We start from the raw sequence: 114885 nt of genomic DNA, 5'->3' as shown, positions 1-114885 counted from the left end.
GCTGTGTCGCGCGGAAAGCCACTGGACGGCTCACACCGCGCTGGCCGAGATCGGCCGGGCGGAGGCGGGCGTCTTCGTGCTGCTCGACGAGACGCGCCCCCACGGGGATTTCAAGCAGCAGCTCGATGTCCTGCTGGGGCATCGCCCGGCGCCGCGTTCCAGCGCCGCCGACGGATCGGGGAACTTCCTGTCGATCGGCACCGGGGCGCAGATCCTGCGCCAGCTCGGCGTCGGCAAGATGCGTCTGCTGAGTTCGCCGTGGCGTTTCTCGGCGCTCTCCGGTTTCGATCTGGAGGTGGTCGAGCTGGTCAGCGGCGACGCCTGAGCGGGATTCGAGCCCCGACTGTCGCGAGCCGGAACCGTCGCGAGCATGGTAAGGCCGCGCGGCCATGGTAAGATGGCCGGCTTCGCGCGCTAGGCCCTAGGTTCTGGCGCCGGCCAATCAGACTGTTTTTTCGCGTCCAGATTCGTATTCGTGACGACTCTGGCGCAGTGTATCCGGAACCCGATAATGCAACCGATCGCTCAACTGGAAGGCCAGTTCACCGATGTCGATGGCCGCTATGCCATCGTCGTGGGCCGTTTCAATCATCACGTCGTCGATAGCCTGGTGGAAGGCGCCATCGATAGCCTGATGCGCCACGGCGTCAGCGAGGAGAACATCGAGCTGATTCATGTCCCCGGCGCCTGGGAACTGCCGTTGGCGGTCAAGCGCGTGCTGCAGGTGTCCCGACCCGACGCGGTCGTCGCGCTGGGTGCGGTCATTCGTGGCGGTACGCCGCACTTCGAATACGTGGCGGGCAACTGCAATTCCTCGCTGAGCAGCCTGCAGCTGGAGTTCTCGACCCCCATCGCCAACGGGGTGCTGACGGTCAATTCGATCGATCAGGCCATCGAGCGCGCCGGCACCAAGGCGGGCAACAAGGGCACCGAGGCGGCCATGGCGGCCATGGAAATGGTATCTCTATTCAAGCGACTGGGAGGCGAGGCATGAGTTCACCGTCACGACAGCCGACGCCGGCTCAGGAGTCGCGTCGCGCCGCCCGCGAACTGGCGGTCCAGGGGCTCTACCAGTGGCAGATGACCGGCAAGTCGGTCACTGCCGTCGAGGCCGAGTTCCGCTCTCAGATCGCCGATGACGATCTCGAGGATCACGAAAACTGGCACAAGGTGATGGAGATCGCCGACAAGGCGCTATTCCATGATCTGCTGCACAACACGGCCAACCATCGTGCCGAGCTGGACGCCACCATTGCGCCGCTGCTCGACCGGCGCCTGGAAGACCTGGATCGCATCGAGCTGGCGATCCTGCGTCTCGGGACCTACGAATTGTCGCGCCGGCCCGAAGTACCCTATCGTGCCGTCATCAACGAGGGGGTCGAGCTGGCCAAGATATTCGGCGCGACCGATGGTCATAAATACGTCAACGGCATCCTCGACAAGCTCGCCTCGCGGCTGCGGGGCGCCGAGGTCGCTGCTCGCCGTCGTTGACATGACTCGCGCTTCGTTGAGCGAATTCGAGCTGATCGCTCGCTATCTGTCGCGCCCGGCGGCGGCCGAGCGGAGCGATGTCGTCGTCGGCAACGGCGACGACTGTGCGGTGCTTGCGCCCACCCCGGGGCATCAGCTCGCGATCAGCGTCGATACGTCCGTCGTCGATGTCCATTTCCCCCATGACGCGCCGCCGGCGGCCATTGGCCACCGTGCGCTGGCCGTCGCCTTGAGCGATCTCGCGGCGATGGGGGCCAGGGCGCGCTGGTGCTGCATGGCGCTGACGCTGCCGACGGCCGACCCCGAGTGGCTCGAGGCGTTCGCCGAGGGCTTCCGTGAACTGGCCGCCCGCAGCGGCTGCGAGCTGGTCGGCGGCGACGTGACCCGCGGCGCGCTGACGATCGGGGTGACGGTGCATGGCGAGCTGCCGGCCGGCCAGGCGTTACGACGCAGCGGGGCGCGGGCGGGGGATCTGGTCGCGGTAACCGGCTATCCGGGGCGGGCGATCACGGGGCTGGCGCGCTGGCAGCAGGGCGAACGCGAGGCGGGGCATCCGCTGCTCGAGGCCTATCTTCGCCCCGAACCGCGCCTGGCGGCGGGAGAAGCGCTGAGAGGGCTGGCCAGTAGCGCGATCGATGTTTCCGATGGCCTGCTGGCGGACCTGCAGCACGTGCTGGTGGCCTCCGGCGTGGGGGCGCGTCTTGATCTCGAGTCGTTGCCGCTGGCGACACCGCTGCGCGCGACGCTCGAACTGGACGAGATCCGGGGGCGGGTGCTCAACGGCGGTGACGACTATGAACTGCTGGTGACGCTGGCGGAGTCGGATCTTGCCGAAGCCCAGCGCCGCCTGGCTCCGCTACATCTGCCGCTGACGCCGATCGGGCGGATCATCGAGGGCGAAGGCATTCAGGGCATTCCTCCGCGCTACCTCGAGCGCAGCGGGTGGGACCACTTTCCGGAGACCGCCTCATGAACCGGGCGCCCACGAGTGTATGGCGTCGGCCGACGCATTTCCTGGCGTTCGGGCTGGGCAGCGGCGCCGTGCCGTTTGCGCCGGGGACCTTCGGTACCCTGGCCGCGATCCCGTTCTACTGGCTGCTGTCGGGGCTGCCGCTGACGATCTACATGGGGCTGCTGGGCGTGGCGACGCTGGTCGGCATCTGGCTCTGCGAGACGACCTCCCGCGATCTCGGCGTCCACGACCATTCCGGGATCGTCTGGGACGAATTCGTCGGCTACTGGCTGACCATGGCGGCAGTGCCGTTCTCCTGGGAGGCCGCGCTGTGGGGCTTCGTGGTATTCCGCGTCTTCGACATCCTCAAGCCCTGGCCGATTCGCTGGGTCGACCGCCGGGTCGCCGGGGGCATCGGCATCATGTTCGACGATATCCTCGCCGGGGTGTACGCCTGGAGCACGATGCATCTGTGGTTCTGGCTGCATTGAGCCACGAGCCACGAGCCACGAGCCACGGCCCATTAGTATCCCGTAAACTTCTCTCTATTCGTTGGCTTTTGCCTTGCGATCCACAGGCATGCGGGAAGTGCGTTGGCCCGTAGGGAGCGGGCCTGGGACTGGCCTTTGCTCGTCGACTTCCGGACAGCGTCTAATTTCAGCGTCAGGAGCAACACATGCGTAAAGGATTGATCGCCGGGGCGGTGGTGATCGTGTTGGCGGGGGGCGGCTATCTGGGCGCTCAGGCTTATTCGAGCCAGCGCTTCGATAGCGAGATCGAAAAGCTGGTCACGCGGCTCGATGCCAGTCCCGATTGGCAGGTCATGCGCGATGACGTCGACAGCGGCTGGTTCCATTCCAGCGGCCGCATCGAAGCGCGTTACGTGGCGGTGGCCCGGAATGCCGACCCGGTCGTCGTCGAGGTGCCGTATCAGGCGGGGCACGGCCTGCTCGAGACGACGCTGAACGGTGAAGCGCAGGTGCGGGGGAGTGGCGGCGAGACGCTGTTCGGCGATGTGCTCGCGAGCAAAGGCCCGATGACCTGGACCGGACGTTTCCTGACCCGCGAGCAGAAGCTGGAAGCGCACTTCACGTTGCCGGGCTTCTCGCAGACCGTCAGCGTGCCGACGCAGGACCCGGCTGGAGAGATCACCACGGCCCGCGACATGCAGCTGGATTTCGACGGCATGACGCTCGATCTCGAGCAGGCCGACGGCAAGGTCACCGTTCAGGGAGACGCGCCGCGACTGCGAATGGCCGATAACCAGACCGATATCCTGATCGAAGGGACCACGCTGTCCGGCACGTTCGAAGGCGACGACCTGGCTTTCAGGCAGGCGATGTCGCTGAACATCCCGACCACCACGGTCACGCCCGAGGGCAATCCGAGCGTGGTCACCCGGGATCTCCGCTACGCCGTGGAAGCCAACCTCGACGCCGAGCGGCTGGTGATGCAGCTGCAGGCGAACGTGGGCGAGACCCAGGTACAGGACCAGTCGATCTTCGACGGCGGCTTCGCGCTGACGCTGGACCATGTCGATGGCGACGCCTACCGAGCGCTGGTAGCGGCGCTGGACGAGCATCTGGCCGATATCCAGACTGCCATCGATAGCGAGGACGACGCCAGGATCCGGGCAGCGCTGCAGCCCTTGCAGCCGTCGATCCAGGCGCTGCTGGCGGGCTCGCCGCATCTTTCGCTGGATAGCCTGACCGCCAATAGCCCTGTGCTGGGCATGAACATGCGCGGCAGTGGCGAGCTCGGCGTCGACGGCGCGGGCATCGAAGGCTGGAATCTCGATACGATGGCGGCCGATACGCTCCAGCGCGAAGTCGTTCGGCGGCTGGAAGGGCGGCTGACCCTGGAGGGTGCGCCGGCGCTATTGATGATGTTCCTGGGCCTGCCGTTGACCAGCGACCCTCTGCAGCTCGAACTGACGGATGGCGTGCTCGACATCAATGGCCAGCAGATACCGCTGGTGCCGCTGCTGGCCGATCCGGGCTGATATCCGAAGGTCCGGCCGTGCCAGGCTCTCGCGCCTGGCACGGTTTTCTGAACCAATCTCCCTTCATCGACTTGAACTCCCGCCCCGGCGCCCGCATCCCTAGGTCATTCGGCCAGCACTGGCCACGAACTCAGGGTGAATAATGAGCGATCATAACCGGGATTCCGCGGACTATTTCGAAGCCAGCCAGGAGACACCTGGCAATGATCAGAAGTCACATTCATCGGCCAGTGGCGCCGTCGTTCCCTCCGGCGATTATCTGCCGGAGCGAATCTATCTCCTCCCCATCCATAATCGTCCGTTCTTCCCGGCCCAGGTGCAGCCGCTGATCATTCAGCGCCAGCGCTGGGAAGAGACCATGAAACGGGTCGCCAACACGCCGCACCACATGGTGGGGGTGGCATTCGTCGGCGATGTCGGGGTCGAGGAACTCAACCCGGGCAGCTTCCCCGAGATCGGTACCGCGGTGAAGGTTCACCGCGCCCAGAACGAAGAGCAGCAGATCCAGTTCATCGCCCAGGGCATGCGCCGCTTCCGCATTCAGCGCTGGCTGTCGAAGACGCCGCCGTATCTGGTCGAGGTCTCCTATCCGCGCGAGCCGGTCGATGCCGAGGCCGAAGAAGCCCGCGCCTATGCGATGTCGCTGATCAACGGCATCAAGGAACTGCTGCCGATCAACCCGCTCTACGGCGAGGAACTGAAGAGCTACCTCAACCGCTTCAGCCCCCACGAGCCGGGCCCGCTGACCGACTTCGCCGCGGCCATTACCTCGGCCAAGGGTCGCGAGCTGCAGGGCGTGCTCGAGACGCTGCCGATCATGGATCGCATGCAGAAGGTGCTGCCGTTGCTGCGCAAGGAGATCGAGGTCGCGCAGCTGCAGAACCAGATCAGCGAGCAGGTCAACTCGCAGATGCAGGAGCGCCAGCGCGAGTTCTTCCTGCGCGAGCAGCTCAAGGTGATCCAGAAAGAGCTGGGCATCTCCAAGGACGATCGCGAGAGCGACGTCGATACCTTCCGCGGCCGGCTCGAGAATCTGGAGGTGCCGGAGCGGGTTCAGGAGCGTATCGACGACGAGCTGGGCAAGCTGTCGGTGCTGGAAACCGGCTCGCCGGAGTACGGCACCACGCGCAACTATCTCGACTGGCTGACCTCGCTGCCCTGGGGCATTACCTCGGAGGATCAGCTCGATCTCAAGCGCGCCCGCGGCGTGCTGGACCGTGACCACGACGGTCTCACCGACGTCAAGGAAAGGATCATCGAGTTCCTGGCCGAAGGGTCGTTCAAGGGGGATGTCGGCGGCTCCATCGTGCTGCTGGTCGGCCCGCCCGGGGTGGGCAAGACCTCGGTCGGACGCTCGATCGCCGATGCCCTGGGGCGCAAGTTCTACCGCTTCTCGGTGGGCGGCATGCGCGACGAGGCCGAGATCAAGGGGCACCGCCGCACCTACATCGGCGCCATGCCCGGCAAGCTGGTGCAGGCGCTCAAGGAGGTCGAGGTCGAGAACCCGGTGATCATGCTCGACGAGATCGACAAGATGGGCCAGTCGTTCCAGGGCGATCCCGCCTCGGCGCTGCTCGAGGTGCTGGACCCGGAGCAGAACGTCGACTTTCTCGATCATTACCTCGACGTGCGCCTGGATCTCTCCAAGGTGCTGTTCGTCTGTACGGCCAACCAGCTCGATACCATCCCCGGGCCGCTGCTCGACCGCATGGAGCAGATCCGCCTCTCCGGCTATATCGCCGAAGAGAAGATGGCGATCGCCAAGCATCATCTGTGGCCGAAGCTGCTGGAACGCGACCGTATTCCCAGGAAGCGCATCAACCTGACCGATGCCGCGCTCAAGCAGGTGATTGAGGGCTATGCCCGCGAAGCCGGCGTGCGCCAGCTGGAAAAGCAGCTCCACCGGATCGTGCGCAAGGCGGCGGTCAAGATGCTCGAGGAGAAGCAGGAGACGGTCAAGGTCTCGGTCAACAACCTGGAAGAGTTCCTTGGCGCGCCGCTGTTCCGCAAGGAGAAGGTGCTCAAGGGCGTCGGCGTGGTCACCGGCCTGGCCTGGACGGCGATGGGCGGCGCCACCTTGCCCATCGAGGCGACCAAGGTTCACGCATTGACCCGCGGCTTCAAGCTCACCGGCAAGCTGGGCGAGGTGATGCAGGAGTCCGCCAACATCGCCTATAGCTACACGCTGGGGCATCTGGGCGAGTACGGGGCCGATGCGGACTTCTTCAACGAGGCGTTCATTCACCTCCATGTTCCCGAGGGCGCGACGCCGAAGGACGGGCCGTCTGCCGGCGTCACCATGACCACGGCGCTGATGTCGCTGGCCCGTAACCAGAGCATCGATCGCCCGCTGGCGATGACCGGCGAGCTGACGCTGACCGGCCAGGTACTGCCGGTGGGTGGTATCCGCGAGAAGGTGATCGCCGCGCGCCGCAGCGATATCTTCGAGCTGATCCTGCCGGAGGCCAACAAGCGCGACTACGACGAGCTGCCGGCCTACCTCAAGAAAGGGATGACCGTGCACTTCGCCAGGATCTATCCGGATGTGGCCAAGGTCGTGTTCGGCCGCTGAGACGTCGGCATCGTGTTACGCTGATCGACGAGGCCGGCGTGACGATCGGCGTGACATCGACCGGCATGAAAACAAGGAGCAAGGTGTGTCCAAGAGCGAGAAGAAACAGCGGCCGCGCTACATGATCGCGGCGATCTGGGGGCTGCTGGCGATGGTGCTGTTGAGCGCCTGCAGTTATCACCCGGCGCGGATCGATCCGGAACCGCCGGTCATCATCGGCGATGGCGATCACGGCCATGGTCACGGCGACGGTGACTTCTGCCCGCCGGGTCAGGCCAAGAAGGGCAACTGCTGAGCCTACCGGTTCGCGGCAACGACCCCGAGCGGCAGCGCACTTGCGCTGCCGCTTTTTCGAGGTAGACAATCGACGCTCGTCGACCTCGGACCCGTGAGCCCTGATGACATTCGAAAGTGCCGTTACCTATCTTCTGGCGATCTTCCTGTTCGCCATCACGCCCGGCCCGGGCGTGTTCGCCCTGATCGCCACCGGCATGAATGCCGGCTTCCGCCGCTGCATTTCGCTGACGGTGGGCATGACGCTGAGTGACGTGCTCTACCTGCTGCTCGCCACCTTCGGCCTGGCGACCCTCGCCGAGCATTGGGGAGAAGTCTTCGGCGTGATCCGGGTTCTGGGCGCGCTCTATCTGTTCTATCTCGGCTGGAAGCTGTGGACGAGCCCGACGCAGGACGACGAGATGTCCGCGGCCGGCGCCAGCGGCGGGGCGCTTGCCGGCATGATGCAGGGCTTTCTGATCTCCGCCTCCAACCCCAAGGTGATCCTGTTCTACATCGCGTTCCTGCCGACCTTCGTCGATCTGGATCGGCTCGGTGGTTCTTCGCTGACGCTGCTGGTGGCGCTGACCGTCGTTGGCCTGATGGGCGGGCTTTGCCTGGTCGCGGCCGGCGCGGCACGGGCGCGGCGGATCTTTCGCTCCTCCCACGCCCAGCGGCGCCTCAATCGGGGTGCCGGATCGCTGATGATTGGCGCCGGGGCGCTGCTGATCGCCAAGAGTTGATTACCAGGCGCTGATCGCCAGGCGCCGAATGCCGCCACTGCCCTTACGCTTGCCGGTTGCGGGGCTTGCGGCTGACCAGGGCGACACCGGCGGCGGCGATGCCCATGCCCAGCCACGAGATCGGTGGCATGGGCTCGTCGATCAGCCACCAGGAGAACAGCGCGGCGCAGGGCGGCACCAGATAGAAAAGTGCCGATACCCGCGAGGCTTCGCCACGTCGGATCATCGCCAACAGCAGCGAGATGGCGATCAGGGAATTGCCGACGACCAGGTAGGCCAGCGATCCGACGAGCGCGCCGTCCCAGTCGAGCGTGAAATGCCCGAACAGCAGGATCAGTGGCAGTGTCGTGATCAGGCCGGTGGCGTATTGGATCAGGTTGGCGCTGACCGGGTGCAGCGGCTGGCCGTAGCGCTTTTCGTAGAGCGTCGCGCCGCTCATCCCGAGCAGGGCGGCAATGGTCAGCAGCAGGCCACTGAGCGTGACGCCTTCCACCGTCGAACGGCCGAGGATCACCACCACGGCGCCGACGAAACCCAGCCCGAAGCCGAGCCAGCGTCGCTTGCCGATGGTTTCTCCCACCATCGCGGGGGCGGCGAGGGCGACCAGGATCGGCTGCAGCGACACGATCAGCGCCACGACGCCGGCGGAACTGCCGAGAGCGAAGGCGCTGTAGCAGCAACCGAAGTAGACGGTCTGTATCAGGAACCCGACCACCGCCTGATGGCCCCACGCGCTCGGCCGGGTCGGCATCGGCGGGCGCAGCCACAGCCAGATCGGCAGCATGATCGCCAGCACGAGCACGAACCGTAGACCCAGAAACAGCAACGGGTCCACGTGAAGGGTGCCGATCTTCGCGACCGGGAATCCCAGCGACCACAACAGCAGGAACAGGCCGGGGGCGGCGGTCAGCCAAAGGGGTGGCCGCTCGCGCTCGGTCGTCGCGGCGGCGGAAGGAACGTCAGACATGTCGATCTCATTGTTGTGATTATGAAGATAGCTGTGATTGTGGAGATGGCTGTGATTGTGGAGATGGCTGTAATCGTGGAGAGGCCGTGATTGTGGATATGGCACCCGGTGGCGGGCGTGACCCGTCTTCGAGAGTGCCCCGACCGGCGGGATATTGCCAGCGACGTCGGGGCTTGCCGGCTTGTCGTCGGCCGTCAGTCAGTCCCGATCTACCGAGAGCCCGCCCCACGACTGGCAAACGGGCATGAGCTCGAGCCGGTTGATGTTGAGGTGCGGCGGCAGCGTCGCGGCGAGAAAGACCTGTTCGGCGACGTCTTCCGGCTGGATCGGCTCCACGCCGCCGTAGAGCTTGTCGTGGGCGCTCTGGTCGCCTTTCATCCGCACCAGCGTGAACTCGGTTTCCGCCATGCCGGGCGCGATGTCGGTGACGCGAACGCCGGTGCCCTTGAGGTCGCAGCGCAGGTTGTAGGAGAACTGGTTGACGAACGCCTTGGACGCGCCGTAGACGTGGCTGCCCGGATAGGGCCATAGCGCGGCGGTGGAACTGATGTTGATGATGGCGGCGCCGCGGCCGACCTCGATCAGCGTCGGCAGCAGCGTACGCGTCACGTTGACCAGGCCGGTGATGTTGGTGTCGATGACGGTCTGCCAGTCGTCCAGATTCGCTTCCTGGGCCGGGCCGGCACCCAGCGCCAGCCCGGCATTGTTCACCAGCACCTTGACGGCCTTGAACGCTGGCGGCAGTGCCTCGACCACTTGGGCGACGGCGTCGCGCTCGCGCACGTCCAGCGTGGCGACATGAACCGGGACCTGATCTTCCAGCTGCTGCTTGACCGCTTCCAGACGCTCCTGCCGGCGGCCGGTCAGCACCAGGGCCCAGCCCGCCTCGGCAAAGCGATGGGCGCAGGCACGCCCGAACCCTGAGGTGGCACCGGTAATGAAAGCGACGGGGGGATTGTGACTCATGCTGGCTCCTGATCCGGGATAGGTGAGAAGCGCCGACGCCGAGCGAAGAGAAAGAGATGATGTCCTGGCCGACGATCGGGTCGGTTCGCGTTTTCAGACAGAGCTTAGCGCATCTTTGCCGCAAGTTGTCAGGTCGAGTCGCGAGAAGCCTGTCGTCTTCTGGCGACAAGGACCAAGGCTTTGTGTAAAACCCCGTGATTGACGACACAGTCTGATGATTTCCGTTGCCGTTTGGTTACGCTTTGGCGACGATAGCGGGGCGCTCCCCGATGACTGCGGTTCGACCGATCCCGGTACCGCTTTTTCCGCTGATTCCTCGCTATCGACTCGACTGGCTGGCTGCTTCATCGCCGCTCGCCGCGATATCACTCATGTACAGGTTGCCTCTTGGGTCTTATTGGGTCGCTCGGGGCGTCAGACACGATCCGGCGATCGATGTGAAAGGAGATGGCGTCATGTCCACGATCAAGCGGCAACGATATTACGGGCTGGAGTGGCTTCGCTTCCTGATGGCGCTGTGGATGGTCGCCTATCACTTCGGCGGCATCTACAGCGACATGCCCGACATGGTGAGAAGTTTCGTCGGCATGGGCTTCTTCGCCACCAGCACGTTCTTCATGCTGTCCGGCTTCCTGCTCGCCCACGTGGCGCTGGACCATGCGGGGGAGATGAAGGTGCACGGCCCGGCCTTCGTTGCCAAGCGGCTGTGCAATCTCTACCCGATTCATGTGCTGACGATGCTGCTGTCGATCGGGCTGTTGTTGCTGCAGTACCCCATTCGTCCGGAAGGGGTTTACGTCTACTTCAACTCGCACCCCTATTACCCGCTGAGCGATGAAGCGCGAGCCGCGTTTTCGGAGCGTCTATCCTGGCCGAGTGCGTTGGGCCATATCGCACTGCAGCTCACGCTGCTGCAGGCCTGGGAGCCGCGTTTCCTGTGGCTGAACGGCGCGTCCTGGTCAATCTCCGCGCTGCTGTTCTTCTATGCCTGCTTCCCGTGGCTGGCGCCGAGGCTGATGCGGGTTCAGCGCTGGGGGCTGGTGCTGCTGGGCGTCTGGGGGCTCTACGCCTTGGGGCCACTCGTGGCGACGCTGGCAGGCTCGTTCGACTATGTGACGGTGGGCATTCTCCACCGCAACCCGCTGTTTCGGCTTCCGGAGTTCCTGGCCGGCATCCTGCTCTACCGGGCCTGGCAATCGGAACCGGTGAGCGCACTGTTCCAGCGCTTCCGCTACCCGCTGCTGGCGCTCGGTTTGTGCGGTGTGCCGATCGGAGTCTGGTTGCTCAAGATGGATGGCCTGCATCTGTATTACTTGACCCACAACGGTTTGCTGCTGCCATTCCAGGCACTGGTGCTACTCAGCGTTTGTGCATTCGCTGCGCCGAGCAGCGCGACGATACGGGCCTGGGCGCAGCGGTTGGGAGAGTCGGCACTGTGTATCTTCGCGTTGCACACGCCGCTGATCGGCCCGATGGCGAGAGGGACGCGCTGGCTGCTGCAGCGATGGCACGAAAGCTGGATCGCCGATAGCAGCAACTTGGCGCTCAAGTTCGCGATTCCGCTGTGGACGATGGCGTTTCATCTGGCGCTGATCGTCGTCCTGGCGCTTCTGATGCAGCGCTTCGTGGTGGCGCCGATACGCCATTGGCTGGAGGCGAGATTGCCCACGGCGTGGCAGCAGCGCCGGTCACCGCTGGTGCCGGTCAGGGTTTGAGGTTCGGCCTTGCGCCGCTGCCACTACCGTGCCGGGTGGTATGAGTAGCGTTGAATTCTGCGTCCGGAAGGTCCTTTTTCGGGGTGAATCATTGCGATCCCGCATGAGATATCCTAGACGAAGGGGCGTTTCGCCGGTGCGGCCGGCGAAGCGATCAGGAATCCATCTCTAAGGGACGCAGCATGAAGGGACTCATCCGTGTGGGGTTGGTCGGCTATGGCATGGCCAGCAAACGGTTCCACGCGCCTTTGGTCACCGCGCAGGACGGGCTTTCACTGGTTGCCGTGGCGAGCCGGGACGCCGACAAGGTTCATGCCGACTGGCCGAGCGTGCCGGTAGAATCAACGCCGCAGGCGCTGTTCGCTCGCGACGATATCGATCTGGTCGTCATACCCACGCCGAATGCGACGCACTACTCGCTGGTCAGCGAGGCGCTGGCCGCGGGCAAGCATGTCGTCGTCGACAAGCCGTTCACCGTGACACTGGATGAAGCCCGCAAGCTGTGCGATCAGGCCACCGAGGCCAAGCGCTTGCTGTCGGTCTTTCACAACCGGCGCTGGGACTCGGATTTCCTGACCGTGCGCAATCTCATCGACAGCCAGTCGTTGGGCCGAATCGTGCATTTCGAGTCGCATTTCGATCGCTTCCGCCCGGATGTCGCGCAGCGCTGGCGCGAGGACCCCGCACTTGGGGCCGGCGCCTGGTTCGATCTCGGCTCCCATCTGCTCGACCAGGCCCTGGTGCTGTTCGGTACGCCGGAGGCGATTTTGCTCGACCTGGCCTGCCAGCGCGAGGGGGCAAAGGTCGACGACTACTTCCATGCGATCCTGCGTTACCGGGAATGCCGGGTGATCCTGCATGGCGGTACGCTGGTGTCGGCACCGGGAGCGCGCTTCACGATACACGGCACGCGGGCCAGCTACGTCAAGCACGGCCTCGACCCGCAGGAGGACATGCTCAAGCGCGGCGACCGCTTGCCCTCGCCGCACTGGGGAGAGGATTGGCGTCACGGCATGATGACGATCGGCCAGGTACGCGAGGGCATCCAGCCGGAACTGCACGAGGTGCCGACCCTGCCCGGGGACTACCTGGCCTACTACGCCGGCGTTCGCGATGCCATTCGCAACGGCTCGCCGCTTCCTGTGACGGCGGAAGCCGCGCTGGAGGTGATACGGGTGCTGGAGGCCGGCATCCAGAGCGCCGAGTCGGGGCAGTTCGTCAGCCTGACGTAACGTGCCCTTCGAAATGGTTGTGGTGTATCCGAAACGACCCGAGCCANNTGGCTCGGGTCGTTTGCTTTATGGCGTGAATACTATTTCATGATCGGCTCAGGACGTGAGCAAGAAGTGGTGTGCCTTTGTTGCATGTTTGCCTCTTGTGCTTCTTCGGGTGAGCGTAACTCACCGTTGCGTTTGAGTAGCCAAGAGGCGATGGCTGGTGCCATCAAGGCAGAGACCAGCACGCAGGCAGCGACCTGAGTTGTGGCGACGCCCACGTAGGCTTGTAGAGAGGGATCGGCAGCGGCGGCAATTGCTGGTGTCGCGATGGAATTGCCTGCGGTCGTCCCTGCAGCGAAGCCGATGCCGCTGCGCCGGCCGCGTTTCAGCAAGTAACGGTAGCCTAGATAGACAAGTCCCCCGGTCAAGGGAGCGACGACTAGACCTAGGGCCAATCCGGTGATACCGCCATGCACGACATCGGTGAGATTGATGCCGGTACCGAGACCAAATGAAAAAAACGGGATTACCATCTCCGGCACCGGGCGTAGCACTTCGGTCCATTTGGGGTCTAGATTGCCTACCAAAATGCCCAACAACAGCGGAATGATCGCTGCCATGAAGACTTCGAATGGAATGTCTGCCAACCCTGACGCACCGATCAGAATCAGGGTGAAGAATGGTCCATCGTTGATTGCGCTGGCGATATAAGCACCGCGGTCACGTTGATCCCCGTAGCGACCGGTGAAGGCCAGCCAGATACCGCCATTGCTGTTGTCCATCGCAGCCAGCATCGCCAGAATCGAGATCCCGAACAGGCCATTCATACCTGTAGTTAGACCTAGTAGCGCGATAAGCACACCGGGAATGAGGCTTTTGGTCAGTAGGATGACGCTGGCGGTACCAACGATAGGTCCGGCGTTTCGCGGCGTGATCTGCATACCGGTGGCGAAGATTACCAGACCCATGAAAGCCATAGCGCCTTCTTTGAACAAAGCCGTCGTGAAACTGCCGATTTCCAACGCCGAAGGCGCCAGCGTGCCAAAGATCGAACCGAGGATTAGCGGAACGATCATGAGACCGCCTGGAATGCGGTTGAGCGTATCGTAGATGGGTACGCGTGATATGGTTGCCGACATGCCATCTCCTCCATGCCTGTCAGGAATGGACGCCGCCAATGGCGGCGTTCTCATGCTTCAAGACCGGCTCATGACAGAAAGCCGGGCTCGGGATAGAAACCGAGAAAAGGGGAGTGGAACTTAGGTAATGACGCCGATCTGCCAGGGCACGAACTCCTGTTGGCCGTAGCCGTGACGTTCGCTGCGGCTGCGCTCGCCGGAGGCTAGCGTCAGAAAGCGCTGGAATATCTGCTCGCCCAGCTGTTCCATCTCGATCTCACCGTCGATCAGTGCCCCGCAGTTGATATCCATGTCGTCCGATTGATGGCGCCACAGCGCGCTGTTGGTGGAAAGCTTCATGGAGGGGACCGGCGCGCAGCCGAAGGCGCTGCCGCGGCCGGTGGTGAAGGCGATGAGATTGCAGCCGCTGGCGACCTGGCCGGTGACCGAGACCGGGTCGAAGCCGGGGGAGTCCATGAAAGCCAGGCCGCGTTCGCGCATGGGTTCGGCGTACTCGAGAACCTCGACCAGCGGCGTGGTGCCGGCCTTGGCCACCGCGCCCAGCGACTTCTCGAGAATCGTGGTCAGGCCGCCGGCCTTGTTGCCCGCGGACGGGTTGTTGTCGAGCGAAGCGCCGCGAACCCGGCAGAACTCCTCCCACCAGTGGATACGCTCGATCAGCTTGTGGGCCACGGCGGGGGTGACCGCCCGGCGCGTCAGCAGGTGTTCGGCGCCGTAGACTTCCGGTGTTTCGGCCAGCACCGCACTTCCGCCGTGGGCGATCAGCCGGTCCACGGCGGCGCCCAGGGCAGGGTTGGCGGTGATGCCGGAGTAGCCGTCGGAGCCACCGCACTGCAGCGCGACCCGTAGATGTTCGACCGAGCAGGGTATCCGTTCGACCTGGTTGGCTTCGTTCAGCAGTTGCTCGATATGGCGGATGCCCTCGGCGATCGCCTTGGTGGTGCCGCCGATCTGTTGGATAGTGAAGGGGTGCAGCCTGGGGCCGGGCTTCAGCCCCTGGGACTCGATCAGCGCGTCGATCTGATTGGTCTCGCAGCCGAGGCCGATGACCAGCACGGCAGCGAAGTTGACGTGGCGCGCGTAGCCGGCGAGCGTACGCCGCAGCATCTCCAGCGCTTCGCCATCCGCGGCCACCGCGCAGCCTACGCCGTGAGTCAGTGCGACCACGCCATCCACGTTGGGGTAGGGCGCCATCGCCGCGGGATGAACGTCGCGCCGGAAATGGTCGGCGATGGCGTGAGCGACCGTGGCGGAGCAGTTGACCGAGGTGAGAATGCCGATGTAATTGCGCGTGGCGACACGGCCATCCGCTCGTTGAATCCCCATGAAGGTGGCCGCAGGGGAGATCCGCTCGACGGGCGTGACCTCGCTGCCGATGGCATAGTCTTTCGAATAGCCCTTCGAATAGCCCTCCACATCGCCCTGTTCCTGACCGGCGCCTTCCAGGTCGCCGATGCTGAGGTTATGGACGTGGACATGATCGCCGGGCGCGATGGGGCGAGTGGCGCGGCCGATGATCTGACCGTAGCGGCGAATCATGTCCCCGCTGTCCAGGGCGCGAATGGCGATCTTGTGGGCGGCAGGCACGGCATCTGTCAGGATGACGTCCGGCAGGACTTCGGTACCCTTGGGCAATGGCGTGCGTGCGATGACGACATCGTCGCGTTCGTGCAGGCGGATGATCGAGGCGGGGGCCTCGGTGGTGTGTTCGATCAGTGCCATGAGTTGGCTCCTCGGGCGGCTTGTGCCACTTTGGTCTATGCGGCTTCGGCTCAAAGCCTTTCTAATCAGTTATTTATTATGATTCCTGTAGCCACACCCTATCCGGTCACGGTGCGCCCCACCACTGAGAGTTGCTGATCGAGTGATAACGATCGTGCATTCGCCCAAAGTCTCAATTCTTGATCGCGTCGCAAGCGAGAGGAGTCGTCGATGCCCCCGACGCTGGAAACCCTGATGTCGCGTCTGCGCTTGCGCCAGCTGCGCCTGCTGATGGCGCTCGACGAGTGCGGCTCCATTCACAAGGCCGCCGAGCAGGTGGCGATTTCCCAGCCCGGCGCGACACGGGCGCTGAACGAGATCGAGTCGACGCTGGGCGCGCCATTGTTCCTGCGCAGCGCACGGGGATTGGAAGCCAACGATTTGGGACGCTGCGTGGTGCGCTACGCGAGGCTGATCCAGACCGATGTGGCGCATCTGCGCGAGGAGATGATCGGTATCCAGCAGGGCTTCGGCGGGCATCTGGCGGTGGGGGGAACGATGGGCGCCATCGCGGCGATCGTCGAGGCCGTCGTCAAGGTGCGCGCCGAGCAGCCTTCGCTGTCGTTGCAGGTGATCGAGGATACCAGCGAGGGGTTGCTGCGGCTGCTCGATCAGGGGCGGATCGATGTCGCCCTGTGCCGTTCCAACTTCGGGCGGCGTCCGGGCGATTACCATTGCCACGGGCATTTTCCCGAACCGCTCTGGGTGGTCGCCAATCTTGCGCACCCGCTGGTGAAGGTCGAAGCGCCCGATTTCATCGCCCTGGCCAGGCAGGCATGGATCGTCTATCCCGTCAGCATGCCGAGGATGCTAGAGCAGGAGTTCGTCGCGGCGGGCCTCTCGCAGCCGGTACAGTCGATCGAGATCTCGTCGACCTACGCCATCCTGGCCATGCTGGAACGGGACGATGGGGTGCTCGCGCTGTTGCCGGAACGTATCGCGCGGGAGCAGGTGGCGCGGGGTCACGTGGCGCGGGTGAACTATCTTTTCAAAACGCGCAATCCCGCTTTCGAGCTGCTCTGGCGGCGTGATAGGGAACTGTCGCCGGCGGCCCGACGCTTTATCGAATGTTATGACAATGAAGGAGAAGGGGGCGTCGAAATTTGCCAAGTGCCGGATTAGTGTCTAGGTTTTGTATAGATTGCTCAGGCAAGCTCTCGTGACACGGGCAGCATTGGCAACGGTTGCCGGGATCGTGTTGCGAGCCAGGATGAATTATGGAGGATTCACATGAAAAAGCTTAACGCAGCCATTTTTGCCGCCTTGATTGCTCTGCCGACCGCTGGCGCCTTCGCTCAGGAGCAGGCGCCAAGCGTCAGCCCGGAAACGGGTTCGGCCAATACCCAGTCTGGTGGTTCTTCGCCCACCAAGGTTCAGGGAGGTTCCGCTGCCGGCCAGACGAATGGTTCGCTGCCGTCGGAGAACAACCTGCCTGACGACAGCAATGCCCAGACGGGTTCTGCCAATACTCAGCCGGGCAGCCTGAAGGCCCAAGGTGGCTCTGCACAGGATGAATCCGCAGCCCGTGGCCCGATGAAGGACGATATGGAAGGTAACCACGGCATTGACTCCGCGCAGGACGTGAATCCCGACTGATAAGAATATCGCTTGCGATAGCAGCTGATAGCTGGTCTTACTGCTCGACCCCCGTCCCGCTCAGCGGGGCGGGGGTCGTTCTCTTGTCATGTGTCGAGACACGGGAGAGATGGACCGCCTGCGTCTGCGACGATGTCCTCACCACCAGCTGTCGGACTCGCGTTCGCTGCGCAGCTTCTCTCGCGCGATGAAGAGTGCTGCGATGGCGCGTCCTTCGTGGAAATCGTCGCGAGCCAGCAAGCCGGTTATGTCGTCGATGGCGTGCGTTTCGACGATCAATGGTTCGGGCTCGTCCCCCTCCAGCCGCCTTTCGTAGAGATCGCTGGCCAGCATCACCTGCATGCGGTGATTCATGTAGTTGGGCGCCAGCGACAGTTCCACCAGCGGCTCGATGCGGTTGGCGCCGAAGCCGCACTCTTCCATGAGTTCCCGATTGGCGGCCGTGATGATGTCCTCGCCCGGGTCGACCAATCCCTTGGGCAGGGTGAGCATATATTCATCGAAGCCCGCTGCGTATTCGCGGATCAGCAGTACATGATCGGGGTCCGGCATCGCCACCACCATCACCGCACCGCGTCCCTTGCCTTTCAAACGTTCGAATGTTCGCTGCTCGCCATTGGCGAAGCGCAAATCGAGTGATTCGATCGCAAACAGTTCGCTCTGGGCCATATGGCGCCGCTCGAGAATCGTCGGCTTGGTCAAGGGTAACGAGGGAGAGTCTGTCGGCGCCATGGGGCCTCCGTGCATCGGGCGGGTTGCACTGGGTACAATAATCGACGCCTGCCCGTGTGGGAAATGTCCATTCTTCGCCTAGGCGGCAATGACGACACCCAACGGGATTCCCTTTCCGTCCGATTGCCGAGGTATCGCCCAATGATCGACTGGAATGCCATCGATACCGTTTTTCTGGATATGGACGGTACGTTGCTCGATCTTCACTTCGATAGCCATTTCTGGCTGGAGCACCTGCCGCGTCGCTACGTCGAGCTGCATCGTCTCGACGACTCGCATCGCACCGCGCTGGAGACTCGGATTCTCGAGTCCCGCGGAACGCTGGACTGGTACAGCCTGGCGCACTGGAGTCGCGAGCTGTCGCTGGATATCGTCGCGCTCAAACGCGAGGTTGCGCACCTGATCGGCTGGCGCGCCGACGCGCTGGCATTCATGGAGTGGCTCAAGGCCGCGCCGGTGGACGTCGTGCTGGCGACCAACGCCGACCGCGAGAGTCTCGGGCTCAAGCTGCCGTTGACGGGCCTGGACCGCTATGTCGACCGTATCGTCTCTTCCGCGGACGTGGGGGCGCCCAAGGAGCAGCCAGCGTTCTGGGACGCGATGCAGACCTTACATCCGTTCGACCCCGCACGCAGCCTGTTCGTCGATGACAATACCGACGTACTGGCGTGCGCCCGGGATTACGGCATTCGCCACCTGCTGGGCATCCATCAGCCCGACAGCCGCAAGCCCGGTAGTTCGCATCCGGCATTCACCGTCGTCGATCGCTTCGCGTCACTGCTGCCCGAAACGCCGGCTTGAAGCCATGGACAGCGACCCCCATCTACGCAGGTCGAGGTGACAGATCCATGAGTGAAACGGTTCGTATCGATAAATGGTTGTGGGCGGCGCGATTCTTCAAGACGCGCCAGCTGGCCAAGAAAGCGATCGAAGGCGGCAAGGTCCGCTACAACGGCAATCGCGTCAAGACCAGCAGGAATGTCGAGGTCGGGGCGCTGATCGAGGTGCCGCAAGGCTGGGACAACGCGACCGTCGAGGTCCTGGCGCTGTCCGACCAGCGCCGCGGCGCGCCCGAGGCGCAGCAACTCTATGCCGAAACCCCCGACAGCATCGACCGTCGCGCGCGGGAAGCGCATCAGCGAAAGCTGGCCAATCAGGTGATGCAGCCACCGATCAAGCGACCGGACAAGCGCCAGCGTCGCGATATCCACCGCTTCCAGCGTCAACAGACCGACGACTGAACGTCTGGCGCACTGGCGCCGTGAGCTGCCTGCCAACCCCCTATCTGCCATTGCCGGGCGATCGTCAGCGATTCGCCCGGCATCCGACGAGACATGATTCATGAACGATGAAATCCAGCGTTTTCTATTCGACGATACCAATGTACGCGGCGAGATCGTGCAACTGGAGTCCGCCTACCGGGAAGTGCTCGAGCGCCAGGATTACCCCGAGCCGATCCGCTATCAGCTGGGAGAGCTGTTGAGCGCCGTGGCCCTGCTGACCGAGACGGTCAAGCTCGATGGCACCGTCAGCCTGGAAATCCGGGGCAAGCAGGGCGTCGATGTGCTGATGGCCGAATCCAATCCGGGCGGTCAGCTGCGGGCCATCGCCCGCTATGACGAGAATCAGGTATTCGCCGACAACGCCACGCTGCGACAGCTGGTCGGCGACGGCCAGATCGTGATCACCCTCGATCCTGCCGAGGGCAATCGCTATCAGGGCATCGTGGCGCTGGAACACGATCACCTGGCGAGCTGCCTGGAAGCCTACTTCGCGCAGTCGGAGCAGCTGGCGACGCGCCTGTGGCTGAGCGCCGACGGCCAGCGCAGCGCCGGTCTGCTGCTGCAGCAGCTGCCGGACGATACCTCCAACAAGGATCCCGATGCCTGGGAGCGTGTCGTTCATCTGGCCTCCACGATCACCGACGACGAAATGCTGACGTTGCCGGCCCAGGACGTGCTGTATCGGCTGTTCCATGAAGAAACCACGCGGGTCTTCGCGCCCAAGGCGCTGGCGTTCGGCTGCACCTGCTCGCGGGAGCGGATCGCCAATGCCCTGCATACCTTTGGCGCCGATGAGCTGCGCAGCATTCTGGACGAGCAGAAGGCGATCGATACGCAGTGCCATTTTTGTCATACCCGGTACCATTTTAGTGCGGCAGAAATCGAGGCGATCATCGACTCGCCACAGGCGCCATCGCCGACACTTCACTGATTCTGCCGTTCGCCGAGGCCCGGGCTTCGATCAAGGCGGCATTGGCATCGAGCGTCCTGCGTTTGCGCGTCGGGCGCTTTTTGCCATAATGACGATCCTTTTTCGCCCGCCAGGCGTCGCAGCGGCGGGCCTTCGACGCTGTGAAACGACACGAAAACAGAGGCCTCAGGGCCCAGGACCGGATAATGACCACCTCTCAAGCCTCGTTCCAGGCTGCCAATGATTCCCGCCACGCGAAAGCGCATACCAATTTGACCACGGCCGAGCTGGTCGAATATGCCCTCGCAAGAGGAGAAGGCGTGCTGGCCGCCAATGGTGCATTGGTGGTGGAGACAGGCGAGCGCACCGGCCGGTCCACCCTGGATCGCTTCATCGTCGACGAGCCCTCCACGTCGGATCTGATCGACTGGGGGCAGGTCAATCGCCCGGTCGGACCGAGCGTATTCGATGCGCTGTGGGAGCGGGTCGAGGACTATCTGGCGGGTGGCGATACCTTCGTCTCCGAGCTACATGTCGGCGCCGATCCGGAGTACTACCTGCCGATTCGTGTCATCACGCAGAAGGCCTGGCACAACCTCTACGGTCGCAACCTTTTCGTGCGCCCCGACAACTGGAATCCGAAGGACAAGAGCGAGTGGACGGTGCTGAGCGCGCCCGATTTCGTCTGCGACCCGCAGCGCGACGGTACGCGTTCCGAAAGCACGGTGATGATCAATTTCGCGCGTCGTCGGGTGCTGCTGGCCGGCATGCGTTATGCGGGCGAGATGAAGAAGGCGATGTTCTCGGTGCAGAACTTCCTGTTGCCGGAGAAGGACGTGCTGCCGATGCACTGCAGCGCCAATGTCGGCGAGGATGGGGAAACCACGCTGTTCTTCGGGCTGTCCGGCACCGGCAAGACGACGTTGTCGGCGGATCCGGAACGCTATCTCATCGGCGACGACGAGCATGGCTGGGGCGAAGGCACCGTCTTCAACTTCGAAGGCGGCTGCTATGCCAAGACCATCGATCTGTCGCGCAAGAACGAGCCGATCATCTGGGACGCCATCCGTTTCGGCACCGTGCTGGAAAACGTGGTGCTGGCAGAGGATCGGGTGCCTGACTATGCCGACGACAGCCTGACCCAGAACGGACGCGCCGGCTATCCGCTGGAGTTCGTCGAGAAGCGGGTCGAGGAAAACCGCGCCGGCGAGCCGAGCGCGATCATCTTCCTGACCTGCGACATGAGCGGCGTGCTGCCGCCGGTTTCGCTGCTCTCCAAGGAAGCGGCGGCCTATCACTTCCTGTCCGGCTACACCGCCAAGGTCGGCTCGACCGAGATGGGCTCCGCCAGCGGCCTCGAGGCGACGTTCTCGACCTGCTTCGGGGCACCGTTCTTCCCGCGCCCGGCACATGAGTACGCCGACCTGCTGATCAAGCGCATCGAGGCCTTCGAGTCTCGTGTCTACCTGGTCAATACCGGCTGGAGTGGCGGGGCTTACGGCCAGGGCGGCAGCCGCTTCAGCATTCCGACGACTCGCGCCATCATTCGCGCCATCCAGGAAGGCGACCTGAAGGATATCGAGACCCGGCATATCGAAGGGCTCAATCTCGACGTGCCGCTGGCGGTGGACGGGGTCGACGCCAAGCTGCTCGATCCGCGTGATGCCTGGAGCGACCAGGAGGCGTACCGTGAACAGATGAATGCGCTGGTGGCCAAGTTCATCGCCAACTTCACCAAGTTCGACGATGTCGATGCCGCGATCCTGGCGGCCGGCCCGCAGACGCTCTGACGTCTGTCGTCTATCTGGAGCTGTAGACGTTCTGGCGCCTGTAGATACTCTGGCGCCTGTAGACACGCCGGCGCCTGTTCGAGACGGATTCGTCGAGCTGCTGCCGCGAGCCGTGCGGTATCTGACGGGGATGGCCATCGGCCATCCCCGTCTGGTTTGTGCGACTTCGATACCTCTGGAGTGTGAGCCTCTCGCGCCGGTGTGCTAACGTGGCGCGATCCTACCTATCGTGATGGTTTTCATGTCCAAGACTCAAACCGCAATCATTGCGTTGATCGCCGATGAGCTCGGCGTTCGCTCCAATCAGGTCAATGCCGCCGTCGAGCTGCTGGATGGCGGCGCCACCGTTCCGTTCATCTCCCGTTACCGCAAGGAGGCCACCGGCGGTCTCGACGATGGTCAGCTGCGTGCGCTCGAAGAGCGCTTGCGCTATCTGCGCGAGATGGAGGAGCGTCGCGAGGCGATCCTGCAGGCGATCGACGAGCAGGGGCAGATGACCGATGCGCTGCGCGCCGAGCTAAAGGCAGCCACTACCAAGCAGCGGCTGGAAGATCTCTATCTGCCCTATCGCAAGAAGCGCCGGACCAAGGCGCAGATCGCCCGGGAGGCGGGGCTGGAGCCGTTGGCGGACCGGCTGTTGGCCGATCCCGGCCTCGACCCGGATGGCGAAGCGGCGGCGTTCATCGATAGCGCCACCGGCGAGAGCCATGGCATCGAGGATGCCAGGAGCGCGCTGGACGGGGCCAAGCAGATCCTGATGGAGCGCTTCAGCGAAGAGGCCGAGCTGGTCGGCCGGCTGCGCGAACGATTGTGGGAAGACGGCCAGCTTCGCGCCCGGGTGGTCAAGGGCAAGGAGACCGAAGGCGCCAAGTTCTCCGACTACTTCGAGCATGACGAAAATCTCGCCAGGACGCCGTCGCACCGGGCGCTGGCGATGTTCCGCGGACGCAAGGAGGGCGTGCTGTCGCTCTCGCTGGCGATGGCGGGAGAAGACGAGGCACCGATCCACCCCGCCGAGGTGGCGATCGCGCGCCATGTCGGCATTGATCTCGGCGCCGAGCAGCCCGCTTCGCGCTGGTTGAAGGAGGTGGTTCGCTGGAGCTGGCGCGTCAAGCTCTACACCCATCTCGAAACCGAATTGATGGGGCGGCTGCGGGAGCGGGCCGAGCAGGAGGCGATCGATGTGTTCGCTGCCAACCTCAAGGATCTGCTGCTGGCGGCGCCGGCCGGACCGCGCACCACGCTGGGGATCGATCCCGGTCAGCGCACCGGATGCAAGGTCGCGGTGGTCGATGCCACCGGTCGCTTTCTCGAGCAGGCGGTCATCTACCCGCATGCGCCGCAGAAACGCTGGGACGAAGCGCTGGCGACGCTGGCCGATCTGGTCGAGCGCCACGAGGTATCGCTGGTCGCGATCGGCAACGGCACGGCCAGCCGCGAGACCGATAAGCTCGCCGCCGAGCTGGTCAAGCGCGTGGCGCCGCGCCAGGTTGCCAAGGTCATGGTCAGCGAGGCCGGCGCCTCGGTCTATTCCGCGTCGGAGCTGGCGGCACGGGAGTTTCCCGATCTCGATGTCTCGATTCGTGGCGCGGTCTCGATTGCCCGGCGCCTGCAGGATCCGCAGGCCGAGCTGGTCAAGATCGATCCCAAGTCGATCGGCGTCGGCCAGTATCAGCACGATGTTTCCCAGGTCAATCTGTCCCGCAGTCTCGAGGCGGTGGTCGAAGATTGCGTCAATGCCGTGGGCGTGGATCTCAACACCGCCTCCAGCGCGCTGCTGTCTCGGGTGTCCGGGCTGAGCAAGATGCTCGCCGACAACATCGTCGCCCGGCGCGACCGCGAAGGGCCATTTCGCACCCGCCAGGAGCTGCTGAGCGTCGACCGGCTGGGGCCCAAGACCTTCGAGCAGTGCGCCGGGTTCCTGCGCATCATGGGCGGTGACAATCCGCTCGACGCCAGTGCCGTGCACCCGGAAGCCTACCCGCTGGTGGCGCGCATCGCCGAGCGCAACGGCCGCGAGCTGGGCGGCCTGATCGGCGACAGCCGCTATCTGAAGTCGCTCAAGCCCTCGGACTATCTACAAGATGCGCTAGCAGTCGATGACGCGTTCGGGGTGCCGACGGTGATCGACATCCTGGCGGAACTCGACAAGCCAGGCCGCGATCCGCGTCCCGAATTCAAGGCGGCGACGTTCCGCGAAGGCGTCGAGAAGATCGGCGATCTCGAACCCGACATGCTGCTGGAAGGGGTCGTCACCAACGTGACCCATTTCGGAGCGTTCGTCGATATCGGCGTGCATCAGGATGGGCTGGTGCACATTTCCGCGCTGGCCGACAAGTTCGTCGACGATCCGCGTCAGGTGGTGAAGGCCGGCGACATCGTCAAGGTCAAGGTGATGGAGGTCGACGTGGCGCGCCAGCGCATCGGCCTGACGATGCGACTCGGTGACACGGCCGGCGAGAAAACGTCTCCGGGCGAGCGTCGCGCCGGTGGCGGCAAGTCTCGCCGTGGCGACGCAGGGCGAGGGCGGCAGCCCCGTCAGGGTGGCGGTGACCGGCAATCCGCGCAGCCCGGCGGCGCGATGGCCGAAGCGCTGTTGAAGGCACAGCGGCGGACGTAACGACGAACGGAGGCGAAGCCGCTAGTCTCTGTCGGCTTCTGGTCTTGAAAGCCATCGGTCTTGAAAGCCATCGGTCTTGAAAGCCATCGGTCTGGAAAGTCATTAGCCTTGAAAGCGCTACCGTCGGCTCCATAATGAGGTTTTGCTCGAGGCGGACCGGATGGGAGCGATTTCCTTTCGGCATCGTCAACGCACGGACAAACGGGGGAGCAGCGCTCCTCCAACGAGATAAGGTGTTGAGCGTGTCTGATCAACTCGCCACGAACGTCGGCCACTTGATGGCGCCGGCCCAGAAGGGATTGCTTGGTCGTCTACGGCGGGGCATCGAAAAGGAAGGTCTGCGAGTCGACGCGGAGGGTTCCATCGTCCAGACCGCTCACCCGCACGGGCTCGGCTCCAAGCTGACCCACCCGCATATCACGACCGACTACTCCGAGGCACTGCTCGAGTACATTACCCCGGTCTACTGTCGTCCTGCCGATGCGCTCTCGTTTCTGGGCGACCTGGTGCGTTTCACCTATCGCCAGCTCGATGGCGAGTGGATCTGGCCGGCCAGCATGCCGGCGCGACTCCAGGGCAACGACAGCATTCCGATCGCCGACTACGGCACCTCCAACATCGGCACCATGAAGCATGTCTATCGCAAGGGGCTGGATGCGCGCTATGGACGCATCATGCAGTCGATTGCGGGTATCCACTACAACGTGTCGTTGCCGGACGACATCTGGCCGCTGCTGCAGAAGCTGGAAGGCCGCCAGGACGAGTCGTTGCAGGGCTACCGCTCGACCCGCTACTTCGACCTGATCCGCAACTTCCGGCGCAACAGCTGGCTGTTGCTCTATCTGTTCGGCGCCTCGCCGGCGCTGGACCGGAGCTTCCTGGGGGAGGGCGGCGACGATCGCGGCGACAAGCTCCAGCCGCTGGGTGAGAGAACGCTCTACGCACCCTACGCGACCAGCCTGCGCATGTCGGATCTCGGCTACCAGAACAAGGTGCAGGAGCAGTTGAAGATCTGTTTCAACTCGCTTTCCAACTACGTGGGCACGCTGCGCCACGCCATCTCCGCCGAATGGCCGGACTATCGTCGCATCGGCGTGGAGGTCGACGGTGACTGGCGCCAGTTGAACGCCAATATCCTGCAGATCGAGAACGAGTATTACAGCGACATTCGCCCCAAGCGCGTGGCGCGGCACGACGAGACGCCGACCCAGGCTCTGGAGGCGCGTGGCGTCGAGTATATCGAGGTACGCTGCCTCGACCTGAACCCGTTTCTGCCGCTGGGGATCGACGAGCCGCAGATGCGCTTCCTGGATACCTTCCTGCTCTGGTGCCTGCTTTCCGAAAGCCCCTGGATTCCGGACGAGGAGTGCGACCGTCTGGACGACAATCGTCGTCTGGTGGTCGAGCGGGGGCGCGATCCGAACCTGGAACTGCAGATCGGCGATCGTCGCGTGCCGCTGCGCACCCGCGGGCACGAGATCATCGATGGCATGCGCAGGGTCGCCGAGCTGCTGGACGCCATCGAGGGAGATGATCTCCATGTCGCCGCGATCAATGCCATCGCTTTGCGTCTGGACGATCCGGAACTGACGCCCTCGGCACAGATGCTGCGCGCCATGGAGGCGCATGGCGGCGAGTGGGCGGATCTGATTGCCGATCTCGCCAAGGCGCAAGCGGAGCAGTGGCGCTCGACGCCGATGGATGAATCCCGCGCCGAGCTGTTTTCCCAACTGGTCGACACTTCGCATCAGCAACAGCACGACATCGAGGCCGAGGATCAGGTTTCTTTTGCGCAGTTCATCGCCGATTATTTCCAGCGGGCGAGGGAACCTCGTTCGGCAGCGTGAGTCAGTGAACCCGTAAATCGCGAATTCATGACGTTCGACGAAGGTCCTCGAAACCGGCTGTCGTCGAGGTTGGAAAACCGCCGGTGCGATTGCGTTCCGGCATGCAGTGGGAAGGAACATGCAAATCAAGCGTTGGATAGCGCAGGCAAGCGTTCGTCAGTGGTGCGTGCTGGGCCTGTTGATGTGCTGCTTCATGATGGCCGTTGCCCTTTACCTGCAGTATGGCGTCGGTCTCGAACCCTGCCCGCTGTGCATCTTTCAGCGCGTCGCCGTGATATCCGCGGGTATCGTCTTCCTGATCGGTGCGATCCATAATCCCGGACGACGCGGTGGCTTCGTCTATGCCGGGCTCTCTCTGCTCGCCGTGCTTGGCGGAATTGGTGTGGCAGGGCGGCATGTCTGGCTGCAGACCCTGCCGCCGGACAGCGTGCCCAGCTGCGGGCCTGGCCTGGATTACATGATGGACATGTTGCCGCTGTGGGACGTCATGTCCCGGGTGTTGCATGGTTCCGGCGAGTGCGCGGCGGTCGAGGGGGCCCTGTGGGGCGTGACGTTGCCGCAGTGGACATTGGCCGGATTCGTCGTCCTGGGCATCATTCCGGTGATGATGATCGTATCTCGAGTGCGCTACAGTGGTAAGACGGTTCGCGAGCCGGCGGGGCAGGCGTCCTGAAGCAGGATGCCATGTCTCCTGGAAAAAACACGCGATGAGGGAGAGAGGCGACGAGGGAGAGGCTGATCATGCTGGAAGATTGCAAAACCGCTCAGGAGCGCTGGGGTGGCGTTCATGCACTGATCGATCGATGGCTGGAACAGCGCTATGACATGCTCGTGACGTTGGTCGACCTGCGTGAATTCTGCGATGCCGATCTCTCGGCGGTGTCCAAGACGCGCATCGATACCTTCAGTGAAGCCTTGATGGATTACATCAGCGCCGGGCATTTCGAGATCTACCCGCAGTTGCGAGAAGAGGCCAGGGCCTTCGAGGATCGCGAGGCGCTGGCGGTGGCCGACAAGCTGCTGGCGCGGGTCGATGCCTCGACGCAGCTGGTACTCGATTTCGATAATGAATACGCCACGCCGTCGCGCTGTCAGCGCTACACCGACCGTCTCCCCGGCTGGCTGGAGAAGCTCGGCGGAAGCATGACGGAGCGATTCGATCTCGAGGATCAACTGATCAGCCGCCTGCATGCGGCGCACACGCCTGTCGACGTAGCCAAGGCGTCGGATGCCCAATCCGTACGGACGGAGTGACCTCCGCCCCAAGTCGATCGGCTTGCCGCTATCGAACAGTAAACCTCGGTCTAACAGTAAACCCCGGTCTAACAGTAAGCCCCGGTCTTGGCCGGGGCTTCTCGGTCTATGTCCTTCCGTTCCTTGCCTCGCCTTTCCGCCGAACCACCGGCTCAGTCCGCCGAATCACCCACTCGGGTGGCGCCGATGGCTATCTCAGCGAAAGCACGCGCCAGTTTCGCTCGTTGGCCAGTGCTCTGAGCTCGTCGTCCGGATCGACCGCCACGGGGGTGGCCACTTCCTCGAGCAGGTAGCGATCGTTGATCGAATCGCTGTAGAACCAGGCGTCGTCCAGCGTCAGGGCGGGTTGCTCTTCCAGCCATTGTCGGATTCGCGTGACCTTGCCTTCGCGGTAGCTGGGGACACCTTCGACACGGCCGGTATAGCGCCCGTTTTCGCGCTCCGCTTCAATTGCGATGAGGTCGTCGACCCCCAGACGCTGGGCGATAGGGCCCGTGATGAAGCGGTTGGTAGCGGTGACGATCAGCAGGAAATCCCCGCGCTGACGATGCCAGGCCAGCAATTCTTCGCCCTGCGGCAGGATATGAGGTTCGATCTTGCAGGCCATGAACTGTTGATGCCAGGCGTTGAGTTGCTCTTCGCTATGCTCGCTCAGCGGTTTCAGCGCCATCGACAGATACGCCATGATATCCAGCTGGCCGGCTTGATAGTCCCGTAGATATTGATCGTTGGCGCGACGATAAGCGTCGCCGTCCACGGCGCCTTGCTCTACCAGAAATTCACCCCAGGCATGGTCGCTGTCACAGCTCAGCAGGGTGTTGTCGAGATCGAAGATGGCCAGGCTCAAGGTTGGCTCCCGTTTGCGTACCGCATGTTTTGTGGATCAAGTTGTGGATCAGGAATCTTGTTGCTCAGGGCATGGGTCCGAGCGCTCGGCAGTATCGCAAACTCCCGCGGCTTTGCCCACGCCGGCCGCGCTCGGGTGCCGGCTTCGGTCGATCGAGTCTTCGTCACCAACGGTGACAGGATAAGACGCCTTCTTTTCAATGTTTTATGGCGGGTTGGCTTAAGGCGTATTGATGCCCTTTCTCGCTTTGTGGAAGAATGATGTCAACGACGATTGAGCTAAGGTGAACGCTGTGATAGACGCCGATGGCTTTCGGCCGAACGTTGGCATCATCATCGCCAACTGTGACGGCCAACTGCTTTGGGCGCGTCGGGCGGGTCAGGAGGCGTGGCAATTTCCGCAGGGAGGTATCAAGGCTTGCGAAACACCGCATCAGGCACTCTTCCGGGAACTCGAGGAGGAGATCGGGTTGACCTCGAGGGATGTCGATGTGGTGGCCTGTACGCGAGGATGGCTGCGTTACCGTCTCCCCCGACGCATGGTCCGAACGCACTCGAAACCGATCTGTATTGGTCAGAAACAGAAGTGGTTTTTACTGAAAATTCGCTGTCACGACAGTCGGGTTTGTGTCGATAGCACGCCCAAACCGGAATTCGATGGCTGGCGATGGGTAAGTTACTGGTATCCTCTGGGTCAGGTCGTCTCGTTCAAGCGCGAGGTTTACCGGCGCGCGCTACGGGAGCTGGCGCCTGAGTTTCATCGACTGTCACTGGAGGAAATGGCCAGGCTTTAGGGCAAGGCCGCCAACAGGATCCATGGGCGCTCAGCGTGCCCCTGATACCGGCTTTCGAAGCTCGTATCAGGGGTGACTGGCGATGCCCGTCCCGATGCCACGACGAGGACCCCCTCGCCCACAAGAAAAAGGCTCATGCTCGATACCCTTCGCCGCATCGTTCAGGAAGTCAACGGCGCCCGCAGCCTGGACGCCGCACTGGCCACCATGGTGCGCCGCATCCGCAAAGCGATGCGCACCGACGTCTGCTCCATCTATCTGTTCGACCGCGAACGCGATCGTCTGGTGTTGATGGACACTATCGGTTTGCGTACCCAGGCCGTGGGTATCGTGACATTGCGCCTTGGCGAAGGGCTGGTCGGTCTCGTTGGTCAACGGGAGGAGCCGCTGAACCTCGAGGATGCGCCGGGTCATCCACAGTTTCGTTATTTTGCCGAGACCGGGGAGGAGCGTTTTTCGAGCTTCCTTGGCGTGCCTATCATCCACCAGCGCCGGATGCTGGGTGTGCTGGTGGTTCAGCAGCAGGAAAAACGCCGCTTCGACGAAGGTGACGAGGCCTTTCTGGTCACCATGGCGGCGCAGTTGGCCGGCGTGCTGGCCCATGCGCTGGTGTCGGGTACGCTCAACCGCCCCGCCGAGCCCGATGGGCAGGCGATGTTTTCCGGCGTGGCGGCATCGCCGGGGATGGCGATCGGCGAGATCGTGGTGGTCGCGCCGCCGGCGGACCTGGATAGCGTTCCCGATCTGATCCCGACCGATCCGGATGCCGAGGTGGTGCGCCTGCATGCGGCGCTTGCTCACGTCCGCGAGGACATTCGCAAGGCGGGTGCGCGTCTTGCCAGTCGTATTTCCACCCAGGAACTGGCGCTTTTCGATGTCTACCAGCAGATGCTGGGCGATGCCGCACTGGGCAACGAGGTCGAAAAGCGGATTCGCGAAGGGCAGTGGGCGCCGGGGGCGCTGGCCGACGTGGTACGGCGTCACACGCAATATCTGGAGCGCGTCGATGACGGTTATCTTCGCGAGCGGGCGATGGATATTCGCGATCTGGGGCGGCGAGTGCTGGCGCATCTTCAGGAAAGCAACGAACTGACGCCCTCGACGTACCCGGCCAATACCATTCTGGTGGGTGACGAGATCAGTGCGGCAACGCTGGGCGAACTGCCCAGGGGGCGTCTGGCCGCGCTGGTGTCGATCCGGGGTTCCAGCAACTCGCATGTCGCGATCCTGGCGCGGGCCATGGGTATCCCGACGGTGCTGGGCATGGTCGATCTGCCGTTGCCTCGAATCAACGGGGCCAAGGCGATTCTCGACGGCCACCGGGGGCGCTTGTTCGTGCGCCCCGAGCCTCAGCTGGCCAAGCGCTACGAGCGCTTGATCAAGGAGGAACGGGCGCTGGCGGAAGTGCTGGAGCACGAACAGCATCTGCCCAGCGAAACCTCCGATGGTCACCGGATGCCGCTGATGGTCAATACCGGGTTGGCGGTCGATATGGTGGCGCAGCTCAAGCCGCGTGTCAGCGGTGTCGGCCTCTACCGTACGGAAGTGCCGTTCATGATGAACGAACGCTTCCCCAGCGAGCAGGAGCAGACGCGGCTCTATCACGAGCAGCTTTCCAGCTTCGCGCCCCTGCCGGTGGTGATGCGCACGCTCGACATCGGCGGTGACAAGGATCTGCCTTACTTCCCCATCAACGAAGCCAACCCGTTCCTCGGCTGGCGGGGGATTCGCGTTACCCTCGATCATCCCGAAGTGCTGATGGTCCAGATGCGGGCCATGCTCATGGCCTCCCGCGAGCTGGATAACCTGCGAATCCTGTTACCGATGATCACCAGCGTGGACGAGGTCGACACCGCACTGCGCCTGTTGGCACGAGCTCGCGAAGAACTCGCCGAGGACGGCATCGAGGTGGCGTCGCCCAAGGTTGGCGTGATGATCGAAGTACCGGCAACGCTCTACCAGCTTTCGGCGCTGGCGGAGCGCGTCGACTTCTTCTCGGTGGGAAGCAACGACCTGACCCAGTACCTGCTGGCGGTCGATCGCAACAATGCGCGTGTGGCCAGTCTCTACGACGCCTGTCATCCGGCGGTGCTCAACGCGCTGGCACGGCTGGCGGAGGAGAGCCAGCGGCTCGGGGTTCCGGCTTCGGTCTGTGGCGAGCTGGCGGGCGATCCTTCCGGCGCGTTGCTGCTGATGGGCATGGGCTTCGAGGCGCTGTCGATGAACGCGCCCAGCCTGCCACGGGTGCGGGCGGCGATCCGGCGCGTCAGTATCGGGGATGCCCGGTCGCTGGTGGCGGAGACGCTCTCTCTGCCCACCACGGCAGTGGTCAGGGCGCACCTGCGACAGCGAATGACGGACTGGCAGATAGGGCACCTGCTGTCGCCTCAGGACTGATCCGGCGCGCTCGCTGCCAAGCGTGTCATCTTGCCCATCGGCTCGCCGCCGGGGCCGAATCGCCGCTCTTCCAGTGTCGTATCTTCGGCGGTGACCGTGACCAGGGTCGTCGCCCGCGTCCCGTACGTTTGCCCCTCGATGAACGGCGGCGACAGAAACCGCTCCTGGTCTCGACCGATGCCGGTGTCCGGCAGCTCGTCGTCCGGCGCCGGGCGCACGTCACGCATGGCCGACCACATCCCGACTCGCCAGTCCGGGGCGTTCAGCGATCGTTGCAAGGCGTCGCGGGCGCGAACGAGCTTGGGCCAGGGCGTATCCAGCGTGGCGTTGGAGAGCCCGTGCAGGCCGGGCGCCACGAGTTGCCAGCGAGTCCCGTGACGGCTGTGATGAAACGTCCAGAGTCGATCGTTCGACATGACGAGCAGGTTGAAGCCGGCGTAGGGTTCAGCGCCGCCTTCGGCCAGGCTGTTCAGCCACTTCGTCAAATCATCGGTTTCCAGCGCCTGGCGGACGAGCTGGCCGCGACTGGGGGCCTCGGGGAGCATCGGTGCCAGGCCGTCTCGTACGTTGGTCAGTGCGGCCACGCGGGAGTGCGTCGCCGCGAGCCAGGTACCGCCGCCCACCAGGTCACGACCGCCGGTCAGTTCGGCATCCGGCCATCGATGCAGGGCCTCGGCCGGCCTGGCATGAAACTCGTCGCGATTGGCCGCGAGGCGTAATTTCATCGCGGCCTGGGGCTGCCAGTCGAACACGATCAAGCACATGTGGCGGTTTCCTGATGGGTGAAGAGGCAATCCGGACGGGAAGGCCGCCGCCATGACACGGCCCTGGCAGCAGCGTAACATAAGCGCGCTAGCGATCCGCCCACGACGCTCGTGCGACGTCTAGCCACCCGATATCCTGCTTCCGATGCCTCGCTCTCTACAGGACCGCTTCATGCCAGTCTTCACCCTCCCTGCCATTGCCGTGCCGACGGTAGATGCTTCGCTTTCCCCAGTCGATGATGCTGTCGCATGGATGGGGGACATCGAATGCTGACCGCCATTGCGATCTATCTGCTGGTCGGCGCCGCTGCCGGTCTGATGGCGGGCGTGTTCGGTATCGGTGGCGGCATCGTCATCGTTCCCGCGCTGGTCTTCACCTTTCTGGCGCAGGGTTTCGATCCCGCCGTAGTCGCGCATCTGGCGGTCGGTACGTCGCTGGCGACGATCGTCGTGACCGGCGCGTCCTCGGCCTGGGGCCATTGGCGCCGGGGTAGCGTACGCCAGGACTGGCTGCGGTTGATGATCCCGGGGCTCGTCGTCGGCGGTATTCTAGGCGTGCTGCTGGCGTCGGCGTTGCCTGGACATGCGCTGACACGCCTTTTTGGCGTTTTCGCGGTGCTGATGGCACTGAAGATGCTGCTGACGCGCCCGCCGGCGACCCAGGGGCAGGTGCCGCGCCGCTGGCCGATGACGCTGGCCGGGACGGTGATCGGCGGCGTCTCGACCCTGTTCGGCGTCGGCGGTGGCGTCATGTCGGTGCCCTGGCTGTCGCGCTTCACCAGCCGCATGACGGAAGCGGTGGGCACCTCCTCGGCGATCGGCCTGCCGATCGCGCTGATCGGCACCGTGACCAACGTCGTCGTGGGCTGGGGCGAGATGACGCTACCCGCGGGGGCGACGGGCTACGTGATGTGGCCGGCCTTTCTCGGCCTGATGGTGACCAGCGTGCCGATGGCCCGGGTCGGGGTCAAAGTCGCTCATGCATTGCCTGCCAGGACGCTGCGACGTATCTTTGCCCTCCTGCTGATCGTGGTGGGGGTCAAGCTGATGATCGGCTAACCTCGACGATCTGGACTATCCCGTAGCCGAGGAGAAAGCATGCTGGCTTACCCCGAGATCGACCCGGTGGCCATTTCGTTGGGCCCGCTCAAGGTGCACTGGTACGGGCTGATGTACGTCATCGGCTTCGTGGGGGCCTGGTGGTTGGGGCGTCGACGCGCCGACCGCCTGGGACTCAAGCCGGACGATATCGGCGACATGCTGTTCTACGGGGCGCTGGGGGTCGTTCTCGGCGGTCGTATCGGCTATGCCTTGTTCTACGGCCTGGACCGCCTGCTGGAAAATCCGCTGTGGATATTCCAGGTCTGGGACGGTGGCATGAGCTTCCATGGCGGCCTGCTGGGGGTGCTGGTGGCAGCGCTGCTGTTCGCGCGCAAGCACGGCCTGGCGTTTTTCCAGCTGACGGATTTCATCGCGCCGCTGGTGCCGATCGGGCTGGGTGCCGGGCGTATCGGCAACTTCATCAATCATGAACTGCCAGGCCGCGTGACCGACGTTCCCTGGGCGCTGGTCTTCCCGGGCATGGGCGGGCAGGGGCGCCATCCCTCCTCGCTGTACCAGTTCTTTCTCGAAGGTGTCGTGCTGTTCGGGGTGCTCTGGATCGTCTCGCTAACGCCGCGCCGGCGCGGCTTCGTCTCGGGGCTCTTCCTGATCTGCTACGGCGCGTTTCGCTTCCTGTCCGAATTCTTTCGTCGTCCGGACCCGCAACTGGGCTTCATCGCCTTCGATTGGCTGACCATGGGGCAATTGCTGTCGTTGCCGATGATTCTTGCCGGTATCGCACTGATCGTCTGGTCGCGGCACAATGGTGTCGACGACGCGCGCGAGGATCGAACTGCCCGCTGAGCGGGGCGCGCCGAGTGAGCGAATGCTCCGATTTTCAACCGTTTCGAATTTGATAAAGTGTTTCGACAGGCTCATCTCTCGCGGTGGGCCTGTCACCGTAAAGGAGCGTGCCCATGCGGCCCTATCTCGACTTGATGCAGCGCGTGCTCGACAGCGGCGTTGAAAAAGCCGATCGCACCGGTGTCGGTACGCTTAGCGTGTTCGGCCATCAGATGCGCTTCGATCTGCGCGAGGGCTTCCCGCTGGTGACCACCAAGAAGCTCCACTTGCGCTCGATCATCCATGAGCTGCTCTGGTTCCTGCGGGGTGATACCAATATCGCCTACCTGCATGAACACAACGTCACCATCTGGGACGAGTGGGCGAATGCCGATGGCGACCTGGGGCCTGTCTACGGTTACCAGTGGCGCAGCTGGCCCGCGCCCGATGGCGAGCATATCGATCAGATCGCCAGGGTGGTCGAGCAGATACGCCGTAATCCGGACTCCCGCCGTCACATCGTCTCGGCCTGGAACCCTGCCCTGGTCGACGAGATGGCGTTGCCGCCCTGTCACGCGCTGTTCCAGTTCTATGTCGCCAACGGTGAGCTATCCTGCCAGCTCTATCAGCGCAGCGCGGACATCTTTCTGGGCGTGCCGTTCAACATCGCCAGCTATGCGCTGCTGACCCACATGGTCGCTCAGGTCTGCGGGCTGAAGCCCGGCGAATTCGTGCATACGCTGGGGGATGCCCATCTCTATCTCAATCATCTCGATCAGGCCCGGTTGCAACTGTCCCGCGAGCCGTTGCCGCCGCCGAGGTTGAAGCTCAACCCGGCGATCGACGACCTGTTCGAATTCCGCTTCGAGGACATCGCGATCGAGGGCTACGAGTCTCACCCATCCATCAAGGCCCCGATCGCCGTATGAACGATGTGAAATCACTGAAGCTGGAAACGCCGGTGGCGATGATCGCGGCAATGTCGCGCAATCGCGTCATCGGCGTGAACAACCGTTTGCCGTGGCATTTGCCCGAAGACCTGAAGCGCTTCAAGTCCCTCACGCTGGGCAAGCCGCTGGTGATGGGGCGCAAGACGTTCGAATCGATCGGCCGCGCGCTGCCGGGGCGGCTCAATATCGTGATAACGCGCGATTCTCACTACCAGCGCGAGGGAATTCGGGTGTGTCACTCGCTGGACGAGGCGCTGCAACTCGCCGATCATCAAGCGTTGATCGATGGCGCGGACGAGATCATGGTGATGGGCGGAGGCGAGATCTATCGGCAGGCGCTGGCGGTTGCCGACAGGCTCCACCTCACCGAGGTGGATGTCGAGGTGGAGGGCGATGCCTTCTTCCCGGACTTCGAGCGTGATCAGTGGGAGGAGGTGGAACGCATTCCCATGGTGTCGCAGCCGGATCGGCCGGATTATGCTTTCGTCCAATATCGCCGCACGCCTGGCTCTGGCTGAGTCGCCAAAGAGGCCATGCGCCCAAGAAAAAACATGCGCCCGAGCGGGATGGAGTGCCTGTCGTCAGGATGAGCGACGGCGTGTCCCGATGTGGATTGAGAGGACTTGAGAGGAGTTGTGCCGTGTTGACGGATCGAACACAGGCGCTCCTGGCTGCCATCGAGCACCAGGTCGAAGCGGGGCAGGCCGCTTTGGAAGCCGAGAAAGAGCGTTGCCGCGCCCTGGAGGCCGAAAACAGGGCGCTCAAGGAGCGGTTACTCGCTCTGGCGGAACTGGATCCGATGGTGGTCAAGGGACAGGATCATAACGAAGACCCGGACGGCGGAACCCGCGCACGCGGACTGGGAAGCCTGGCATTCCGGCGACCTCGGCCGAAAGAGGGCGAGGCAGCTGCCCGCTCGAATTCGGGGCAGCCGGTCTCTCCGCTGCAGCGCCTGACTTCGGCGCCGTCACTTGATAGTTCATCCTCCGAGACAGTGCAGCAAGAAGGGAGGCAGGTCGCGGAAGCCGTGGAGGCCACCCGCGCCGAGCCACCGGCTGAAGAGGCCGCCTCGCTTTCGCCCGACGCACATTCGCCCACCTCATCGAATGACTCGGCGCCGGCCGGAGCAAGTCCCGAGCAGTCGCAGGATTCGCTGGAGTTCGGTGCCGAACACGAGGCGCCTTCTCCACATGCATTGCTTGCCCAGTGGTACAAGCGTTACCCCAAGACGTTCTTCAAGGGCCACACACGGCCGCTGAAAACCGGTATCCATCTCGATCTGTGCGAAGTGGAGCCATGGCCCGAAAAGCTGGTTCGTCGTGCCCTGGCTTGCTACGTGCATCTGCCGCGTTATCTGAAGTCGGTGCGAGAAGGGGCCCGGCGCGTCGACATGATGGGGGAGGATTGCGAGCTCGTCACTGCCGACGAGGCCAAGCACGCCAAGCGACAACTGGAAGCCCTGCAGAAAAAGCAGAAAGCGCGTGAAACGCAGCAGAAGTCGGAAAAGCTGGATCGAAAGATCGGGGCGCTGCTGGCCAAGCACGGGCAACGTCCGCAGGAGTGAATCGGGACCGGGACCCATGAGGGTGAACCCGGGACCCGGGAGAAGGGCAGAGTCTGGCAAACAGGCTGTGTGATGAACCGTTGAACTTTAGTCTTGGTGTGACGGTGAATTGTACGATGTTCTACCACTTTCACTTGCCTGGCCGCGGGTGTCGTGGGATTGTCATCGCCCGAAGCTAGACTGCGAGCGCCTGTATCCACGACTGACGCGTGGCGTGGAAGGGGAAACGGGAACTCACGCAGGGAACGAAAACAGTGTTTTTTTCTTGTTGCGTTCCTCCAACGTCCGGTATAAGGTTTCCGGGCGAGCATTGGACAATAACAAGGCTTCCAAGTTCCACAGCCGTCATTCGTTCGCGTGACGAAGCTGGTTGAAGGTGCCGAAGCCGACTGCATCTGCAGACACGATCGAACAGTAAGCTAGTTAAGGAACCTATCGCGATGAAAAAGACGCTCTTAGCGACTGCTATTGCTGGTGCCCTGGGCGCCTCCGCCGCTGCCCAGGCAGCGACTGTCTACAACCAGGACGGCACGCAGCTCGACATCTACGGCAACATCCAGATCGCCTACAAGAACATCAAGAACGAACGTGGCAATTGGGAAGACGAAGTCTTCGACAATGGCTCTACTGTTGGCTTCTCCGGTCAGCACATCATCAACCCGGGCTTGACCGGCTACTTCAAGGCCGAGTTCGAGCACCAGGCTGACGAAGAAAAGTCCAACGGCGGCATCAATGACGGTGACCAGGCTTACCTGGGCCTGAAAGGCAACTTCGGTGACGTCCGTCTGGGTTCCTGGGATCCGCTGATCGACGACTGGATTCAGGATCCGATCAGTAACAACGAATATTTCGACCTGACTGACTCCTCTGTCGACTTGGGTGGTCTGTACGGTGGTTCTTTGGCGGACGGCGTTGACGTCGACCGTGAAGGCGACAAGTTCCAGTATATGTCCCCAAGCTGGGGTGGCCTGCAGTTCGCCATCGGCACCCAGTACAAGGGCGACGCCGAGGAAGAATTCGGTGCTGATCACGGCGTTACTGGCGTTTCCAGCCAAGGTTCCAACGCCTCGTTCTTCGGTGGTGCGAAGTACACCATCGGCAGCTTCTCCATCGCTGCTGTGTATGACGACCTCGACAACTACGGCCTGCATGCCGTCGATGAAGCAACTGGCGAGACGCTTGAGTATGAAGCCAAGGCTTATGGTCTAGGGGCTCAGTACGTTATCGGTACGCTGCGTCTGGCTGCCAAGGTTGAAAATACCGACGCGACTTACGCTGGTGAAGATGGCGATATCTTGCGCTATGCGCTGGGTGCCCGTTACGGCTACGCGCTGTCCGACAACTTCGCGGGTGATGTTTACGGCGCTTACCAGTACGTCGATGCTGACAGCGAAGTGGCACCGATCGTTGACAACGGTGGCAACGAAGACAGCTTCAACGAGTGGACTGTTGGTGCGACCTACAACATCTCTCCGGCCATGTACACCTTCGTCGAGTATGCTCAGTATGATCGTACTGACGATGCCGGCGACGGCGTTGCTGTCGGTGCAGTCTACAGCTTCTAAGCTGATTCCGATGCGAGTGGCTGCTTAAGCTACTCTGTCGAACGAAGCCGGCCTTAGGGCCGGCTTTTTCGTGGGTGAAAGATTGTCCAACAACGTTTCGACATTTGCCGCTGGCTCGTTCGCTCCCTCATCGTCTCTTGCCTCTTGCCTCTTGCCTCTTGCCTCTTGCCTTTCCTTCCTTGACCTTCGTTCAGATGTCTTTTCCATGACAGGCTGGTAATCTCTCTTTTGAGCGGGCGTTCAATAACCACGAAATGCCAATACGAAACGTCACGCTGTCGTAACAGGTCTGTCGTATAACAACGTTTTCCACGCCTCTTCGTGACGGGTGGATCGACAAACAACAGGAGACCTTCGATGACCCTCTCCCGTCGTCGTTTCTTGCAGGGGGCTGCGGCTGCCGGTGCCGCCGCTTCGGTACCTTTCTATATCAATCGCGCCTTCGCCCAGGATCAGACGCTGCGTATTTATGCCTGGGCGGGTTATTTCACCGACGAGATGCTCGCAGATTTCACCGCCAAGACTGGCATCAAGGCGACCTTCACGCCCTACGGCACCAATGACGAGCTGATGAATTCTCTGCGGGCCACCGATGGTTCCGGCTTCGATGTGATCATGCCCACCGTGGATCGTGTGCCTGGTTACCTGGATTACCAGTTGATCCAGCCGCTGGATACGTCGCGTATTCGCTGGGATGGCTGCCTGGATACCGCGATGAAGGGCTCGGAAGTCGGTGGCGTGGTCGACGGCAAGCGCTATTTTGCACCGTCGGACTGGGGCACCGAGGCCATCGCCTACAACACCCGTTATACGGGTATCGACCGATCCCGATTGAGCTATGGCGATCTGTGGAACCCGGAAATTGGCCCCGGGGTGACCGTGCGGGCGCACTCCGCGCTGGTCGGCATCGGCCTGTGGCTGGAAGGGCAGGGCAAGCTGCCACGGCCGTTGCTCGATTCGTTCAAGACGGAAGAGGCGATGCGCGCCAATTTCGATGTCATCCTGGCCGAAGCACTCAAGCACAAGGACATGGTGATCCAGTTCTGGTCGACCGAGAACGAAGCGCAGGGTGCCTTCCGTACCAACGGTGCGCTGATCGGCCAGACGTGGGACAGCACCGCCTTCCGCCTGCAGACCGAAGGCGAGCCCATCGCGTATGGCGCGCCGAAGGAAGGCGCGATGGCGTGGATGGAAGGGTTCGTGATTCCCCAGAATGCGCAGAATGTCGACGCGGTCTACGAGTTGATCAACTGGTACTACACCCCGGAAGCGGGAGCGATGTTCGTCAAGTCGACCGGCTACAACTCCACCGCCGTCGGTGCCGAGGAGTTGCTGCCCGAGGCGACCCGCCAGTTCTTCAAGGACTCCTACAACCAGCAGGACCTGGACAACCTCTGGTGGTGGCCGGTGCAGGACCCGTGGTACGTCGCGTTGCGTAACGAGTATCAGGATCGCTACCTGTCGGCGTAAGCCTTTCTCTTGCCACGATTCCCCGTGTGAGACGACACGGGGAATTGCCGAGATGCCATGGATTTCCAGTAACGATATCACTCCAAGAGGACGTCATGGACGGTCGCGTATCCTTGCGCCAGGTCGCCATGCGATTTGGCGATTTCACGGCGATTCAGCCGACTTCGCTGGAGATCGAGTCGGGCGAGTTCTTCAGCTTTCTCGGTCCTTCCGGCTGCGGCAAGACCACCTTGCTGAACATGATCAGCGGATTTCTCACCCCCAGCGAAGGCAGCGTCACCATCGGTGGCACGGATATGACCCGAGTGCCGGTCAACCGCCGTCCGACGGCGATGATCTTCCAGAATCTGGCACTCTTTCCGCTGATGAGCGTTTACCAGAACATCGAGTTCGGTCTGGAAGTGCGGGGCATCGACCGTCAGGCGCGTCGCCGGCGAGCGGATGAACTGCTCGAACTGGTGGCGTTGGCCGGCAGTGGTGACAAGCCGGTCGCCGATCTATCCGGTGGCCAGAAGCAGCGGATCGCGATCGCTCGCGCTCTGGCCGTCGAGCCCCGGGTGTTGCTGCTGGACGAGCCGCTGTCGGCGCTGGATCTCAAGCTGCGCCAGCATATGCGTACCGAGCTCAAGGCGATTCAGCGCAAGACCGGTATCACCTTCATCTACATCACGCACGATCAGGGCGAGGCGCTGACCATGTCCGATCGGGTCGCCGTGATGTCGGAAGGGCGCATCCGGCAGGTCGCCGATCCGATGACGCTGTATCGCCAGCCGAAGACCGACTTCGTGGCGAATTTCGTGGGCGAGAACAACCGGTTCCCGGGCCGTGTCGTGTCCCGGGAGGCGGGAATGGTGACGCTGGATGTCGGGCTGCCGGCACCGTTGGCAGGTCATTCCACGGACCCGCTCGAGCCGGGAGACGAGGCGACGCTCTATGTGCGACCGGAGCAGTGGCGCGTGGGGCCAGCCGATGACCGGCGCCTGCCGCTCAGCGGGGTGATCCGGACCGAGCACTTCGAGGGCGCATGGCTGACGCTGGAGATCGCGCTGGAGCACGGGCCGACGATCCGAGCCCACGTGCCGCATGCAGCGGCAGGTAAGTCTCTCGAAGGCCAGTTTGCCGTCGGTAGCGTTTGCCGGCTGGACTATTCTCCGAATCAGGCCGTGGTGCTGGCGGGGGCCGAGGCCGGTCAGCCGAGCGAGGAGGCCATCGATGTGGCAGCAACTGCGTAATCGTTTTGGCGTTCCGCTGACCATGGCCATCGTCGCGTTGCTGGGAATCTGGCTGATCGTGATGGTGCTGCTGCCGCAATGGCAGATGATCGACTACTCGTTCCATCCCTCGCTGCTGCCGGCCGAACGCGGCGGCGAGAAGGATGTCTGGTCGCTGACCAACTATGCCACCTTCTTCAACAACGACATCCACCTCGCGATTTTCTTCAAGACGATCTGGTCGAGCGTTCTCGTCACCTTGCTGACGCTGATCGTCAGCTACCCGCTGGCCTATTATCTGGCCAAGGTCGCGACGCCGGGCCAGGCGGCGCTGTGCCTGCTGCTGTTGATCATTCCGTTCTGGATCAACGAGATTCTTCGCACCTTTGCCTGGTACATCATCTTCGCCTTTCGCGGTCCGCTCAACGAGCTGCTGTTCGCGCTGGGCCTGATCGATCGACCGATCCGCTTTCTGAATGGCGATATCGGCGTGCTGGTGGGCATGGTCTATGCCTACATCCTGTTCATGGTCTTTCCCCTCTATAACGCCATCGAAAGCCTGGATTCCAACCAGATTCGGGCCGCGCGGGATCTGGGCGCAGGCTGGGGCCGCACCCATCGGCGCATCGTGATTCCCCATGCCAAGCCGGGCATCGCCACGGGCTGCATCATGACGTTCATGCTGGCGGCCGGCAGTTATGCGGTGCCGGCGCTGCTGGGCTCGCCGGGCAGCCGCTGGTTCACGCAGATCATCTACAACTGGTTCTTCGAAGGCGGGGACTGGAATCAGGGAGCCGCCTACGCCTTCCTGCTGCTGGTGCTGTGTATCGTCTTCGTCACCGTCATCATGCGGATTTTCAAGGTCGGGCTCGGCGACATTGCCAAATAGGAAAAGCGCTTCATGAGTTCATCGCGATTCTTCTCCTGGGCGCTCAAGGCCTATCTGCTGGTTTTCTTCGTCTATCTGTTCCTGCCGCTGATGATCATGGCGGCGGCGACGTTCAACGAAAGCCGCTTCCCGACCGTCACGCCCTGGACCGGCACCACCCTGCAGTGGTTTTCGGCGCTGTGGGCCGATGGCGGGATGTGGAGCTCGCTGGTCAACAGCCTGCTGGTGGCCGTCGGCGTGCTGTGCCTGGCGCTGCCTATCGGCGTAGCGAGCGCGCTGTTCCTGACCACGGTCGAGGGGCGCGGCAAATCCTTCATCTACGCGCTGATCCTGTCGCCGCTGTTGACGCCGGGCGTGATCATCGGCATCTCGACACTGATCTTCTGGCGGAACTGGGGCGTGAACGGCGGCATCGCGTTGACCATCATCGCCCAGAGCGCCTTTATCGCCGCCTACGTCATGCTGATGGTGGCGGCTCGGCTCCAGCGCTTCGATCGCACGCTGGAACGCGCGGCCCTGGATCTCGGCGCCAGCCAGTGGCAGATGTTCCGCCGGATCCTGCTGCCGTATCTCAAGCCGGCCATTCTGTCGGCGGCGGTGCTGGCGTTCCTGCAATCGCTGGAGAACTACAACACCACACTGTTCGTTGCCGGCTACGACACGACGCTGACGATCTACATTGCCTCCAAGGTCCGTACGGGGCTGACGCCGGCAGTGAATGCGCTGGCGCTGCTGATGATCCTCTTTACGGTGGGGATGGGGGTGATCTACGAGCTCAAGCGCCGTCGCGAGGCCGCGCGGCGCCTGGTCTGACAGGCCGTCGGAGGAGAAAGCGAGGCCTACTGGCGCGTCAACCGCACCAGGCGGTGGCGCAGCTCCGGGTCGAACAGCGCCCGGCTGCGCCGCTGCAGGCGTGCCAGCGATTCTTCGTAAAAGAGATGCTCATTCTCGACGCGTAGCCAGCCTTGCTGTTCGAGCGTGTCCAGCAATCCGCTGAACAGCCGCTTGTCGAAGAACTCCGGGGCGTTGAGCCCAGCCAGTAGTGTCAGGCGTTCGGCCAGTTGACGGCTATGTTCTTCCAGCACTTCCCGGGTCAGTTCGCCGCTGGAATAGCGCAGCAGCGACGCCAGCAGCAGATAGGCGCGCTCCAGCGTGGGCTGCACCGGTTGCCCCAGCAGTCGCAGATGCTCGCTGGATTCGAGATGCCCGGGCTGCCGGCGCCAGCCGTTGTCGGTAGCTTGCAGCAGGCCTTCTTCCGTCAATACGGCAAGGGTATCCGCCAGGCGCTGTCGTGGATCGTCCGGTGGCGCGAAATAGAGCTCCTGCGCCAGCAGCGGCCAGGCCGGTGTCAGCAGCGCGTCGAGATCGTCGAGCGAGAAGGCGGCGTTGTTGCGGAAGGCGAATGCCACCAGCCCGAGATGCATGAACAGATGGAGCACGTTGTTGCGATACCAGGTCAGCAACGTCGCCTGCTCCGGGCGTGCGGTGATCAGCTCGCCGAGTGCCTGGGGCTGGCGCGTGACGAAGCCCAGATTCACGGCGTGATCGATCCACTCGGCCGGTTCGCCCGTCGGCAGCCGGCAGCGCTGGCTGCCGGGCAGAGTCTTCTGGAGCCTGACCAGCAGGCCGACGTGGTGTGCCAGCAGGTCGGATTCGATGGTGTGATGCGGCGTTGCCAACAGCGTCATCGCTACCAGCGAGACGGCATTCAGGCTGGCGGCGTCGTTGATCCGGCGCGCCAGCGTTTCGCCCAGCCGCGGAACGGCGTGATTCAGCCATGCCGGGCGTGTCGAAGCGGGCTCGACTTGCCAGTCCGGCGCCGTTTCGTTCAGGAAGCTGGCCAGCGATAGCGGCTCCCCCACGCTGACGGTGACACGGCCGTGAGGCTCGCGGAGATGCTTGAGCACGCGCAGCAGGTCGAGCGGAGACTCCTTCTTCTTGCGGCCGCCGCGGAGCTCGCGAAGATAGCTGCTGCTCTCCAGTACGCTTTCGTAGCCGACGTAGACCGGCACGAAGGCGACATCCCGGATCGCGTCCCGCGCGAACGATCGCAGCGTCATCGCCAGCATGCCGGGGCGGGGCGAGAGCATCCGTCCGGTCCGCGAGCGCCCGCCTTCAATGAAGTACTCCACCGGATGGCCTCTCGCGATCAGCCGGTGCAGATACTCGTTGAAGACGGTGGCGTAGAGGCGGTTGTCCTTGAAGCTGCGGCGCATGAAAAACGCGCCGCCGCGCCGCATCAGGGCGCCGATCACCGGCATGTCGAGATTGCGTCCCGCGGCGATGTGCGGCGGCATCAGACCTTCCCGGTAGAGCACGTAGGAGAGCAGCAGGTAGTCGATGTGGCTGCGATGGCAGGGGACGTAGATCAGCGTGCGCTCGCCGGCGATCGCCTTGACCGCGTCCAGCCCGTGAACATCGACGCCGTCGTAGAGACGGTTCCACAGCCGTTTGAGCATTTCATAGAAGAAGCGCAGCACCGGGTAGGACATGTTGGAAGCGATTTCGCGGGCGTAACGCTCGGCGCGCCGGCGCTCGCGTGCCGGTGTGCTGCGATTGGCCTCGGCCGCCTCGAGCACGGCCTGACGGACTGGCTGGCTGTCGACCACGCCCCGCACCAGTGTGCGATGATGCGAGATGTCCGGCCCCAGTACCCGGGCGCGAATGCGGCGAAAGTGAACGCGCAGCACCCGGGCGACCTTGCGCTGGGTCAAGGTGACGGCGGGATCGTCGATCAGCGGCCGCAGCCGGATCGGCTCGCCGAAGTGCGCCTCCAGATGGCGGCCGTTGACGATCACCGAGAGCAGCCGGCGCAGGCGCCCGCTCCAGGCCCAGTCGTCCGCGGCCAGCATCTTCCAGAAGCCGAAGTCCTTGCCCGGGGCGCGGCTCCAGAACACGCTGACCGGCACCAGTTGTGCGTCCAGCGTGGGATCGGCCTCGAGCGCATCCAGCAGCTGCTGCAGATGTGCCGAATGCTGGCCCCGGATCTGGCCGCGGCGGCCTCGAAGGCGCGGCAGGGCGAAGCAGGCCGGTAGCCCGCCGTGGCCGAAGGGATGCCATGCGTCGGCGTCGGGAAGGTGGAGATCGCGGCTCAGGCGTTCGACGGCGAGTTCGTCGGTCATCGAGGGGCGAGCGATGACATAGAATGTCGGCAGCGCGGAATCGAGCCGAAAGGGCTCCGGCTCGACCAGGCGAAAGGCCAGCCAGCGATCGAGCACGCGACTGGCCAGACGGTGCCACAGTCGTTGAAGTTCAATCACGGTCGTTGGTGTCCCATAGTCATTGCAGCCCCAGGAGCGCTGGCATCGAGGCAATTTCCCTGCAAATTCCCGAGTATAGCGACAAGCCCAGCCGACAGCGATGACCCGGGACGATCGCTTTCCTCGGGACCGTAAACGTGCGTCAATCGGGAGCGACCAAGGAGGCAGGTAGTTGATGCAAGCGACATGGAAAGACGGCAACCGTTTCGAGCTGTTGCCGGAGGGAAAGCGATTCTGGCCTGCCATGAGAGAGGCCATCGAAGGCGCCCGGCGCTATTTGTGGATCGAACTCTATCTGATGGAGTCGGGCTCGCTGGCCGAGCGTTTCATCGATGCGCTGACGTCGGCGGCGGCGCGTGGGGTCGAGGTCAAGCTGATGCTCGATGGCGTCGGCAGCATGGGGCTGTCGCATGGCGATCGGCGGCGACTGCGAGATGGCGGCGTCGAGCTGCGGTTCTTCAATCCGCTGGCGGTGACGCGGCTGGGCGGCAATCTGATGCGCGATCATCGCAAGCTCGTCATCGTCGATGGCGTCACGGCCTTTACCGGCGGCTTCGGCATTGTCGACGAGTTCGTCGATGCCTGGTACGAGGTCGCGGTGCGTATTCAGGGGCCGGTGGTCGAGGACTGGATGCAGCTGTTCGCCCAGGTCTGGGACTCGCCGCTGACGCGCGGGGATGGGACACGAAGGCGTCTGACGCGGTCGCTTCACGGGTCATCGGTGCCGGCGCCCTTTGCCGATGGCATGAGAGGTCGGGCCATCTGGGGGCGGGGGCATCGCTATCAGGCGATTCGTCTCTCGCTGCAGGGGCGCATCGGCACGGCTCGCCGCAGACTCTGGCTGTGCACGCCCTACTTCGTGCCGACGCTCAGCCTGCGGCGGGCGTTGGCTCGCGCCGCTCGCCGCGGCATCGACGTGCGCCTGCTGCTGGCCGGTGGCGGGCACCATGACCACCCCGGCGTGCGCTACGCCGGGCAGCGGTTTTATCGCCGGCTGCTCAAGGCAGGGGTCAGAATCTACGAATTCCAGCCCAATTTCATTCATGCCAAGTTCAGCGTCGTCGACGATTGGGTGTCGCTGGGGTCGTGCAACTTCGATCACTGGAGCCTGCAGTGGAATCTGGAAGCCAACCAGGAAGTCGACGATGCCGAATTCGCGGCCGAAGTCGCCCAGCTCTTCGAGCGCAACTTCGCCGCCAGCGAGCATATCGATGCCGAAAGCTGGGCCCGGCGCTCGTGGGGGCAGCGGGCGAGAGAGTGGCTGTTCGGCACGCTCAACGCCTGGGTGACGCGGCTCAAGTAGCGCGACGTGCTCGGGTGTCGATTTGCGGATCGTCGGCAAGCACCTAGCGCTTGCGGCCGCGCTTGCGCCCGCCGGATGTTCTGGCGGCGTTCTTTCCTTTGCCTTTGGGCGGCTCCGGCGGCACCCGGAAATGCAGGTAGAGATCCAGCGTCAACTCGGGTAGCTGGCCCGCCAGGGCGGCGAACTGCGCGTCCTCGGCGACCATCTCCGCGATCTCCGGCTCGTCGTCGAACAGGCCGGACAGCGCCATGAACGGCAGCAGCAGGGCAGCGACATGCGATTCGTCCTGGGAGAACCAGGCCGCTTCGTCGAGAAAGACGCCTTGCATGAATCCGGCGCACCAGTCCTCGATGGCGGCGGCCATTTCGCCTGCTTCATCCAGCTCGACATCGAAGGGCAGCTCGACCCAGTGGCCGCGCTCCAGGATGCCGGCGGCGTTGGCCTTGAGCGTTTCCAGCAGACCGAGAATCTCGTCGCGCTCGGCGGTGTCGTCGAAAGGAGGCTCTCCTTCGAAAAGCTCGGCGATCCACTGCTCGGGGGCGATATCCCGAGGCGAGACGGCAAGTGCCACCAGATAGCCGTGGGCGCTGATGACATCTGGCGCCTCTTCGCCGAGGCGTTCGGCGTTCAGGTAGTCGTCGAGACGCGCCAGCGCGTCGTCATCCAGCGGCGGTTGGCTCTCGACGGCATCGTCCGGTCGTTCAGACGAGAGTTCAGGCATGGGGCGCTCCGGATCAAGGCGAAGATAATGAATGTGTGGCCGATACGAACCTCTGATCGATACGAACGTGCGGCCGATACGAACGTGTGACCAACGGAAATGCATGGCAAAGGGTCAGCGGGCTGGACGCCCGTTCCTGTCGTCGGCATTCTATCATCCCATGATCGATCTGCGTTCTTCCCCCGTTTCCCCCGCCCTCGGCGAAAGTGATGCCCAGGCGCTGGAGGCGCTCGACGAGGCGTCGCTGGAAAGCCTTCTTTTGCAGCGGGCCGATGCCGCCTGGCGGCTCGCGCGTGAAATACACCCGGCGCTACCCAGGCCCAGTATCTGGTTCGATCTGCGGGGCCGGAGCGCCGGGCAGGCGCATTACCAGCGTGGCGGACTGCGCTTCAACCGAACGCTGCTGCACGAGAACCGGCAGGCTTTCATGGACGAGATCGTGCCCCACGAGATGGCACACTGGCTGGTCTTTCATCTGGAGGAAGGGCCGAAAGCCCGACCCCATGGGCGCGAGTGGCAGACGGTCATGCGAAAGCTCTATGGTCTGAAGCCGGCCGTCACGCATCGCTTCGATGTCGCCCGTGCCAGCCCGGCGCCTTATCTCTATCGCTGCCGTTGCGAGACCCTGCATCGCTTCACCGGGCGACGCCACTCCCAGGCTTCGAAGAAGGGCGTGAGCTATCGCTGTCGTCGCTGTCGAACGACGCTGACCTTTGCCTACCGGGAGACGCCGGGATAGCTGATAGATTCCATCGAAGTCTCTTTTCTCTATTTCTCTTTTCCCATTCGAACCTCTACCAAGGCTGGCGACGTTTCAGCGCGAGCCGCGGCCGTGCGTGAAGTGTCGACGGGCCTCAGTCTCTGGCGACCTTGCCGCCGTCGAACCGAGCGTGATTGGCACGATCGCGACAGGCGAGCGAAACTGATTGATACGAAGGTCTAATAGGGGGTGGCCGGTGCCGCCGTTATATGCTGGCCCACTCGATCGTCGATGGTCTATCGCATTGAGCCAGTTGGGCTTTCACCGTCGACGGATACGAACACAGTCATCAACAGGGAGACTGGAGCATGAGCGAACAGCAGCGCGTATATCCTGTCGATAAGCGCTTGGCAGCCGATGCCTGGATCGATCGCGATCGTTACGAGACGCTCTATCGCCAGTCTGTCGAAGATCCCGAAGGCTTCTGGCGCGAGCAGGCCGAAAGCCTGAGCTGGAGCAGGAAACCGGCTACCATCAAGAACACTTCGTTCGCTTCGAACAATGTCGATATCCGCTGGTTCGAGGATGGCGAACTCAACGTCGCCCACAACTGCCTGGATCGCCATCTGGAAACCCGAGGTGATCAGCCGGCCATCATCTGGGAAGGCGACGATCCCGCCGATCACAAGACCATCACCTACCGCGAGCTGCATCAGCGCGTCTCGCAGCTCGCCAACGGCCTCAAGTCCCTGGGGGTCGGCAAGGGCGACACGGTCACGCTCTACATGCCGATGGTGCCGGAGGCGGCCATGGCAATGCTCGCGTGCGCCCGCATCGGCGCGGTGCATTCGGTAGTGTTTGGCGGCTTTTCGCCGGATGCCCTGGCGGGGCGCATCGTCGATTCCCGATCCCGTGTCGTCATCACTGCCGACGAGTCGGTACGCGGTGGCAAGCAGATACCGCTCAAGGACAACGTCGATGCGGCACTGACCCGAGAGGGGACCGACGTGGTCGAGTCCGTGCTGGTGGTCAAGCGCACCGGTGGCGACATCGAGTGGCATGAAGGCCGGGATCGCTGGTTCGATGAGGTCGTCGACCCGCAGTCCACCGACTGCCCTGCCGAGACGATGAATGCCGAAGACCCGCTGTTCATTCTGTATACCTCCGGATCGACCGGGACACCGAAAGGATTGAAGCACACCTCCGGCGGCTATCTGCTCTATGCTGCGCTGACCCATCGCCTGGTTTTCGATTATCACGATGGCGAAGTCTACTGGTGTGCCGCCGATGTGGGCTGGATTACCGGGCACAGCTATATCGTCTACGGGCCGCTGGCCAACGGCGCCACCACGCTGATGTTCGAAGGCGTGCCGACCTACCCGAACCATGGCCGCATGGGGCAGGTCGTCGACAAGCACAATGTCTCGATTCTCTATACCTCGCCGACGGCCATCCGCTCGCTGATGGCGCATGGCGAACACATCATGGACGACAGCACCCGCAGCTCGTTGCGCATCCTCGGCTCGGTGGGGGAGCCGATCAACCCGGAGGCGTGGGACTGGTTCTACCGTGTCGTCGGCAATTCCCGCTGCCCGATCGTGGATACCTGGTGGCAGACGGAAACCGGCGGACACATGATCACGCCGCTCCCCGGCGCCACCGACCTCAAGCCGGGTTGCGCCACCAAGCCGTTCTTCGGCGTTCAGCCGGCGCTGCTGGACAACGATGGCAAGCGACTGGAAGGCGCGACCGAAGGCAATCTGGTCATCCTGGATTCCTGGCCCGGGCAGGCGCGCTCCATCTGGAACAATCACGAGCGTTTCGTTCAGACCTACTTTTCCACCTACGAAGGAGTCTACTTCACCGGAGATGGCTGTCGACGCGATGCCGACGGGGATTACTGGATCACCGGACGTATCGATGACGTGCTGAATGTTTCCGGACACCGGATGGGAACGGCGGAAATCGAGTCGTCCCTGGTCGCTCATCAATCCGTGGCCGAAGCGGCTGTCGTCGGCTATCCGCACGATGTAAAGGGCCAGGGGATTTATGTCTATGTCACGCTCAACGATGACGTCGAACCCAGCGAGGAGTTGAAGCAGGAACTCAAACAGTGGGTGCGCAAGGATATCGGCCCGATCGCCACGCCCGATGTGATCCAGTGGGCGCCGGGGCTCCCGAAAACCCGCTCCGGCAAGATCATGCGGCGCATCCTGCGCAAGATTGCTGCCAACGAGTGCGATGGGCTAGGCGATACCTCTACACTCGCCGATCCTGGCGTCGTGGAGGATCTGATCGAAAATAGTCATGTGCGCTCCTGATTCGTCATTTCGAATTTTGAAATGGGCTTTTGGGTCAACCATCATGGTGACGGCTATATAACTAGTTAATTTGAGTGACCGCTACTCATATCGACTGATGATTGTCGTTCGATCGTCGTGAAAGAGGCTTTCCTCCCGGTACTTTTCGTGCCGCTCCAAAGGGAGGGAAGCACGCCAGCTTTCCGGGACGATCGAACTTTTTTTATGTATTTGCGACGTATTTACCCTTTGGTTATCCCGGGATTTTTTTCCTAATGATTTGATACTTGGGATTCCACGAGTGCATGGGGTAACATGCCGTTAATCAATAGTTGAACCATCTTTGTCTAGGTGGCGATAGTGGACCGACTATCTCGCCACATATCTCGACAGCGCCGGAGGAGAATCAATGGCTTTTGCCCAGAAATTCATCGTTGCCGATGACCACCCACTCTTCCGGGCGGCGCTCAATCAGGCATTGCGACAGGTGTCGCCACAAGCAGAAATCGTCGAAGCGGACACCATGGAGGCGACGACGGAAGTCGTCACTCGGCACCCCGATGCCGATTTGATCCTGCTCGATCTGCACATGCCCGGCGCTCACGGTTTCTCGGGACTGATCCAGCTTCGCGGACAGATGCCGGATATTCCGGTGACGGTGGTATCCGGTAGTGAAGAGGTGGACGTGGTCCGCCGTGCCATCGATTACGGCGCTTCGGGTTTCATTCCCAAGTCCGCATCTCTCGACACCATCGCCGAAGCGATTGGAGAAGTGCTCAAAGGCGAAGTGTGGTTGCCCCCCGAGCTGGCGGACGCCATGGGCGAGGGCAGCGAGGAGGATGCGCGCTTCGCGGAGGCGATCGCCTCGCTGACGCCCCAGCAGTTTCGCGTGCTCAACATGCTGACGGAAGGGCTGCTCAACAAGCAGATCGCCTACGAGCTCAACGTATCGGAAGCCACCATCAAGGCCCACGTGACCGCGATCCTGCGCAAGCTGGGGGTTCACTCCCGTACTCAGGCAGTCATCGCCGCTCAGAAACTGGAAATCGAACCGCCCAAGGTGACCGACAACTAACCGGCAACTCGAGTCGCCTTCGATCTGGATATCGCGAGCCGATCGAAGGCCACCAACGAAAGCCGCCCATTCTCGACGAAGCATGGGCGGCTTTCTCGTTCAGGAAATGCCCTGGCGCGGACTTTTGAAGCGGTCTTTCGAAGCGGTCTTTCGAAACGGGCTTGGCGTGAATTGGCTGCCTTGGTGACCGGGACCGAACCCAAAGGGCCGGCGGAAACTCAAGCGGGGGGCGAACGCCGGTTGTCGCGAAGCCGCCTGGCCAGAAGCAGCAGTTCCACGCTGGCAAAAAGCAGCAGACTGTAACCGGCCAGTTCCGTGATCTCTTCCGCGGCGTCCTTGACCATGCGCAGGTAGTGTTCGCCCATCAGGGCTTGCCACAATTCACTACGCCCGTAGAGGCGCGAGAACACATAGGTCGTCAGAAATCCGCCCGCGAACAGCCCGAATCCCAGACTGTTGGCAATCAGCGAAAACTCTTCGAGAAAGTCGCGTCTTGCACGTATCACCAGCGCCAGGGCCGGTAGTGCCAGAAGTACTACCAGGCATTCCCAGGCGCCATCGAAGACGTAGACATCCAGCCATTGGTCGTTCTCCCGCACGAAGGATATCGCGAAGAATGCACCCATCAGCAGGCTGACGCTGCGCAGGACTCTGTAACGCTGACGAATGACCAGCATCAGAGCCGTACAAATCAGCAGCAGCGCAGCCTGGGTGAGTTCCGTCAGTGAAGTCTCGCTGAAGTCGGGGGCGCCCGCATGTCTGGCGTCCACCATCATCACTATCTGCATGAGCCCGGCCAGGATCAGGACGTAGATGCCGGCCCGCAAGACGACTGCGCGAAAGGGGAGAGTAGGCATGATGAATTCCTGCACAGCTATTGATAGCCGACTAAGAATATCAGCCTTAATGTTCTTAAGAAACGCTGTTTCGTAAATAATTTAAGATTTTCTTAATTTTTCGGTGCAAGACCTGCCTTCAGGCTGGCCGCTTCGATGCCGGCAATTGCAGCTCGCTCATCGTTGTCGGAACTGTCACCGCTGACACCGACGGCGCCGATGACCAGCTCCTGCTCGTCGAGAATCAGCACGCCGCCGGCCACGGGGATGAATTCGCCATGGGACGCCGAGGCGACTGCCGACAGGAATGCCGGCCGTGCCTGATTCCGCTCACCGATCGTGCCGCTGGACAGGCCGTAGCCCAAGGCGGCCTTGGCTTTGCCATGCGAGACGGCCAACCGTAAAGTGGCGCAGCCATCGGCTCTGTCGCTGCTTATCGGATACCCGCTGGTATCCATGACCGTCACGGTGATGGGATTCATCGCCTGCGCTACCGCATAGGCCATGGCGGCCTCGATGATGGTGCGGGCTTGCTTCAGCGACAATGTCTGGTGGGTGAGGTAGACGTTACGAGCCATGGTGATCTCCACTCCTTTTTTGTATTCATAATTCATTTATGGTGGCGTCATCCATGCGCCATTGGGAGAATGGCAACATCGAACCCGTTATGAGTGCTCCATGAACAAGATTCAGCAAAACACCCTGTACGGCGAGGCAGCCGCCCGCATCCGGGACATGATCAACGATGGAACCCTGCTTCCCGGCACCCGGATCCCGGAAAAGCAGCTATGCGAGCAGTTCGGTGTCTCCCGGACGCCGCTTCGGGAAGCGCTCAAGGTACTGGCGTCCGAGGGCATGGTCGAACTCCTGCCCAATCGGGGGGCGCGTGTCGTGCGATTGACGCGCCAGATGCTGGAGGAAACCTACAGCGTGATGGGCGCGCTGGAAGGGCTGTCCGGCGAATTGGCGTGTCGCTACATTACCGAAGAGGAAGTGGCCGACATTCAGGCGCTGCATTACCAGATGATGGCGCACTACAAGCGCAAGGAGATTCGGCCTTACTTCGAGCTCAATCACCGCATTCACGATGCCATCATGCTGGCAGCCCGCAACGAGGTGCTGCGGGAGACCCATAGCAGCTTGAATCACCGTATCCAGCGGGTCCGCTATTCCAGCATGATCGATGAGTACTGGGACCAGGCCGTGGCCGACCATGAAGCCATGATCGAATGCCTGTTGGCCCGGGATGGAGAACGGCTCGGCAGCATACTGCGAGAGCATCTGCGCCATAAGCTGATCGTGGCGGCCGCGAGCGGCGTAATCGGGGACGAACAAGCGGCGGCTGGCTGAACGTCCCGTCTTCGTCCTTCCGACTCTGGAACCCTTTCGCTGGCGTCCGCTGTAGCGACTCGTTATATCCCGCTTCGATACGCATTCTTTTCACGGCGATGTCGTCCTGACATTGCCGTCTGCCCCCGGCTTCAGCAGACGCCAGCGTCGTTGCGCCGACAATTCAAAATGAATTCATTGTGTTGGCGGCGTGATCACACTCGATTTTCGGTAACTGGCTAATTTTAAATGCTTCACGTTGAGACTTTACGCCAATAGACAAAGGGTGAATTGGTTCTCTTTGAATTATGAATTCATAATCCACTGGCAAGATCCCGAGGTGCTCGCACTGCGGGGTAACGATCGGGGCATCGCGGAAATGTAGGCAATTGCTCCGGTCCATCGTTCAGGCGAGCCAATATAAAAAAGACGGAAGGACGCCAGTGATGAAAAGTTTCAAAGCAGGATTGTTGGCACTAGCGCTGATGGCCGGTATCAACCACGCCAGTGCTCAGGAAGTGCAGATCAAATTCGCCCATGTCGGTGAGCCGGATTCGCTGTTCGCCGATGTGTCCCAGGAATTCGCCAAACGCGCCAACGAAAAGCTGGCGGGTGAAGCCAAGGTGGTCGTCTACGGCTCGAGCCAGTTGGGCGGCGACTCGGAGCTGCTGAAGAAGCTCAAGCTGGGCACGGTCGACCTGGCGTTGCCTTCGACCGTCATGAGTAGCGTCGCGCCCCAGTTCGCGCTGTTCGAGATGCCTTATCTGATCGCGGATCGTGACCATATGGCCAGGGTGCGCGATGAAGTCGTGAGACCTCAGCTCTATCCCGTCGCCGCAAGCCGGGGTTATCACATCATCGGCGTGTGGGAGAACGGCTTCCGCCAGATCACCAACAACGTCCATCCGATCAATACGCCAGCCGATCTTTCCGGCATCAAGCTGCGCGTGCCGCAGGGCGTCTGGCGTGTCGAGATGTTCAAGAGCTATGGCGCGAACCCGTCGCCCATGGCGCTTTCCGAGGTATTCGTCGCGCTGCAGACAGGGGCGATGGATGGCCAGGAGAACCCGCTGGTCCAGACCTACGCCTCGCGTCTGCAGGAGGTTCAGGAGTACCTCTCGCTGTCGGATCACATCTACACCCCCGCCTTCGTGACGGCAGGCATGAGCTGGAACCGGCTGCCCGAGCACGTGCGCGAGGTGCTCCAGCAGACGGCCATGGAGATGGAGTCCTACGCGCTGGAGCAGGGCGCGAAGCTCGACGAGGAGACGCTGGCCAAGATGCGTGACGCCGGGCTGCAGATCAACAAGGTCGATCGTCAGGCCTTCATCGATGCCTCCCAGCCGGTCTACGACAAGTTCATCAAGGATGTCGACGGCGGCCAGGAGATGCTCGACAAGGTGCGTGAACTGCAACCCGCCAGTTAATTCGCGGGCCCGGTCGTGCCGAATCAGGGCGCGACCGGGCCGTGGACGAAGGAGCCACCTGTGAAAACTCTGAATACGCTGCGCGATGGCTTCAGCCGACTGCTCGAGATCATCGTGGTCATCAATATGCTGGTGCTGGCGGGGATCGTGATCGTCGGCTTCCTCTCGCGCCTGGTGGGGTCGCCCTTTACCTGGTACGACGAGGCGGCTTCGATCAGCCTGGCCTGGCTGACCTACTACGGTGCTGCCCTGGCTGCCGCCAAGGGGGCACACATCGCCTGTCCCAGTATCGTCAATGCGTTTCCGCCGAGCGTGCGGCTGCCGATCGCGCTGCTGGGCGAGGCCGTGACGATCGCGTTCTTCATTCTGCTGATGGTGACCGGCTGGCAAGTCGTCCAGATCCTTGCGGGGTCGACCATGATCAGCCTGACTACCGTCTCGCTGCAATTCACGCAGTCGGCGCTGCCTATCGCTTCGGTGCTGTTCATCATTGCCGAGCTGCTGCGATTGCCGGAGGTGATTCGGCAGGCGAGGGGAGACGGTTTCGTCGATCATGAGCTCGAGGAGGTGGGTCTCGGCTCGAACATGGCCAGTCAGTCCGATGCAGGGAGTGCGACACGATGATTCTGGCACTGATGTTCGTAGGACTATTGCTGTTGATCGTGCTCAACGTGCCGATCGCCATCGCGCTGGGCCTGGTCGGCGCCGTCGCCGTCTACTCCAGCTACGGCGTCTATGCGTTGCCCAATATCGGCCTGACCATGTTCGAGGGCGCGACCAACTTTCCGCTGATCGCCATCCCGTTGTTCATTCTGGCCGGGGCGATCATGAACGCCTCCAGCATCTCGCGGCGTCTGATCGACTTCGCCGCTTCGCTGGTCGGCTTCGTCAAGGGCGGCCTGGCGATGGTGACCATCGGCTCATCGATCTTCTTCGCCGAGATCTCCGGCTCTGCCGTGGCCGGCGTCTCCGCGCTGGGCAGCCTGCTGATTCCCGCGATGAAGAACCGCGGCTACTCGAAGGAGTTCGCTGCGGCGATCTCTTCGTCCGCTGCCAGCCTGGCGATCATCCTGCCGCCATCGATCCCGATGATCCTGTACGCGGTCATGTCGGGAGAGTCTGTGGTGAAGATGTTCGTCGCCGGTATCTTCCCGGGGCTACTGGGCGCCCTGGGCCTGGCCGTGGTCTGCTACTTCCTGGCACGCAAGCACAACTTTCCTTCCGAAGGGCGTTTTCAGGCCAGCCGAGTCTGGAAGTCGTTCAAGGAGGCGATCTGGGCGCTGATGATTCCGGTGATCATTCTCGGCGGCATCTTCGGCGGCATCGTCACCGCCACCGAAGGCGCGGCGCTGGCGGTCGTGGTCGCGATCTTCATCAGTGCCGTGATCTATCGGGAGTTCTCGCTCAAGACCCTGTGGAAGTCCTGCCTGGATGCCGGCATCCAGACTGCCGTGGTGATGCTGCTGGTCGCCAGTTCCGCACTGGTGGGGCTCTATCTCACCGAATCCCAGCTGCCGCAACAACTGGCCAATTCGATCGCCGGCTTGACCGACAACAAGTACGTCATCCTGGCGCTGCTCAATATCATCTTCCTGATTCTTGGCGTGTTCCTGCACTCGGCGGCGGCGATCATTCTGGTGGTGCCGATCGTGCTGCCGCTGATTATCCAGGTGGGCATCGATCCGCTGCACTTCGGCCTGATCGTCACGCTCAACCTGGCCATCGGCCAGCAGACTCCGCCCGTGGCGAGCGTACTGATCGCCTCGTGCTCGATCGCCAAGGCCGATATCTGGCGTACGACGCGAACCAACCTCTGGTTCCTGGGAGTGCTGTTCGTAGTGCTGCTGTTCAACACCTACGTGCCCGACTTCGCGCTACTGCTCGTGAATCTGATCTACGGCACCTGATACCGGAAACCGGCAGGCATCGACCCAGGAGAACTGACACCATGACCCAGGATGACGAAATCCGCTGCTACCAGCGTGGGGCGATCGGCTGGATTCGCTTCAACCGCCCCGAGGCCCGCAACGCGATGACCTGGCACATGTACGAAACCATGATCCAGGCCTGCCAACGATTCGACGAAGACGAGGAGATCAAGTTGATCGCCTTTCGCGGCGAGGGCGGCGAAGCGTTCGTCGCGGGCACCGATATCAAGCAGTTCGTCGACTTCCGCGAGCGCGGCGACGGCATCGACTATGAACGCCGGATCGATGCGGTGATCGGCGGGATCGAGCGACTGGAAACGCCGACGGTCGCGCTGATCGACGGCTACTGTGTCGGTGGGGGCGCGGCCATCGCGATGGCCTGCGACTTCCGCTACGCCAATGGCGCTTTCAAGTTCGGCATTCCCATCGCCAGGACGCTGGGCAACTGCCTGTCGATCACCAACATCTCGCGGCTGGTCGATCTGATCGGGATCGCGCGCACCAAGCGCGTGCTGATGCTGGCGAAGATGATCGGGGCGGAGGAGGCGCTGTCCGTCGGCCTGATCGACGAGATCGTCGACAGCGAAGCCCTCGACGAGACAGCGGCGAAGCTCGCCGAGACGCTGGCCGGACATGCCCCGCTGACGATGCGCGCGACCAAGGCCTGCATCAACCGGATTCTGGATCGGCGCCGCCCCGGCCATGAGGCTGCCGACGACCTGATCGCGCTGTGCTACACCAGCGAAGATTTCAAGGGCGCCGTCAGGCGATTCGTCGACAAGACCCCGTATACCTGGCAGGGCCGCTAGCCCGCCAACCGGCGCCGCCTCGCTCCCATCGGTGACTGGCGTGGACTCGCTGTCGAGTTCACGGCGGGGGCGTGCGTCGATCAATCGCTCTATTAGCCGTTTCGAAGACAGGCAAGGAGAATCGCCATGTTACCGCTGGAAGGCATGAAGGTACTCGATATCTCGCAGATCATGGCCGGGCCATACTGCACCATGGTGCTGGGAGACATGGGCGCCGACGTGATCAAGGTCGAGAAGACCCAGGGCGGCGACGACAGCCGTCAGATGGGGCCATACGTCAACGACGAGTCCACCTGCTTCGCGCAGATCAACCGCAACAAGCGCAGCATCTCGCTCAATCTCAAGGAGCCCGACGGGCTGGCGCTCTTCTATGAACTGGCGCGGGAAGCGGATGTGGTGGTCGAGAACTATCGGCCCGGCGTTACCCAGTCGTTGAAGATCGACTACGAGACGCTCAAGGGCATCAATCCCGGCCTGGTCTACTGCTCGATCTCCGGCTACGGCCAGACGGGGCCGTATCGGCGCAAGGGCGGGTTCGACCTGGTCGCCCAGGGCATGACCGGCTTGATGTCGATGACCGGCGAGCCCGGCCGGCGGCCGTTGAAGACCGGCGTGGCGGTCTACGATATCGGCGCCGGGATCACCGCGATCTACTCGATACTGGCGGCCTACATTCACAAGCAAAAGACGGGGGAGGGGCAACTGGTGGACGTGGCGATCGCCGAGTGCGGCCTGCCCTGGTTCACCTGGGAAGCGGCGGCCTACTTCGCCGAAGGGCGCGTCCCGCAGCCGACCGGATGGCGGCACCGGGTCTCCGCGCCTTACCAGGCGGTCAAGGTTCGCGACGGCTACATGATGCTGGGATGCGCCAACCAGCGTACCTGGGAGCGGTTCTGCAACGACGTGCTGCAACGGCCTGATCTGACCGCCGATCCTCGCTTCGTCACCAATAGCGACCGGGGAAAGAACGTCGATGCGCTGGAGGCGCTGCTGGAAGAACTGATGTGCACGGCAGACCGGCAGCACTGGCTGGCACTGTGCGATGAAGCCGGCGTACCGGCCGGGCCGATCAACGACTTCGCCCAGGCGATGGACGATCCGCACTACCGGGAGCGGGGCATGGTGCAGGAGCTGGACCACCCGGTGATCGGGCGCATGCAGACCATCGGCTTCGCCAGCAAACTATCCCAGACGCCGTCTCAAATTCGCCGGCCGGCGCCGGTCTTTGCCCAGCATACCGACGAGGTGCTGGCGACGCTGGGCGTTGAGGGAGAGCGTCTGGCGGCGCTGCGCGAGCGCGGGGTCGTGCGCTAGACACTTTTCAGATAGAGCCTGGTTATTTCCAAAGCCTGGCTCACTCGGTTGAATCGAAAAGCGGGGCGGTCTCCACGGATCGCCGCGCTTCCTCCTCCAGCCAGTCGTGAACCGCTCGTACGCGGCGGTCGTCCAGAGCCCCCTGCTGATAGACCAGGCCGTAGCGCTTGCCGGTCGCCACCGAGCCGGCGAACGGCGCGATCAGGCGTCCGCTGTCCAACTCGTCGCCGATCAGCGTCCGGCGCGCGATCGCCACGCCCATGCCGGCGATCGCCGCCTCCACCGTCAGCTGGTTGCGGTTGAACGTGTAGCCTCGGCGTACGTTGACCTGTTCACCGCCAATCGCCCGCAGATAGTGCTCCCACTCCGCATAATCGTGACTGCCTCGCCAGGCCGTGACGTCGTGCAGCAGCGGATAGTAGCCCAGCGCCTCGGGAGTGGTGAGCGGCGGGCGCCGCCTGAGCAGTTGCGGCGAGCAGACGGCGAAGATCTTCTCGTCGATCAACGGCGTGGTCTGGAGGCCCGGATAGTGGCCGTCGTTGAGATCGATGGCCAGATCGTAGCCGCCGTCAAGCAACGAAAGATTGCTGTCTTCCGCCGTGACGTGCAGCTCGATATCGGGGAAGCGGGCCTGCAGCCGCGGCAGTCTCGGCATCAGCCACTTGGCCAGAAACGACGGCAGGCAGCGTAGCCTGAGCACGCCGCTCATGACCCCGCCGCGCAGGCGATCGACCTCCAGCCCGACGGCATCGTAAGCCTGGGCGACGACCCGGGCCAGCCGTTCCCCTTCTTCCGTCAACGCCAGCTGGCGCGGCAGACGCCTGAACAGACGAAACCCGAGCCGCTCTTCCAGCTGCTTGATCTGCTGGCTGACCGCGCCGGTGGTGACATGAAGCTCCTCTGCTGCCCGGGTGAACGACAGGAGGCGGGCACTGACGGCGAAGACTTTCAGCCAGGCATGGGTCTGAGCATTGAGTGACTGGATCATGGTTTAGCAAGGCTATAGGTATTGGCAGTTTTTATCGATTGTTTCCGGTTTAACCGGCGGCCAGACTGAAGTCAAACTACATCATGCGCCAGTTCCAGGAACGACGGATTCTGGCGCCCGAGCGACATCAGAGGTAGTCACATGACATTCAGCGTGTTCGATCTGTTCAAGATTGGCATCGGGCCTTCCAGTTCGCATACGGTCGGACCGATGCAGGCTGCCCATGATTTCGTCGCGACCCTGCGCGACCGCGAGCTGCTGCACGCGGTGACAAGGGTGTCGGTCACGCTCTACGGCTCGCTATCGGCCACTGGCAAGGGGCACAACACGGATAGCGCGGTGATCGGGGGCCTCATGGGAGAGCGCCCGTTGACCGTCGATCCCGACGACCTGGCGCTCAAGCTGGCGGCAATGGCGCGGGGCGGAGAGCTGAAGCTGGCAGGCGTGCACGCGGTGGCATTCGATCCGGTGCGGGATATCGAATGGTGCGACGAGATTCTCGACTACCATACCAACGCCTTGCGCCTGGTCGCCTCCGACGATCACGGCGTCATCCACGACAACACCTATTACTCGGTCGGCGGCGGTTTCGTCGTCGATGCCGAGCAGGCGGCCCAGGGCGATGCCGTCACCTCCACGGTGAAGGTGCCATGCCCGTTCAGGAATGCCGTCGAGCTGCTCGATATCTGCCGTCGTGAAAAGCTTTCCATCAGCGACGTGATGCTGGCCAACGAGCAGGTCTGGCGCAGCGAGTCGGACATCCGCGACGGGCTCTGGAAGATATGGCTGGCGATGAAGGCGTGTGTCGATAGCGGGCTGGACCAGCAGGGCGTGCTGCCCGGCGGGCTGAACGTGAGGCGTCGCGCCCCGGCGCTGCATCGGCGCCTGATGGCGCTGGACAACGAGAAGGGCCTGATCGCCAGTACCTTCTCGGCGATGGACTGGGTCAACCTGTTCGCGCTGGCGGTCAACGAGGAGAACGCCGCCGGCCGCCGAATGGTCACCGCGCCGACCAACGGGGCCGCGGGGATCGTGCCTGCCGTGCTGCACTACTACATGAAATTCCAGCCGGATGCCTGCGAGCGGGACGTCGTGCGTTTCCTGCTGACTGCTGGCGCGATCGGCATCCTGTGCAAGACCAATGCCTCGATTTCCGGGGCGGAAGTGGGCTGTCAGGGCGAGGTCGGCTCGGCCTGCGCGATGGCTGCCGCCGGACTGGCGGAGTTGATGGGGGGCACCCCGGCCCAGGTCGAGAACGCCGCCGAAATCGGGCTCGAACACAACCTGGGGCTGACCTGCGATCCCATCGCCGGGCTGGTCCAGGTGCCCTGCATCGAGCGCAACGCGATTGCGGCAGTCAAGGCCATCAACGCCGCGCAGATGGCGCTCTGCGGCGACGGCGAGCATTTCGTTTCTCTCGACAAGGTCATTCGGACCATGCGCGAGACCGGGCGCGACATGCAGGATAAATACAAGGAGACTTCCCGCGGCGGACTGGCGGTGAACATCATCGAATGTTGAGTCTTTTCAATCTTGAAATTGACAGAAGTGTCTCAAGTCTTGTGCTTGGATCGTGATCCCTGACGCGGGATAACGACAATCCTGGCTGGCTATGCCAATATCGATTTCCGTAATCTGACGATCGCTAAAAGCATGAACAAGGGCAAGGGTAATGAGCCAAGACAGTTGTATCGTCCGTCATTTCAAGCATTACGGTGAGCTTTCCAAAAACGATGAAGCGTTGCTGGTCGAGCTCGAGCAGAGCCCGACCGAGGTCAAGGCCGACGAGATTTTGTGGCAGGAGGGGGATCCGGCGCGCGAGTTCTGTACGCTCAGCAAGGGGTGGGCCTACTCTTTTCGCTACATGGAAGATGGCTCCCGACAGATTCTCGAGATATATCTGCCCGGCGATATCATCGGGCTGCGGGAATTTGCCTTCAAGGAGCGCCTGACCGGCGTCGCCATGCTCGAGGATGGCGTCGTGTGCCATTTTCCCCATCGGCGTCTGATCAACGTCTTCCGCGAATCGCTGATGCTGTCGACCATCTTCTTTGCCATCTCGTCTCATCAGCAGGCCCTGTTGACCGAGCGTCTCGTCAACCTCGCCCGACGCAGCGCGCGTCAGCGTCTGGCTCATCTGATCTACGAAATGTACGTGCGCCTGGAGCGCACCAAGGCACGCCAGGGCAACAGCATTCGTCTACCGCTGTCCCAGCAGCATCTCGGCGATGCGCTGGGGCTGTCGTCGGTGCACGTGAGCCGGACCCTGACCGCCTTCCGCGAGGAAGGGCTGCTGCTGCGCTCTCGCCAGCGTATCGAGCTGCCCGACCCCGAGGCGCTGGCGCGGGAGGCCGAATTCGGCGACGCCTATCTCAACGATGGCATCGATCACTTCTTCAATCATTGATCCACCTGCCTGCCACCGACCTGCCTTATCCCTGATCTCCCTGTTTTCTAGCGCTGAGCTTCTGACGTCTTGGACGATGGCGTCTCTGGCGATGGCGGCTCAGCGGCCGTGACGTCCGGTATCGGCGAGTCGCGGCCGTCTGCGGCAATCGCCTCGGGCAGTCTAGCCGACAGGAAATCGACCAACAGACGAATCTTGGACGAGAGCTGGCGGTGGCGCGGATAGACCGCCCAGACGGCGGTATCGGTAAACTGGTAGCGATCGAGCACGGCCATCAGCCGGCCTTGCTGAATCGCCGTCTCGACATAGTAATCCGGCAACTGGGCCAGCCCGATTCCCTTGCAGGCCGCATCCAGCAGCGCCGGACCGGAATTGCCGCGCCAATTCCCCGACACCCGGATTTCGCGGCGTTGACCGTCGACCCGGAACAGCCAGCTATCCCGCGATCCGACCAGGCAGTTGTGGTGGGCGAGCTCGGAAAGGCTGTGCGGTGTCGGTCGCCGCTGGAAGTAGTCGGGCGCGCCGACGACATACTCGCGGCGCTGGCAGAGCCGTCTGGCCAGCAGGCTAGAATCCTTGAGCACGCCCATGCGGATGGCGACATCGAAGCCTTCGTCGATCAGCTCGACGGTACGGTTGGTGAAATGCAGGCGTACATCGAGCTGCGGATAGCGGCAGTGGAAATCGTTGACCAGCGGCGCGATGTAGCGCTCGCCGAAGGTGGTCGCACAGCTGATGGCGAGTCTTCCCTGGGGCTGGGACTGCAGTTCGTTGAGCGCGGCCTCGGCCTCGGCGAAGCCGTCGAGCAGCGACCGGCAGTGCTCGTAGTAGATCGCACCGCCATCGGTCAGCCGAATCTGGCGGGTCGTCCGATAGAGTAGTGGCGTTCCCAACGACTGCTCCAGCTGGCTGACCAGCCGACTGACATGGGAATTGGAAACCTTCAGCGACTGGGCGGCGCGAGAGAACGTACCCAGACGCACCACGGCGACGAAAGCCTCGATACCCTCCCAGCGCGACATGGCGACTCCTTCAAACTGTTACGAGAACGATTGTTGCTACATGGCAATAATCATGTGCCGAATGCAATGTTTATTGCCTGGCAGCGAACGCCTAGACTGACGCAAAACCCGTCGCCATGTCATCAGCCGAACGACGTGCGACCCCTCGAATCCAAGCATTCAAGCGCAAAGGGAGATAGCCCGATGAAATCGCGTGCCGCAGTCGCCTGGGAAGCAGGCAAGCCGCTCTCGCTGGAAGAGATCGATGTGCAGGGCCCCAAGGCGGGCGAAGTCATGGTCCGCATCGTTGCCACCAGCGTCTGTCATACCGATGCCTACACGCTCTCCGGTAAGGATCCCGAGGGTCTGTTTCCGTCGGTGCTGGGCCATGAAGGCGCCGGTATCGTCGAAGAGGTGGGCGAGGGCGTCACCGGCCTGAAACCCGGCGATCACGTCATCCCGCTCTATACCGCCGAGTGCGGCAAGTGCAAGTTCTGCCTCTCGGGCAAGACCAACCTGTGCGGCGCCGTCCGCGCGACCCAGGGCAAGGGCCTGATGCCGGATGGCACCACGCGCTTCTCCAAGAATGGCACCTCGCTGCACCATTACATGGGCACGTCGACCTTCTCCGAGTACACCGTGCTGCCGGAAGTCTCGCTGGCCAAGGTGTCGAAGGAAGCGCCGCTGGACAAGATCTGTCTGCTGGGCTGCGGTGTCACCACCGGTATCGGTGCCGTTCTCAACACCGCCAAGGTCGAGCCGGGCGCGACCGTTGCCGTGTTCGGGCTGGGTGCCATCGGCCTGGCGGTAATCCAGGGCGCGCAGATGGCCAAGGCCTCGCGCATCATCGCGATCGACGTGAACCCGGACAAGTTCGAGCTGGCGCGCCAGTTCGGGGCGACCGAATTCGTCAACCCTAAGGATTACAGCGATCCGATCCAGCAGGTGATCGTCGATCTCACTGACGGTGGCGTCGACTATTCGTTCGAGTGCATCGGCAACGTCAACGTGATGCGTTCGGCACTGGAGTGCTGCCACAAGGGCTGGGGCGAATCGATCATCATCGGTGTCGCCGGTGCCGGCGAGGAGATCTCCACCCGCCCGTTCCAGCTGGTGACCGGCCGCGTCTGGAAGGGCTCTGCCTTCGGTGGCGTCAAGGGCCGCACCGAGCTGCCGGGTTACGTCCAACGCTACATGGACGGCGAGATCAAGATCGACGAGTTCGTGACCCACGACATGCCGTTCGATCGGATCAACGAAGCCTTCGAGCTGCTGCATGCGGGCAAGAGCATCCGTACCGTTCTGCATTTTTGAGCCACGAGCCACGGACTACGAGCGCAGATCAAAAGCGCAAGAGCCCGGTTTTGGGGCGCATGGAGAGTAGGCGCCGGTTCCGGGGCGCATGGAGAGTAGGCGCCGGTATCGGGGTGCATGGATAGAAAGCCAAGGAGAGCATCATGTCGATGAGCGAACAATTGGAGCTCGTCTCGGCCACCAAGAGCTTCGGTGGCTGGGTCAAGCGCTACAAGCATTACTCGCGGGCGCTGGATTGCGACATGATTTTCGCGATCTATCTGCCGCCGCAGGCCGAAGAGGGCCGGGTGCCGCTGATGTGGTGGCTCTCCGGTCTGACCTGCAACGACGAGAACTTCATGCAGAAGGCCGGCGCGCAGAGGATGGCTGCCGAGCTCGGCATCGCGATCGTGTGTCCGGATACCAGCCCGCGCGGCCTGGATCTGCCCGGCGAACACGACAGCTACGATTTCGGCTCCGGCGCCGGCTTCTATCTCAACGCGAAGCGGGAACCGTGGTCGAAGCACTACCGGATGTACGATTACGTCACCGAAGAGCTGCCCTCGGTGGTGCGGCTGCACTTCCCGGTCAATGGCCGCGAATCGATCAGCGGGCATTCGATGGGCGGACACGGTGCGCTGGTGCTGGCGCTGCGCCAGCCGGGGCGCTATGCCGCGGTCTCGGCATTCGCGCCGATCGTCAATCCGAGCCAGGTGCCGTGGGGCCAGAAGGCGTTCGAGAACTATCTGGGCGACGATGTCGGCCTGCGCACGCAGTACGATACCTGCGAGCTCGTTGCCAAGGGGTCGTCGCGTCAGCCGCTGTTCATCGATCAGGGCGAGGCGGATAACTTCCTCGCGGAGCAGCTCAAGCCCGAGCGGCTGGAGGCGGTCTGCGAGGAGCATGACCATCCGCTGACGCTGCGCCGGCATCCCGGCTATGACCACAGTTATTTCTTCATCGCCAGCTTCATCGACGACCACCTGAGTTATCACGCCGAGCGGCTTTACGCCAAGCGGTGACGGGGCGTCAATCTCAACATCGATCGAACCCTGGCCCGCCTGGCCGATGCGCAGGCGGGCTTTTTTCTCTTTGCGCTTCGAGCGCGGTGGATGCGATGACAGCGCTTACCGGCTACCGATGACGATTGGTGCGTATTTTGCGTCGCTTCCGGTCAATTCATTGTCTCCTGAATCGGCAGAGTAGTAGAGGAGTTCCATTCGATAACAACTTCAAGGAGACGCTTCATGGGTCATTCGAACGTGAAACGCCGGGTCGTGGCTGCCGCACTGCCGCTGACGCTGCTGGCAGCCGGATCGGCGCAGGCCGATCTCGATACCGTACGCTTTGGCGTGCCGCCGTGGCCGGGGGTGACGGTGAAGTCCGAAGTCGCCTCGCAGATCCTCGAGGCGATGGGTTACCAGACCCAGCAGAGCGAGCTGGCCGTCGGCGTCATTCTTAACGGTCTGGCCAACGATGACCTGGATGTCTACCTGGGCGGCTGGTATCCGATCGAGGAGGAGATGATCGAGCCGCTGGTGGCCGACGACAAGGTCGACAAGGTAGCCAAGAACATCAGCAACGCCAATTCCGGGCTGGTGGTGCCGGAGTACGTTCACGAGGCGGGCGTGAACAGCGTGGCCGATCTCGATCGCTACAAGGATCGCTTCAACGGCGAGATTCAGGGCATCGAGGCCGGTACCGGCATCAACGATGCGATCCTCGCCGCGATCGACGAAGACGCGGCCGGGCTGGGCGACTGGCAGCTACGGGAAAGTTCGACATCTGCCATGCTGGCGTACGCCGACCAGAAGATCAGCGACAAGCAGTGGGTCACGTTCGTCGGCTGGGAACCGCACTGGATGAACGTCAGCTATGACCTCTACTATCTGGAGGATTCCGACGATAGCGGCACGGCGGATATTCTCAGCACGGTGTGGACCGTAGTGCCAGCCGATCTGAAATCGAAGGATGCCAACCTCTATCGCTTCCTTTCCCAGTATCAGGTCGATATCGAAGCTCAGAACGACTGGGTCTACGAGTACAGTCACGAGGAGCGCCCGGCCGACAAGGTTGCCAGCGAGTGGATTCGCGATCACTACGATACCGTTGCCCAGTGGCTGGATGGCGTCACCACCAGGGATGGCGAGCCGGCCATCGACGCGATCAAGGCGCAGCTGGGTAGCTGAACGCCTCTGGCACCCTCTGTGATTGGCACCCTCTACGACTGGCACCTTCTATGAATCGGCGCTGAGTCGCTTTTCGACCGCCTGGCAGAAGTCCTGCCAGGCGGTTTGCATTTCCGGCAGATCGCCATGTCCGTGCAGGGCGGCGTGTACCATGTCCGGCGCGCAACGATAGCCGACCGAAGCGCCATTCCGGCGCCAGGATTCGATCGCCTGCTCAAGCGGTCGCGTCAGCGGATCGCGCTCCACGGCCAGTGTCTCGATGATTCTGGCCGGAGGTACGGCGGCGTCGACATCGGGCGCGTCAGGCGCCGCCATCTGCCACAGCGACAGAATGTCCGCTCGCGACAGCAGCGGCCCGTCTTCCCCCAGCGTCTCGACGGTGGGCGTACCCACAACCGGGTAGATCAATCCGAGCAACCCTTTCCATTCGCTGGTATGGGCGACATCGATCGCCAACCTGCCGCCGGCGCTGTCGCCGATCACCGCCACCGGGCCAACGGCTTCGACGACCGCACGACAGTCGGCCAGCGCTTCGGCGTAAGTGGCCTCCGGCAGCAGCCGGTAATCGACGCTGATCACCTCCCGCCGCAGGCGTTCGGCCAGGTTCGCGGTAATGCCCTGATGGCTGTCGATCGAGCCCAGGCTCCATCCGCCGCCGTGCAGGTAGACGACATTGCCTTCGACGCAGCCGGCAGGGCGGAAGCGGCGCACATCGACCCCGCCGATGCCTTCGTCGGAGATCTGCATGCCGGCCGGATCGGCCACGCGCCGCCGCGCATGTAGCGCCTCATACGCCCGGCGTCGCGACGACAGCGACGAATCGCTGCCGTCGTCGACAGGCGTGAATTCGCGGATGAAGCCTTCGATGGTCATGTCGCTTCCTCCGTAGTTTCTGTAATCCCGATCTTGCGCTTACCGGACCCATGCCGGCAGGCCCTTGTTATACTAGGCTCCTACTCTTTCGACCAAGAGCTCTCGTCCATGCCCTCAGGTTGGCCGCGCACGTTCCTCCGCTATTCATTGATCGCTATCGCGGCTTTCGTCGGGCTATCGGTATTTTTCGTGCTGGTGTTCCGCTTCGTGCCGGTGTTCGGCTCCATGGTGATGGCGGAGCGCAAGGTGAGCTCCTGGTTCCAGGGCGAGAACCTGACCATCGAGCAGCAGTGGGAGCCGTGGTCCCGGCTCTCCGACAACGCCAAGGTGGCGGTGATGGCGGGGGAGGATCAGCGCTTCCCGGACCACTGGGGTTTCGATGTGGCGCAGATCAAGCGTTCGCTCGCCAACTGGTCGGACGGCGGCGATCTTCGTGGCGCCAGCACGCTGACCCAGCAGACGGCCCGCAACCTCTTCCTGTGGACGGGGCGTAGCTGGATCCGCAAGGGGCTCGAGGCGTGGTTCACGCTGCTGCTCGAAGCGCTATGGCCCAAGCAGCGTATTCTGGAGGTCTATCTCAACATTGCCGAATGGGATACCGGCGTGTTCGGGCTGGAGGCGGCGGCGCAGCACTATTTCGGCACCTCCGCGGCCAACCTCAGCGTTTCCCAGGCCAGCCGGCTCGCCGCGATTCTGCCCAATCCGCGCGGCTGGAGCGCTTCCCAGCCCTCTGCTTACGTTCAGCAGCGTGCAGTCTGGATCCAGCGCCAGATGCGCAACCTCGGCGGTACCGCCTTTCTGCGACGGCTGGAGTGATCCCGCCGTTCTATTCCGCGTCTTTCCAGTCGGCCAGCACGGCGTCGCGTTTTTCCAGCAGATGACGCTCCATCAGCGCTCCCAGCTTCGCTCCGTCGCGGGCGCCCAGCGCGGTCATCATCTCGCGATGTTCCTCCACCGCCTTGCGCCACTTGGCTTCCGATCGGTTGGAGGACAGTCGCAGCGGGTGAAGGCGCCGATTGAGCGAAAGATAGGTCTGACGCAGGGCATCGTTGCGCGCCGCACGGTTGATCAGGTCGTGAATGCGCTGGTTGGCATGATAGTAAGCCGATAGATCCTGGCGCTGCCAGTGGCCCAGCATCGTCTCGTGGGCCGCGTGGATCTCGGCCAGCTCTTCTTCGGTGACCCTGAGACACGCCAGTTCCCCGGAAAAGCGCTCCAGCGCGCTCATCAGCTCGAAGGTGTCGCAGATTTCCTGGCGCGTCATGCGGGTCACGAAAGTGCCGTAGTTGGGGGAGATCGTCACCAGCTTTTCCGCGGCCAGCACGCGCAGTGCTTCCCGCAAGGGCGTGCGCGAAACCGCCAGCCGGTCCGCCAGTTCACGTTCGTTGATGCGCTCGCCGGGCCCGAGGCCACCTTCGATAATCAGGTCGTGGAGACGCTCCACGATCTTGTCGTGCAGGGCGGCGCGCTGGATTCGCAATGGCCGCGTCTGGGTATCGAGCTCGGTGTCATCGGATGTTTGCATGCATTGAACCCTGTTCGGTCTTCTCTTCTTTCTATCGCAAGCGCTCGGCGCTGGCTACTGCGCCGTAGCGGCGGCTATTGGAAAGCGACTTCAACGACGCTTGGCGTGATGAGCTGCGACTTATGTCGAGGTTTGTCAGCGGGCGATTATCCGGCATATTGCGTAATGAATGCAAAAAACCATGTGAAGCGGCCTGTCGCTTCACTCCTGGAGATGCCGCCATGCTCAAGCTCGACCAACATCCCTCCGGCCGCCATTTTCTGCAGATCCCGGGGCCGTCCCCCGTACCGGATCGCATCCTGCGGGCAATGAGTCTGCCCACCATCGATCACCGAGGCCCGGAATTTGGCGAGTTGGGGCTCGAGGTGCTGGGAAAAATCAAGAAGGTCTTCAAGACCGAACACCCGGTCGTCATCTACCCGGCCTCGGGGACGGGCGCATGGGAGGCGGCGCTTTCCAATACCTTGAGCCCAGGCGACTCGGTATTGATGTTCGAGACCGGGCACTTCGCCACGCTGTGGAAGCAGATGGCGCTTCGACTCGGGCTCGAGCCGGAATTCCTGACTTTGCCCGCGTCGCAGAGCTGGCGATGCGGCGTGCAACCGCAGCTCATCGAAGAGCGCTTGCGCAATGACGGCGAGCACCGGATCAAGGCGGTGTGCGTGGTACACAACGAAACGTCCACCGGGGTCACCAGCGATATCGCCGCCGTGCGCCGGGCCATCGACGCCGCCGGCCACCCGGCGCTGCTGCTGGTCGATACCATCTCGGGATTGGCGAGCGCCGACTATCGCCACGACGAGTGGGGCGTCGATGTCACCGTGTCCGGCTCGCAGAAAGGGTTGATGCTGCCGCCCGGGATCAGTTTCAACGCGCTGTCGTCCAAGGCAATCGAGGCCAGCCGCCGCTCGACCATGCCCAGGAGCTTCTGGGCCTGGGACGAGATTCTCACCGGCAACGCCAACGGTTACTGGCCCTACACACCCAACACCAACCTGCTCTATGGCCTCAACGAAGCGCTGGACATGCTGCTGGAAGAAGGCCTGGATCAGGTCTTCGCCCGCCACGAGCGCTGGGGCGAAGGCGTGCGTCGCGCGGTCAACGCCTGGGGGCTGGAAATCCAGTGCCAGGAGCCGGCGCTCTATTCGCCGGTATTGACGGGAGTCGTGGTGCCGGAAGGAATCGATGCCGACGAGGTCCGTCGAACCATTTACGATCGCTTCGACCTGTCGCTGGGTACCGGACTCGGCAAGGCCAAGGGGCGCATGTTCCGCATCGGCCATCTCGGCGACTGCAACGATCTGACCCTGATTGCCACCCTCGGCGGCTGCGAAGCGGGGCTCAAGCTCTGCGGGGTCGAGCTGTTCGGCAGTGGCGTGCAGGCCGCGCTGGACTTCTTCGCCGACAATCCGGCCCCCGGCACGCCGGCGGCTCGCAAGCTGGCGGCTGGTGCATCGATGGCTCAATCACAGGCTGGTGCCGTTCGCGCCTGAGAGGAGATCGCCATGAGCGTGATGCCGAAAAGCCCTGTTGGAGGGCAAAAGGAGCCACGGCAAAAGGAGGCACCGCGACGGAGAACGACGCGGCAGCCCAGAACCGCCGCCAGGAGTGAATTCGAGAGTCGGCTGCGTCGTGAACTGAAAGGCGAAGTGGCGTTCGATGCCGGGTCCAGAGGACGCTATGCCACCGACGCCTCGATCTATCAGATCATGCCGCTGGGCGTCGTCGTGCCGAAAGATCAGGAGGATCTGGCGCTGGCACTGGATATTGCGCGGGACGTCGGCGCCCCGGTGCTGCCGCGCGGCGGCGGCACCAGCCAGTGCGGGCAAACGGTCAACGAGGCGCTGGTGATCGATACCAGCCGCTGGCTGACCGGCATCGGCGATCTCGACGTCGAAGCGCGCACCGTCACGGTCGAGCCCGGCGTGGTGCTCGACCATCTCAACGCCTGGCTCAAGCCCCACGGGCTCTGGTTCCCGGTGGACGTTTCTACCTCGGCGCAGTGTACGCTCGGCGGCATGGCCGGCAACAACTCCTGCGGTTCGCGCTCGATCCGCTACGGCAACATGGTCCACAACGTGCTGGGGCTCGAGGCGACGCTGGCGGACGGGCGAGAGGCGAATTTCGGCTTTCTCGACGAGATCGGACCCGGCTCGACGCTGGCGGGCCTGGCCGATTCGGTGGCGGCCATTATCCATCGCGAGGCGGCAGCGATCCGCGAGCACTATCCTCAGGTGCTGCGCCGGGTCGGTGGTTACAACCTGGACCTGTTCGACTGCCGCAACCCGATTCCCTACGACGCCGAGGGGCGAGCCAACTTCGCCCACCTGCTGATCGGCTCGGAAGGGACGCTGGCCTTCACCCGCCGGCTCAAGCTGAAGCTCTCGCCGCTGCCGGTGCACAAGGTGCTCGGCGTGGTCAATTTCCCGACCTTCTACCAGGCGATGGACATGACCCAGCATATCGTCAAGCTGGGTCCCGCCGCGGTGGAGCTGGTCGATCGCACCATGATCGAACTGGCACTGGAGAACCCGGCCTTCCGGCCGACGGTGGAAAAGTCGCTGATCGGGCGGCCGGATGCGCTGCTGCTGGTGGAGTTCGCTGGCGAAGAGCGCGACTCGCAGCTGCACCAGCTGGAAGCGCTCAAGATCTTGATGAGCGACCTGGGCTTGCCGGACAGCGTCGTCGGGCTGGAAACCGGCGCCGAACAGTCGGCGCTGTGGAACGTGCGCAAGGCCGGCCTCAACATCATGATGAGCATGAAAGGCGACGGCAAACCGGTATCGTTCATAGAGGATTGCGCCGTGCCGCTGGAACATCTGGCGGAGTATACCGAGCAACTGACCGAGGTCTTCCATCGCCACGGCACCGAGGGTACCTGGTACGCGCATGCCAGCGTCGGCACGCTTCACGTGCGGCCGATTCTCGACATGCGCCGTGGCGGCGCCGCCAAGATGCGCGCCATCGCCGAGGAGGCGTCGGAGCTGGTCCGCCGCTACAAGGGCGCCTATTCCGGGGAACACGGCGACGGCATCTGTCGCGGCGAGTGGGTGGCGTGGCAGTTCGGAGCCGAGCTCAACGCCGCCTTCGGCGAGATCAAGCGGCTGTTCGATCCGGACAATCGCTTCAACCCCAACAAGATCGTCGATACGCCGAAGATGGACGATGCCCGGCTGTTCCGCTTTCCCAGCGATCACCAGATCATTCCGGTGGCGACCGAGCTCGACTGGTCGGCCTGGGACGTGACCCGCGATCCGCAGAGCGGCGAGCTGGGCGAACCCGGCAGCGGCGGGGATCCGACCCACGGTCTCGCCAAGGCCGTGGAGATGTGCAACAACAACGGCCACTGCCGCAAGTTCGACGCCGGCACCATGTGCCCGAGCTATCGGATCAGCCGCGACGAGCGCCACCTGACGCGGGGCCGCGCCAATACCCTGCGACTGGTGCTGTCGGGAAAGATCGGCGATCAGGGGCTGGCCAGCGACGAAGTCGCCGAAGCGCTGGATCTTTGCGTCTCCTGCAAGGGCTGCAAGCGCGACTGCCCGACCGGCGTCGACATGGCCAAGTTCAAGATCGAGGCGCGTGCCGCACGGGCCAAGGAGCGTGGTCTGGGATGGCGAGACAGGCTGGTGTCCGATCTGCCGCGCTACGCGCCCTGGATGCGTCATGTCGGCGGTGTTGCCTCTCGGCTGGAGCCCGTGACATGGCTCGGCGGGCGCGCCAAGCGCTGGCTGGGCTTCGCCGAGGCGCGCTCGCTACCGGTATTCAGCGGTGACTATCTGCGTGCGGCACGGCACGAAACTCCCGCCCCGGCGACGGCCGGGGAGGTGGTGTTGTTCGTCGATACCTTCAACAACTATTTCGAGGACGACAACGCCGCCGCGGCGCGGCGCGTGCTGGAAGCCGCGGGTTATCGGGTCCATTTCAATGTCCGTGAGGGCGAACGACCGCTGTGCTGCGGCAGGACCTACCTGGCCGCCGGTCGTGTCGATCGAGCCCGGCAGGAAGCGCGTCGCACCCTGGATGCGTTGATGCCGTTCGTGGCCCGGGGCGTAAAGATCGTCGGGCTGGAGCCCTCGTGTCTGCTCACGCTGCGCGATGAGTTCCTGCACTATGGTTTTGATGACGAGGGCTTTGGCGACGAAGCTCGTCGGCTGGCAGAAGCCGCCATGCTGTTCGAGGAGTTCCTGGTCGCGGAGAAGCAGGCGGGAAGGCTGAACCTGGCACTCGAGCCGCTGGCGGTCAGCCGAGCCAAGGTCCACGGGCACTGTCACCAGAAGGCGTTCGATGCCTTTACGCCGGTGATGACGGTGCTGAACTGGATTCCCGACCTCGAGGTCGAGGCGATCGTCTCCTCCTGCTGCGGCATGGCCGGCAGCTTCGGGTACGAGGCGGAGCATATCGAAGCCTCGCGGCAGATGGCGGAGCTTTCGCTGCTGCCGGCGGTTCGCGAGGCCGGGGAGGACGCCTGGATCGTGGCGGACGGCACCAGTTGCCGACACCAGATTCTCGATGGCGCCGGACGGGAAGCGCTGCACGTGGCGAAAGTGCTGGAGGCGGCGCTGGTGAACCACTGAGCACTCGACTTCAGTCCTGTTGGCATGCAGGCAACGGACGGCGGCTTGGCTGCCGAAAGTGCGGCTTGACGCTTCTCGAGACCTGGCGGCATCAGTCGCCAGGCCTCTCTGCTATCGACAACTCGCGGGCGGGAAATGGAATTTTGTCTGTTTGCTGACTAACCTTCATCTCATGCCCGCCCTAACGGGGGGTGCCAAGATGGACGGCCATCGATGCCGTTTCGTCTCCATCGCTTGCCATTAACAACCATAGAAAGCGAACGGACACATGGAAGATCTTCAATTCTGGGATTTTGCGGTCATCGCGGCCTATTTTCTGATCGTCACCTTCATCGGTTACAAGACTGCTCGAGGAAAGACGACGCCGGAGGAGCTGTTTCTGGCCGGGCGAACCTTGGGCCCCATGGCGATCGGCTTTTCGCTGTTTGCCTCGAATATCTCCTCGGATACGCTGATCGGCCTGCCCGGCGCGGCCTATCAGCACGGCATCTCGGCGGCCAACTACGAGTGGATGGCGGGCGTGGTGCTGATGTTCACGGCGATCTTCGTACTGCCGGTGCTGATGCGGGCCAGGGTCACCACCATGCCGGAGTTGATGGAGCGGCGCTTCGACTCGCGGCTGCGCAAGTATCTTTCGGTCATCACGCTGTTTTTGTCGATCATCCTCGATACCGCCGGCACTCTCTACGCTGGCGGCCTGATCGTCACTACCTTCATTCCAGGCACCAACCTCTGGGAGGTCTGTGCGCTGCTGGCGCTGTTCACCAGCATCTATACGGCTTTCGGCGGGCTGCGTGCCGTGGTCTACACCGACGTGATGCAAGCGTGCGTGCTGATCGGCGGGTCGGCGGCGATGACCTGGATCATCTTCGGTCATTTCGATCACAGCTGGGCGAACGTCAAGGAGGCGGTGAGTCCGGAGAAACTGTCGCTGATCCGCCCTCTTGATGATCCCAGCGTTCCTTGGCTGGGGCTGCTCACCGGGGTTCCTATCGTTGGCTTCTACTACTGGTCCATGAACCAGTACGTGGTTCAGCGTCTGCTCGGGGCGCGCAATATCCAGGCGGCAGGGCGCGCTTCCGTGTTCGCAGCGGCCTTGAAACTGCTGCCGATCTTCATCATGACCATTCCCGGCGCCATGGTAGTGCCGCTGCTGCCGGGACTCGAGCACCCCGATCAGGTCTACCCGAAGATGGTTCAGGAGTTCACGCCCACCGGTCTGACGGGCCTGATCCTGGCGGGCCTGATCGCGGCGCTGATGTCGACGCTCTCCTCGACGCTCAACTCCTCGGCGACGCTGTTGACGCTCGATTTCATCAAGCCGGCCAGGCCGGATCTCAGCGATGCCCAACTGGCCAGGTGGGGTCGAGTCTGCACCTTCATTCTCGCCGCCATCGCCGCGCTCTGGGGGCCGATGATCCAGTACTTTTCCGGTCTCTGGGCCTATCTGCAGCAGGTGTTCGCCTTCGTCGCCTCGCCGCTGGTGGCAACTTTCCTGATGGGGCTGTGGATCAAGTCGCTGGGGTCGTCGGCGGCGTTGCGCGGTCTGGCCAGCGGGCACGCGCTGAGTGCGGTGCTGTTCGTGCTGGTGGAAACCGGCGTGCTGCCGATCCACTTCACTATCATCGGCGGCATCCTGTTCGCGGCGACGGCGCTGTTCACATGGCTCTGGATGATCCGGCTTGGCAGCAACGACCGGCCGGATAGCAAGGATGCAAGGATCGCTGTCATGGCCAAAGAAGGATTGGAGCGGGTACCCCGCGATGTCATGATCGGCATCGCCATCGTCTCGGTGCTGACCGCTGTTATTGTCTATCTGCTGCGTTGAGCGAGTGTTGCCGAGGCCGTTTCCTTTCAAGGCTTTTGAAGGATCTTTCATGAACACCCTTCGTCTCGCGATCGTGGGCTACGGCAAGATCGCCCGCGATCAGCATCATCCGGCGATCGATAACGACGCCCATCTCCGACTGACGGCCGTCGCCAGCCCTAACGCATCCGTGCCCGATGTGGCGAATTTCGAAAGCCTCGAAGCCCTGCTCGACCAGGGTCCGGAAATCGACGCAGTTGCGCTCTGCACCCCTGCCGGTGTCCGCACGGCGCAGGCGCGTCTGGCCATGGCCCACGGCAAGCATGTGATGCTGGAGAAGCCGCCCGCGGCGACGCTGGCCGAAATCGAAACGCTACGCGAAGATGCCGAACGTTACGGCGTCACGCTGTTCGCGTCCTGGCACTCCCGGCATGCCCACGGCGTGGCGGGAGCGAAGCGCTGGCTGGCGGAGCGCCGGATTCGCCGTGTCGATATCGAGTGGAAGGAAGACGTGCGTGTCTGGCACCCGGGGCAGGCGTGGATCTGGCAGCCCGGCGGCATGGGCGTGTTCGATCCCGGCATCAATGCGCTGTCGATCGCGACCGAGATCCTGCCGACGCCGTTTCATCTGGTCGACGCCCAGTTGCAGGTGCCGGGGAACTGCCAGACGCCGATCGCCGCGTCGCTGGACTTCGTCGATAGCGATGACATACCGATCCATGCCGAGTTCGATTTTCGCCAGCAGGGCACCCCGCCGACCTGGGAGATCCATGTCGACACCGACGCCGGTCGGCTGACGCTGGAAGCGGGCGGCAGACGACTGCTGATCGATGGCGAACTGCAGGAAGAAGGTCCGGATGCCGAATACGCCGGGCTTTACCAACGTTTCGCAGACCTGATCGGCGAAGGCCGCTCGGATGTCGATGTCAGCCCGTTCCGCCACGTCGCCGACTCGCTGATGCTGGGGTATCGGCATACGGTGGAGGATTTTGTCGAGTAGCCACGAGCTACGACCGCGCCGGCTTCGGGGCGCGATAGGCGGAAGCTACGGGCTATGGGCTACGGGCTACGAGTTACGAGTTACGACTAAAGAGCTTCGAGCGAGCGCCGGTTTCGGGGCGCTATAGAAAGCAGCTACGAAAAGGACCAGCGACTGACGTCGCTGGTCCTTTTCTTCGCTACAAGCACATGCTGACTTTCGCGGCTCGCGGCTCGCGGCTCGCGGCTCGCGGCTCGCGGCTTTAGGGTTTTTACGAAAAGTCGACGAGCGAAGGCAAGACAAGGCAAAAATTGGCGAGAAAGCGCAGTTTACGCAGTGTAAATGAGCATTTGAGCCAATTTTTAACACTGTATTGCCGAGCGCAGTCAGTTTTCGTACAAAGCCTAGCCGGTCATCGCCTGCGGCAGGTACAACACGATCTCCGGGAACGCCCGCATCAGGGCGATGGCAAACAGCATCAGCAGGAAGAACGGCAGCGTCGCCTTGGCGATGGTGAAGATGTTCTTGCCGGTGAGCCCCTGGATCACGAACAGGTTGAAGCCGACCGGTGGCGTGATCTGCGAGATCTCGACCACGATCACCAGATAGATACCGAACCAGATCGGATCGATACCGGCGGCGTTGATCAGCGGCATGATGATCGAGGTCACCAGCAGGATCAGGGAAATCCCGTCGAGGAAGCAGCCCAGTACCAGCAGGAACAGGGTCAGCATCACCAGCAGCACGTTGGGCGACAGCCCCATCGCGGCAATGGCGCTGGCCAGCTGGGTCGGCAGTTGGGTGAAGCTCATGGCCGACGACAGGAACGAGGCGCCGGCGATGATGAACGCGATCATGCATGACGTGCGCAGCCCGGCAAACATCGACTCCAGGAAGATCGACTTGTCGAAATGACCGTTGCAGCGCGCGATCACCATCGACAGCACTACACCCACAGCGGCGGCTTCGGTAGGAGAGGCGACCCCGCCATAGATACTGCCGAGAATGCCGCCGATCAGCACCAGCAGCGGCAGCAGGCGCCAGCTGTTCCTGACCTTGTCGAGAAAGGGCATCGAGGCTTCGGCGTGACCCGCCCCGCCATGCTTGCCGGCGGTCAGCGACCAGATCACCAGATAGAGCATGAACAGCGCCAGCAGCAGAAGGCCCGGTCCTACGCCTGCCATGAACAGGCGCGAGATCGACTGTTCGGTGACCACGCCGTAGACGATCATCATGATCGAAGGCGGGATCAAAAGACCCAGCGTGGAAGCGCTGGCCAGCGTACCGATCGCCAGCGTCTCGCTGTAGCCGCGGCGTTCGAGTTCCGGCAGCGTCATCTTGCCGACGGTGGCGCAGGTGGCCGCGGAGGAGCCGCAGACGGCGGCGAACAGGCCGCTGCCGATGATATTGGAGTGCAACAGCCGCCCGGGAAGGCGATTGAGCCAGGGCGACAGCGCGCGGAACATGTTGTCGGCAAGCCCGGAGCGGAACAGGATCTCGCCCATCCACACGAACATCGGCAGGGCGGTCAGGTCCCAGCCGTAGCTGGCGCCCCAGAAGTCGGAGGCGAGAATAGGGCCGACCTCGAAGCTCGAGAAGCCGGTCAGCGCGATCCAGCCGGTGCCGAGCAGGGCGAAGGCGATCCATACGCCGCCGCCGAGCAGCAGCGCCAGCGTAAGCAGGGTGACTAGACTGAGCGTGAGCAAGAGTCGATACCTCGGTTCAGATTCTTGTTGGAGGCGTTATCAGCAGGCGAAGGAATCACTCGCCACCGAAGTCGTCGTTATCGCCGGGGGCCACGTAGCTCGAGGGCGCCGTCAGCGCCTGGCGCAGCGTGGTCAGCAGGGCTTCCAGCAGTGCCAGGCACAGCAGGGCCAGGCCGCTGACCAGGACGGTCTGGGGTATCCAGAGCGGGATCGCCATCAGCCCGGAGGAGACATCGCCGTAATCGAGGCTCTCCTGAACCAGGCCGATCACCTCCCAACCGAGCAGCGCGCCGAGCGCCAGCGCGATCGCAAGGCACGCCACTTCGCACCAGACTCTGGCTGCCGCCGGCAGTCGGGCGATGACCAGCGTGACGCGAATATGGGCGTAATGGGTGAAGGTGTAGGCGAGACTCAGAAAGGTGGCGCCGACCAGAAGATAGGAGGCGATTTCCGAGACGCCGCTGATCTCGTAGCCGAGGCGGCTGGCGCCGACCAGTACCAGGAGCGCGTCGAGACAGCGCAGCAGCACCTGAAACGTGACCATGCCGCAGATCGCCAGCATGCACGCCGCGGCGCCCCAGGCGCCCAGCCGGTAGAGCGGATCGAGTTTGAACGTCATCACGGGAACTCACGGGTTGCGAGTAGTCAGTAAGGCCCATCGTCGATGGGCCTGATGAATCTGGAATGGCGCTGGAGAGCCGGCGTTACTGGCTCTGCTGGGCCTGAAGCTTGCGATAGCGGTCGACCAGTTGCTTGGCCTGGTCGCCGGCACGCGACTGCCAGTCCTCGAACAGCTGCTGGCCAGCAGCCTGCAACTGCTGCTTGAGCTCGGTATTGGGCTCGCTCACGGTAACGCCGTGGGACTCGAGCGCTTCGGCGCTCTGCGCGCTGTCGTCCTTGCTCAACTGCCAGCCGCGCTGCTCGGCCTTGGCTGCGGCGTCGAGAACGGCCTTCTGCGTGGCGTCATCGAGGCGGTCGAAGGCGCGCTTGTTGACGAAGACGATGTTCTTCGGCAGCCACAGGTTGGCATCGCTGTAGTTCGACACGTAATCCCACGCGGACATCGATTTGCCGGTAGAGACGGAAGTGATCATGGCGTCGACGCGACCGGTGCTGAACGCGGTGGGAATATCGGCTTCCTCGGTCTGGGTCGGGATGCCGCCCAGATTTTCGACGAAACGCTGGGTATTGATGTTCGGCGCGCGAACTCGCAGGCCCTCGAACTGGGCGGCATCGGTCAGCTCGAAGTCGGTGTAGATACCCTGTGCCGGCCACGGCACGGCATACAGCGGCATCAATCCTTCCTTGGCGAAGAGCTCGGTGATGATCGGCTTGGAGGCCTGCCACAGGTCGTAGGCGTCGGCGTAGCTGCCGGCCAGGCCGGGAAGGGTGTCGACTTCGTAGATCGGCGACTCGTTGGAGAGCGTGGAGAGGAATATCTCGCCCGCCTGGACCGTGCCGCGACGCACGGAGGGTTTGATCTCGGCGTGGCTGATCAGCGAACCGCCGCTATGGACCGTGATGGTCAACTCGCCGTCGGTGGCTTCGGTGACATCCTTGGCGAACTGCTTGGTGTTCTGGGTATGGAAGCTGGCATCGCCGTAGGGAGAGGCGAGATTCCACTGGGCGGCAAGAGCCGGCGTCGCGATGGCCAGTGAACCGGCCATGGCAATCGTCAACAGAGAGAGATTGGGTGTGCGCATCGACAGGCCTCGAGTTGTTATTGATAGAGGTTGGTATTCAAAGGGTGCAAGACATTAGACATCTTCATTCTTCAAGTTGGCCGGCGATGGCGTCAAATCGTTAATTCTTATCCGAACTATCGGGCCAGGCTTTCACCTTGCCCTGGAGCTCGTCATCGGCATGGTCGCGGGCGTAGCGGGCGGCACAGTCCTGGGCGAGCTGGGTGACCCCTCGGCAGAAGCTCGGGTAGCTGCTGGTACGCCAGATCGCGTTGTAGACCATCGCCGGCAATGGCACCGGTAGCTCCAGCCGCAGCAGTTCGCCGCGCTGGCAGGCATCCGCCACGGTGGAGACGGGCAGCGAGCCGATGCCGACGCCATCGATGCTCATGCGGGCGATGGTCATCAGCGTCGAGGCGCAGTGGATCTTCGGGTCGTCGATACCCAGCTCGGCCAGGTAGGTCACGAGCTCGCTGTAAGGGCGCGCCAGCTTGCTGAACGAGACGAACGGGAGGCGGGACATGGCGCGTGTGCCGCCATGGTGCAGCCGCTCGGCGTGCTGTGGCGCCACGAACAGCCCCATCTCGTAGGTGGCCAGCGGCAGCTGTGTTACCGACAGCCCCGGCGCGACGCCATCCATGGCGAAGATCATGTCGAGATCGTTGTCCGCCAGACGCTGATGAAGGAACGGCGAGATATCGACGGTCAGTTCGATGGTGAGCTGCGGGTGGCGCTCGGCCAACTGGGTCAGAAAGGTACTGAACCAGCTGTGGGCGATGGTCTCGATCACCCCGAGCCGAAGCGTGCCGGAGAAATCCTCCTGATTCTGGAACAGCTGCAGCGCTTCTTCGCGACTGTTCAGCAGGCGTTCGGCGTGGACGTAGAACTCCCGCCCGCGCAGTGTCGGTTGTACCGGCCGCGCGCCGCGGTCGAGCAGCGATTCGCCGACCGCGGCTTCCAGGCGAGTGATGCGATCGGAAATCGACGGCTGGGTCAGATGCAGGCGCGCTGCCACCTTGCGAAACGAGCCCAGCCTGACGACCCAGACGAAGGCTTCGAGCTCCTTGAAATCGAACATGGCGGATTCTCTCGGTAGATTCGGGCCCTGTGCCTTCCCGTGCGTTGCATTCGAGGAAGGCTGATTCTTCGGCGCGCCGGCGTCGACGTCAACTCTCAAGGAGCGCCGGCACGCGCCATACGGCGGAATGAAAGATTGCGCCGATACTGCGCATCGCGAAAAACGATTGGACCCTTTCGCCAGCGGTTTCTTAAAGTGCCATGAGGCTGCCCGCCGGCAGCGTGCCTATATCGACGATACGTTCGTGCAACAAAGATACGTTCTGACAACGACGATACACCCTGACAACAACGACACGAGGTGAAGCGATGCGCGTGCCCCTGCTCAACTGCGACATGGGTGAAAGTTTCGGCAACTGGGCGCTGGGTCTCGACGATCAGGCGATGCCCTTCGTCGACTGCGCCAATATCGCCTGCGGCTTTCACGCCTCCGATCCTGACGTGATGCGCAAGACCGTGGCGATGGCGGTGGCCAACGGCGTGAGGATCGGCGCGCATCCGGGCTATCCCGATCTGGTGGGGTTCGGCCGCCGTTCGATGGCCTGCTCGGCGCAGGAAGTCGAGAACCTGATGCTCTACCAGATCGGAGCGCTGGAAGCCTTCTGCCGCGCCGAAGGCACCCGGGTCAGTTACGTCAAGCCGCACGGCGCGCTCTACAACGACATGGCTGCGGACCTGGATCTGCTGCGCGCGGCGATGCAGGCCGTCGTCCGTTACGATCGCGAGCTGCCGCTGCTGGTGATGTCGACCGCCAATCCCGAGCCGGTACGCGCACTCGCGGCGGAAATGGGCGTGACGCTATGGTTCGAGACCTTCGCCGACCGAGCCTATGACGCCAAGGGGCATCTGGTATCTCGACGCCTGCCGGGGGCCGTGCATCACGATCGCGGCGCCATCGTCGATCAGGCCGTCGCGCTGGCCAAGGGCGAGCCGCTAATCGCCAGCGACGGCAGCGAGCTGCGCCTGCCCGCGGATACGCTCTGTGTTCATGGCGACAATGTCGAATCGGTCGCAGCGGTCAAAGCCATCCGCGAAGCCTTCCAGCAGCTGGTTGAAGCATGAGCCGACGCATGAGCCAATCGCCTTCCCCCGCTCTTTCGCCCTCTTTTCGAATGGAAACGGTGGGTATGGATGCGCTGATCGTCAGGCTGTTCGACGCCATCGACGAGGCGCACATGCCGTGGATCCTGGCCGCCGACAACGCCTTGCGCGAAGGCCTCGGCGGGGCGCTGATCGATCTGGTGCCGTCCTACACCACGCTGCTGGTGCATTACGACATCGAGCAGCTGTCCCACATCGAGGCCAGAAGGCGGGTCCAGCAGGCCCTGCACGGCTTGCAGCCGGCTTCGACCGAGGCCGGGCGCGAACACCGCATCCCGGTCTGGTACGACGACAGCGTCGGTCCTGAACTCCCGAGGATCGCCGAGCGCCTGGGCGTCGATACCGACGAGATCGTGCGACGCCATACCGGGCGCGACTACTGCGCCTTCGCGCTGGGATTCTCTCCCGGCTATGCGTTCATGGGCATGATCGAGGAAGCGCTGGCCACGCCGCGGTTGAAGACGCCGCGCCAGAAAGTGGCTGCAGGCAGCGTGGGAATCGCCGAGCGCCAGACTGCCATCTACTCCATGCGTTCGCCGGGCGGGTGGAACATTCTCGGCCGTACCGCCGTCAAGCTGTTCGACCGCGATCGCGACGAAATCAGCCTCTTCCGGCCCGGTGACCGAGTGCGCTTCGAGCCGATCAGTCGCGAAGCCTTTATCGAACAGGGCGGCGATACCACGCCGCTGGAGGAGCGCTGATGGCGACGCGGACGACCACGCAGAAGGTTACGACAACTACTGCACGAAACGGAACGCCAAACCCGACGCAACCCACGCAGGCGTCACTCGTCGTCGAGCGTACGGGGCCGCTGGCCCTGGTGCAGGACGCGGGACGCTTCGGTTGTCGCCATCTTGGCGTGACCCAGGGCGGTGCGCTGGACTGGATTTCGCTGGGATGGGCCAACTGGCTTCTGGGCAACGCGCCGGACGCGGCCGGTATCGAGATTGCCATCGGCGGGCTCGCGCTCAAGGCGGAACGGACGCTGCGACTGGCCATCGCCGGTGCCGATCTCGGCGCGACGCGGGACGGCGAGCCGCTGGCGGCCAACGGCAGCTTCACGCTCGAACAGGGTCAGGTTCTCGCGTTCGATCAGCCGAGGGCCGGGCTACGCGCCTATCTGGCATTGCCGGGCGGGATCGACGCGGCGCCCTTCATGGGCAGCCTGTCGACGGTAGCTCGCGAACAGCTGGGCGGTCTCGATGGCCGGGGCAGTGCGATCCAGGTTGGAGACCGTCTGGTCGCGGCATCGTCGACGCCGCAGAGGGGCGAGCCGGTGCGGGAGCTGCCGTCCTTATCCGCCATGCCGACAGACGAGGCCGTGCTCGAGCTGGTCACCGGGGCACAGATCGCCCACTTCGACGGCGCCAGCCTGTTTGCCGCCTTCAATCAGCCTTGGCAGGTGGATAGCCGTGCCGATCGCATGGGCGTGCGACTGACTGGCCCGGTGCTGCGCTGCCAGGCGGGCGGGATGGTGTCGGAAGGCATTCCGCTCGGCGCCGTCCAGGTGCCGCCGGACGGACAGCCGATCATCCTGCTGAACGATCGCCAGACCATTGGCGGCTATCCGCGTCTCGGTGCGTTGTCGCCTATCGCTTGCGCGCGGCTGGGGCAGTGCGCCCCCGGCACGACGATCAGACTCTCCCCGGTCACCCCGCATCAGGCACGAACGCGCTATCTGCGCCAGCTTGCGCGCTGGCGCTAGCCGCCAGCGCTCATCCATGCACCGGGTGGCCGATCATTTCTCGGCCGCCCGGCGCATCGGCATCCGGTCGATGGTGGCGTAGATCTCCTCCAGGTCGACGTCGCCTCGAAGCTGAACCTTCTTGCCGCCATCCTTGCCCACCAGGATCGTCGTCACGCCCTGATCGGGGCTGACGCCCAGTGCCTCCAGCAGCGCCCGGGTTTCATATGGCGTCATCGGCTGGCCGTGGCGCGTGCCGCTGTCTCCTTCGACCGTGTAAAGCAGCATGTCACGGTCGGTGAACGCTCCCCGTGTCTCTTCGAGCTGTTGCCGCAGGTGCCGATAGGCCGGCTGCCCCGCGTCCGGTGTCACCACGACCAACGGTCGAAAGTTCCATTTGTCGGTGATCAGCGGGTTGGCTGGGTTCTTTCCGCCGTCCGGGCGGGCGGCGTCGTCCGCCGCGAACACGGCGCTCGTCACGAGAAAGGCGCCTGCCATCAGCGCACCGGCCATTAACCATCGTTTCATGAGCGTCTCCAGGCGTGTCGTTTACGCGTACTCTATAGCTTGTGACCCGTGTAAGGCAGAGGGGTTCAAGGCAGCGGGCTGAGTCATCGCGTTGCATCGGAATCGTCATCGCGTTGAATCGGAACCCAGCTTGGCAAATTTATTCCCTGTTTTGAAAATATATTTGCCGATATCTGGGCAAAGGTATAACCTCACAAAACTGAAAAAGAGGGACTGGTCATGGCCGATCACGATGGTTTCGACACGCCCCCCACATCGATAGCTGCCCTGCAGGCGCTCTCGATTGCCGCGCGCCGAGGAGAAGCTCAGGCGCCAAGGTTGACTCCGGGCGGCCTCAAGCTGCTGGAGCAGTTGCTCGCAGCCCCGGAACCGGCGGCGACGCTGAGCATTTCGGCACTGGCCCGGCAGCATGGCGTCAATGCCTCCAGTCTGACTCGCCTGGCGCACGCGCTGGGGCTGACCGGCTTCAAGGCCTTCCAGGCGCTGTTCCGTGCCGATGCCACCAACGGGGCGTTCTATTCCACCCGCGCCGAACGTCTGCTCGATCTCGGTCAGGTGCCGAGCGAGGGGGATCACCCGGTTCAGCAGCAGACCTTGTGGCAGGAGGAGATGGGCAATCTCTCGCGAACGGCCGAAGGGCTCGATGACGCAAAGCTGGAGCAGGCGGCGCGAGCGCTGATCGAGGCGCGTCGCGTGCATGTGGTCGGTCAGCGCGCCTGCTTCGCGGGGGCGCATTATCTTTCTTATTATCTGGGCTACCTGCGCAGCGACGTCCGTCTGATCGATTCGCTGGGCGGCCTCAATCTCGAGGCGGTACGAGAGCTGGGGGAGGGGGATCTGGTGGTGGGTGTCAGTTATCGGCCGGAGACCCGGATCAGCGTCGATTATTGTCAGCAGGCGCTGGAACAGGGCGCGCAACTGCTGGCACTAACCAATCACGGTTCCGCCCGGCTAGCCACGATGACCGAGATGACACTGCTCGCCTCCGCCGAGGGGCCTTTCTTCTTCAATCCCATGAGCAGCCTGTTCGTGGTGATCGAAATGCTGTTGTCCCACATGGCCCACGAGATGGGCGGCGATGCCGTGGCGTCGATCCGCCGTCGTGAAGCCTTGATCGCCCGCTGGCAGATCGAGTGATCCGCCTCGCCGACTCTTTTGACCCGCGCCACCCAGGAGAAATCCCGTCATGAACGCTTCATCGGGGCTCGCAGCCGAGCTGCTGAATCGCGACTATCACGCCGACGCCAATGCCACGCCGGCCTCCGACACGCTGTTGATCAACGAACAGTCGCGATTGCGCGAGTCGAAGGGCGAGCGGATCGTCAAGTTCGGCTTCGGCCAGTCGCCGTTCCCGGTCTATGGGCCGGCCGTGGAGGCCTTGGCCGAACACGCCGCCAGCAAGGCCTATCTGCCGGTTCAGGGGCTGCCCGCGTTGCGCGAGCAGGTCGCGGCCTTCCACCGCGAGCTGGATGGTACCGATTGGAAAGCCGAACGGGTGTTGATCGGCCCCGGCAGCAAATTGCTGCTGTTCGCCTTGATCAAGGCGCTGCCGGCGGCGGAAATCCTGATCCCTGCGCCGGCCTGGGTTTCCTATGCGCCGCAGGCGCGTCTGGCAGGGCAGACCGCAGTCAAGCTGGCGGCGAGTTTCGAAACGCGCTGGCAGATCACGCCCGAACAGCTCGAGGCGCATTGCCGTGAAGGCGGCAGCCGCACGCGACTGCTGATACTCAACGCGCCCGGCAATCCCACCGGATTATCGCCCGATGCCGACAGCCAGCAGGCGCTGGCCGAGGTGGCGCGTCGCCATGGCGTGATCGTGCTGGCCGACGAGATCTACGGGCCGCTGGATCACGACGGCTCTCATCGCGCCTTCGCGCTCGACTACCCCGAGGGCACGGTGACCACCGGCGGCCTGTCGAAGTGGTGTGGCGCGGGCGGGTGGCGGCTGGGGGTGATGCACGTGCCCGAAGCGCTGGGAGACGAGATTGTCTCGCGCCTGCTGGGCATCGCCTCGGAGACCTGGTCGAGCGTTGCCAGCCCGGTTCAGGAGGCCGCCTGCGTCGCCTATCGAGTGACGCCGGAATTGACCGAGTACCTCGATCGCCAGCGAGCATGGCTGGGCCTGATCGGCCACTGGTGTGCGACTCGGCTGCAGGCGGCGGGCATTCGCACGCATCTTCCCGACGGCGGCTTCTACCTGTTTCCCGACTTCGAGGCGCATCGCGAAGGGCTGGCCCGGCGGGGCATCACCACCAGTGCCGATCTGACTGCGCGGCTGCTCGCCGAGACCGGCGTGGCGTTGCTGCCGGGCAGTGCGTTCGGTTGCGATCCCGCCCAGCTCACGGTGCGTCTGGCCTATGTGGACTTCGATGGCGAGACGCTGCTGGCGCATCAGCCGCAGCGCCATGACGATCCCCTGGCATTACCGGCGCTGAGCAAGGTTCGCGACGGTGTTCAGGCTATCGTCGAATGGTTACCATGAGGAGGCGAGCTGGAAGGGGAACTGCGCTCAAGTTTCTTAAGGAAACATTAAATTTCCTCGAGAAACACTTCCGGGCGGAACTCTCCGCCCTGCGTGGCATCCCATGACAGCACATGCATAAAATCGTACTTGGAGGTATTCATGCAAAGGATCACTGCATTTCTCGCGGCGGCAATGATGACGACCGGTCTCGCCAGCGTTCCAGCCATGGCGCAAGACCAGAACGCAGCCGGCAGCGGTTCGCAGACACAGGCACCTGCCCAGAACTTTTCCGATGATCAGTTGCAGCAGTTCGCCGATGCCTCTCAGAACATCGCGATGATCTCTCAGGATTACACTGAGCAGCTGCAGAACGCCTCCGACGAAAGCGAGCAGCAGGAGATTCGTCAGCAGGCCAATGACGAAATGGTGCAGGCGGTTCAGGACAGCGGCATGAGTGTCGAGCAGTTCAACTCCATCGGCCAGGCCATTCAGCAGGACCCGCAGCTGATGCAGCGCGTCAAGGGCATGGTTCAGCAGCCGCAGCAGTAATCGCATCAGGGTGCCGCGGTCTCTCAGGCCCGCACATGGAAAAACCGCCGACATCGAGTCGGCGGTTTTTTTGTGCCAGTCTTTTTTGTGCCAGTCTCTGGCTCGACGCTCCGAGGGAGCGTGATGCGATCAGTTGTTGTCGATCGCGTCGCTGGCGTCGTCAAGAAGGTCGGATGTGGCAGCCTTGGTGTCTTCCCAGGCACTGGAAGCGCCCTGCTTGGTATTTTCCCAGGCTTCGGCGGCCTGCGTCTTGGCCTGTTGCCACCAGTCGTTATCGTATTCGGGCTGCTGCTTCAGCGCGCTCTCGTCCATGTCGAGAAGAACGCGATACTCGATGTTCTCGAGGTTGTCGTCGTTGTTGGTCTCGACCGTGAAGTCGCCTTTCTGGACCACGAAGTCCTTGTCGCCCATGTCGAGTACGCCACCGGCTTCGACGACCAGGGCCTGTACGCTCATGTCCTCGCCCAACAGAATGTCCTCGACATCGCCAATGTCTTCATTCGGCTTGCTGGACAGGAAGACGTCTGCATCCATCAGTTCATCGGCGGAGTAGAGACCTTGCGGATCTGTGGTGTCCTGCGCCAGGGCGGCCTGGGACATCATCACGCTGCCGGCTGCCAGCGTGGCCACGCCGAGTGTCTGCTTCCATGACAGGTTTTGCATCTGTGTCTCCTTGCCTTGCGGCTTCTTGGGCGTGCAACTTTCTATCCGTACATGCAATCTATGCATGCAACTATCTGTAATCCATTCATTTTTTGAAGATTACACTTTGTAATGTAGTTGCTCGTCGCGCTTTTGCAAGCCGAGGATGCGATGCGCTACAGCATGAAAGCCAATTCCAGCGGCAGGTAGACGAAGGCCAGCACGGTGGAGCAGAACACTAGGCTGGCGACGTACTCCGGCTCGCGACGGGAACGTTGCGCGAACAGATAGTTGTAGACGGCGACCGGCATGCTCATCTGGAGCGCCACGGCGCTGGCGGCCACCGGAGGCAGGCCGAACCAGGCAGCGATGCCGAACGAGAGGGCCAGCGCGATGGGTACGCGGCACAGCGTGAACAGAAATCCCGAGGACAGGCTGCGGGCCTGGATGCTGGCCAGCGAGACGCCCAGGGTTATCAGCATCAGCGGGATGGTCAGGCCGGAGAGAAGGTGGACGGTATTGCCGAGCCATGCCGGCAGATGAACGCCGGACAGCAGCAGTGTCAGCGAGATGGCGATGCTGTACAGCGTGGGATTGCGGGCCAGCGCTTTCCAAGGGTTGCCGCGCGTGGCCATCATCATGCCGATGGTGAACTGGATCAGCGCGTTGGCGACCCAGGCCGTCATGGCGAAGGTAAAACCTTCCTTGCCGAAGGCGTAAAGCGAGACCGGTAAACCCATGTTGCCGGCGTTGGGATACATCATCGGCGAGATGATCACCTGCCAGGGTTTGCCCAGCAGTCTGGCGACGCCGAAACTCGCTACCGCCATGCCGGCCAGAACCACGAAAGTCGTGGCGAGGGTACGCCCGAAGGTATGGGGGTCGACCTCGGCATTGGCCAGAGAAGCGAGTACCAACGCTGGCGTGCCGATGTTGAACACCAGCTTGGTGATGAACTCGGTGGGGTAGTTCAGCCCCAGGCGAATCCAGCCGAACCCGATGCTCGCCCCAACCAGGACTGGCGCCATGACCGCGAACAGTTGAGCAAGCATCGAATATCCTTGAGCCCTTTAGCCTGACTGAGGGCGGTGAGAGAGAAAGAGCGACAAAAGTGGAAGGCCGTATTGTCGTCAATCCGTCAGGCGACTGGCAATGCGTGTTTGCCAATCACCGTCGCGCCCCCGCCGATCAGGCCATTTCGACCACGATGCGCCCATGGTGATTGGCGCAGGTTTCCAGATAGCGATGTGCCTCGACCATCTCCTCGAACGCGAAGCGGTAGTCGATCTGCGGCTTGATCTCGCCGGCACGGGTCATCCGCTCGACCTCGGCGATGGCACGTTCCAATGCTTCCCGGTTCTGGGGGATGCCCAGTTCCGGCTTGCCGCTGAAGTTGGAAAGACAGTGCACATGGAACTGGATGTTCTTGCGGAAGGCGGCCTGAGCCGGAAACGTGGTCTGGTTGCCTCCCATCAGGCCGTAGAGAATCATCCGGCCCCGAGGCGCCATGACATCGCCCAGCAGATTCATCTGAGGGCCGCCCAGCGCATCCAGCACCACATCGACGCCATGGTGATCGGTCAGCTTGTTGATCCGGGTAACGAGGTCCTGGGTTTCCGTGTGCACCACCGCGTCGGCGCCCAGGGACTTGAGATAGTCGATCGCCGACTCGTGCGGTGTCGCGGCGATGACCCGGGCGCCCAGCGCATGGGCGATCTGGACGGCGTAGGGGCCACCGATATGGCAGGCACCGGTGATCAGCACCGTTTCGCCGGGTTTGAGGTCGGCCACCTCGCGAAATCCCAGCCAGCTGATCAGCGACGGAACGTAGTGAACGCTGGCTTCGGCCGGGGGCAGACAATCCGGATAGGCAATGAGCGCCTCGGCCGGCAGCAGCACGCGCTCGGCGTGTGCCGTATACTTGTTGGGATCGAACGCGGGGATCGAAGCGACGCGCTCCCCCGGCGAGAAGGCCGTCACCCCCGGGCCGACGGCGATGACCCTGCCGGCCATCTCGCTACCCGTGCCGGCCGGCAGCCTGGCCTCCGTGGGCGCCATGTTGCGCCGCCACAGGATATCGTACCAGTTGAGGCCGAGCGCCTCGGTTTCGATCAGGACTTCCCCGGCGGCGGGGTGCGGGTCGTCGCGTTCAATGATTTCCAGAACGTCGGCGTCGCCGAAACGTTGAAACTGTATCGCACGTGACATCGTGCACCTCAATGATTCCAGAGCTTGTCCCGACTCTATCGACGATGACGGGCAAAGACTATGCTCAGGGATCGATAGTGGCTATAACGCTGATCGATACAGCACCCGCCATGGCGATGCGATCGCCGCAGCGGGTGCCGGGAGCAACGAGTGGGCCGCCAGCCGTCGAAGGGAGGAGAGGCATGAACCGTAGTGACCTGCGGGGGGTGGATTTCAAGCTGCTGGTCGTGTTCGAGACCTTGATGCAGGAACGCAGCGTCTCGCGGGCTGCGGAGCGATTGTTTCTGGGTCAGCCGGCCACCAGTGCCTCACTTGCCAGGCTCAGGGATGTCTTCAACGATCCGCTGCTGGTGCGAACGGGTCGCCAGATGGTGCCGACCGCTCGTGCCGAGCAGATCTACGAACAGCTGCAACCCGCCCTCGATGCCATCTCCAACGTGCTCAGCCGTACCAGCGATTTCGATCCCGAGACCAGCGAGGCGGTGTTTCGAATCGGGTTGAGCGACGACATCGAATTCGCCTTGCTGCCGGCGCTGCTCAAGCGGCTGCGGACCGAAGCGCCGGGTATCGTGCTGGTGGTCCGGCGGGCCGATTTCCACCTGATGCCGCAACTGCTCAATACCGGTGAAGTGACCGTTGCCGCCGGTTATGCGCGGGAGCTGCCGGCCAATGCGAAGCAGAAGATCCTGCGCCACAGCCGCGCCAAGGTACTGCGAGCGGATAGCCGCCCGGGGACACTGACCCTCGACGACTACTGCGAGCGGCCGCATGCACTGGTGTCATTCGATGGCGATCTCAATGGCTACGTCGACGATCTGCTCGCCGAGCAAGGCCGCAAGCGCCGCATCGTGCTGGCCGTCCCGCAGTTCAACAGTCTGGCCTCGCTGTTGCGGGATACCGACATGGTCGCCACCGTGCCGGATTACGCCGCGGACGTGCTGGCCGCGCAGGGCGGGCTGCGGGTGGACGAGATGCCGCTGGAGCGTGCGCCGTCGCCGCTGAGCATGGTGTGGCAGAGCGTCTACGACAACGACCCTGCCGAGCGTTGGCTGCGCTCGCGAATACAGATGATGTTCTCCGACGACGAATGAATCGAAGCCGACCCGGTCGTCCACATCCGGTCGTCTGCACCAGGCGGCTTGACTTCACGGGTGAAGATCAGAATCATTCGCGCCTGCGGTGAGCTGGTCATCTATCGGCGCCGTGCTTCTCGCTCAAGGGTCTGACAAGCCTTTTCCGGGCTGCCGCTTCTGTCGGAAGTGTCATGGCGGAATGCCATGTCCAAGATCGTGAGCGAGCCCAATCGCCGGCTACGGAATCCGAATGGAACTACTGCGCGTCGTCTTTCGTCACTATCGCTGGCCGTTCATCGGCGTCATGCTGCTCAGTCTGCTGAGCGCGGCGCTGGGGATCGGCGTCATCGCCTTCATCAACCACTACCTGATCGTCACCGACGGCACCGCCATCACGGCTCTGCTGCCTTTCATCGGGCTGGTGGCGCTGCTACTGGCGGTCACGCTGGGATCGCAGCTGGCGCTGACGACGCTGGGCCACCATTTTGTCTACCGCTTACGCGGCCGCCTGATCAAGCGCATCCTCGATACCGACATCGAACGTCTCGAGCAGCTCGGGAGCGCGCATCTGCTGTCGTGCCTTTCCAGCGACATCCGCAACGTGACCATCGCCTTCGTCCGCCTGCCGGAACTGGTGCAGGGGGTCGTCATCACGCTGGCTTCCGTCGTCTACCTGTTCTGGCTCTCGCCGCCGCTGCTGCTGATCACGGCGATCTGGATTGCCGTGACCATGCTGGTCGGCTGGTGGCTGGTATCGAAGGTCTATCACCACATTCACATTACCCGCACCACCGACAGCCGGCTCTACCAGGACTACGAGACGATCATTCACGGGCGCAAGGAGCTGGCGCTCAACCGCGACCGCGCCCGGCACCTGCTGGAAGAGGTCTACGGTGCCAACGCCCGCACCTATCGCGATCACATCATTCGCGCCGACACCTACCACCTGAGCGCGGGCAACTGGACCAACATCATGATGCTGGGGGCCATCGGCCTGGTGTTCTTCCTGGCCAACGGTCTGGGCTGGTCGAACACTGCGGTGGCGGCGACGTTCTCGCTGACCCTGCTGTTTCTGCGCTCGCCGCTGATCCAGGCCGTCGGCGCGACGCCGACACTGATCACCGCGCAGGTCTCCTTCGACAGGCTGCGCGAGCTGGCGCTGGCCGAGTACCGTGCCGATTTCGATCTGGTCGAGACGCACAGCGAGTGGCAGTCGCTGGAGTTGCGCGACATTACCTATCGCTACCCGGCCAGGGCGGGGCGGGAAGGCTTTGCGCGCGTGGGTTTCGAAATAGGCCCGATCAATCTGCGCCTGGAGCGTGGCGAGCAGGTCTACCTGATCGGCGGCAACGGCAGCGGCAAGTCGACGCTGGCCAAGCTGTTGACCGGGCTCTACCGCCCGCACTCGGGCGAGATCCGTATCGATGACGAGGCCATTGATGAAGCGGGGTGGCATCGCTACCGGCAGCGCTTTTCCGCGGTCTACACCGATTTTCATCAGTTCGATCGGCTGATGGGACCGCATGGCGGCAGCGCCGATCCCGCACTGCTGGACAATTGGCTGCAGACGCTGCAGCTCGCGCGCAAGCTGCAGCTCGAGGATGGCCGAATCCTCGATACCGAACTCTCCCAGGGCCAGCGCAAGCGTCTGGCGCTGCTGATGGCGCTGGTCGAACAGCGCCAGATCCTGCTGCTGGACGAGTGGGCCGCGGATCAGGATCCGCAGTTCCGCCGCGCCTTCTACCGCGAGCTGATGCCGCGTTTTCGCGAACTCGGCATCACGGTCTTCGCGATCAGCCACGACGATCACTATTTCGCCCACGCCGACCGGCTGCTGGAGATGCGCGATGGCCAGCTGCGCGAACTGACCGGCGACGAGCGCGAGCTGGTCAGTCGTGACGCCGTGGCCAGGATCGACACGCCCTGACGCCACGGCCGGCGGTCTGACTAGAGCGACAGGCCGCCGTCGTCGAAGATGAGTTCCTGGATGCCCACCAGTGTCGCCTCGATGCCGTTGCCGTCGACGGTCACCCGATCGTCGTGCCGGTCGACGGCATAGTCGTTGCGGTTGCCCTCCATCCTGGCGATGTCATGGCCATCGCCACCATCGAGCCAGTCTTGCCCCCAGCCGCTGCCGGGCGCGAGAACGTCATCGCCATCACCGCCGAAGAGCGTATCGCTGCCCGTACCGCCGAAGAGTGTCACCCCATCGTCGCTGCCGCGCACGATGTCGTCTCGACGCGAGCCGACGACATCGTCGAAGGTGACGTCGTTGGTCGACATGTCGGTGGGGGCGCCGAAGGACTCGCCTTCGTTGACCCATAGCGTGGAGGAGATCTTGTCGTTGTCCGGGTCGCGGACCGAATGCTGGACGTGAACGCGATTGTCGTGATCGCGGCCGCCGTGGAAATTGATGTCGCGATCGGTTCGGGTGACTTCGACGTCATTGCCCACCGAGGAGTGCCAGGAGGCGAACAGCAGGCCATGACGCATGCCGCTGTCGCTCAGATCGTCGAAGGTGCCATCGTAGCTCTCGCGCAGTTCGAAGGCGTAGCCGTTGCCGCCGGACCCCTTGTTGAAGCTGCCCTCGGTGGTCAGGGAGTCGGCATCCATGTCCAGCGAGCGCGAGAATTCGAAGGCGGTCGAGGGGCCGTCGATCACGGCGACATCGTCGAGCTCGCCGTCTGTCGTGTCGGCATACTCGATGGCGTGATAGCCGGTGAGGTCGTCGAGTTCGTTGCTGAACTCGTCGTCATCGGGCTCGCCCAGTTCGAAGCCGACCGAAAAGCCGCGCAGCGAGACATCATCGGCGCTGTCGATCCGGGTGACTTCGGCCTCGTGATGATCGAAGTCGAAATGAACGCCGCGGTCCAGCGTGACGTAGTCGCCATCGACGTCGGTCACTTTCGCCATGCTCGTTCGCAGCGGCGAGTCCAGCTCGCGCCAGTCATGATCGTCGATCTCGTCGAGAAACTCGGTATCGTTGTCCTGCGCGATGCGAATCGTGTCGCCCGCCGCCAGTGCGCCGGCATCGTCCAGCTTGAGTACGTTCTCGCCTTCGTCGACGTCGGATTCGATCTTGCCGATCGTGTCTGCCGTCTCGCCGGTGACCAGAATGGCATTGTCGTCGTTGTCCTCCAGCGCGGCGTCGGTGAAGGTCAGCCGCGTATCGTCGCTGCCTTCGCCGACCAGGGAGACATCGGAACGGGTAATGGTCAGGGCGTGGTCGAAGCGATATTCACCGGCCTCCAGTTTGACCGTTTCGTCGCGATTGGCCTCTTCATTGATGATCTGCTCGAGTTCCTCGGCAGTGACATCGTTATCGACACGAATCATGGGGCTCCCTTATTTGATCTGGATCAATTGACGACGGAATCCTACGCAGTTCCCGGGTGCGATAGGGATACGCTATGTAGCGCTTTGGTTTCGTATGGTGAGAAAGACCGGCGCTGCATTACGGGAATGCAGCGCCGGCGTCATCAGGTGGGAAGGGGGGAGAAGGGGAAAATGGGAGAAGAGGAAGGAGCGCTCAGCTCAGCTCAGAATCAGGAATCCGCCATCCATCGGGTTCAGGTTCTGCACACCGATGACCAGATCGGAGAGGCCATCGCCGTTGATGTCACCCTGCAACTGGTCGTCGGCATAGCGAAGCTGGCCGGCGTCGCCGGTAAAGCTTTCCGCCCCGAGCCACTGGAATGCCTGACGGCCCGCCTGGGTGATGTCGGCGTCCAGCGAGGAGAGGTCGATCAGATCGTCGTCGCCGAAATCGACGATTTCATCGATCGACAGCGGCGTCGATTCCATCGCTGCCTGCCACACGAACCGATCCTGGCCACCGCCGCCCTCGAGCCGGTCGGTGCCCAGGCTGCCCATCAGCACGTTGTCTCCGGCATTGCCGATCAGGGTGTCGTTGCCGCTGCCGCCGGTCAGCGTTTCGTTACCGGAAGCCGTGATGGTGTGATCGGCATCGACGAGGGCGCTGGCGAGACGGCTGCCATCCGGTAGCGAACCCTCGTCGATCGTGACCGAGGCTCCATTCAGAAGGATCTCCCGCGGGATGTCGCTGGTATCCGCGTAGGCCTTGAACGAGAAGCGCATGGACTCGCCGGCTTCGAGCGACCGGCTGGTGACGTCGACCCGGTAGTCGTCGCCCTGCCGCGAGGCGAGGCTGGCGCCATAGAACGCATGCACATCGCTCGCCAGATTCAGCGCAACATTATCGACCTCCACGGCCGCGTCGCCGTCGTTGGTGATCGTGACACCCATGACGTACCCGCTGGACCAGCGGCTGACGACGTCGAACGAGGCATGAAGAGAGCTGGTATCCGCGGTATCCGTGATATCGAGGCTCTCCCGGCTGGCCCAGTACGCCTCGGGAGCGACATCGGCCCTTGCATCGACCTGGCTGACCGCGCCGGTCGCCAGATCCAGCAGCTGCCCGTCGGCGAACAGGGCGCGTTCGATATCGGCGAGCGTGTCTCGCGTTCCGTTACCGGCGACGTACCATTCGCCGCTGGCGAGGCGCTCGATGTCGTAGTCCGACAGTTCGCCGGTGAAGAGCGCGGTGTCGTCTCCCGCGCCGCCCTCGAGGCGGTTGCTCCCCCATCCGCCACCGCCGCCGAGAATGTCGTCGCCGCTGCCGCCGATCAGAGTGTCGTTGCCCAGCGCGCCATCGAGGTAGGCGCCGTCGTCGCTGGCGTGGATGGTATCGTCGCGGCGCGAACCGATGACGTAGTCGAAGGTGACGAGGTTGGCATCCGCGTCCGTCGGCGCGCCGAAGGTCTCGCCTTCGTTGATCCAGACCGTCGTCGACATCTTGTCGTTGCCGGCATCGCGAATCGACTGTTCGACGTGGACGCGGTTGCCGTGATCGCGGCCGCCGTGGAAGTTGATGTCGCGGTCGGTCGAGGTGACGCGTATCTCGTTGCCGACCGAGGAGTACCAGGAGGCGAACAGCACGCCGTGGCGCATGCCGCTGTCCTCCAGGCCGCTGAACTGGCCGTCGTAGCTCTCCCGCAGCTCGTAGGCGTAGCCGTTGCCGTCACTTCCCTTGTTGAAGCTGCCGCTGGCCGTGATCTCCTGCACATCGAGATCCAGCGAGCGGCTGAATTCGAACGCGACCGAAGGGCCATCGACGACAGCGACATCTTTCATTGCCGCGCCCACCGTGGCGTTGAACTCCACCGCGTGATAGCGGGATAGCGCCGGCAGCGTATTGCTGAAGTTGCTGCTGTCGGCCTCGCCCAGGGTAAATGCCACGGTCAGCCCTTCGAGCCGAACGTCCGTCAGCGGTTCGATCCTGTCGATTTCCGTCACCCCTGCGTCGAGGTCGAAATGTACGCCGCGATCCAGCACGATCTCGTTGCCGTCGACTGCCACGATCCGGGCCATGCTGGTGCGCAGCGGTGAATCCATCTCCCGCCATTCGCTGTCGCCGATGGCGTCGAGGAACGCGACGTCGTTCGATTGGGCCAACCGGATCGTGTCGCCGACCGCGAGGCCGTGTCCTTCGCTCAGCGTGAGTCGGGTATCGCCCTGCTGAACGTCACTGGCGAGTCTGGCAACGGTCTCGCCCTCGTCTCCGCTGATGCGGATGGCATTTTTCGTATCGCTTTCCAGTGCCTGGCGGGTAAATACCAGGGTGGTGTCGTCGGAACCGGCGCCCGCCAGGGTGACATCGGAGCGTTCGATGACAAGCGATTCGTCGAGCAGGTAGCGTCCGGCCGCGAGATGGATCGTGGCGCCTTCCGGCGCGGCGGCGATGAGCGTGTTGAGCGTGGCGGCGTCGATGCCGTCATCCACCGTGATGGCCTTGTCGACGAACGAATAGTCGTCACCCAGCAGATCGGATGGCGTATGCGCTTCGGTCAGCAGCCGGGCGCCTTCGGTCAGCGAGGCAGCCACGCCATTTATCGTGGGGGCGAGGGGCATCACCGTGTCGTCGCCCAGTGCCTTGAGCTTGATGCGTACCGTCTCGCCGGGAGCGAACTGCCCGCTGTCCTCGATCCGGTAACCGGTATCCGTCGTCTCGTAGCGGTCGGCGCCCCAGAGCGTATTCAGCTCGGCAGCGAGGCCGAAATCGAGCTGGTAGCCATCGAGCGGTTCCCAACCCTGGTAGGTCAGATAGACTTCGAGCGTAAAACCCCCGTTCCATTCGCTGGACAGGCGGTAATCGATCAAGAAGGAGGCATTCATGTAGGCATCTCATGACGAGTGTCGTGTCGATGCGTCCTGCGATGACGTAGCCGTAACATCCATCGTTGCGGAGGGTGGGACCGAGCCTCCATGGCTGCGGTCATCGTTTCGAGGCGAGCGAACGCTCACCGCTGGCCCGCCGCTATCCCATGGCAGGATGGCGACAGGAAACAGCGCCCAGCGGGTCGCTATCGATCTGCGAAACGCCGCCAATATGCAGCAAGTTCGAGAAATGGATTGAATAAGAAAGCGCTAATTGAGATGGCATTTCGCCCTATCAATCGGTTGGCGCGTCATCTCGTTGACGGCTGGGAAGGCTGGTGGCGTCGGCGGGCAGCTTTACATTCAGCGCCTTCCCCTGGCGCTGACCCACGCTCGTCTCCTGCGCCAGGCGCTGGCCGCCGTGGCGCGCCTTCGCTTCCATCGTCGGGATCAGGTCGCCTTCGCTGAGATGACGCCAGAAGCGCTGTGGCATGTGCTGGGTCATCACCTTGTGGTTGAGACGCGCCGGGTTGAACGTGCTGACGAAATAGGTCCGCCAGAGAGCATGTTCTTCGTCGGCATTGGGACGATTGGCGGCCGCCCGTGCTTCGCGGGTCCAGTTTTCGGGGCAGGGGGCGCGGTAGTCGAGGGTCGTGCCATCCCAGCTGACGCCACCTCCCGGCGTGGCGATGATCCAGCGCGAGCCGCCCATGCGATCGGCAAAGTGCTCCGCGCCTAGATCGAGGATCTCATGCGCGGGCTCGAACCAGGCGACATAGCGTTCACCGTGCGCATCGTCGCGACGATGAAACCGCAGGAAGGCGTGCATGTGATGCGCTTCCCGCTTGATCGCATGCCAGCGCTGGTGCAGCACGCGGCCATCATCATCGGCGGCATGCATCGCCGTCGCATCGCCCTGAACCATTCGCCACACAACCCGATACAGCAACGGCCAGCGTGGCTGTTCGCTCCCGCGGGGGCGATAGCGGGCAGCGTTGCGAAGCAGCGTCAACTGGTCGCGACCGATGCTTATCGGTGTCGAAGCGCCCTCCGGGCTTGGCGGTCGCTCGGATATCGTCGGTGACGCGAACAGGTCATCGTGGCGCGCCTCGCCATCGTGCCAGGTCACGCGGGACGGCGGGATGCCAGCCTGGAGCAACTGGCGCGCCTGCTGCCGCCATTCATCGAAATCGTCGGCCCAGGCAACGCATGACGCCGGGGGCGTTGAGACACCGTGCATGACGAGATCCCCTTCGTGCTATCTCCAATATTCTATTCGGTGCTACCACAACGCCATCTGGGCCGGCTGCGGCGCGGTCAGGTGCTGTCGCAGCCGGGTGCTGTCTCGATCGGCATCGGTGGGGCGGTAGTCCTGCGTCACCACGAAGGGCCGCAGGGTGTCCAGCCGGCAGCGCAGCGCCACCAGGTCCTGATAGCGAATGCGCCGCAACCGTCGCAGGTCGACCAGCCGCTGTACGCTGCGCAAACCGATGCCGGGAACGCGGGCGATCATGGCCGGTTCGGCTCGGTTGAGATCCACCGGGAAGTCATTGCGATGGGCCAGCGCCCAGGCCAGTTTGGGATCGATCTCCAGATCCAGATTGCCCGGTGCGTTCAGCAGCTCCTCGGCCTGAAAGCCGTAGCTGCGGATCAGAAAGTCGGCCTGATACAGCCGATGCTCCCGCAGCAGCGGCGGCGCAGCCTGGGGCAGCCCGGCAGGGCGTTCGGGAATCGGACTGAACGCCGAGTAATAGACGCGCTTGAGACGGAAATCCCGGTAGAGATGCTGGGCGGACTGGAGGATCGTGCGGTCGTCGGTGGCATCCGCGCCGACGATCATCTGCGTGCTCTGGCCGCCGGGCGCGTAGCGCGGCGCCATGCGCTTCGGATTGGCGCTGCGCGGCAGGTGCCTGGCATCTCGCGCGATGTCGTCGTTGGTGGCGTCGATTCCCTGGCGAATGTGGCCCATCGCGGCGTGGATGGTGCCGAGCTCCTTTTCCGGGGCCAGCGTCTTCAGGCTGGTCAGCGTCGGCAGCTCGATGTTCGCGCTTAGCCGGTCGGCGTAGCGTCCGGCCTCCTCGAGCAGTCTGGGATCCGCTTCCGGAATCGCCTTGAGATGGATATAGCCGCGAAACTGGTGCGTTTCGCGCAGCAGCCTGGCCACGCGAATCAGCTGCTCCATGGTGTAGTCGCTGGAGCGAATGATGCCGGAGCTCAGGAAAAGCCCGCTGATGGTGTTGCGGCGGTAGAACGATAGCGTCAATCGGACGACTTCTTCCGGCGTGAAGCGCGCCCGCGGCACGTTGCTCGAGCGTCGATTGACACAGTACTGGCAATCGAACAGGCAGAAGTTGGTCAGCAGCACCTTGAGCAGCGAGACGCAGCGCCCGTCCGGGGTAAAACTGTGACAGATCCCCATGCCGGATGACGACCCGAGCCCCGCCTTGCCCCGTGACGAGCGCTTGGGTGCGCCGCTGCTGGCGCAGGAAGCGTCATACTTGGCGGCATCGGCGAGGATGGAAAGCTTGTCGATCAGTTCCATGCGGCGACCCTGTGATCCGTCTCGAATACTGTATTTGTGTACAGTATTCGAGTTGTGGCACAGGGGCAAGGTCTGTCGGATTCAGAGGTACCAAGCGTCTTTCAGTCATCCTCCATGACGAGTGCTGTCACTTGCTTAGAATGACGGTCTTTTGGGCATGGAGGAAAACGCGTCTTTCGGTGTGGTACTGAATCGCGCGAGCCAGCGTAAGACACTCGATGTCCCGGCCCTTGTTGACTAGATCTTCCGGAAAGTAGGCGTGATCCACCGATTCGACACCCTGGGCGATGATCGGGCCTTCGTCGAGATCGTTATTGATATAGTGCGCCGTGGCGCCGACCAGCTTTACCCCTTTTTCATACGCCTGGTGATAGGGCCGGGCGCCTTTGAAGCCGGGGAGAAGCGAGTGATGGATATTGATGGCGCGCCCATTCAGGGCGTCACAGAGCTGCGGTGAAAGCACCTGCATGTATCGGGCGAGAACGATCAGGTCAGCGTCCATGTCATCGATCACCGCTCGAATCTGCGCTTCCTGTGTTGTCTTGGTCTCGGGGGTGACCGGCAGGTAGTGGTACGGAATGTTGTGCCACCTGGCGAGCGGTTCCAGGTCCGGGTGGTTGGACACGATGGCCTTGACGTCGAGCGCCAGTTGGCCGGTCCGATAGCGATAGAGCAGATCGTTGAGGCAGTGATCCGCCTTGGAAACGAGGATGACGGTCTTCATTCGCTCGGCACTGGAGCTGAGCTCGAACGTCATGTCGAACTCCTGCGCTCTCGCCGCAAAGGATTCCGCAAAGCGGTCCTTGTCGAACGTCAGCGTCCTGTCCGGCTGGAAGGCCACGCGGATGAAGAAACGTTCGGCTGGCGCGTCGTTGAACGAGCTGATTTCATTGACATAGCAGCGTGACTCTTTGAGAAAGCGCGTCACGACATCGATGGTGCCCAGGCGGCTAGGGCACTGGGCGGTGAGGATCCAGTTGTTGTTCGTCGATTTGTTGTTCATCGCTTTATTGTTCTCCACTGACGGGGCTCCTGGGTATAGGAAGGCCGATTGCACATCGGCCTTCTGTCTCATCGACGCTCGACCGTCACACCGAACTCCGCGGCGGCATCGAGGAGCCATCGGTAGACGTAGTCGGCAAAACTGCGGCGCACGATGAGCTCCCAGCAGTCCGCCTGGGGTTGGCGCAAGATAAGGGAGGTCTTGGCAAAGATCGTGGTAACGCCCTTGCCGACCGGGAACGCCGACGGGTGAACGTCGTAGGGCGTCGACTTCTTCAACGTCTCGCGTGCCTTGGGGCCGCGCAAGGTGATGACGGTCTGACCGCCACTGACATTGACGAGGCTGAAGTGTGCTTGCCCCAGGGCATGGCGAAGCGCCTTCTCCAGCACGAACTCTTCGCCGCCGGGAACCAGAATCAGCCACTCGTCCGGCGATAGCCACTGGATCGAACGCTCGCCCTTGGCATCCACGGCCAGGGTGTTGGGCCGCGCCGGCAGGTTGATGCCCAGCACCTCGCGCACGGCCTCATCCAGGACGATGGCGCCGCCCCGCAGGATCAGATGGCCCATGAAGGCGGATTCCCGAAGCGTCACCCCGGCCTGTGCGTCCGCGGCGGGCGCCGGACCGCGCTGAAACGACCAGGCGAGGGGCGACTCTGCACCGGTCTGATCGTTCGGCCGGCAGTCGAATTCACGAATCTCAGACATTCTGACGTTCTCCTTTGGGATCGATAAAGACCGGGCTGACGATTTCCGCTTCGTGCACGACGCCATCCTTCATCGGCAGATAGACCGTCTGCCCCAGGCGATCGCGGCCGCCCTTGATGACGGCGAGGGCAAACCCGTGACCGAGGTTGGGGCTGTAGTAGCTGGAGGTGACGTGGCCGACCATCGTCATCGGAATGCTCTGCTCGGGATCGAAGACGATCTGCGCGCCTTCCTCCAGCACGACCTTGGGATCCCTGGGCTTGAGCCCCACGAACTGCTTGCGGTCGGTTCGCGCCGTGTCAGGGCGGGTCAACGCGCGTTTGCCGATCCAGGAGAACGGCTTGTCGTAGCCCACCGCCCACTGCATGCCCAGATCCTCGGGCGTGACCGAACCGTCGGTGTCCTGGCCGACGATGATCAGGCCTTTCTCGGCGCGCAGCACGTGCATGGTCTCGGTGCCGTAGGGGGTCAGCCCGTACTTGTCGCCTTTCTCGAACAGGGCCTTCCAGACCGGCATCGCATAGTTGGCCTGGACGTTGATCTCGTAGGCCAGTTCGCCGGTGAAGGAGATCCGGAATACGCGAGCCGGAATGCCGGCAACGTTGCCCTCGCGCCAGTCCATGAACTTGAACTGATCCGGGGACAGATCGATGTCGGTCACCTCCGACATCAGCTTGCGCGCTTGTGGCCCGGTGACTGTCATGGTCGCCCAGTGGTCGGTCACCGAGGTGAAGTAGACCTCGAGCTCCGGCCATTCGGTCTGATGCCACAGCTCCAGCCACTCCATCACGCCGGCGGCGCCACCGGTGGTGGTGGTCATCAGGAAGTGATTCTCGGCCAGGCAGCTGGTGGTGCCGTCGTCCATCAACATGCCGTCGTCTTTGCACATCAGGCCATAACGCACGCGGCCAGGTGCCAGCTTGGCCCACTTGTTGGTGTACACCCGGCCCAGGAATTCCCGCGCATCCGGCCCCTGGATATCGATCTTGCCGAGCGTAGAAGCATCGAGGATGCCGACTTTCTCGCGCACCGCCAGACACTCGCGGGCCACCGCTTCTGCCATGCTCTCGCGTTCGCCGCTGACGGCTCCGGCGCGTACTTGTGGAAAGTACCAAGGGCGCTTCCACTGGCCGACATCCTCGAATTCCGCGCCATGCTCGACATGCCAGGCGTGCAGGGCGGTGTAGCGCTCAGGGTCGAACAGATCCCGGCAGTGGCGGCCGACGATGGCGCCGAAGGTCACCGGCGTGTAATTGGGTCGGAAGACGGTGGTGCCGACTTCCGGGATCGAACGTTTCAGGCAACGGGCGGCAATCGCCATGCCGTTGATGTTGCCGAGTTTCCCCTGATCGGTGCCGAAGCCCAGCGCGGTGTAGCGCTTGACGTGCTCGATCGATTCGAACCCTTCGCGCGTGGCCAGCTCGATACCCGCGGCAGTGACGTCGTTCTGGAGATCGACGAACTGCTTGGGGGCTCGCATGGCCGACTTCACGTGTGGCACCTGGAAGAGCGCGCAGGCCGGGGCCTCGCGCCGTTCGGCGACGTCAGGCAGCCTGGGTGCGGACGAGGCACCGTCGAACCCGATGGCCTCCAGCGCGCGGCGAGTCCCTTCGGTGGCGTGCTCGAGCACCGCCTTCAGGGCGAAGACACCGTGAACGCCACCCACCGATGTCATGCCCTTGACGTCGCCGGGCACGAAGCCCAGCACGTCGTCACGCCATACGGGCCGGGTCCCGGTATGGGAGGAGAGATGGATGACGGGGCTGTAGCCGCCGGAGCTGGCGATGGTGTCGCAGCTCAACGTCTCTTCGTGACCGAGAACGCAGAACGCATCCAGATCGACCCTGGCGATGCGAGCCGCCGTGACGCGATCGCTGCCCTTGGCTTCGATGACGGCGCTCTGGTTGATGATCCGGATCCCCAGGGCGCGGGCCTGTTCAGCCAGTTCACCCTGAGAAGTGGCGCGGGCATCGACGATCGCCACCACTTCACGGCCGGACTCGTGCCAGTCCAGCGCCGTACGATAGGCGTGATCGTTGCTGACCGACAGCACCAGCTTGTGGCCCGGCACCACGCCGAAACGGCGGATATAGGTGGAGACCGCGCCGGCAACCAGGTTGCCGGGAACATCGTTGTTGCCGTAGACCAGCGGGCGCTCGTGGGTGCCCGTTGCCAGAATGACGTGCCGGGCACGTACGCGATGCAGGCGGGAGCGCGCCTGCGGACGCCGGTTCACGGCGGGCGCGGTATCCCGGAGATGTTCGGTGCGACGCTCGTGGAGCGTGACGAAGTTGTGGTCGTGATAGCCGTTGGCGGTCGTTCGTGGCAGCAGCTCGACGTTCTCTCTTCCCGCCAGCTCGGTGACCACTTGCGATACCCATTCCGGCGCCGGCAGGCCGTCAAGCGTCTCGCGGCTATCCAGCAGCGAACCTCCCAGCTCCTCCTGTTCGTCGCAGAGCATGACGCGGGCGCCGCTGTCGGCAGCGATGCGGGCCGCTGCCAGACCGGCGGCACCGCCGCCGATGATCAGCACGTCGCAATGCTGGTTGATGTGGTCGTAGATGTCCGGATCGGACTCGAGCGGGCTACGCCCCAGACCGGCGCCCTTGCGGATGTACTTCTCGTAGGTCATCCACATCGAGGCCGGCGCCATGAAGGTCTTGTAGTAGAACCCCGGCGGCATGAAGCTGCCGCCCAGCTTGCCGATCATCCCCATCATGTCGCGCTGCACGTTCGGCCAGCCGTTGGTGCTGCGCGCCACCAGCCCTTCGTAGAGCGCCTGCTGGGTGGCGCGGACGTTGGGTACCTGAGCCGCTTCGCTGGCGCCCAGCTGCACGACGGCATTGGGTTCTTCCGGGCCCGCGGCGACGATGCCGCGCGGCCGTGAATACTTGAAGCTGCGGTTGACGATATCCACGCCGTTGGCCAGCAGGGCGGAGGCCAGGGTATCGCCGGCGTAGCCCGTGTAGCGCTTGCCGTTGAACGTGAAGGAGAGTTCGCGGGAGCGATCGATACGACCGCCGCGGTTGGATCGATGGATCTGCGTCATGCCCGTGCCTCCGTGTTCAACGCTTCGTCTTCGGGGCGCGCGCCGACCGTCTGCCAGCCGCCGGACGCGGCCTGAACGCCGGACTGGCGCTCGTCGGCGGCCAGCGTTTCGGCAGTGATCGAAGGGCGCTCGCCCATCTTGTAGGTTTCGAGGATCTCGTAGTTCGCGGTATGCCGCGTGATGTTGAAGAACTTGCGGCAGCCGACGGAATGCACCCACAGCTCGTGGTGAATGCCGCGGGGGTTGTCGCGGAAGAACAGGTAGTCGCCCCATTCCTTATCGGAACAGTTCTCCGGATCGGCGGGGCGCTGCAGGTGGGCCTGGCCACGCGGATGGAACTCTTCCTCTTCGCGATGCTCTTCGCAGTAAGGGCAGTAAATATGGAACATGCAAGAGTCCTCCTTAGGGAAACACTGCATAAATGTCTGCGCAGGCGAATCGCTGCGTTACGCGGTGCTGGAGCGCCAGCCCGGTCGGAATCCTCACCTATACCCCATAGGCTCCGGTTGCTGCGCTCCGTGCGCCTTGCGACGGAATGCCGCCCACTTCATCCTGCTCGCCGATTTATTCAGCGCTTCCTTAGTGGGCGACGCCAGCGGCGCCGTGTTCGTCCACCAGGGCGCCGGTGTGGAAGCGGTCGATCGAGAACGGTGCGGCCAGCGGATGCGCTTCGCCCTTGGCCAGCGTCGCCGCGAAGACATGGCCGGAGCCCGGCGTAGCCTTGAAGCCACCGGTGCCCCAGCCGCAGTTGAAGAACATGCCCTTGACCGGCGTGGCCGAGAGGATCGGACTGGCGTCGGGGCAGGTGTCGACGATGCCGCCCCATTGGCGGTTCATGCGCACGCGGGAGAAGATCGGGAACATCTCGACGATCGCCTGCAGGGTATGCTCGACGGTCGGGTAGCTGCCGCGCTGGCCATAACCCACGTAGCCGTCGATGCCGGCGCCAATGACCAGATCGCCCTTGTCCGACTGGCTGATGTAGCCATGCACGTGGTTGGACATGACCACCGTATCCAGCACCGGCTTCAGCGGCTCGGAGACCAGCGCCTGCAACGGGTGCGACTCGAGCGGGAGCTTGAAGCCAGCCATTTTGGCGAGCACGCCGGAGTTCCCGGCGGCGACGCAGCCCACCGTCTTCGCTTCGATGTCGCCGCGATTGGTGTGAACGCCATAGACGCGGCCATCACGGATCTTGAAACCGGTGACTTCGGTGTTCTGCAGCAAGTCCACGCCGAGTGCGTCCGCCGCCCGCGCGTAGCCCCAGGCCACGGCATCGTGACGGGCCACGCCGCCGCGCGGCTGCCAGGAAGCGCCGAGGACCGGATAGCGGGCCCGGCTCGAGCAGTCGAGGATCGGCACGATCTCCTGGACCCCCTTGGCATCGAGGACTTCGCCATCGATCCCGTTCAGGCGGTTGGCGTTGACGCGACGCTGGATGTCGCGCATGTCCTGCAGCGTGTGGCCAAGGTTGAGCACGCCCCGCTGCGAGAACATCACGTTGTAGTTGATGTCCTGGGAGAGTCCTTCCCACAGCTTCATGGAGTGTTCGAACAGCGCGGCCGCTTCGTCCCACAGGTAGTTGGAGCGCACGATCGTGGTGTTGCGGGCGGTGTTGCCGCCACCCAGCCAGCCTTTCTCGATCACCGCGACATTGGTGATGTTGTGGACCTTGGCCAGATAGTAGGCGGTAGCCAGGCCGTGGCCGCCACCGCCGACGATGACGATGTCGTACTGCTTCTTCGGCGTGGGGTTGCGCCACTGGCGCTGCCAGTTTTCGTGATGGTTCAGCGCGTGCTTGACCAGACCGAATCCGGAATAGCGTTGCATGCTTTTCTCCTGGAGGGGCGCCGCCCGGGCAGGCTCGCCGCAGCGTTGGAAACCGTTGAAATCAGATCGTTGGAAGCTTGCGCTCATGATCCGCCAGGCAGATCGAAAGGCGCTTGAACGTTTGCGACAGGATAATTGAATGGAGGGGAAGCCAGGTTCGAGCGTAAAACCGCGCTGTGGCCTGGCAGCCGTGCGCTTCTGGCCAGCCGGGAGAGGCAGGGCCTATCCCGAGAACGATATTGACGACGCTAACGTTTCCGACAGTCGGGCTGGGTCGAACGGGGCGGTGCCGACGCGGAGCGCGAGCGGATAGGCGCCTTCAGCGCTGAGCAGGCGTGGCGATCTCGAGCGCTCGGGAGGTCTGGCCGACATGGAGAAAGAACGGGTCCACGAGCCTGGCGCGCTGATCCTCGGAAAGCCGCCTGACCTCCGAAGGAGGAATGCCGAACACCTCGCGAAAGTGACGCGAGAAGTGGGCCGTGTCGGCAAAGCCGCAGCGCTCGCCGATATCCGTGATGCTGTGCTTGGTGTAGTTCAGCATCCAGCATCCGTAATGCAGACGTAGGTCGCGGGCGAATTTCTGCGGCCCGACCCCGAACTGTTCCCGGAAATGGCGCTCGATGTTGCGCCGCGAAGTATGCAGGCGCTTCGCCAGCCGCTCGATCGTGACGACCTCGCCCAGATGCTGCTCGAAGATCGAGATGGCCCGGCGCACCAGCGGATCGGAAACCCGGCTGAAGACCACGGGCTGCGGCTGGGGATGTTGCCCGGGCCGCGGCTCGTCGATCAGCATGATATGCAGGCTCTTCTTCGCCCATAGCCGCCCCAGGTGTCGCTCCACCAGGTACGCGGCCAGGTCGGCGGAGGCCACGCCGCCGGCACAGGTCAATCGATTGCCGTCATCCAGGAAGAGCTGGTCGGCCACCGGCTCGATATCCGGGTAGCGTTGCACGAGATCGGCATGGTGATACCAGCTGATGCAGCATCGACGACCATCCATCAACCCTGCCTTGATCAGGGAGAAGACCCCGGTACAGACACCGACGAGAGGAACGTCGCATTGTGCGGCCAGGCGCAGATAATCCAGCGCCTGCTGATCCTCCTCTTCGGCCGCGCCGAGCACGCCGCCGATGACCACGATGTAATCGAAGCGCTCGGGGGCCGTCAGCGGTCCGCAGCCGGTGATCGTGGCGCCGCTGCTGGAAACGACGTCCTGCCCGCCACTGCTCATGAACTGCCAGCGACAACGGATCTGCTGACTGCGGTCGCCGTCGTCGGCGGACAGCCGCAGGCAATCGACGAAGGCCGAGAACGGCAGGATGGTGAAGCGCTGCAGCAGCACGAACCCGACCGAAAGCGGCTCGTCTGGAGAGGAGAAATCTGGAGCCATATCGTAAGTCTCAGGGCATGGTCGAGGCCGAGGCATCAAACCAGTTTGTCATAACGCACGCTGATACGTCGCTTCCGTAATCCCAGGAGCAGTGCTCGATGGGCCTCGTTGCCATTCACCATCGATCAATGTCTCGCGCAGGCATTGGCCCACGCCTTGATCTCGGGATAGGGGCGCTGCTCGAAGACGCCAAAGCCGGGCAGCTGCCGCGCCTTGAGCGGCGTGAAGACCGGCATGGCGAGCCCGCACAGAAAGTGCGCGATGCGTTGCGCGCCCGGCACCGTGCCGATCTGCTCGCGATGCCGCTCGATCAGCGGCCGGGCGTATCGTTCGAAGTCGGCATCGGTCAATTCAGGCAGCGCCGCCGCGCTCGGCAGGCGAGCGACGTGGCCGTGGCAGACCGAACAATGGCCGCAGCCCTGGGTTGCCGTCTGGGAAAAATGGTCATCGCCGAAGTAAGCGGCGAGTCGTCGGGTCAGGCAGGTATCCGATTCGAACAGCGCCAGCATCGCCTGCAGACGTTCGATCTCGATCTGCTCGCGGAACTGGCTTTCCGCCAGCAGACGATCGGTCAGGGCGTCGATGTCGAACGCGGGCTGGCATACCTCGTAGACATCGGTCATGCGCTTGCCTTCCAGCACCACCCAGCCCTTGTCCTGGAAGTACTCCAGCGCGGTGATGACGCGCGAGCGTGAGGTATCGATCCCCGCGGCAACGCCGGCATTGTAGAGACGCTCGAAATCCACCGTGCCCCAGGTCTTGGCGATGGCGATGTTATCGACCAGCAGGCGCACGAAGTCGGCCCGTTCCCCCTGGAAGCGTGCGATCAGGTCGCCGGGCTCCTCCAGATAGCGCAGCCGGTATTCGGCCAGATAGGCGAAGCGGGGCGCGATCACGCCGTGCATCTCGAGGCGCACCAGCAACGTCTTCAGCGGCAGCAGGCGGACGTTGCTGTCGCGGGAGAGCGTATTGAGCAGCACCGGCCACTGACGCTGCGGCTGGCGGCCGGCCTCGGCGATCTCGGCCAGCACGTGACGTATGCCCTCGCGTTCCGGCGTGTCGCCGTAGACGAAGTTCTCCAGCACGCGCAGGCCGTCGCGACCGGCCAGCATCAGGCAGCGTGACGGCTCGCCGTCGCGACCGGCACGGCCGATCTCCTGGCTGTAGTTCTCTATCGACTTGGGCAGGTCGTAGTGGATCACGTTGCGGATGTTGCCCTTGTCGATCCCCATGCCGAAGGCGATGGTGGCGACGATGCAGGGAATCTCGCCGCGCATGAAGCCCTGCTGGATCTCGTCCCGCGTCTCGCTGTCTAGGCCGGCGTGATAGGCGCGCACCGTGAAGCCCTGATTCGCCAGCGCCGCGGCGACCGACTCGGCGGTCTGCTGCAGGGTGACGTAGACGATGGTGGGCGCCTGTGATGCCGGCTGATGTCCTGGCGACTGTCGTGACGAGCGTTGCGGCGCCAGCCAGTCGACCAGCGCCGGCAGCCGGCGCTCGCTCTCTACCGGCTGCACCAGCAGCTCGAGGTTGTCGCGATAGAAACCGGTGGTGACGACGTCATCCAAGGCGATGGCGAACTTGGCGCGCATGTCGTCGATCACGGCGGGCGTCGCGGTGGCGGTCAGCAGCAGCGCCTGAGGGATGCCGAACTCGCGCTGGTAGTCCGGCAGCTTCAGGTAGTCCGGGCGGAAGTTGTGTCCCCACTCGGAGATACAGTGCGCTTCGTCGATCACCAGCAGCGAGATCGCGACCTGGCGCAGGAAATGGCGAAAGCGCTCGTTCTTGAGCCGCTCCACCGAGACCATCAGGATCTTCAGCTCGCCGCGGCGGGCACGGTCCATGATGTCGCGGGCAGTGTCGCGGTCCTGGGTCGAATCGAGGCTCGCGGCCGCCACGCCGTGGCGCTGGAGAAACGCCAGCTGGTCCTGCATCAGCGCCAGCAGCGGCGACACCACCAGCGTGAGATGGGGCAGGTGGAGCGCCGGCAACTGGTAGCAGAGCGACTTGCCGGCACCGGTGGCGAAGATCGCTGCCGTCGAGCGGCCGGCGATGACGCGCTCGACGACCGCTTCCTGGCCACCGCGGAACGCCGGGAAGCCGAATACGTCGAACAGGGTCTTGCGGGCGCTTTCGATGTTCGCCTGAGTCATGTTCTCTCCTGGGGCCACGGCGCGGTCGTATCCAGCGAATGGTCCTCGGCCGACTCGTCGGTGGACGGTTCGGTCTGGTTCGGCGTCAACGCCGGCTGATCGTGCCGCGAGGAACGATAGCTGACGCCGTGGCGCAGGCGCGGGGCCTCCGGGCCACTGTGCAGCGCCGTGACCCGGTCGATGATGGCGCGGTCCGCCAGCGTCAGCCGGTCCAGCATGCGCAGATGCTGCAGCCAGTTGGGCACGAGGAACACCTCCTGCCACAGATCGCGGTCGACGACGTCACGGTAGAGCGACCAGCGCTTGGCACCGTTGCGCAGCCGCAGCTTTCGCAGCGGCCGCACGGCGCGGGCGAATTCGCGCAGACGTTCGCTGTCGATGCGATATTCGACCGTCACCATCACCGAGCCCCGCGCCGGATTGAACTCGAAGTCCGGCCTGTGGGTGTGCGCTTCCGGCGCCTCGACCAGATCGTTGGCGTCCAGGTCCGGCAGCCTGGAAGGGAGCAGCAGCAACGCCGAGACGATCAGCAGCGCGCCGGCCAGCATCAGCGCCATCTGTACGCCCAGGCCGTCGGCCAGTTGCCCCCACAGCAGCGAACCCAGCGTCAGGCCGGCGTAGAGCGCGGTCTGATACAGCGCCAGGGCGCGGGCCTTGACCCAGTCCGGCACCAGTATCTGCACCGAGGAGTTGTAGGAAGCCACGGCCGCGATCCAGCAGCTGCCGCCGACGATGAGCGCCGGAAACAGCACCCACAGCGTATCGAGCCCGCCGAGCGCCAGCATCGTCAGGCCCAGCAACATCGCGGAGAAGCTGATCAAGCGGCTGCTGCCGACTCGCTGGCGGGCCTGGTTGACCAGCGTGCTGCCGGCGATCGCGCCGATGCCGAGGCCGCCGAGCATGTAGCCGTAGAGCGAGGCGCTGCCGCTGGGGTGCTGATGGGCCAGCAGCGGCAGCAGCGCCCAGAGTGCGCTGGCGGAGATGCCGAAGATGAACGAGCGCATCATCACCAGCCGCGTGACGCTGGAGTACTGCACGAAATGCAGCGCCGCCTTGACGCCTTCCCAGATGCGTTCCGGGGGCAGAGACTTGGGAAGCACCGCACGCTTCCAGCGCCACAGCGCGGCGATCAGCCCGCAGAAGCAGAGCACGTTGAGCAGGAATATCCACGCCGGCCCCACCGCGGCCAGCAGCAGCCCGCCGATGGCCGGACCGATGGCGCGGGCGGCGTTGTAGTTGACGCTGTTGAGCAGCACGGCGCTCGAGACCAGGTTGCGCGGTACCTGTTCGTTGACCGCCGCCTGCCACGCCGGGGTGGTAATCGCCCCGCCGATGGAAACGCACAGAATCGAGACGATCAGCAGCGTCGGGGAGAGCAGGTTCATGAAGGAGATCAGCGTGATGAACAGCCCGCCGAGCACTTCGATGCCCAGCCCGAGCAGCATCACCTTGCGGCGATCGTAGTTGTCGGCGATCACCCCGGTGACGATCGACATCAGCACCAGCGGCAGCGCTGCCGCGACCTGGATCATCGCCACTGCCACCGCGCCGCCGTCGTTCGACGTCACCACCCACGCCGCCGCCACCGACTGCGCCCACACGCCGAGATTGGCGAACAGGTTGGCGATCCAGATCATCCGGAACGCCGGGACTCCCAGAGGGGCAAAAGTACTGACATTCGCCGGGCGTGGCGGCGTCTGTTCGGGTTCTAGCGTCAGATCGCTCTGGCGGGAAACGGGTTGCAGCATGACGAGCTCGCAGACAAGGGGCGAATCGGAAGGCAAAGCCTGAAGATTAGCATCCTTGGTTCAGCCGTGCGGGTCCAGCGCCATGGCGCTCCGGCAGAGGAGATGTCGATACGTCATGAGGCGGCAGACGACGCTCGCCGATCACGAGACAAGAGGCCGGGAAAATGGCCTACTGCAGCACCGCGATGGGGCAGGCATCGGCGGGGTGATTCATCACCCGCATGGGGATACCGTAGATGGCTTCGAGATTGACATCGTTCATCATGCTGGCGGGCTCGCCTTCGGCGAGGAGCCTGCCGCTGTGCAGCGCGACCAGATGATCGCAGTAGCGTGCGGCCATGTTGACGTCATGGAGCACGATGATCACGCCGAGGCCCAGTTCGCGACAGAGCTTGCGCACCAGCGCCAGCACTTCGACCTGATGGGCGATATCCAGCGCCGCCAGCGGCTCGTCGAGCAGCAGATAGCGACTACCCTGGGCCAGCAGCATGGCCAGCCACACGCGCTGGCGCTCGCCGCCGGAGAGCGTATCGACCAGGCGGTCGGCGAAGGCTTCGGTATGGGTCAGGGCGATGGCGCGCTCGATCTGCTGATGATCATGGCGATTGAGGCGCCCCAGCAGGCCATGCCACGGGTAGCGGCCGAAACCGATCAGCTCGCGGCAGGTGAGGTTCTCGGCGCTGGGAAGATGCTGCGGCAGGTAAGCGACCTGGCGGGCGAACTCTCGCGGTTTCCACTGCGACAGCGGGCGGCCATCGAGCCGGATGTTACCGTGACTGACCGGCTGCTGCTGCGCGAGCAGCTTGAGCAGCGTCGACTTGCCGGAACCGTTGTGCCCGATCAGACCGTAGATCCGGCCTTCACCGAAGGTGAAATCGATAGGGGAGAGCAACGTCTTGCCCGCGATCTCGAAGCTCGCCGATTGGACTTCGAACATGGACGGGGCAACCTCGCAGCGAGTGATGGGTCACAGGGTGGAATGCAATCCTAATTCAAATACGAACGCTTATCAAAGACACTTGTCGTCGTTTATCGATTGGCAGCGTCCCTGGCCGGACGAATATCCCTGTCTCTGGAGCGCGAACCCATGATAAGGAGCCCCACCCCATGAAAGTGTGGTTATCGATTGTGCTGTTCGCGCTCGTCGCCGGGGGCGTGTTGACCGCCGTTGCCTCGCACGAACCGTTCGAGCCTCGCATGGTGCGCCTGGAAGCGCAGCGGGCACTGCCGTCGCTGGCGCCGGCGCTGGCCGAGGAGTCGCCGGAGATCAACGCGCTCTTTCTGAGCTACGCCGACGAGCCGGCGCTCTGGGCCGCTGCCTGGCTGGCGATCCGCAATCACGGCGATCTGGCTCGTGAAGCGCTGCGCGATTACGGCCTCGATCCCGCGTTCCAGCGCGTGCTGGTGCGTTTCGGCGCCGATGCGCTGCTGCCGGTGAGTTACTACCGCGATCACGATATCGCCACGCTGCGCGCCCAGCACTGGCTGGGCACCCGCTACCGGGCGGCAAGCGAACAACTGACGCGCTGGTGGCAAGACGATGCCGAAAAGGCGCCCGAAGCGGATCCGACGACGGCCGACAACGAAGCAACGCCGGCCACGTTGACGCCAGCGCATCGTGGTCAGATTGCCATCGCCATTCTCGAGGCCGAGGGCCACGGTTTTCTCGGGCAGTTCGTCGTCGGTGCGGATGGAGAAGTGCAGTGGCTACAGAGTGAACGTGTGGTGAGCGATATCGGCGATTTCTTCACCAGCGGCCTGCGCGATCTGGAGAGCCAGTGGCGACGTGGCGAGCCCATAGGGGTTGCCGACATGGGTTGGGCCGGCGTTGACCTGCTGGTGATGACCAGTGCGATCAAGGTGCTGCGGGCCGGCCGCGCGGTACGTACCGGAGCCGCTGTCGAAGGTCAGGGCGCGCGGGCGGCGGGGCGTGGCGTGCTGGTCGGGGGCGGCCGCTTCGTCAACCTGTCGCGGGCGGCCAAGGTCGCGGCGATCACTGGCACGGCCTACGTGGTGGTGCGCCACCCTAGCCTGGTCAGTGCGCTCGGTGCCAATCTGGCGAAATGGATGGGCTGGCCGCTCTGGCTGGGGCAGTTCCTGATCTGGGTCGTGGTGCTGTTGCCACTGTTGATCGTCGCGCGGTTCGTCTATCGCTGGTTGCTGGCGCCGCTGTTGTGGCTGTTGGTACCGTTGCTGAAAGCGACGTCGAGAACGCCTCGCTGGCTGATGAAAAGACGGCAGCTGCAGGTCGATGGCGCCTCAGGCATTCAACCGAAAAACCACTCCAGAACGGATCCCACGTTATGAATGATGACGTCGATCATGACAATGCTTACCGCCTGATCTTCGAGCCGCCCGAGATTGATACCTATATGAGGCTCCGTGATGAAGCCGGCATGAACCCGCGCAGTGCCGCTGGCGCTGCGCGCGGTTTGCCCAGCAGCCTGTTTGCCGTGCAGGTCGTTCACGAGAGCGAATATGGAAACGAGACGGTGGGCATGGGCCGCGTCGTCGGCGACGGCGGCTGCTTCTATCAGGTGGTGGATATCGCCGTGAAGCCGGCGCATCAGGGGCGTGGCCTGGGCAAGCGGATCATGGGCGAAATTCGCGCCTATATCCTGCGCGAGGCGCCGGAAAACGCTTTTGTCAGCCTGCTGGCGGACGGCGAGGCCCACCGGCTCTACGCCCAGTTCGGTTTCAAGCCAACCGCGCCTCATGCCATCGGCATGGCGTGGTATCCCAAGCCAAGCAACTAGGGTCTGTTGAC

General features: G+C 63.3%; 99 protein-coding genes (1 of these 99 cut by a window edge). 63 read left to right on the top strand and 36 right to left on the bottom strand.

Annotation, left to right across the window (positions count from 1 at the left end; all coding sequences use genetic code 11):
* The 9 genes from ribBA to DOM32_RS03955 form a co-directional block, all read left to right on the top strand.
* A protein-coding gene (ribBA, locus tag DOM32_RS03995) for a bifunctional 3,4-dihydroxy-2-butanone-4-phosphate synthase/GTP cyclohydrolase II (RefSeq protein ID WP_110631494.1) crosses the window boundary here: on the top strand, positions 1 to 325 show its 3' portion. Its footprint begins 809 nt before the window's first position; only the last 325 of its 1134 coding nucleotides appear in the window; its start codon lies off the left edge, out of view; its stop codon occupies positions 323 to 325.
* A 186-nt stretch (positions 326 to 511) separates the two neighbouring features.
* Positions 512 to 994 (top strand): 6,7-dimethyl-8-ribityllumazine synthase, encoded by a 483-nt coding sequence (ribH, locus tag DOM32_RS03990; protein WP_071232541.1) that lies wholly within the window; start codon positions 512 to 514, stop codon positions 992 to 994.
* Positions 991 to 1491, top strand: coding sequence for a transcription antitermination factor NusB (nusB, locus tag DOM32_RS03985; protein ID WP_071232542.1), 501 nt, complete (start codon positions 991 to 993; stop codon positions 1489 to 1491). The genes ribH and nusB overlap by 4 nt, the downstream gene beginning before the upstream one ends.
* 1 nt (position 1492) lies before the next feature.
* The gene (gene thiL / locus DOM32_RS03980) at positions 1493 to 2464 is read left to right on the top strand and encodes a thiamine-phosphate kinase (RefSeq protein WP_110631491.1); all 972 of its coding nucleotides are present in this window, start codon (positions 1493 to 1495) and stop codon (positions 2462 to 2464) included.
* Positions 2461 to 2934: a phosphatidylglycerophosphatase A family protein gene (locus DOM32_RS03975; RefSeq protein ID WP_071232544.1), complete on the top strand. Its 474-nt coding sequence runs from the start codon at positions 2461 to 2463 to the stop codon at positions 2932 to 2934. Before thiL ends, DOM32_RS03975 begins: the two co-directional genes overlap by 4 nt.
* 185 nt (positions 2935 to 3119) lie before the next feature.
* Positions 3120 to 4445 carry a DUF945 family protein gene (locus DOM32_RS03970; protein ID WP_110631488.1) on the top strand — a complete coding sequence of 442 codons (1326 nt, stop codon included), beginning with the start codon at positions 3120 to 3122 and terminating at the stop codon, positions 4443 to 4445.
* Positions 4446 to 4587: 142 nt separating this feature from the next.
* The gene (gene lon, locus DOM32_RS03965) at positions 4588 to 7017 is read left to right on the top strand and encodes an endopeptidase La (RefSeq protein WP_110631485.1); all 2430 of its coding nucleotides are present in this window, start codon (positions 4588 to 4590) and stop codon (positions 7015 to 7017) included.
* Positions 7018 to 7102: 85 nt separating this feature from the next.
* The gene (locus DOM32_RS03960) at positions 7103 to 7312 is read left to right on the top strand and encodes a hypothetical protein (protein WP_071232547.1); all 210 of its coding nucleotides are present in this window, start codon (positions 7103 to 7105) and stop codon (positions 7310 to 7312) included.
* 103 nt (positions 7313 to 7415) lie between these two features.
* On the top strand, positions 7416 to 8033 hold the full coding sequence (locus DOM32_RS03955) for a LysE family translocator (protein WP_110631482.1): 618 nt from the start codon (positions 7416 to 7418) through the stop codon (positions 8031 to 8033).
* Positions 8034 to 8076: 43 nt separating this feature from the next.
* On the opposite strand, the gene DOM32_RS03950 is transcribed toward DOM32_RS03955, so the two are convergent.
* Positions 8077 to 9000 (bottom strand): DMT family transporter, encoded by a 924-nt coding sequence (locus DOM32_RS03950; RefSeq protein ID WP_110631479.1) that lies wholly within the window; start codon positions 8998 to 9000, stop codon positions 8077 to 8079.
* Positions 9001 to 9198: 198 nt separating this feature from the next.
* Positions 9199 to 9966, bottom strand: coding sequence for an SDR family NAD(P)-dependent oxidoreductase (locus DOM32_RS03945; RefSeq protein ID WP_110631476.1), 768 nt, complete (start codon positions 9964 to 9966; stop codon positions 9199 to 9201).
* Between the two features lie 455 nt (positions 9967 to 10421).
* Between DOM32_RS03945 and DOM32_RS03940 the strand changes: the two genes are divergently transcribed.
* Together DOM32_RS03940 and DOM32_RS03935 are read left to right on the top strand one after the other, a co-directional pair.
* Positions 10422 to 11681, top strand: a complete 1260-nt coding sequence (locus tag DOM32_RS03940) for an acyltransferase family protein (RefSeq protein WP_110631472.1) — start codon at positions 10422 to 10424, stop codon at positions 11679 to 11681.
* 182 nt (positions 11682 to 11863) lie between these two features.
* Entirely contained in the window at positions 11864 to 12913 is a 1050-nt protein-coding gene (locus tag DOM32_RS03935; protein ID WP_110631469.1) for an oxidoreductase, read from the top strand.
* Positions 12914 to 12993: 80 nt separating this feature from the next.
* On the opposite strand, the gene DOM32_RS03930 is transcribed toward DOM32_RS03935, so the two are convergent.
* On the bottom strand, positions 12994 to 14037 hold the full coding sequence (locus DOM32_RS03930; protein WP_110631467.1) for a 2-keto-3-deoxygluconate permease: 1044 nt from the start codon (positions 14035 to 14037) through the stop codon (positions 12994 to 12996).
* Positions 14038 to 14157: 120 nt separating this feature from the next.
* The gene (locus tag DOM32_RS03925; protein WP_110631465.1) at positions 14158 to 15759 is read right to left on the bottom strand and encodes a UxaA family hydrolase; all 1602 of its coding nucleotides are present in this window, start codon (positions 15757 to 15759) and stop codon (positions 14158 to 14160) included.
* 210 nt (positions 15760 to 15969) lie between these two features.
* Here DOM32_RS03925 and DOM32_RS03920 point away from each other — a divergent pair, with 210 nt between their 5' ends.
* Both DOM32_RS03920 and DOM32_RS03915 read left to right on the top strand, forming a co-directional pair.
* Positions 15970 to 16920 carry a LysR family transcriptional regulator gene (locus tag DOM32_RS03920; RefSeq protein ID WP_110631462.1) on the top strand — a complete coding sequence of 317 codons (951 nt, stop codon included), beginning with the start codon at positions 15970 to 15972 and terminating at the stop codon, positions 16918 to 16920.
* Positions 16921 to 17028: 108 nt separating this feature from the next.
* Entirely contained in the window at positions 17029 to 17394 is a 366-nt protein-coding gene (locus DOM32_RS03915; protein WP_110631459.1) for a hypothetical protein, read from the top strand.
* A 138-nt stretch (positions 17395 to 17532) separates the two neighbouring features.
* On the opposite strand, the gene nudE is transcribed toward DOM32_RS03915, so the two are convergent.
* Positions 17533 to 18126, bottom strand: a complete 594-nt coding sequence (nudE, locus tag DOM32_RS03910; RefSeq protein WP_110631456.1) for an ADP compounds hydrolase NudE — start codon at positions 18124 to 18126, stop codon at positions 17533 to 17535.
* 141 nt (positions 18127 to 18267) lie between these two features.
* Between nudE and DOM32_RS03905 the strand changes: the two genes are divergently transcribed.
* From DOM32_RS03905 to rsd, 8 genes are all read left to right on the top strand, one after another.
* Entirely contained in the window at positions 18268 to 18927 is a 660-nt protein-coding gene (locus DOM32_RS03905; RefSeq protein WP_110631454.1) for an HAD-IA family hydrolase, read from the top strand.
* A 47-nt stretch (positions 18928 to 18974) separates the two neighbouring features.
* The gene (locus tag DOM32_RS03900) at positions 18975 to 19367 is read left to right on the top strand and encodes an RNA-binding S4 domain-containing protein (protein ID WP_071232558.1); all 393 of its coding nucleotides are present in this window, start codon (positions 18975 to 18977) and stop codon (positions 19365 to 19367) included.
* 100 nt (positions 19368 to 19467) lie between these two features.
* Positions 19468 to 20340 carry an Hsp33 family molecular chaperone HslO gene (gene hslO, locus DOM32_RS03895; RefSeq protein WP_071232559.1) on the top strand — a complete coding sequence of 291 codons (873 nt, stop codon included), beginning with the start codon at positions 19468 to 19470 and terminating at the stop codon, positions 20338 to 20340.
* 185 nt (positions 20341 to 20525) lie between these two features.
* Entirely contained in the window at positions 20526 to 22109 is a 1584-nt protein-coding gene (locus DOM32_RS03890; RefSeq protein ID WP_110631451.1) for a phosphoenolpyruvate carboxykinase, read from the top strand.
* Positions 22110 to 22350: 241 nt separating this feature from the next.
* Entirely contained in the window at positions 22351 to 24729 is a 2379-nt protein-coding gene (locus DOM32_RS03885) for a Tex family protein (RefSeq protein WP_071232654.1), read from the top strand.
* Positions 24730 to 25007: 278 nt separating this feature from the next.
* Entirely contained in the window at positions 25008 to 26576 is a 1569-nt protein-coding gene (gene gshA / locus DOM32_RS03880; RefSeq protein ID WP_071232655.1) for a glutamate--cysteine ligase, read from the top strand.
* 118 nt (positions 26577 to 26694) lie between these two features.
* Positions 26695 to 27249 (top strand): disulfide bond formation protein B, encoded by a 555-nt coding sequence (locus DOM32_RS03875; RefSeq protein WP_071232561.1) that lies wholly within the window; start codon positions 26695 to 26697, stop codon positions 27247 to 27249.
* 68 nt (positions 27250 to 27317) lie between these two features.
* Positions 27318 to 27830, top strand: coding sequence for a sigma D regulator (gene rsd, locus DOM32_RS03870; protein WP_071232562.1), 513 nt, complete (start codon positions 27318 to 27320; stop codon positions 27828 to 27830).
* 190 nt (positions 27831 to 28020) lie between these two features.
* Here rsd and DOM32_RS03865 read toward each other — a convergent pair whose 3' ends face one another.
* Entirely contained in the window at positions 28021 to 28677 is a 657-nt protein-coding gene (locus DOM32_RS03865) for a histidinol-phosphatase (protein WP_110631448.1), read from the bottom strand.
* Positions 28678 to 28969: 292 nt separating this feature from the next.
* On the opposite strand from DOM32_RS03865, the gene DOM32_RS03860 reads away from it, so the two are divergent.
* Together DOM32_RS03860 and ptsP are read left to right on the top strand one after the other, a co-directional pair.
* Complete coding sequence (locus DOM32_RS03860; RefSeq protein ID WP_087719308.1) at positions 28970 to 29470, top strand: RNA pyrophosphohydrolase; 501 nt, start codon at positions 28970 to 28972, stop codon at positions 29468 to 29470.
* Positions 29471 to 29605: 135 nt separating this feature from the next.
* Positions 29606 to 31867, top strand: coding sequence for a phosphoenolpyruvate--protein phosphotransferase (gene ptsP, locus DOM32_RS03855; protein ID WP_110631445.1), 2262 nt, complete (start codon positions 29606 to 29608; stop codon positions 31865 to 31867).
* On the opposite strand, the gene DOM32_RS03850 is transcribed toward ptsP, so the two are convergent.
* Positions 31858 to 32631 (bottom strand): NRDE family protein, encoded by a 774-nt coding sequence (locus tag DOM32_RS03850; RefSeq protein ID WP_110631441.1) that lies wholly within the window; start codon positions 32629 to 32631, stop codon positions 31858 to 31860. The two genes, ptsP and DOM32_RS03850, sit on opposite strands and share 10 nt — an antisense overlap.
* 267 nt (positions 32632 to 32898) lie before the next feature.
* Here DOM32_RS03850 and DOM32_RS03845 point away from each other — a divergent pair, with 267 nt between their 5' ends.
* The 10 genes from DOM32_RS03845 to DOM32_RS03800 all read left to right on the top strand — a co-directional run bounded on the left by DOM32_RS03845 (position 32899) and on the right by DOM32_RS03800 (position 42977).
* Entirely contained in the window at positions 32899 to 33690 is a 792-nt protein-coding gene (locus DOM32_RS03845) for a sulfite exporter TauE/SafE family protein (protein WP_338095107.1), read from the top strand.
* 39 nt (positions 33691 to 33729) lie between these two features.
* Positions 33730 to 34536, top strand: a complete 807-nt coding sequence (lgt, locus tag DOM32_RS03840; protein WP_087719224.1) for a prolipoprotein diacylglyceryl transferase — start codon at positions 33730 to 33732, stop codon at positions 34534 to 34536.
* 113 nt (positions 34537 to 34649) lie between these two features.
* A complete protein-coding gene (locus DOM32_RS03835) occupies positions 34650 to 35444 on the top strand; it encodes a thymidylate synthase (RefSeq protein ID WP_110631438.1) in 795 nt (264 codons plus the stop codon).
* Entirely contained in the window at positions 35441 to 35983 is a 543-nt protein-coding gene (locus tag DOM32_RS03830; RefSeq protein ID WP_110631435.1) for a dihydrofolate reductase, read from the top strand. Before DOM32_RS03835 ends, DOM32_RS03830 begins: the two co-directional genes overlap by 4 nt.
* A gap of 122 nt (positions 35984 to 36105) precedes the next feature.
* Entirely contained in the window at positions 36106 to 37029 is a 924-nt protein-coding gene (locus tag DOM32_RS03825; protein ID WP_244179795.1) for a ProQ/FINO family protein, read from the top strand.
* 440 nt (positions 37030 to 37469) lie between these two features.
* The gene (locus tag DOM32_RS03820) at positions 37470 to 38594 is read left to right on the top strand and encodes a porin (RefSeq protein ID WP_110631432.1); all 1125 of its coding nucleotides are present in this window, start codon (positions 37470 to 37472) and stop codon (positions 38592 to 38594) included.
* 357 nt (positions 38595 to 38951) lie between these two features.
* Complete coding sequence (locus DOM32_RS03815; protein ID WP_110631429.1) at positions 38952 to 40064, top strand: extracellular solute-binding protein; 1113 nt, start codon at positions 38952 to 38954, stop codon at positions 40062 to 40064.
* Between the two features lie 95 nt (positions 40065 to 40159).
* On the top strand, positions 40160 to 41296 hold the full coding sequence (locus DOM32_RS03810; RefSeq protein WP_110631425.1) for an ABC transporter ATP-binding protein: 1137 nt from the start codon (positions 40160 to 40162) through the stop codon (positions 41294 to 41296).
* The gene (locus DOM32_RS03805; protein ID WP_110631422.1) at positions 41277 to 42164 is read left to right on the top strand and encodes an ABC transporter permease; all 888 of its coding nucleotides are present in this window, start codon (positions 41277 to 41279) and stop codon (positions 42162 to 42164) included. The genes DOM32_RS03810 and DOM32_RS03805 overlap by 20 nt, the downstream gene beginning before the upstream one ends.
* Before the next feature lie 12 nt (positions 42165 to 42176).
* On the top strand, positions 42177 to 42977 hold the full coding sequence (locus DOM32_RS03800) for an ABC transporter permease (RefSeq protein WP_110631419.1): 801 nt from the start codon (positions 42177 to 42179) through the stop codon (positions 42975 to 42977).
* 26 nt (positions 42978 to 43003) lie between these two features.
* On the opposite strand, the gene plsB is transcribed toward DOM32_RS03800, so the two are convergent.
* The gene (gene plsB, locus DOM32_RS03795) at positions 43004 to 45424 is read right to left on the bottom strand and encodes a glycerol-3-phosphate 1-O-acyltransferase PlsB (RefSeq protein ID WP_244179794.1); all 2421 of its coding nucleotides are present in this window, start codon (positions 45422 to 45424) and stop codon (positions 43004 to 43006) included.
* Between the two features lie 175 nt (positions 45425 to 45599).
* Between plsB and DOM32_RS03790 the strand changes: the two genes are divergently transcribed.
* Positions 45600 to 46727: a phospholipase D-like domain-containing protein gene (locus DOM32_RS03790; protein WP_110631855.1), complete on the top strand. Its 1128-nt coding sequence runs from the start codon at positions 45600 to 45602 to the stop codon at positions 46725 to 46727.
* 43 nt (positions 46728 to 46770) lie between these two features.
* On the opposite strand, the gene DOM32_RS03785 is transcribed toward DOM32_RS03790, so the two are convergent.
* A complete protein-coding gene (locus DOM32_RS03785; protein WP_110631413.1) occupies positions 46771 to 47448 on the bottom strand; it encodes a YecA/YgfB family protein in 678 nt (225 codons plus the stop codon).
* A gap of 103 nt (positions 47449 to 47551) precedes the next feature.
* On the opposite strand from DOM32_RS03785, the gene DOM32_RS03780 reads away from it, so the two are divergent.
* The 3 genes from DOM32_RS03780 to DOM32_RS03770 all read left to right on the top strand — a co-directional run bounded on the left by DOM32_RS03780 (position 47552) and on the right by DOM32_RS03770 (position 51523).
* The gene (locus DOM32_RS03780; protein WP_338095106.1) at positions 47552 to 48187 is read left to right on the top strand and encodes a SprT family zinc-dependent metalloprotease; all 636 of its coding nucleotides are present in this window, start codon (positions 47552 to 47554) and stop codon (positions 48185 to 48187) included.
* 329 nt (positions 48188 to 48516) lie between these two features.
* The gene (acs, locus tag DOM32_RS03775) at positions 48517 to 50469 is read left to right on the top strand and encodes an acetate--CoA ligase (protein ID WP_110631411.1); all 1953 of its coding nucleotides are present in this window, start codon (positions 48517 to 48519) and stop codon (positions 50467 to 50469) included.
* A 388-nt stretch (positions 50470 to 50857) separates the two neighbouring features.
* Positions 50858 to 51523 (top strand): response regulator, encoded by a 666-nt coding sequence (locus tag DOM32_RS03770; RefSeq protein WP_110603058.1) that lies wholly within the window; start codon positions 50858 to 50860, stop codon positions 51521 to 51523.
* Positions 51524 to 51741: 218 nt separating this feature from the next.
* On the opposite strand, the gene DOM32_RS03765 is transcribed toward DOM32_RS03770, so the two are convergent.
* Both DOM32_RS03765 and DOM32_RS03760 read right to left on the bottom strand, forming a co-directional pair.
* The gene (locus DOM32_RS03765) at positions 51742 to 52380 is read right to left on the bottom strand and encodes a hypothetical protein (RefSeq protein ID WP_110631408.1); all 639 of its coding nucleotides are present in this window, start codon (positions 52378 to 52380) and stop codon (positions 51742 to 51744) included.
* Positions 52381 to 52472: 92 nt separating this feature from the next.
* Complete coding sequence (locus DOM32_RS03760) at positions 52473 to 52973, bottom strand: GlcG/HbpS family heme-binding protein (RefSeq protein ID WP_244179793.1); 501 nt, start codon at positions 52971 to 52973, stop codon at positions 52473 to 52475.
* A gap of 64 nt (positions 52974 to 53037) precedes the next feature.
* Here DOM32_RS03760 and DOM32_RS03755 point away from each other — a divergent pair, with 64 nt between their 5' ends.
* The 6 genes from DOM32_RS03755 (at position 53038) to DOM32_RS03730 (ending at position 59166) form a co-directional block, all read left to right on the top strand.
* Positions 53038 to 53709 (top strand): GntR family transcriptional regulator, encoded by a 672-nt coding sequence (locus tag DOM32_RS03755; RefSeq protein ID WP_110631405.1) that lies wholly within the window; start codon positions 53038 to 53040, stop codon positions 53707 to 53709.
* A gap of 425 nt (positions 53710 to 54134) precedes the next feature.
* Positions 54135 to 55115, top strand: a complete 981-nt coding sequence (locus tag DOM32_RS03750; protein WP_110631402.1) for a TRAP transporter substrate-binding protein — start codon at positions 54135 to 54137, stop codon at positions 55113 to 55115.
* A 60-nt stretch (positions 55116 to 55175) separates the two neighbouring features.
* Positions 55176 to 55739, top strand: a complete 564-nt coding sequence (locus tag DOM32_RS03745) for a TRAP transporter small permease (protein ID WP_244179792.1) — start codon at positions 55176 to 55178, stop codon at positions 55737 to 55739.
* Positions 55736 to 57022, top strand: a complete 1287-nt coding sequence (locus tag DOM32_RS03740; protein ID WP_208625301.1) for a TRAP transporter large permease — start codon at positions 55736 to 55738, stop codon at positions 57020 to 57022. Before DOM32_RS03745 ends, DOM32_RS03740 begins: the two co-directional genes overlap by 4 nt.
* Before the next feature lie 41 nt (positions 57023 to 57063).
* Entirely contained in the window at positions 57064 to 57852 is a 789-nt protein-coding gene (locus DOM32_RS03735; protein WP_110631399.1) for an enoyl-CoA hydratase/isomerase family protein, read from the top strand.
* Positions 57853 to 57978: 126 nt separating this feature from the next.
* Complete coding sequence (locus tag DOM32_RS03730) at positions 57979 to 59166, top strand: CaiB/BaiF CoA transferase family protein (RefSeq protein ID WP_110631396.1); 1188 nt, start codon at positions 57979 to 57981, stop codon at positions 59164 to 59166.
* A gap of 40 nt (positions 59167 to 59206) precedes the next feature.
* Here DOM32_RS03730 and DOM32_RS03725 read toward each other — a convergent pair whose 3' ends face one another.
* A complete protein-coding gene (locus DOM32_RS03725; RefSeq protein WP_110631393.1) occupies positions 59207 to 60154 on the bottom strand; it encodes a LysR substrate-binding domain-containing protein in 948 nt (315 codons plus the stop codon).
* Positions 60155 to 60295: 141 nt separating this feature from the next.
* Between DOM32_RS03725 and DOM32_RS03720 the strand changes: the two genes are divergently transcribed.
* Together DOM32_RS03720 and DOM32_RS03715 are read left to right on the top strand one after the other, a co-directional pair.
* Complete coding sequence (locus tag DOM32_RS03720; RefSeq protein ID WP_110631390.1) at positions 60296 to 61675, top strand: L-serine ammonia-lyase; 1380 nt, start codon at positions 60296 to 60298, stop codon at positions 61673 to 61675.
* A gap of 151 nt (positions 61676 to 61826) precedes the next feature.
* Positions 61827 to 62561 carry a Crp/Fnr family transcriptional regulator gene (locus DOM32_RS03715; RefSeq protein WP_071232588.1) on the top strand — a complete coding sequence of 245 codons (735 nt, stop codon included), beginning with the start codon at positions 61827 to 61829 and terminating at the stop codon, positions 62559 to 62561.
* Between the two features lie 47 nt (positions 62562 to 62608).
* Here DOM32_RS03715 and DOM32_RS03710 read toward each other — a convergent pair whose 3' ends face one another.
* The gene (locus DOM32_RS03710) at positions 62609 to 63583 is read right to left on the bottom strand and encodes a LysR family transcriptional regulator (RefSeq protein ID WP_110631387.1); all 975 of its coding nucleotides are present in this window, start codon (positions 63581 to 63583) and stop codon (positions 62609 to 62611) included.
* Between the two features lie 183 nt (positions 63584 to 63766).
* On the opposite strand from DOM32_RS03710, the gene DOM32_RS03705 reads away from it, so the two are divergent.
* The 3 genes from DOM32_RS03705 (at position 63767) to DOM32_RS03695 (ending at position 67044) form a co-directional block, all read left to right on the top strand.
* Complete coding sequence (locus DOM32_RS03705) at positions 63767 to 64876, top strand: S-(hydroxymethyl)glutathione dehydrogenase/class III alcohol dehydrogenase (protein WP_071232589.1); 1110 nt, start codon at positions 63767 to 63769, stop codon at positions 64874 to 64876.
* Between the two features lie 143 nt (positions 64877 to 65019).
* Positions 65020 to 65877, top strand: a complete 858-nt coding sequence (gene fghA / locus DOM32_RS03700; protein ID WP_087719246.1) for an S-formylglutathione hydrolase — start codon at positions 65020 to 65022, stop codon at positions 65875 to 65877.
* Between the two features lie 225 nt (positions 65878 to 66102).
* A complete protein-coding gene (locus DOM32_RS03695) occupies positions 66103 to 67044 on the top strand; it encodes an ABC transporter substrate-binding protein (RefSeq protein ID WP_110631384.1) in 942 nt (313 codons plus the stop codon).
* Between the two features lie 48 nt (positions 67045 to 67092).
* Here the strand turns inward: DOM32_RS03695 and DOM32_RS03690 are convergent, their stop codons facing one another.
* On the bottom strand, positions 67093 to 67917 hold the full coding sequence (locus tag DOM32_RS03690; protein ID WP_110631381.1) for an alpha/beta hydrolase fold domain-containing protein: 825 nt from the start codon (positions 67915 to 67917) through the stop codon (positions 67093 to 67095).
* Positions 67918 to 68025: 108 nt separating this feature from the next.
* Between DOM32_RS03690 and mtgA the strand changes: the two genes are divergently transcribed.
* Positions 68026 to 68733 (top strand): monofunctional biosynthetic peptidoglycan transglycosylase, encoded by a 708-nt coding sequence (mtgA, locus tag DOM32_RS03685; RefSeq protein WP_110631377.1) that lies wholly within the window; start codon positions 68026 to 68028, stop codon positions 68731 to 68733.
* 10 nt (positions 68734 to 68743) lie between these two features.
* Here the strand turns inward: mtgA and DOM32_RS03680 are convergent, their stop codons facing one another.
* Entirely contained in the window at positions 68744 to 69442 is a 699-nt protein-coding gene (locus DOM32_RS03680; RefSeq protein WP_110631374.1) for a GntR family transcriptional regulator, read from the bottom strand.
* Positions 69443 to 69663: 221 nt separating this feature from the next.
* Here DOM32_RS03680 and DOM32_RS03675 point away from each other — a divergent pair, with 221 nt between their 5' ends.
* From DOM32_RS03675 to DOM32_RS03660, 4 genes are all read left to right on the top strand, one after another.
* Entirely contained in the window at positions 69664 to 70935 is a 1272-nt protein-coding gene (locus DOM32_RS03675) for a pyridoxal-phosphate-dependent aminotransferase family protein (RefSeq protein WP_110631370.1), read from the top strand.
* A gap of 156 nt (positions 70936 to 71091) precedes the next feature.
* The gene (locus tag DOM32_RS03670; RefSeq protein WP_244179791.1) at positions 71092 to 74019 is read left to right on the top strand and encodes an FAD-binding and (Fe-S)-binding domain-containing protein; all 2928 of its coding nucleotides are present in this window, start codon (positions 71092 to 71094) and stop codon (positions 74017 to 74019) included.
* A gap of 268 nt (positions 74020 to 74287) precedes the next feature.
* Positions 74288 to 75847 (top strand): sodium:solute symporter family transporter, encoded by a 1560-nt coding sequence (locus DOM32_RS03665; protein WP_110631367.1) that lies wholly within the window; start codon positions 74288 to 74290, stop codon positions 75845 to 75847.
* A gap of 49 nt (positions 75848 to 75896) precedes the next feature.
* A complete protein-coding gene (locus DOM32_RS03660; RefSeq protein ID WP_110631364.1) occupies positions 75897 to 76826 on the top strand; it encodes a Gfo/Idh/MocA family protein in 930 nt (309 codons plus the stop codon).
* Between the two features lie 383 nt (positions 76827 to 77209).
* Here the strand turns inward: DOM32_RS03660 and DOM32_RS03655 are convergent, their stop codons facing one another.
* From DOM32_RS03655 to DOM32_RS03640, 4 genes are all read right to left on the bottom strand, one after another.
* Positions 77210 to 78511 carry a TRAP transporter large permease gene (locus DOM32_RS03655; protein ID WP_110631361.1) on the bottom strand — a complete coding sequence of 434 codons (1302 nt, stop codon included), beginning with the start codon at positions 78509 to 78511 and terminating at the stop codon, positions 77210 to 77212.
* A 55-nt stretch (positions 78512 to 78566) separates the two neighbouring features.
* Complete coding sequence (locus DOM32_RS03650; RefSeq protein ID WP_110631357.1) at positions 78567 to 79130, bottom strand: TRAP transporter small permease; 564 nt, start codon at positions 79128 to 79130, stop codon at positions 78567 to 78569.
* 85 nt (positions 79131 to 79215) lie between these two features.
* The gene (locus DOM32_RS03645; RefSeq protein WP_071232600.1) at positions 79216 to 80214 is read right to left on the bottom strand and encodes a TRAP transporter substrate-binding protein; all 999 of its coding nucleotides are present in this window, start codon (positions 80212 to 80214) and stop codon (positions 79216 to 79218) included.
* 100 nt (positions 80215 to 80314) lie between these two features.
* Entirely contained in the window at positions 80315 to 81271 is a 957-nt protein-coding gene (locus tag DOM32_RS03640; RefSeq protein ID WP_110631355.1) for a LysR family transcriptional regulator, read from the bottom strand.
* A gap of 308 nt (positions 81272 to 81579) precedes the next feature.
* On the opposite strand from DOM32_RS03640, the gene DOM32_RS03635 reads away from it, so the two are divergent.
* From DOM32_RS03635 to DOM32_RS03625, 3 genes are read left to right on the top strand one after another with little or no spacing between them, the layout of a single operon-like run.
* Positions 81580 to 82332 (top strand): 5-oxoprolinase subunit PxpA, encoded by a 753-nt coding sequence (locus tag DOM32_RS03635; protein WP_110631352.1) that lies wholly within the window; start codon positions 81580 to 81582, stop codon positions 82330 to 82332.
* 8 nt (positions 82333 to 82340) lie between these two features.
* Entirely contained in the window at positions 82341 to 83072 is a 732-nt protein-coding gene (locus tag DOM32_RS03630; protein ID WP_110631349.1) for a 5-oxoprolinase subunit B family protein, read from the top strand.
* Positions 83072 to 84076: a 5-oxoprolinase subunit C family protein gene (locus DOM32_RS03625; RefSeq protein WP_110631346.1), complete on the top strand. Its 1005-nt coding sequence runs from the start codon at positions 83072 to 83074 to the stop codon at positions 84074 to 84076. The genes DOM32_RS03630 and DOM32_RS03625 overlap by 1 nt, the downstream gene beginning before the upstream one ends.
* 33 nt (positions 84077 to 84109) lie before the next feature.
* Here the strand turns inward: DOM32_RS03625 and DOM32_RS03620 are convergent, their stop codons facing one another.
* Positions 84110 to 84583, bottom strand: a complete 474-nt coding sequence (locus DOM32_RS03620; protein WP_244179789.1) for a DUF4174 domain-containing protein — start codon at positions 84581 to 84583, stop codon at positions 84110 to 84112.
* A gap of 219 nt (positions 84584 to 84802) precedes the next feature.
* On the opposite strand from DOM32_RS03620, the gene DOM32_RS03615 reads away from it, so the two are divergent.
* From DOM32_RS03615 to DOM32_RS03605, 3 genes are all read left to right on the top strand, one after another.
* Positions 84803 to 85720: a MurR/RpiR family transcriptional regulator gene (locus DOM32_RS03615; RefSeq protein ID WP_071232605.1), complete on the top strand. Its 918-nt coding sequence runs from the start codon at positions 84803 to 84805 to the stop codon at positions 85718 to 85720.
* 49 nt (positions 85721 to 85769) lie between these two features.
* A complete protein-coding gene (locus DOM32_RS03610; RefSeq protein WP_110631341.1) occupies positions 85770 to 87065 on the top strand; it encodes a pyridoxal phosphate-dependent aminotransferase in 1296 nt (431 codons plus the stop codon).
* Between the two features lie 141 nt (positions 87066 to 87206).
* Positions 87207 to 87596, top strand: a complete 390-nt coding sequence (locus DOM32_RS03605) for a DUF4168 domain-containing protein (RefSeq protein ID WP_087719264.1) — start codon at positions 87207 to 87209, stop codon at positions 87594 to 87596.
* Between the two features lie 129 nt (positions 87597 to 87725).
* On the opposite strand, the gene DOM32_RS03600 is transcribed toward DOM32_RS03605, so the two are convergent.
* The 3 genes from DOM32_RS03600 to DOM32_RS03590 form a co-directional block, all read right to left on the bottom strand.
* Positions 87726 to 88259: a PRC-barrel domain-containing protein gene (locus DOM32_RS03600; protein ID WP_110631338.1), complete on the bottom strand. Its 534-nt coding sequence runs from the start codon at positions 88257 to 88259 to the stop codon at positions 87726 to 87728.
* Positions 88260 to 88414: 155 nt separating this feature from the next.
* Positions 88415 to 89290: an AEC family transporter gene (locus DOM32_RS03595; protein ID WP_110631335.1), complete on the bottom strand. Its 876-nt coding sequence runs from the start codon at positions 89288 to 89290 to the stop codon at positions 88415 to 88417.
* Positions 89291 to 89426: 136 nt separating this feature from the next.
* Positions 89427 to 90446 carry a zinc-dependent alcohol dehydrogenase family protein gene (locus DOM32_RS03590; protein WP_110631333.1) on the bottom strand — a complete coding sequence of 340 codons (1020 nt, stop codon included), beginning with the start codon at positions 90444 to 90446 and terminating at the stop codon, positions 89427 to 89429.
* Between the two features lie 182 nt (positions 90447 to 90628).
* Here DOM32_RS03590 and DOM32_RS03585 point away from each other — a divergent pair, with 182 nt between their 5' ends.
* Together DOM32_RS03585 and DOM32_RS03580 are read left to right on the top strand one after the other, a co-directional pair.
* Complete coding sequence (locus DOM32_RS03585; RefSeq protein WP_110631330.1) at positions 90629 to 91537, top strand: LysR family transcriptional regulator; 909 nt, start codon at positions 90629 to 90631, stop codon at positions 91535 to 91537.
* 232 nt (positions 91538 to 91769) lie between these two features.
* Entirely contained in the window at positions 91770 to 93446 is a 1677-nt protein-coding gene (locus tag DOM32_RS03580) for a multidrug ABC transporter permease/ATP-binding protein (RefSeq protein WP_110631327.1), read from the top strand.
* Between the two features lie 20 nt (positions 93447 to 93466).
* On the opposite strand, the gene DOM32_RS03575 is transcribed toward DOM32_RS03580, so the two are convergent.
* The 13 genes from DOM32_RS03575 to DOM32_RS03515 all read right to left on the bottom strand — a co-directional run bounded on the left by DOM32_RS03575 (position 93467) and on the right by DOM32_RS03515 (position 113055).
* Positions 93467 to 94855, bottom strand: coding sequence for a calcium-binding protein (locus DOM32_RS03575; RefSeq protein ID WP_110631324.1), 1389 nt, complete (start codon positions 94853 to 94855; stop codon positions 93467 to 93469).
* A 198-nt stretch (positions 94856 to 95053) separates the two neighbouring features.
* The gene (locus DOM32_RS18195; RefSeq protein ID WP_110631321.1) at positions 95054 to 97714 is read right to left on the bottom strand and encodes a cellulose binding domain-containing protein; all 2661 of its coding nucleotides are present in this window, start codon (positions 97712 to 97714) and stop codon (positions 95054 to 95056) included.
* Positions 97715 to 97991: 277 nt separating this feature from the next.
* On the bottom strand, positions 97992 to 98936 hold the full coding sequence (locus DOM32_RS03565; protein WP_110631319.1) for a TIGR03915 family putative DNA repair protein: 945 nt from the start codon (positions 98934 to 98936) through the stop codon (positions 97992 to 97994).
* 42 nt (positions 98937 to 98978) lie between these two features.
* Positions 98979 to 100238 (bottom strand): putative DNA modification/repair radical SAM protein, encoded by a 1260-nt coding sequence (locus tag DOM32_RS03560; RefSeq protein ID WP_110631316.1) that lies wholly within the window; start codon positions 100236 to 100238, stop codon positions 98979 to 98981.
* Positions 100239 to 100365: 127 nt separating this feature from the next.
* On the bottom strand, positions 100366 to 101241 hold the full coding sequence (purU, locus tag DOM32_RS03555; RefSeq protein WP_071232617.1) for a formyltetrahydrofolate deformylase: 876 nt from the start codon (positions 101239 to 101241) through the stop codon (positions 100366 to 100368).
* 68 nt (positions 101242 to 101309) lie between these two features.
* Positions 101310 to 101948 carry a sarcosine oxidase subunit gamma gene (locus DOM32_RS03550; protein ID WP_110631313.1) on the bottom strand — a complete coding sequence of 213 codons (639 nt, stop codon included), beginning with the start codon at positions 101946 to 101948 and terminating at the stop codon, positions 101310 to 101312.
* Complete coding sequence (locus DOM32_RS03545) at positions 101941 to 104997, bottom strand: sarcosine oxidase subunit alpha family protein (RefSeq protein WP_110631309.1); 3057 nt, start codon at positions 104995 to 104997, stop codon at positions 101941 to 101943. The genes DOM32_RS03550 and DOM32_RS03545 overlap by 8 nt, the downstream gene beginning before the upstream one ends.
* Positions 104994 to 105386 (bottom strand): sarcosine oxidase subunit delta, encoded by a 393-nt coding sequence (locus tag DOM32_RS03540; protein ID WP_071232620.1) that lies wholly within the window; start codon positions 105384 to 105386, stop codon positions 104994 to 104996. The genes DOM32_RS03545 and DOM32_RS03540 overlap by 4 nt, the downstream gene beginning before the upstream one ends.
* A gap of 190 nt (positions 105387 to 105576) precedes the next feature.
* Complete coding sequence (locus tag DOM32_RS03535) at positions 105577 to 106827, bottom strand: sarcosine oxidase subunit beta family protein (protein ID WP_110631306.1); 1251 nt, start codon at positions 106825 to 106827, stop codon at positions 105577 to 105579.
* Between the two features lie 319 nt (positions 106828 to 107146).
* Positions 107147 to 108217, bottom strand: a complete 1071-nt coding sequence (locus tag DOM32_RS03530) for a GlxA family transcriptional regulator (RefSeq protein WP_110631303.1) — start codon at positions 108215 to 108217, stop codon at positions 107147 to 107149.
* A 125-nt stretch (positions 108218 to 108342) separates the two neighbouring features.
* Positions 108343 to 110370, bottom strand: coding sequence for a RecQ family ATP-dependent DNA helicase (locus tag DOM32_RS03525; RefSeq protein WP_110631300.1), 2028 nt, complete (start codon positions 110368 to 110370; stop codon positions 108343 to 108345).
* Positions 110367 to 112118 (bottom strand): MFS transporter, encoded by a 1752-nt coding sequence (locus DOM32_RS03520; RefSeq protein ID WP_110631297.1) that lies wholly within the window; start codon positions 112116 to 112118, stop codon positions 110367 to 110369. Before DOM32_RS03520 ends, DOM32_RS03525 begins: the two co-directional genes overlap by 4 nt.
* Positions 112119 to 112287: 169 nt before the next feature.
* Positions 112288 to 113055 (bottom strand): ATP-binding cassette domain-containing protein, encoded by a 768-nt coding sequence (locus DOM32_RS03515; protein ID WP_110631294.1) that lies wholly within the window; start codon positions 113053 to 113055, stop codon positions 112288 to 112290.
* Between the two features lie 170 nt (positions 113056 to 113225).
* Between DOM32_RS03515 and DOM32_RS03510 the strand changes: the two genes are divergently transcribed.
* A complete protein-coding gene (locus DOM32_RS03510) occupies positions 113226 to 114425 on the top strand; it encodes a hypothetical protein (protein ID WP_244179788.1) in 1200 nt (399 codons plus the stop codon).
* The gene (locus tag DOM32_RS03505) at positions 114422 to 114874 is read left to right on the top strand and encodes a GNAT family N-acetyltransferase (RefSeq protein ID WP_110631291.1); all 453 of its coding nucleotides are present in this window, start codon (positions 114422 to 114424) and stop codon (positions 114872 to 114874) included. The genes DOM32_RS03510 and DOM32_RS03505 overlap by 4 nt, the downstream gene beginning before the upstream one ends.
* The last annotated feature ends 11 nt before the right edge of the window (positions 114875 to 114885 follow it).

The sequence above is a fragment of the Salinicola salarius genome, from assembly GCF_003206135.1.
GTDB lineage: Bacteria > Pseudomonadota > Gammaproteobacteria > Pseudomonadales > Halomonadaceae > Salinicola > Salinicola salarius.
The sequence above is the reverse complement of the archived record's forward strand: the minus strand, read 5'-3'. Positions and strand labels throughout refer to the sequence as shown.

What these genes read in the sequence shown, in the direction of transcription:
- DOM32_RS03595 (WP_110631335.1), bottom strand. Translation starts at nt 89,290, where the DNA reads ATGCTTGCTCAACTGTTCGCGGTCATGGCGCCAGTCCTGGTTGGGGCG.
- hslO (WP_071232559.1), top strand. Translation starts at nt 19,468, where the DNA reads ATGAACGATGAAATCCAGCGTTTTCTATTCGACGATACCAATGTACGC.
- DOM32_RS03580 (WP_110631327.1), top strand. Translation starts at nt 91,770, where the DNA reads ATGGAACTACTGCGCGTCGTCTTTCGTCACTATCGCTGGCCGTTCATC.
- thiL (WP_110631491.1), top strand. Translation starts at nt 1,493, where the DNA reads ATGACTCGCGCTTCGTTGAGCGAATTCGAGCTGATCGCTCGCTATCTG.
- DOM32_RS03605 (WP_087719264.1), top strand. Translation starts at nt 87,207, where the DNA reads ATGCAAAGGATCACTGCATTTCTCGCGGCGGCAATGATGACGACCGGT.
- DOM32_RS03790 (WP_110631855.1), top strand. Translation starts at nt 45,600, where the DNA reads ATGCAAGCGACATGGAAAGACGGCAACCGTTTCGAGCTGTTGCCGGAG.
- DOM32_RS03805 (WP_110631422.1), top strand. Translation starts at nt 41,277, where the DNA reads ATGTGGCAGCAACTGCGTAATCGTTTTGGCGTTCCGCTGACCATGGCC.
- DOM32_RS03585 (WP_110631330.1), top strand. Translation starts at nt 90,629, where the DNA reads ATGAACCGTAGTGACCTGCGGGGGGTGGATTTCAAGCTGCTGGTCGTG.
- DOM32_RS03705 (WP_071232589.1), top strand. Translation starts at nt 63,767, where the DNA reads ATGAAATCGCGTGCCGCAGTCGCCTGGGAAGCAGGCAAGCCGCTCTCG.
- DOM32_RS03615 (WP_071232605.1), top strand. Translation starts at nt 84,803, where the DNA reads ATGGCCGATCACGATGGTTTCGACACGCCCCCCACATCGATAGCTGCC.
- DOM32_RS03725 (WP_110631393.1), bottom strand. Translation starts at nt 60,154, where the DNA reads ATGATCCAGTCACTCAATGCTCAGACCCATGCCTGGCTGAAAGTCTTC.
- DOM32_RS03715 (WP_071232588.1), top strand. Translation starts at nt 61,827, where the DNA reads ATGAGCCAAGACAGTTGTATCGTCCGTCATTTCAAGCATTACGGTGAG.
- DOM32_RS03835 (WP_110631438.1), top strand. Translation starts at nt 34,650, where the DNA reads ATGCGGCCCTATCTCGACTTGATGCAGCGCGTGCTCGACAGCGGCGTT.
- DOM32_RS03885 (WP_071232654.1), top strand. Translation starts at nt 22,351, where the DNA reads ATGTCCAAGACTCAAACCGCAATCATTGCGTTGATCGCCGATGAGCTC.
- DOM32_RS03740 (WP_208625301.1), top strand. Translation starts at nt 55,736, where the DNA reads ATGATTCTGGCACTGATGTTCGTAGGACTATTGCTGTTGATCGTGCTC.
- DOM32_RS03535 (WP_110631306.1), bottom strand. Translation starts at nt 106,827, where the DNA reads ATGCAACGCTATTCCGGATTCGGTCTGGTCAAGCACGCGCTGAACCAT.
- DOM32_RS03925 (WP_110631465.1), bottom strand. Translation starts at nt 15,759, where the DNA reads ATGGCACTGATCGAACACACCACCGAGGCCCCCGCCTCGATCATCCGC.
- DOM32_RS03955 (WP_110631482.1), top strand. Translation starts at nt 7,416, where the DNA reads ATGACATTCGAAAGTGCCGTTACCTATCTTCTGGCGATCTTCCTGTTC.
- ptsP (WP_110631445.1), top strand. Translation starts at nt 29,606, where the DNA reads ATGCTCGATACCCTTCGCCGCATCGTTCAGGAAGTCAACGGCGCCCGC.
- DOM32_RS03945 (WP_110631476.1), bottom strand. Translation starts at nt 9,966, where the DNA reads ATGAGTCACAATCCCCCCGTCGCTTTCATTACCGGTGCCACCTCAGGG.
- acs (WP_110631411.1), top strand. Translation starts at nt 48,517, where the DNA reads ATGAGCGAACAGCAGCGCGTATATCCTGTCGATAAGCGCTTGGCAGCC.
- DOM32_RS03940 (WP_110631472.1), top strand. Translation starts at nt 10,422, where the DNA reads ATGTCCACGATCAAGCGGCAACGATATTACGGGCTGGAGTGGCTTCGC.
- nudE (WP_110631456.1), bottom strand. Translation starts at nt 18,126, where the DNA reads ATGGCGCCGACAGACTCTCCCTCGTTACCCTTGACCAAGCCGACGATT.
- DOM32_RS03800 (WP_110631419.1), top strand. Translation starts at nt 42,177, where the DNA reads ATGAGTTCATCGCGATTCTTCTCCTGGGCGCTCAAGGCCTATCTGCTG.
- DOM32_RS03575 (WP_110631324.1), bottom strand. Translation starts at nt 94,855, where the DNA reads ATGATTCGTGTCGATAACGATGTCACTGCCGAGGAACTCGAGCAGATC.
- DOM32_RS03770 (WP_110603058.1), top strand. Translation starts at nt 50,858, where the DNA reads ATGGCTTTTGCCCAGAAATTCATCGTTGCCGATGACCACCCACTCTTC.
- DOM32_RS03930 (WP_110631467.1), bottom strand. Translation starts at nt 14,037, where the DNA reads ATGTCGGCAACCATATCACGCGTACCCATCTACGATACGCTCAACCGC.
- DOM32_RS03820 (WP_110631432.1), top strand. Translation starts at nt 37,470, where the DNA reads ATGAAAAAGACGCTCTTAGCGACTGCTATTGCTGGTGCCCTGGGCGCC.
- DOM32_RS03510 (WP_244179788.1), top strand. Translation starts at nt 113,226, where the DNA reads ATGAAAGTGTGGTTATCGATTGTGCTGTTCGCGCTCGTCGCCGGGGGC.
- DOM32_RS03900 (WP_071232558.1), top strand. Translation starts at nt 18,975, where the DNA reads ATGAGTGAAACGGTTCGTATCGATAAATGGTTGTGGGCGGCGCGATTC.
- DOM32_RS03845 (WP_338095107.1), top strand. Translation starts at nt 32,899, where the DNA reads ATGCTGACCGCCATTGCGATCTATCTGCTGGTCGGCGCCGCTGCCGGT.
- DOM32_RS03590 (WP_110631333.1), bottom strand. Translation starts at nt 90,446, where the DNA reads ATGTCACGTGCGATACAGTTTCAACGTTTCGGCGACGCCGACGTTCTG.
- mtgA (WP_110631377.1), top strand. Translation starts at nt 68,026, where the DNA reads ATGCCCTCAGGTTGGCCGCGCACGTTCCTCCGCTATTCATTGATCGCT.
- DOM32_RS03635 (WP_110631352.1), top strand. Translation starts at nt 81,580, where the DNA reads ATGCGCGTGCCCCTGCTCAACTGCGACATGGGTGAAAGTTTCGGCAAC.
- nusB (WP_071232542.1), top strand. Translation starts at nt 991, where the DNA reads ATGAGTTCACCGTCACGACAGCCGACGCCGGCTCAGGAGTCGCGTCGC.
- DOM32_RS03610 (WP_110631341.1), top strand. Translation starts at nt 85,770, where the DNA reads ATGAACGCTTCATCGGGGCTCGCAGCCGAGCTGCTGAATCGCGACTAT.
- DOM32_RS03515 (WP_110631294.1), bottom strand. Translation starts at nt 113,055, where the DNA reads ATGTTCGAAGTCCAATCGGCGAGCTTCGAGATCGCGGGCAAGACGTTG.
- DOM32_RS03735 (WP_110631399.1), top strand. Translation starts at nt 57,064, where the DNA reads ATGACCCAGGATGACGAAATCCGCTGCTACCAGCGTGGGGCGATCGGC.
- DOM32_RS03550 (WP_110631313.1), bottom strand. Translation starts at nt 101,948, where the DNA reads ATGTCTGAGATTCGTGAATTCGACTGCCGGCCGAACGATCAGACCGGT.
- DOM32_RS03640 (WP_110631355.1), bottom strand. Translation starts at nt 81,271, where the DNA reads ATGTTCGATTTCAAGGAGCTCGAAGCCTTCGTCTGGGTCGTCAGGCTG.
- DOM32_RS03665 (WP_110631367.1), top strand. Translation starts at nt 74,288, where the DNA reads ATGGAAGATCTTCAATTCTGGGATTTTGCGGTCATCGCGGCCTATTTT.
- gshA (WP_071232655.1), top strand. Translation starts at nt 25,008, where the DNA reads ATGGCGCCGGCCCAGAAGGGATTGCTTGGTCGTCTACGGCGGGGCATC.
- DOM32_RS03540 (WP_071232620.1), bottom strand. Translation starts at nt 105,386, where the DNA reads ATGTTCCATATTTACTGCCCTTACTGCGAAGAGCATCGCGAAGAGGAA.
- DOM32_RS03630 (WP_110631349.1), top strand. Translation starts at nt 82,341, where the DNA reads ATGAGCCAATCGCCTTCCCCCGCTCTTTCGCCCTCTTTTCGAATGGAA.
- DOM32_RS03830 (WP_110631435.1), top strand. Translation starts at nt 35,441, where the DNA reads ATGAACGATGTGAAATCACTGAAGCTGGAAACGCCGGTGGCGATGATC.
- DOM32_RS03650 (WP_110631357.1), bottom strand. Translation starts at nt 79,130, where the DNA reads ATGACGTTCAAACTCGATCCGCTCTACCGGCTGGGCGCCTGGGGCGCC.
- DOM32_RS03620 (WP_244179789.1), bottom strand. Translation starts at nt 84,583, where the DNA reads ATGAAACGATGGTTAATGGCCGGTGCGCTGATGGCAGGCGCCTTTCTC.
- DOM32_RS03850 (WP_110631441.1), bottom strand. Translation starts at nt 32,631, where the DNA reads ATGTGCTTGATCGTGTTCGACTGGCAGCCCCAGGCCGCGATGAAATTA.
- DOM32_RS03505 (WP_110631291.1), top strand. Translation starts at nt 114,422, where the DNA reads ATGAATGATGACGTCGATCATGACAATGCTTACCGCCTGATCTTCGAG.
- DOM32_RS03530 (WP_110631303.1), bottom strand. Translation starts at nt 108,217, where the DNA reads ATGGCTCCAGATTTCTCCTCTCCAGACGAGCCGCTTTCGGTCGGGTTC.
- DOM32_RS03780 (WP_338095106.1), top strand. Translation starts at nt 47,552, where the DNA reads ATGGCAAAGGGTCAGCGGGCTGGACGCCCGTTCCTGTCGTCGGCATTC.
- DOM32_RS03915 (WP_110631459.1), top strand. Translation starts at nt 17,029, where the DNA reads ATGAAAAAGCTTAACGCAGCCATTTTTGCCGCCTTGATTGCTCTGCCG.
- ribH (WP_071232541.1), top strand. Translation starts at nt 512, where the DNA reads ATGCAACCGATCGCTCAACTGGAAGGCCAGTTCACCGATGTCGATGGC.
- DOM32_RS03760 (WP_244179793.1), bottom strand. Translation starts at nt 52,973, where the DNA reads ATGAATTATGAATACAAAAAAGGAGTGGAGATCACCATGGCTCGTAAC.
- DOM32_RS03720 (WP_110631390.1), top strand. Translation starts at nt 60,296, where the DNA reads ATGACATTCAGCGTGTTCGATCTGTTCAAGATTGGCATCGGGCCTTCC.
- DOM32_RS03875 (WP_071232561.1), top strand. Translation starts at nt 26,695, where the DNA reads ATGCAAATCAAGCGTTGGATAGCGCAGGCAAGCGTTCGTCAGTGGTGC.
- DOM32_RS03625 (WP_110631346.1), top strand. Translation starts at nt 83,072, where the DNA reads ATGGCGACGCGGACGACCACGCAGAAGGTTACGACAACTACTGCACGA.
- DOM32_RS03920 (WP_110631462.1), top strand. Translation starts at nt 15,970, where the DNA reads ATGCCCCCGACGCTGGAAACCCTGATGTCGCGTCTGCGCTTGCGCCAG.
- DOM32_RS03815 (WP_110631429.1), top strand. Translation starts at nt 38,952, where the DNA reads ATGACCCTCTCCCGTCGTCGTTTCTTGCAGGGGGCTGCGGCTGCCGGT.
- DOM32_RS03950 (WP_110631479.1), bottom strand. Translation starts at nt 9,000, where the DNA reads ATGTCTGACGTTCCTTCCGCCGCCGCGACGACCGAGCGCGAGCGGCCA.
- DOM32_RS03695 (WP_110631384.1), top strand. Translation starts at nt 66,103, where the DNA reads ATGGGTCATTCGAACGTGAAACGCCGGGTCGTGGCTGCCGCACTGCCG.
- fghA (WP_087719246.1), top strand. Translation starts at nt 65,020, where the DNA reads ATGTCGATGAGCGAACAATTGGAGCTCGTCTCGGCCACCAAGAGCTTC.
- purU (WP_071232617.1), bottom strand. Translation starts at nt 101,241, where the DNA reads ATGAACAACAAATCGACGAACAACAACTGGATCCTCACCGCCCAGTGC.
- DOM32_RS03730 (WP_110631396.1), top strand. Translation starts at nt 57,979, where the DNA reads ATGTTACCGCTGGAAGGCATGAAGGTACTCGATATCTCGCAGATCATG.
- DOM32_RS03975 (WP_071232544.1), top strand. Translation starts at nt 2,461, where the DNA reads ATGAACCGGGCGCCCACGAGTGTATGGCGTCGGCCGACGCATTTCCTG.
- DOM32_RS03690 (WP_110631381.1), bottom strand. Translation starts at nt 67,917, where the DNA reads ATGACCATCGAAGGCTTCATCCGCGAATTCACGCCTGTCGACGACGGC.
- DOM32_RS03750 (WP_110631402.1), top strand. Translation starts at nt 54,135, where the DNA reads ATGAAAAGTTTCAAAGCAGGATTGTTGGCACTAGCGCTGATGGCCGGT.
- DOM32_RS03890 (WP_110631451.1), top strand. Translation starts at nt 20,526, where the DNA reads ATGACCACCTCTCAAGCCTCGTTCCAGGCTGCCAATGATTCCCGCCAC.
- lgt (WP_087719224.1), top strand. Translation starts at nt 33,730, where the DNA reads ATGCTGGCTTACCCCGAGATCGACCCGGTGGCCATTTCGTTGGGCCCG.
- DOM32_RS03970 (WP_110631488.1), top strand. Translation starts at nt 3,120, where the DNA reads ATGCGTAAAGGATTGATCGCCGGGGCGGTGGTGATCGTGTTGGCGGGG.
- DOM32_RS03935 (WP_110631469.1), top strand. Translation starts at nt 11,864, where the DNA reads ATGAAGGGACTCATCCGTGTGGGGTTGGTCGGCTATGGCATGGCCAGC.
- DOM32_RS03520 (WP_110631297.1), bottom strand. Translation starts at nt 112,118, where the DNA reads ATGCTGCAACCCGTTTCCCGCCAGAGCGATCTGACGCTAGAACCCGAA.
- DOM32_RS03765 (WP_110631408.1), bottom strand. Translation starts at nt 52,380, where the DNA reads ATGCCTACTCTCCCCTTTCGCGCAGTCGTCTTGCGGGCCGGCATCTAC.
- DOM32_RS03660 (WP_110631364.1), top strand. Translation starts at nt 75,897, where the DNA reads ATGAACACCCTTCGTCTCGCGATCGTGGGCTACGGCAAGATCGCCCGC.
- DOM32_RS03680 (WP_110631374.1), bottom strand. Translation starts at nt 69,442, where the DNA reads ATGCAAACATCCGATGACACCGAGCTCGATACCCAGACGCGGCCATTG.
- DOM32_RS03710 (WP_110631387.1), bottom strand. Translation starts at nt 63,583, where the DNA reads ATGTCGCGCTGGGAGGGTATCGAGGCTTTCGTCGCCGTGGTGCGTCTG.
- rsd (WP_071232562.1), top strand. Translation starts at nt 27,318, where the DNA reads ATGCTGGAAGATTGCAAAACCGCTCAGGAGCGCTGGGGTGGCGTTCAT.
- DOM32_RS03600 (WP_110631338.1), bottom strand. Translation starts at nt 88,259, where the DNA reads ATGCAAAACCTGTCATGGAAGCAGACACTCGGCGTGGCCACGCTGGCA.
- DOM32_RS03545 (WP_110631309.1), bottom strand. Translation starts at nt 104,997, where the DNA reads ATGACGCAGATCCATCGATCCAACCGCGGCGGTCGTATCGATCGCTCC.
- DOM32_RS03525 (WP_110631300.1), bottom strand. Translation starts at nt 110,370, where the DNA reads ATGACTCAGGCGAACATCGAAAGCGCCCGCAAGACCCTGTTCGACGTA.
- DOM32_RS03560 (WP_110631316.1), bottom strand. Translation starts at nt 100,238, where the DNA reads ATGGAACTGATCGACAAGCTTTCCATCCTCGCCGATGCCGCCAAGTAT.
- lon (WP_110631485.1), top strand. Translation starts at nt 4,588, where the DNA reads ATGAGCGATCATAACCGGGATTCCGCGGACTATTTCGAAGCCAGCCAG.
- DOM32_RS18195 (WP_110631321.1), bottom strand. Translation starts at nt 97,714, where the DNA reads ATGAATGCCTCCTTCTTGATCGATTACCGCCTGTCCAGCGAATGGAAC.
- DOM32_RS03755 (WP_110631405.1), top strand. Translation starts at nt 53,038, where the DNA reads ATGAACAAGATTCAGCAAAACACCCTGTACGGCGAGGCAGCCGCCCGC.
- DOM32_RS03905 (WP_110631454.1), top strand. Translation starts at nt 18,268, where the DNA reads ATGATCGACTGGAATGCCATCGATACCGTTTTTCTGGATATGGACGGT.
- DOM32_RS03565 (WP_110631319.1), bottom strand. Translation starts at nt 98,936, where the DNA reads ATGCACGGTGTCTCAACGCCCCCGGCGTCATGCGTTGCCTGGGCCGAC.
- DOM32_RS03785 (WP_110631413.1), bottom strand. Translation starts at nt 47,448, where the DNA reads ATGCCTGAACTCTCGTCTGAACGACCGGACGATGCCGTCGAGAGCCAA.
- DOM32_RS03810 (WP_110631425.1), top strand. Translation starts at nt 40,160, where the DNA reads ATGGACGGTCGCGTATCCTTGCGCCAGGTCGCCATGCGATTTGGCGAT.
- DOM32_RS03645 (WP_071232600.1), bottom strand. Translation starts at nt 80,214, where the DNA reads ATGCGCACACCCAATCTCTCTCTGTTGACGATTGCCATGGCCGGTTCA.
- DOM32_RS03675 (WP_110631370.1), top strand. Translation starts at nt 69,664, where the DNA reads ATGCTCAAGCTCGACCAACATCCCTCCGGCCGCCATTTTCTGCAGATC.